Source organism: Gemmatimonadaceae bacterium, from assembly GCA_030647905.1.
Lineage (GTDB): Bacteria > Gemmatimonadota > Gemmatimonadetes > Gemmatimonadales > Gemmatimonadaceae > UBA4720.
The window spans coordinates 173,014-281,892 of the sequence record JAUSJA010000026.1; the positions used below are offsets into that span (position 1 = coordinate 173,014).

128 protein-coding genes and 1 tRNA gene (1 of these 129 only partly in view) are annotated in these 108,879 nt (G+C 61.1%); 55 read left to right on the forward strand and 74 right to left on the reverse strand.

Going from position 1 to position 108,879, the window contains the following annotated elements:
* The 4 genes in view from Q7S20_06910 to Q7S20_06925 are tightly spaced (at most 25 nt apart) and all read right to left on the reverse strand, a layout consistent with a single transcriptional unit that may run on beyond the window.
* Positions 1-228: the 5' portion of an OsmC family peroxiredoxin gene (locus tag Q7S20_06910; GenBank protein MDO8501556.1), read on the reverse strand. 207 nt of this gene lie to the left of the window's left edge; only the first 228 of its 435 coding nucleotides appear in the window; it begins with the start codon at positions 226-228; its stop codon lies beyond the left edge, outside the window.
* A gap of 25 nt (positions 229-253) precedes the next feature.
* A complete protein-coding gene (locus Q7S20_06915; GenBank protein MDO8501557.1) occupies positions 254-1,384 on the reverse strand; it encodes an ABC transporter permease in 1,131 nt (376 codons plus the stop codon).
* Positions 1,381-2,163, reverse strand: coding sequence for an ABC transporter ATP-binding protein (locus Q7S20_06920; GenBank protein MDO8501558.1), 783 nt, complete (start codon positions 2,161-2,163; stop codon positions 1,381-1,383). Before Q7S20_06920 ends, Q7S20_06915 begins: the two co-directional genes overlap by 4 nt.
* Positions 2,160-3,125 (reverse strand): efflux RND transporter periplasmic adaptor subunit, encoded by a 966-nt coding sequence (locus tag Q7S20_06925; GenBank protein MDO8501559.1) that lies wholly within the window; start codon positions 3,123-3,125, stop codon positions 2,160-2,162. Before Q7S20_06925 ends, Q7S20_06920 begins: the two co-directional genes overlap by 4 nt.
* Before the next feature lie 62 nt (positions 3,126-3,187).
* On the opposite strand from Q7S20_06925, the gene Q7S20_06930 reads away from it, so the two are divergent.
* Both Q7S20_06930 and Q7S20_06935 read left to right on the forward strand, forming a co-directional pair.
* Entirely contained in the window at positions 3,188-3,604 is a 417-nt protein-coding gene (locus tag Q7S20_06930; GenBank protein ID MDO8501560.1) for a SufE family protein, read from the forward strand.
* A gap of 83 nt (positions 3,605-3,687) precedes the next feature.
* Positions 3,688-4,125: a DUF6526 family protein gene (locus tag Q7S20_06935; GenBank protein ID MDO8501561.1), complete on the forward strand. Its 438-nt coding sequence runs from the start codon at positions 3,688-3,690 to the stop codon at positions 4,123-4,125.
* Positions 4,126-4,164: 39 nt separating this feature from the next.
* Here Q7S20_06935 and Q7S20_06940 read toward each other — a convergent pair whose 3' ends face one another.
* The 4 genes from Q7S20_06940 to Q7S20_06955 all read right to left on the reverse strand — a co-directional run bounded on the left by Q7S20_06940 (position 4,165) and on the right by Q7S20_06955 (position 7,128).
* Positions 4,165-4,656, reverse strand: a complete 492-nt coding sequence (locus tag Q7S20_06940; GenBank protein MDO8501562.1) for a hypothetical protein — start codon at positions 4,654-4,656, stop codon at positions 4,165-4,167.
* Positions 4,657-4,694: 38 nt separating this feature from the next.
* Positions 4,695-5,312, reverse strand: coding sequence for a DNA-3-methyladenine glycosylase (locus Q7S20_06945; GenBank protein MDO8501563.1), 618 nt, complete (start codon positions 5,310-5,312; stop codon positions 4,695-4,697).
* Entirely contained in the window at positions 5,313-5,681 is a 369-nt protein-coding gene (locus tag Q7S20_06950) for a hypothetical protein (protein ID MDO8501564.1), read from the reverse strand.
* Positions 5,682-5,778: 97 nt separating this feature from the next.
* Positions 5,779-7,128 (reverse strand): hypothetical protein, encoded by a 1,350-nt coding sequence (locus Q7S20_06955; protein ID MDO8501565.1) that lies wholly within the window; start codon positions 7,126-7,128, stop codon positions 5,779-5,781.
* 168 nt (positions 7,129-7,296) lie between these two features.
* Here Q7S20_06955 and Q7S20_06960 point away from each other — a divergent pair, with 168 nt between their 5' ends.
* Entirely contained in the window at positions 7,297-8,805 is a 1,509-nt protein-coding gene (locus tag Q7S20_06960; GenBank protein ID MDO8501566.1) for a hypothetical protein, read from the forward strand.
* Here Q7S20_06960 and Q7S20_06965 read toward each other — a convergent pair.
* Positions 8,798-10,198 (reverse strand): M28 family metallopeptidase, encoded by a 1,401-nt coding sequence (locus Q7S20_06965; protein ID MDO8501567.1) that lies wholly within the window; start codon positions 10,196-10,198, stop codon positions 8,798-8,800. The two genes, Q7S20_06960 and Q7S20_06965, sit on opposite strands and share 8 nt — an antisense overlap.
* Before the next feature lie 34 nt (positions 10,199-10,232).
* Positions 10,233-11,969, reverse strand: coding sequence for a HAMP domain-containing sensor histidine kinase (locus Q7S20_06970; GenBank protein MDO8501568.1), 1,737 nt, complete (start codon positions 11,967-11,969; stop codon positions 10,233-10,235).
* A 218-nt stretch (positions 11,970-12,187) separates the two neighbouring features.
* Here Q7S20_06970 and Q7S20_06975 point away from each other — a divergent pair, with 218 nt between their 5' ends.
* Both Q7S20_06975 and Q7S20_06980 read left to right on the forward strand, forming a co-directional pair.
* Positions 12,188-12,529: a hypothetical protein gene (locus Q7S20_06975; protein MDO8501569.1), complete on the forward strand. Its 342-nt coding sequence runs from the start codon at positions 12,188-12,190 to the stop codon at positions 12,527-12,529.
* A gap of 25 nt (positions 12,530-12,554) precedes the next feature.
* A complete protein-coding gene (locus Q7S20_06980) occupies positions 12,555-13,571 on the forward strand; it encodes an aldo/keto reductase family protein (protein ID MDO8501570.1) in 1,017 nt (338 codons plus the stop codon).
* A 101-nt stretch (positions 13,572-13,672) separates the two neighbouring features.
* Here the strand turns inward: Q7S20_06980 and Q7S20_06985 are convergent, their stop codons facing one another.
* Positions 13,673-16,168, reverse strand: a complete 2,496-nt coding sequence (locus tag Q7S20_06985; GenBank protein ID MDO8501571.1) for a PAS domain-containing protein — start codon at positions 16,166-16,168, stop codon at positions 13,673-13,675.
* Positions 16,169-16,361: 193 nt separating this feature from the next.
* Between Q7S20_06985 and Q7S20_06990 the strand changes: the two genes are divergently transcribed.
* The gene (locus tag Q7S20_06990; protein MDO8501572.1) at positions 16,362-17,570 is read left to right on the forward strand and encodes a peptidoglycan-binding domain-containing protein; all 1,209 of its coding nucleotides are present in this window, start codon (positions 16,362-16,364) and stop codon (positions 17,568-17,570) included.
* A gap of 54 nt (positions 17,571-17,624) precedes the next feature.
* Here Q7S20_06990 and Q7S20_06995 read toward each other — a convergent pair whose 3' ends face one another.
* On the reverse strand, positions 17,625-17,789 hold the full coding sequence (locus tag Q7S20_06995; GenBank protein ID MDO8501573.1) for a hypothetical protein: 165 nt from the start codon (positions 17,787-17,789) through the stop codon (positions 17,625-17,627).
* A gap of 284 nt (positions 17,790-18,073) precedes the next feature.
* Here Q7S20_06995 and Q7S20_07000 point away from each other — a divergent pair, with 284 nt between their 5' ends.
* From Q7S20_07000 to Q7S20_07015, 4 genes are all read left to right on the forward strand, one after another.
* Positions 18,074-18,565 carry a YbhB/YbcL family Raf kinase inhibitor-like protein gene (locus Q7S20_07000; GenBank protein MDO8501574.1) on the forward strand — a complete coding sequence of 164 codons (492 nt, stop codon included), beginning with the start codon at positions 18,074-18,076 and terminating at the stop codon, positions 18,563-18,565.
* A gap of 9 nt (positions 18,566-18,574) precedes the next feature.
* Positions 18,575-21,508: a UvrD-helicase domain-containing protein gene (locus tag Q7S20_07005; protein ID MDO8501575.1), complete on the forward strand. Its 2,934-nt coding sequence runs from the start codon at positions 18,575-18,577 to the stop codon at positions 21,506-21,508.
* Between the two features lie 158 nt (positions 21,509-21,666).
* Positions 21,667-21,891, forward strand: a complete 225-nt coding sequence (locus Q7S20_07010) for a hypothetical protein (GenBank protein MDO8501576.1) — start codon at positions 21,667-21,669, stop codon at positions 21,889-21,891.
* Complete coding sequence (locus tag Q7S20_07015) at positions 21,888-22,277, forward strand: type II toxin-antitoxin system death-on-curing family toxin (protein ID MDO8501577.1); 390 nt, start codon at positions 21,888-21,890, stop codon at positions 22,275-22,277. The genes Q7S20_07010 and Q7S20_07015 overlap by 4 nt, the downstream gene beginning before the upstream one ends.
* 26 nt (positions 22,278-22,303) lie before the next feature.
* Here Q7S20_07015 and Q7S20_07020 read toward each other — a convergent pair whose 3' ends face one another.
* Positions 22,304-23,707, reverse strand: a complete 1,404-nt coding sequence (locus Q7S20_07020) for an ATP-binding protein (protein MDO8501578.1) — start codon at positions 23,705-23,707, stop codon at positions 22,304-22,306.
* 237 nt (positions 23,708-23,944) lie between these two features.
* Between Q7S20_07020 and Q7S20_07025 the strand changes: the two genes are divergently transcribed.
* From Q7S20_07025 to nadS, 6 genes are all read left to right on the forward strand, one after another.
* Positions 23,945-24,376: a family 20 glycosylhydrolase gene (locus Q7S20_07025; GenBank protein MDO8501579.1), complete on the forward strand. Its 432-nt coding sequence runs from the start codon at positions 23,945-23,947 to the stop codon at positions 24,374-24,376.
* The gene (locus Q7S20_07030) at positions 24,274-24,504 is read left to right on the forward strand and encodes a hypothetical protein (GenBank protein MDO8501580.1); all 231 of its coding nucleotides are present in this window, start codon (positions 24,274-24,276) and stop codon (positions 24,502-24,504) included. The genes Q7S20_07025 and Q7S20_07030 overlap by 103 nt, the downstream gene beginning before the upstream one ends.
* Positions 24,491-24,751 (forward strand): type II toxin-antitoxin system RelE/ParE family toxin, encoded by a 261-nt coding sequence (locus Q7S20_07035; protein MDO8501581.1) that lies wholly within the window; start codon positions 24,491-24,493, stop codon positions 24,749-24,751. The genes Q7S20_07030 and Q7S20_07035 overlap by 14 nt, the downstream gene beginning before the upstream one ends.
* 179 nt (positions 24,752-24,930) lie before the next feature.
* Positions 24,931-26,106 (forward strand): Fic family protein, encoded by a 1,176-nt coding sequence (locus Q7S20_07040; GenBank protein ID MDO8501582.1) that lies wholly within the window; start codon positions 24,931-24,933, stop codon positions 26,104-26,106.
* A 504-nt stretch (positions 26,107-26,610) separates the two neighbouring features.
* Positions 26,611-26,907 carry a type II toxin-antitoxin system RelE/ParE family toxin gene (locus tag Q7S20_07045; GenBank protein ID MDO8501583.1) on the forward strand — a complete coding sequence of 99 codons (297 nt, stop codon included), beginning with the start codon at positions 26,611-26,613 and terminating at the stop codon, positions 26,905-26,907.
* The gene (gene nadS, locus Q7S20_07050; protein MDO8501584.1) at positions 26,904-27,278 is read left to right on the forward strand and encodes a NadS family protein; all 375 of its coding nucleotides are present in this window, start codon (positions 26,904-26,906) and stop codon (positions 27,276-27,278) included. The genes Q7S20_07045 and nadS overlap by 4 nt, the downstream gene beginning before the upstream one ends.
* 152 nt (positions 27,279-27,430) lie before the next feature.
* Here the strand turns inward: nadS and Q7S20_07055 are convergent, their stop codons facing one another.
* Genes Q7S20_07055 through Q7S20_07070 form a run of 4 tightly spaced genes read right to left on the reverse strand, consistent with a single transcriptional unit; the run spans position 27,431 to position 29,324 of the window.
* Entirely contained in the window at positions 27,431-27,673 is a 243-nt protein-coding gene (locus tag Q7S20_07055; GenBank protein MDO8501585.1) for a DUF6290 family protein, read from the reverse strand.
* Complete coding sequence (locus tag Q7S20_07060; protein ID MDO8501586.1) at positions 27,670-28,104, reverse strand: putative toxin-antitoxin system toxin component, PIN family; 435 nt, start codon at positions 28,102-28,104, stop codon at positions 27,670-27,672. Before Q7S20_07060 ends, Q7S20_07055 begins: the two co-directional genes overlap by 4 nt.
* A 54-nt stretch (positions 28,105-28,158) precedes the next feature.
* Positions 28,159-29,115, reverse strand: coding sequence for a WYL domain-containing protein (locus Q7S20_07065; protein ID MDO8501587.1), 957 nt, complete (start codon positions 29,113-29,115; stop codon positions 28,159-28,161).
* Entirely contained in the window at positions 29,112-29,324 is a 213-nt protein-coding gene (locus tag Q7S20_07070; GenBank protein ID MDO8501588.1) for a hypothetical protein, read from the reverse strand. Before Q7S20_07070 ends, Q7S20_07065 begins: the two co-directional genes overlap by 4 nt.
* Before the next feature lie 496 nt (positions 29,325-29,820).
* Here Q7S20_07070 and Q7S20_07075 point away from each other — a divergent pair, with 496 nt between their 5' ends.
* From Q7S20_07075 to Q7S20_07085, 3 genes are all read left to right on the forward strand, one after another.
* On the forward strand, positions 29,821-30,747 hold the full coding sequence (locus Q7S20_07075) for a site-specific DNA-methyltransferase (protein ID MDO8501589.1): 927 nt from the start codon (positions 29,821-29,823) through the stop codon (positions 30,745-30,747).
* Between the two features lie 847 nt (positions 30,748-31,594).
* Positions 31,595-32,644 carry a DUF262 domain-containing protein gene (locus tag Q7S20_07080; GenBank protein MDO8501590.1) on the forward strand — a complete coding sequence of 350 codons (1,050 nt, stop codon included), beginning with the start codon at positions 31,595-31,597 and terminating at the stop codon, positions 32,642-32,644.
* A gap of 23 nt (positions 32,645-32,667) precedes the next feature.
* Positions 32,668-33,738, forward strand: a complete 1,071-nt coding sequence (locus Q7S20_07085) for an SIR2 family protein (protein ID MDO8501591.1) — start codon at positions 32,668-32,670, stop codon at positions 33,736-33,738.
* Between the two features lie 133 nt (positions 33,739-33,871).
* Here the strand turns inward: Q7S20_07085 and Q7S20_07090 are convergent, their stop codons facing one another.
* The 3 genes from Q7S20_07090 to Q7S20_07100 form a co-directional block, all read right to left on the reverse strand.
* Complete coding sequence (locus tag Q7S20_07090) at positions 33,872-34,732, reverse strand: DUF3883 domain-containing protein (GenBank protein MDO8501592.1); 861 nt, start codon at positions 34,730-34,732, stop codon at positions 33,872-33,874.
* Complete coding sequence (locus Q7S20_07095) at positions 34,733-35,260, reverse strand: hypothetical protein (protein MDO8501593.1); 528 nt, start codon at positions 35,258-35,260, stop codon at positions 34,733-34,735.
* Positions 35,261-35,329: 69 nt separating this feature from the next.
* Positions 35,330-35,497: a hypothetical protein gene (locus Q7S20_07100; GenBank protein MDO8501594.1), complete on the reverse strand. Its 168-nt coding sequence runs from the start codon at positions 35,495-35,497 to the stop codon at positions 35,330-35,332.
* Positions 35,498-35,665: 168 nt separating this feature from the next.
* On the opposite strand from Q7S20_07100, the gene Q7S20_07105 reads away from it, so the two are divergent.
* Positions 35,666-39,067 (forward strand): TM0106 family RecB-like putative nuclease, encoded by a 3,402-nt coding sequence (locus Q7S20_07105; protein ID MDO8501595.1) that lies wholly within the window; start codon positions 35,666-35,668, stop codon positions 39,065-39,067.
* 72 nt (positions 39,068-39,139) lie between these two features.
* On the forward strand, positions 39,140-39,403 hold the full coding sequence (locus Q7S20_07110; protein ID MDO8501596.1) for an addiction module protein: 264 nt from the start codon (positions 39,140-39,142) through the stop codon (positions 39,401-39,403).
* 278 nt (positions 39,404-39,681) lie between these two features.
* Here the strand turns inward: Q7S20_07110 and Q7S20_07115 are convergent, their stop codons facing one another.
* From Q7S20_07115 to Q7S20_07135, 5 genes are all read right to left on the reverse strand, one after another.
* Positions 39,682-39,981 (reverse strand): XRE family transcriptional regulator, encoded by a 300-nt coding sequence (locus tag Q7S20_07115; protein MDO8501597.1) that lies wholly within the window; start codon positions 39,979-39,981, stop codon positions 39,682-39,684.
* A gap of 269 nt (positions 39,982-40,250) precedes the next feature.
* Positions 40,251-40,955 carry a ceramidase domain-containing protein gene (locus Q7S20_07120; protein ID MDO8501598.1) on the reverse strand — a complete coding sequence of 235 codons (705 nt, stop codon included), beginning with the start codon at positions 40,953-40,955 and terminating at the stop codon, positions 40,251-40,253.
* A 15-nt stretch (positions 40,956-40,970) separates the two neighbouring features.
* On the reverse strand, positions 40,971-41,660 hold the full coding sequence (locus Q7S20_07125; protein MDO8501599.1) for a hypothetical protein: 690 nt from the start codon (positions 41,658-41,660) through the stop codon (positions 40,971-40,973).
* Positions 41,661-41,671: 11 nt separating this feature from the next.
* On the reverse strand, positions 41,672-41,887 hold the full coding sequence (locus Q7S20_07130) for a hypothetical protein (protein MDO8501600.1): 216 nt from the start codon (positions 41,885-41,887) through the stop codon (positions 41,672-41,674).
* A gap of 439 nt (positions 41,888-42,326) precedes the next feature.
* On the reverse strand, positions 42,327-42,866 hold the full coding sequence (locus Q7S20_07135) for an HD domain-containing protein (protein MDO8501601.1): 540 nt from the start codon (positions 42,864-42,866) through the stop codon (positions 42,327-42,329).
* A 1,057-nt stretch (positions 42,867-43,923) separates the two neighbouring features.
* Here Q7S20_07135 and Q7S20_07140 point away from each other — a divergent pair.
* Both Q7S20_07140 and Q7S20_07145 read left to right on the forward strand, forming a co-directional pair.
* The gene (locus Q7S20_07140; GenBank protein ID MDO8501602.1) at positions 43,924-44,139 is read left to right on the forward strand and encodes a type II toxin-antitoxin system HicB family antitoxin; all 216 of its coding nucleotides are present in this window, start codon (positions 43,924-43,926) and stop codon (positions 44,137-44,139) included.
* 365 nt (positions 44,140-44,504) lie between these two features.
* Entirely contained in the window at positions 44,505-44,645 is a 141-nt protein-coding gene (locus Q7S20_07145) for a hypothetical protein (GenBank protein ID MDO8501603.1), read from the forward strand.
* A 5-nt stretch (positions 44,646-44,650) separates the two neighbouring features.
* On the opposite strand, the gene Q7S20_07150 is transcribed toward Q7S20_07145, so the two are convergent.
* The gene (locus Q7S20_07150) at positions 44,651-44,833 is read right to left on the reverse strand and encodes a hypothetical protein (protein MDO8501604.1); all 183 of its coding nucleotides are present in this window, start codon (positions 44,831-44,833) and stop codon (positions 44,651-44,653) included.
* Between the two features lie 111 nt (positions 44,834-44,944).
* Here Q7S20_07150 and Q7S20_07155 point away from each other — a divergent pair, with 111 nt between their 5' ends.
* Together Q7S20_07155 and Q7S20_07160 are read left to right on the forward strand one after the other, a co-directional pair.
* Positions 44,945-45,316 carry a type II toxin-antitoxin system RelE/ParE family toxin gene (locus tag Q7S20_07155; GenBank protein MDO8501605.1) on the forward strand — a complete coding sequence of 124 codons (372 nt, stop codon included), beginning with the start codon at positions 44,945-44,947 and terminating at the stop codon, positions 45,314-45,316.
* Positions 45,303-45,623, forward strand: coding sequence for a helix-turn-helix transcriptional regulator (locus tag Q7S20_07160; GenBank protein ID MDO8501606.1), 321 nt, complete (start codon positions 45,303-45,305; stop codon positions 45,621-45,623). Before Q7S20_07155 ends, Q7S20_07160 begins: the two co-directional genes overlap by 14 nt.
* An 83-nt stretch (positions 45,624-45,706) precedes the next feature.
* Here Q7S20_07160 and Q7S20_07165 read toward each other — a convergent pair whose 3' ends face one another.
* Together Q7S20_07165 and Q7S20_07170 are read right to left on the reverse strand one after the other, a co-directional pair.
* Positions 45,707-46,114, reverse strand: a complete 408-nt coding sequence (locus Q7S20_07165; protein ID MDO8501607.1) for a PIN domain-containing protein — start codon at positions 46,112-46,114, stop codon at positions 45,707-45,709.
* Positions 46,111-46,347 (reverse strand): DUF6364 family protein, encoded by a 237-nt coding sequence (locus Q7S20_07170; protein MDO8501608.1) that lies wholly within the window; start codon positions 46,345-46,347, stop codon positions 46,111-46,113. Before Q7S20_07170 ends, Q7S20_07165 begins: the two co-directional genes overlap by 4 nt.
* A 299-nt stretch (positions 46,348-46,646) precedes the next feature.
* Between Q7S20_07170 and Q7S20_07175 the strand changes: the two genes are divergently transcribed.
* Positions 46,647-46,892, forward strand: coding sequence for a type II toxin-antitoxin system Phd/YefM family antitoxin (locus tag Q7S20_07175; protein MDO8501609.1), 246 nt, complete (start codon positions 46,647-46,649; stop codon positions 46,890-46,892).
* 130 nt (positions 46,893-47,022) lie between these two features.
* Here the strand turns inward: Q7S20_07175 and Q7S20_07180 are convergent, their stop codons facing one another.
* Positions 47,023-47,232 (reverse strand): hypothetical protein, encoded by a 210-nt coding sequence (locus Q7S20_07180; GenBank protein ID MDO8501610.1) that lies wholly within the window; start codon positions 47,230-47,232, stop codon positions 47,023-47,025.
* Positions 47,233-47,338: 106 nt separating this feature from the next.
* Between Q7S20_07180 and Q7S20_07185 the strand changes: the two genes are divergently transcribed.
* Positions 47,339-49,228, forward strand: a complete 1,890-nt coding sequence (locus tag Q7S20_07185) for a type II toxin-antitoxin system HipA family toxin (protein ID MDO8501611.1) — start codon at positions 47,339-47,341, stop codon at positions 49,226-49,228.
* A gap of 50 nt (positions 49,229-49,278) precedes the next feature.
* Here the strand turns inward: Q7S20_07185 and Q7S20_07190 are convergent, their stop codons facing one another.
* Together Q7S20_07190 and Q7S20_07195 are read right to left on the reverse strand one after the other, a co-directional pair.
* Positions 49,279-49,764 carry a hypothetical protein gene (locus tag Q7S20_07190; GenBank protein MDO8501612.1) on the reverse strand — a complete coding sequence of 162 codons (486 nt, stop codon included), beginning with the start codon at positions 49,762-49,764 and terminating at the stop codon, positions 49,279-49,281.
* A gap of 1 nt (position 49,765) precedes the next feature.
* Positions 49,766-50,086, reverse strand: a complete 321-nt coding sequence (locus Q7S20_07195) for a helix-turn-helix transcriptional regulator (protein ID MDO8501613.1) — start codon at positions 50,084-50,086, stop codon at positions 49,766-49,768.
* 125 nt (positions 50,087-50,211) lie between these two features.
* On the opposite strand from Q7S20_07195, the gene Q7S20_07200 reads away from it, so the two are divergent.
* A complete protein-coding gene (locus tag Q7S20_07200) occupies positions 50,212-50,433 on the forward strand; it encodes a ribbon-helix-helix protein, CopG family (protein ID MDO8501614.1) in 222 nt (73 codons plus the stop codon).
* Positions 50,430-50,795, forward strand: coding sequence for a type II toxin-antitoxin system VapC family toxin (locus Q7S20_07205; protein MDO8501615.1), 366 nt, complete (start codon positions 50,430-50,432; stop codon positions 50,793-50,795). The genes Q7S20_07200 and Q7S20_07205 overlap by 4 nt, the downstream gene beginning before the upstream one ends.
* Positions 50,796-50,814: 19 nt before the next feature.
* Here Q7S20_07205 and Q7S20_07210 read toward each other — a convergent pair whose 3' ends face one another.
* The gene (locus tag Q7S20_07210) at positions 50,815-51,228 is read right to left on the reverse strand and encodes a type II toxin-antitoxin system VapC family toxin (GenBank protein ID MDO8501616.1); all 414 of its coding nucleotides are present in this window, start codon (positions 51,226-51,228) and stop codon (positions 50,815-50,817) included.
* Positions 51,225-51,470: an Arc family DNA-binding protein gene (locus Q7S20_07215; GenBank protein ID MDO8501617.1), complete on the reverse strand. Its 246-nt coding sequence runs from the start codon at positions 51,468-51,470 to the stop codon at positions 51,225-51,227. Before Q7S20_07215 ends, Q7S20_07210 begins: the two co-directional genes overlap by 4 nt.
* A 334-nt stretch (positions 51,471-51,804) precedes the next feature.
* Between Q7S20_07215 and Q7S20_07220 the strand changes: the two genes are divergently transcribed.
* Complete coding sequence (locus Q7S20_07220; protein ID MDO8501618.1) at positions 51,805-52,119, forward strand: hypothetical protein; 315 nt, start codon at positions 51,805-51,807, stop codon at positions 52,117-52,119.
* 9 nt (positions 52,120-52,128) lie between these two features.
* Here the strand turns inward: Q7S20_07220 and Q7S20_07225 are convergent, their stop codons facing one another.
* From Q7S20_07225 to Q7S20_07250, 6 genes are all read right to left on the reverse strand, one after another.
* On the reverse strand, positions 52,129-53,850 hold the full coding sequence (locus Q7S20_07225; GenBank protein ID MDO8501619.1) for a protein kinase: 1,722 nt from the start codon (positions 53,848-53,850) through the stop codon (positions 52,129-52,131).
* Between the two features lie 104 nt (positions 53,851-53,954).
* Positions 53,955-55,367, reverse strand: coding sequence for a Glu/Leu/Phe/Val dehydrogenase (locus tag Q7S20_07230; GenBank protein ID MDO8501620.1), 1,413 nt, complete (start codon positions 55,365-55,367; stop codon positions 53,955-53,957).
* A gap of 75 nt (positions 55,368-55,442) precedes the next feature.
* Positions 55,443-55,895 (reverse strand): hypothetical protein, encoded by a 453-nt coding sequence (locus tag Q7S20_07235; GenBank protein MDO8501621.1) that lies wholly within the window; start codon positions 55,893-55,895, stop codon positions 55,443-55,445.
* Positions 55,896-55,992: 97 nt separating this feature from the next.
* Positions 55,993-56,472: a hypothetical protein gene (locus Q7S20_07240; protein ID MDO8501622.1), complete on the reverse strand. Its 480-nt coding sequence runs from the start codon at positions 56,470-56,472 to the stop codon at positions 55,993-55,995.
* The gene (locus tag Q7S20_07245) at positions 56,472-57,068 is read right to left on the reverse strand and encodes a hypothetical protein (GenBank protein ID MDO8501623.1); all 597 of its coding nucleotides are present in this window, start codon (positions 57,066-57,068) and stop codon (positions 56,472-56,474) included. Before Q7S20_07245 ends, Q7S20_07240 begins: the two co-directional genes overlap by 1 nt.
* 115 nt (positions 57,069-57,183) lie before the next feature.
* The gene (locus Q7S20_07250) at positions 57,184-57,630 is read right to left on the reverse strand and encodes a hypothetical protein (GenBank protein ID MDO8501624.1); all 447 of its coding nucleotides are present in this window, start codon (positions 57,628-57,630) and stop codon (positions 57,184-57,186) included.
* Between the two features lie 261 nt (positions 57,631-57,891).
* Between Q7S20_07250 and Q7S20_07255 the strand changes: the two genes are divergently transcribed.
* A complete protein-coding gene (locus Q7S20_07255; GenBank protein MDO8501625.1) occupies positions 57,892-58,758 on the forward strand; it encodes a protein phosphatase 2C domain-containing protein in 867 nt (288 codons plus the stop codon).
* On the opposite strand, the gene Q7S20_07260 is transcribed toward Q7S20_07255, so the two are convergent.
* The 4 genes from Q7S20_07260 to Q7S20_07275 form a co-directional block, all read right to left on the reverse strand.
* Positions 58,724-58,972, reverse strand: a complete 249-nt coding sequence (locus Q7S20_07260; protein ID MDO8501626.1) for a WYL domain-containing protein — start codon at positions 58,970-58,972, stop codon at positions 58,724-58,726. The two genes, Q7S20_07255 and Q7S20_07260, sit on opposite strands and share 35 nt — an antisense overlap.
* On the reverse strand, positions 58,969-59,874 hold the full coding sequence (locus tag Q7S20_07265) for a WYL domain-containing protein (protein MDO8501627.1): 906 nt from the start codon (positions 59,872-59,874) through the stop codon (positions 58,969-58,971). The genes Q7S20_07260 and Q7S20_07265 overlap by 4 nt, the downstream gene beginning before the upstream one ends.
* Positions 59,875-59,934: 60 nt before the next feature.
* Positions 59,935-60,297, reverse strand: coding sequence for a hypothetical protein (locus Q7S20_07270; protein MDO8501628.1), 363 nt, complete (start codon positions 60,295-60,297; stop codon positions 59,935-59,937).
* Positions 60,298-60,510: 213 nt separating this feature from the next.
* Entirely contained in the window at positions 60,511-61,296 is a 786-nt protein-coding gene (locus tag Q7S20_07275) for a zinc-dependent peptidase (GenBank protein ID MDO8501629.1), read from the reverse strand.
* An 86-nt stretch (positions 61,297-61,382) separates the two neighbouring features.
* Between Q7S20_07275 and Q7S20_07280 the strand changes: the two genes are divergently transcribed.
* Entirely contained in the window at positions 61,383-62,447 is a 1,065-nt protein-coding gene (locus Q7S20_07280; protein MDO8501630.1) for a beta-N-acetylglucosaminidase domain-containing protein, read from the forward strand.
* 17 nt (positions 62,448-62,464) lie between these two features.
* Here Q7S20_07280 and Q7S20_07285 read toward each other — a convergent pair whose 3' ends face one another.
* The 7 genes from Q7S20_07285 to Q7S20_07315 form a co-directional block, all read right to left on the reverse strand.
* Entirely contained in the window at positions 62,465-63,202 is a 738-nt protein-coding gene (locus Q7S20_07285; protein ID MDO8501631.1) for a hypothetical protein, read from the reverse strand.
* A gap of 111 nt (positions 63,203-63,313) precedes the next feature.
* The gene (locus Q7S20_07290) at positions 63,314-64,492 is read right to left on the reverse strand and encodes a glycogen-binding domain-containing protein (protein ID MDO8501632.1); all 1,179 of its coding nucleotides are present in this window, start codon (positions 64,490-64,492) and stop codon (positions 63,314-63,316) included.
* Positions 64,489-65,160: an isoamylase early set domain-containing protein gene (locus Q7S20_07295; GenBank protein ID MDO8501633.1), complete on the reverse strand. Its 672-nt coding sequence runs from the start codon at positions 65,158-65,160 to the stop codon at positions 64,489-64,491. The genes Q7S20_07290 and Q7S20_07295 overlap by 4 nt, the downstream gene beginning before the upstream one ends.
* Positions 65,153-65,707, reverse strand: a complete 555-nt coding sequence (locus tag Q7S20_07300; protein MDO8501634.1) for an RNA polymerase sigma factor — start codon at positions 65,705-65,707, stop codon at positions 65,153-65,155. The genes Q7S20_07295 and Q7S20_07300 overlap by 8 nt, the downstream gene beginning before the upstream one ends.
* Before the next feature lie 31 nt (positions 65,708-65,738).
* Entirely contained in the window at positions 65,739-66,647 is a 909-nt protein-coding gene (locus tag Q7S20_07305; GenBank protein ID MDO8501635.1) for an SDR family oxidoreductase, read from the reverse strand.
* Between the two features lie 13 nt (positions 66,648-66,660).
* Positions 66,661-67,998 (reverse strand): alkaline phosphatase family protein, encoded by a 1,338-nt coding sequence (locus Q7S20_07310; protein MDO8501636.1) that lies wholly within the window; start codon positions 67,996-67,998, stop codon positions 66,661-66,663.
* Positions 67,998-68,975, reverse strand: coding sequence for an aldo/keto reductase (locus tag Q7S20_07315; protein MDO8501637.1), 978 nt, complete (start codon positions 68,973-68,975; stop codon positions 67,998-68,000). The genes Q7S20_07310 and Q7S20_07315 overlap by 1 nt, the downstream gene beginning before the upstream one ends.
* A gap of 137 nt (positions 68,976-69,112) precedes the next feature.
* Here Q7S20_07315 and Q7S20_07320 point away from each other — a divergent pair, with 137 nt between their 5' ends.
* Positions 69,113-69,883, forward strand: a complete 771-nt coding sequence (locus tag Q7S20_07320; protein ID MDO8501638.1) for a PIG-L family deacetylase — start codon at positions 69,113-69,115, stop codon at positions 69,881-69,883.
* 19 nt (positions 69,884-69,902) lie between these two features.
* Complete coding sequence (locus Q7S20_07325) at positions 69,903-71,684, forward strand: glycoside hydrolase family 9 protein (GenBank protein MDO8501639.1); 1,782 nt, start codon at positions 69,903-69,905, stop codon at positions 71,682-71,684.
* Between the two features lie 8 nt (positions 71,685-71,692).
* Here the strand turns inward: Q7S20_07325 and Q7S20_07330 are convergent, their stop codons facing one another.
* Genes Q7S20_07330 through Q7S20_07340 form a run of 3 tightly spaced genes read right to left on the reverse strand, consistent with a single transcriptional unit; the run spans position 71,693 to position 74,488 of the window.
* Positions 71,693-72,508, reverse strand: coding sequence for an SDR family oxidoreductase (locus Q7S20_07330; protein MDO8501640.1), 816 nt, complete (start codon positions 72,506-72,508; stop codon positions 71,693-71,695).
* Between the two features lie 43 nt (positions 72,509-72,551).
* Complete coding sequence (locus tag Q7S20_07335) at positions 72,552-73,712, reverse strand: DUF5937 family protein (GenBank protein ID MDO8501641.1); 1,161 nt, start codon at positions 73,710-73,712, stop codon at positions 72,552-72,554.
* Positions 73,713-73,729: 17 nt separating this feature from the next.
* Positions 73,730-74,488: a hypothetical protein gene (locus tag Q7S20_07340; GenBank protein ID MDO8501642.1), complete on the reverse strand. Its 759-nt coding sequence runs from the start codon at positions 74,486-74,488 to the stop codon at positions 73,730-73,732.
* Between the two features lie 325 nt (positions 74,489-74,813).
* Here Q7S20_07340 and msrB point away from each other — a divergent pair, with 325 nt between their 5' ends.
* Complete coding sequence (gene msrB / locus Q7S20_07345; protein MDO8501643.1) at positions 74,814-75,215, forward strand: peptide-methionine (R)-S-oxide reductase MsrB; 402 nt, start codon at positions 74,814-74,816, stop codon at positions 75,213-75,215.
* Between the two features lie 87 nt (positions 75,216-75,302).
* Here the strand turns inward: msrB and Q7S20_07350 are convergent.
* A tRNA-Cys gene (locus Q7S20_07350) sits at positions 75,303-75,374 on the reverse strand.
* 108 nt (positions 75,375-75,482) lie between these two features.
* On the opposite strand from Q7S20_07350, the gene Q7S20_07355 reads away from it, so the two are divergent.
* Both Q7S20_07355 and Q7S20_07360 read left to right on the forward strand, forming a co-directional pair.
* On the forward strand, positions 75,483-75,983 hold the full coding sequence (locus Q7S20_07355; GenBank protein MDO8501644.1) for a GNAT family N-acetyltransferase: 501 nt from the start codon (positions 75,483-75,485) through the stop codon (positions 75,981-75,983).
* Positions 75,980-76,240 (forward strand): hypothetical protein, encoded by a 261-nt coding sequence (locus Q7S20_07360; GenBank protein MDO8501645.1) that lies wholly within the window; start codon positions 75,980-75,982, stop codon positions 76,238-76,240. The genes Q7S20_07355 and Q7S20_07360 overlap by 4 nt, the downstream gene beginning before the upstream one ends.
* A 118-nt stretch (positions 76,241-76,358) precedes the next feature.
* On the opposite strand, the gene Q7S20_07365 is transcribed toward Q7S20_07360, so the two are convergent.
* The gene (locus tag Q7S20_07365) at positions 76,359-76,748 is read right to left on the reverse strand and encodes a hypothetical protein (GenBank protein ID MDO8501646.1); all 390 of its coding nucleotides are present in this window, start codon (positions 76,746-76,748) and stop codon (positions 76,359-76,361) included.
* A 124-nt stretch (positions 76,749-76,872) separates the two neighbouring features.
* Here Q7S20_07365 and Q7S20_07370 point away from each other — a divergent pair, with 124 nt between their 5' ends.
* Positions 76,873-77,082, forward strand: a complete 210-nt coding sequence (locus tag Q7S20_07370; protein MDO8501647.1) for a DUF6496 domain-containing protein — start codon at positions 76,873-76,875, stop codon at positions 77,080-77,082.
* Between the two features lie 36 nt (positions 77,083-77,118).
* Here the strand turns inward: Q7S20_07370 and Q7S20_07375 are convergent, their stop codons facing one another.
* From Q7S20_07375 to glnA, 4 genes are all read right to left on the reverse strand, one after another.
* Positions 77,119-78,048 carry an anti-sigma factor gene (locus Q7S20_07375; GenBank protein MDO8501648.1) on the reverse strand — a complete coding sequence of 310 codons (930 nt, stop codon included), beginning with the start codon at positions 78,046-78,048 and terminating at the stop codon, positions 77,119-77,121.
* A gap of 5 nt (positions 78,049-78,053) precedes the next feature.
* Positions 78,054-78,233 (reverse strand): sigma factor-like helix-turn-helix DNA-binding protein, encoded by a 180-nt coding sequence (locus Q7S20_07380; GenBank protein MDO8501649.1) that lies wholly within the window; start codon positions 78,231-78,233, stop codon positions 78,054-78,056.
* A 16-nt stretch (positions 78,234-78,249) separates the two neighbouring features.
* Complete coding sequence (locus Q7S20_07385) at positions 78,250-78,507, reverse strand: sigma factor (protein MDO8501650.1); 258 nt, start codon at positions 78,505-78,507, stop codon at positions 78,250-78,252.
* A gap of 100 nt (positions 78,508-78,607) precedes the next feature.
* Positions 78,608-79,975 (reverse strand): type I glutamate--ammonia ligase, encoded by a 1,368-nt coding sequence (glnA, locus tag Q7S20_07390; protein ID MDO8501651.1) that lies wholly within the window; start codon positions 79,973-79,975, stop codon positions 78,608-78,610.
* Here glnA and Q7S20_07395 point away from each other — a divergent pair.
* The 5 genes from Q7S20_07395 (at position 79,969) to Q7S20_07415 (ending at position 83,511) form a co-directional block, all read left to right on the forward strand.
* The gene (locus tag Q7S20_07395; protein MDO8501652.1) at positions 79,969-80,253 is read left to right on the forward strand and encodes a hypothetical protein; all 285 of its coding nucleotides are present in this window, start codon (positions 79,969-79,971) and stop codon (positions 80,251-80,253) included. The two genes, glnA and Q7S20_07395, sit on opposite strands and share 7 nt — an antisense overlap.
* 187 nt (positions 80,254-80,440) lie before the next feature.
* Positions 80,441-81,112: a hypothetical protein gene (locus Q7S20_07400; GenBank protein MDO8501653.1), complete on the forward strand. Its 672-nt coding sequence runs from the start codon at positions 80,441-80,443 to the stop codon at positions 81,110-81,112.
* A gap of 170 nt (positions 81,113-81,282) precedes the next feature.
* Positions 81,283-82,014 carry a hypothetical protein gene (locus tag Q7S20_07405; GenBank protein MDO8501654.1) on the forward strand — a complete coding sequence of 244 codons (732 nt, stop codon included), beginning with the start codon at positions 81,283-81,285 and terminating at the stop codon, positions 82,012-82,014.
* A 13-nt stretch (positions 82,015-82,027) separates the two neighbouring features.
* A complete protein-coding gene (locus tag Q7S20_07410; protein ID MDO8501655.1) occupies positions 82,028-83,059 on the forward strand; it encodes an alpha/beta fold hydrolase in 1,032 nt (343 codons plus the stop codon).
* An 11-nt stretch (positions 83,060-83,070) separates the two neighbouring features.
* Positions 83,071-83,511, forward strand: coding sequence for a MerR family transcriptional regulator (locus Q7S20_07415; GenBank protein MDO8501656.1), 441 nt, complete (start codon positions 83,071-83,073; stop codon positions 83,509-83,511).
* Between the two features lie 13 nt (positions 83,512-83,524).
* Here the strand turns inward: Q7S20_07415 and Q7S20_07420 are convergent, their stop codons facing one another.
* Positions 83,525-84,823 (reverse strand): phospholipase D-like domain-containing protein, encoded by a 1,299-nt coding sequence (locus tag Q7S20_07420; GenBank protein MDO8501657.1) that lies wholly within the window; start codon positions 84,821-84,823, stop codon positions 83,525-83,527.
* A gap of 130 nt (positions 84,824-84,953) precedes the next feature.
* Here Q7S20_07420 and Q7S20_07425 point away from each other — a divergent pair, with 130 nt between their 5' ends.
* The 4 genes from Q7S20_07425 (at position 84,954) to Q7S20_07440 (ending at position 88,842) form a co-directional block, all read left to right on the forward strand.
* Positions 84,954-85,778: a replication initiator protein A gene (locus Q7S20_07425; GenBank protein MDO8501658.1), complete on the forward strand. Its 825-nt coding sequence runs from the start codon at positions 84,954-84,956 to the stop codon at positions 85,776-85,778.
* 114 nt (positions 85,779-85,892) lie between these two features.
* Positions 85,893-87,485 (forward strand): S41 family peptidase, encoded by a 1,593-nt coding sequence (locus tag Q7S20_07430; protein ID MDO8501659.1) that lies wholly within the window; start codon positions 85,893-85,895, stop codon positions 87,483-87,485.
* A 107-nt stretch (positions 87,486-87,592) separates the two neighbouring features.
* A complete protein-coding gene (locus tag Q7S20_07435) occupies positions 87,593-88,624 on the forward strand; it encodes a stomatin-like protein (GenBank protein MDO8501660.1) in 1,032 nt (343 codons plus the stop codon).
* Positions 88,621-88,842 carry a hypothetical protein gene (locus Q7S20_07440; protein ID MDO8501661.1) on the forward strand — a complete coding sequence of 74 codons (222 nt, stop codon included), beginning with the start codon at positions 88,621-88,623 and terminating at the stop codon, positions 88,840-88,842. Before Q7S20_07435 ends, Q7S20_07440 begins: the two co-directional genes overlap by 4 nt.
* 27 nt (positions 88,843-88,869) lie before the next feature.
* On the opposite strand, the gene Q7S20_07445 is transcribed toward Q7S20_07440, so the two are convergent.
* A complete protein-coding gene (locus tag Q7S20_07445; protein ID MDO8501662.1) occupies positions 88,870-89,493 on the reverse strand; it encodes a hypothetical protein in 624 nt (207 codons plus the stop codon).
* A gap of 603 nt (positions 89,494-90,096) precedes the next feature.
* Between Q7S20_07445 and Q7S20_07450 the strand changes: the two genes are divergently transcribed.
* The 3 genes from Q7S20_07450 to ligD are packed head-to-tail and all read left to right on the forward strand — an operon-like array spanning position 90,097 to position 93,247.
* Positions 90,097-90,303: a cold-shock protein gene (locus tag Q7S20_07450; protein MDO8501663.1), complete on the forward strand. Its 207-nt coding sequence runs from the start codon at positions 90,097-90,099 to the stop codon at positions 90,301-90,303.
* Entirely contained in the window at positions 90,257-90,484 is a 228-nt protein-coding gene (locus Q7S20_07455; protein ID MDO8501664.1) for a hypothetical protein, read from the forward strand. Before Q7S20_07450 ends, Q7S20_07455 begins: the two co-directional genes overlap by 47 nt.
* Before the next feature lie 9 nt (positions 90,485-90,493).
* Positions 90,494-93,247, forward strand: coding sequence for a DNA ligase D (gene ligD, locus Q7S20_07460; protein MDO8501665.1), 2,754 nt, complete (start codon positions 90,494-90,496; stop codon positions 93,245-93,247).
* Positions 93,248-93,257: 10 nt separating this feature from the next.
* On the opposite strand, the gene Q7S20_07465 is transcribed toward ligD, so the two are convergent.
* The 5 genes from Q7S20_07465 to Q7S20_07485 form a co-directional block, all read right to left on the reverse strand.
* Positions 93,258-93,566, reverse strand: a complete 309-nt coding sequence (locus Q7S20_07465; GenBank protein MDO8501666.1) for a hypothetical protein — start codon at positions 93,564-93,566, stop codon at positions 93,258-93,260.
* Positions 93,567-93,672: 106 nt separating this feature from the next.
* Complete coding sequence (locus Q7S20_07470) at positions 93,673-94,347, reverse strand: hypothetical protein (protein MDO8501667.1); 675 nt, start codon at positions 94,345-94,347, stop codon at positions 93,673-93,675.
* A 140-nt stretch (positions 94,348-94,487) separates the two neighbouring features.
* Positions 94,488-96,281, reverse strand: coding sequence for a glycoside hydrolase family 3 N-terminal domain-containing protein (locus Q7S20_07475; GenBank protein MDO8501668.1), 1,794 nt, complete (start codon positions 96,279-96,281; stop codon positions 94,488-94,490).
* 5 nt (positions 96,282-96,286) lie between these two features.
* Positions 96,287-96,565, reverse strand: a complete 279-nt coding sequence (locus tag Q7S20_07480; protein MDO8501669.1) for an oxidative damage protection protein — start codon at positions 96,563-96,565, stop codon at positions 96,287-96,289.
* A 2-nt stretch (positions 96,566-96,567) separates the two neighbouring features.
* Positions 96,568-97,317 carry a fatty acid desaturase gene (locus tag Q7S20_07485; protein MDO8501670.1) on the reverse strand — a complete coding sequence of 250 codons (750 nt, stop codon included), beginning with the start codon at positions 97,315-97,317 and terminating at the stop codon, positions 96,568-96,570.
* Positions 97,318-97,449: 132 nt separating this feature from the next.
* On the opposite strand from Q7S20_07485, the gene Q7S20_07490 reads away from it, so the two are divergent.
* Together Q7S20_07490 and Q7S20_07495 are read left to right on the forward strand one after the other, a co-directional pair.
* A complete protein-coding gene (locus Q7S20_07490) occupies positions 97,450-98,583 on the forward strand; it encodes an aldo/keto reductase (protein ID MDO8501671.1) in 1,134 nt (377 codons plus the stop codon).
* A gap of 172 nt (positions 98,584-98,755) precedes the next feature.
* Positions 98,756-99,664 carry an MBL fold metallo-hydrolase gene (locus tag Q7S20_07495; protein ID MDO8501672.1) on the forward strand — a complete coding sequence of 303 codons (909 nt, stop codon included), beginning with the start codon at positions 98,756-98,758 and terminating at the stop codon, positions 99,662-99,664.
* Between the two features lie 120 nt (positions 99,665-99,784).
* Here the strand turns inward: Q7S20_07495 and Q7S20_07500 are convergent, their stop codons facing one another.
* Positions 99,785-100,066: a hypothetical protein gene (locus Q7S20_07500; GenBank protein MDO8501673.1), complete on the reverse strand. Its 282-nt coding sequence runs from the start codon at positions 100,064-100,066 to the stop codon at positions 99,785-99,787.
* Positions 100,067-100,091: 25 nt separating this feature from the next.
* Between Q7S20_07500 and Q7S20_07505 the strand changes: the two genes are divergently transcribed.
* Positions 100,092-100,241 carry a hypothetical protein gene (locus Q7S20_07505; protein MDO8501674.1) on the forward strand — a complete coding sequence of 50 codons (150 nt, stop codon included), beginning with the start codon at positions 100,092-100,094 and terminating at the stop codon, positions 100,239-100,241.
* Between the two features lie 34 nt (positions 100,242-100,275).
* On the opposite strand, the gene Q7S20_07510 is transcribed toward Q7S20_07505, so the two are convergent.
* From Q7S20_07510 to argR, 7 genes are all read right to left on the reverse strand, one after another.
* Complete coding sequence (locus Q7S20_07510) at positions 100,276-101,073, reverse strand: alpha/beta fold hydrolase (protein ID MDO8501675.1); 798 nt, start codon at positions 101,071-101,073, stop codon at positions 100,276-100,278.
* A gap of 8 nt (positions 101,074-101,081) precedes the next feature.
* Positions 101,082-101,807 (reverse strand): Crp/Fnr family transcriptional regulator, encoded by a 726-nt coding sequence (locus Q7S20_07515; GenBank protein ID MDO8501676.1) that lies wholly within the window; start codon positions 101,805-101,807, stop codon positions 101,082-101,084.
* Positions 101,808-101,895: 88 nt separating this feature from the next.
* Complete coding sequence (locus tag Q7S20_07520) at positions 101,896-102,510, reverse strand: Smr/MutS family protein (protein MDO8501677.1); 615 nt, start codon at positions 102,508-102,510, stop codon at positions 101,896-101,898.
* A gap of 7 nt (positions 102,511-102,517) precedes the next feature.
* Complete coding sequence (locus tag Q7S20_07525) at positions 102,518-103,732, reverse strand: acetylornithine transaminase (protein ID MDO8501678.1); 1,215 nt, start codon at positions 103,730-103,732, stop codon at positions 102,518-102,520.
* On the reverse strand, positions 103,729-104,484 hold the full coding sequence (gene argB / locus Q7S20_07530; protein ID MDO8501679.1) for an acetylglutamate kinase: 756 nt from the start codon (positions 104,482-104,484) through the stop codon (positions 103,729-103,731). Before argB ends, Q7S20_07525 begins: the two co-directional genes overlap by 4 nt.
* A 5-nt stretch (positions 104,485-104,489) precedes the next feature.
* A complete protein-coding gene (gene argC / locus Q7S20_07535) occupies positions 104,490-105,461 on the reverse strand; it encodes an N-acetyl-gamma-glutamyl-phosphate reductase (GenBank protein ID MDO8501680.1) in 972 nt (323 codons plus the stop codon).
* A gap of 54 nt (positions 105,462-105,515) precedes the next feature.
* Positions 105,516-105,977, reverse strand: a complete 462-nt coding sequence (gene argR / locus Q7S20_07540) for an arginine repressor (protein MDO8501681.1) — start codon at positions 105,975-105,977, stop codon at positions 105,516-105,518.
* A gap of 127 nt (positions 105,978-106,104) precedes the next feature.
* Here argR and Q7S20_07545 point away from each other — a divergent pair, with 127 nt between their 5' ends.
* Both Q7S20_07545 and argH read left to right on the forward strand, forming a co-directional pair.
* A complete protein-coding gene (locus Q7S20_07545; GenBank protein ID MDO8501682.1) occupies positions 106,105-107,373 on the forward strand; it encodes an argininosuccinate synthase in 1,269 nt (422 codons plus the stop codon).
* Positions 107,374-107,378: 5 nt separating this feature from the next.
* A complete protein-coding gene (gene argH, locus Q7S20_07550; GenBank protein ID MDO8501683.1) occupies positions 107,379-108,812 on the forward strand; it encodes an argininosuccinate lyase in 1,434 nt (477 codons plus the stop codon).
* The last annotated feature ends 67 nt before the right edge of the window (positions 108,813-108,879 follow it).

A 108,879-nucleotide genomic window follows, 5' to 3' on the forward strand; every position in this document is an offset into this window, starting at 1 on the left:
GACGCTTGCCGGCGGTGTGCCGTTCTTCTCCAGCCCTCCGCTCAGCGCCATGCTGTAGCACGCGGCCTCAGCGGCGGCTAAGAGTTCCTCCGGGTTCGAGCCAACTCCGCTCTCGAAGCGCGAGCTGAAGTTGTACTGCCCGCCGATCGATCCGCTCTCACCCTTGAAGCTTCCTTTTCCACCCTTGAGGCCACCTTCCCACCTTGCACTCGATTTCCGCGTTGGCATTCTGGATTACCCAGTTTCAATGTCGCTACTGCACCGTCTTCGAGAACCTGATCACACTGAACGTGATCAGCGCGACGGCGAACACGGAAAGCACGAGAGTTTCGTGCCACAGGTGGCTGAACCCGATGCCCCGCAGGAGAATGCCCCGCAGAATTTCGAGGTAGTACGTGAGCGGAAGGGCGAGCCCCAGCCACTGGGCAGCTACCGGCATCGCATCCCTCGGAAACATGAATCCCGAGAGCAGGATGTTCGGCATCAGAAAGAACACGCTGAGCTGCATCGCCTGGATCTGCGTCTTCACCATGGTCGATATGAGAAGCCCGATCGCCAGGTTCGCGACGATGAAAGTGGCGCTCAACACGTACAACAGCAGAAGGCTTCCTCTTACCGGCACGTTGAACATCAGCTTGCCGATTATCAGCACGCTCGTCATCTGCACGTACGCCACGATGACGAACGGAACCAGCTTCCCGAGGATGATGCTCGTCTTGCTGATCGGCGTCACTACGAGCTGCTCGAAGGTGCCCCGCTCGCGCTCGCGCACCACCGCGATCGCCGTGATCATCAACAGGGTCAGACTGAGCAGCACGCCGATCAGGCCGGGCACGATGTACACCTCGCTTCGCAGAGCCGGATTGTACCACGGCCGCACTCGCACCTCGAGCGGCAGCGGCCTGCTCGCCGCGGCGGGATTCAGCGCCATCGCCCGCACCGATGCCGCGAGCGACGCACCGCCGATCGCCGCAGATGATGCCAGCGGATCGGCTGCGTCCACGATCACCTGCGCCTGCGCCGTACGGCCACGCTTGATGTCCTTCTGGAAATCCGGTGGGATCACGATCGCCGCTCGCGCGCGCCCCGACTCGATCGCACCCTTCACCTCATCGTAGCTCGAAACGGACCCGATAACGCGAAAGTTCTGCGTCTGCTCCATGACCGCTACGAGCGCACGGCTCTCCAGGGAATGCGAATAGTCCAGCACCACCATCGGCAGATGACGCACCTCCATCCGAATGGCATACCCGAACATCAGCAGCTGAATCACAGGAAGCACGAACATCAGCGCGAACGTCAGCCGGTCGCGCCGCATCTGGATGAACTCCTTTCGCAGCATCGGCCAGATGGTGCTTCCGCGCAGTGTATCCCGCGGCGTCAAACGCCCACCCCCTCGTCACGCCGCTGAAGCTCGATGAACACGTCCTCGATGCTCTTCTGCCCGAACTGCCGCGTCACTTCATCGGTCGTCCCCAGCGCGATGAGATGACCCCTCGAAAGAAATGCGACACGCTGGCATTTCTCCGCCTCATCCATGTAATGAGTGGTGACGAGAATCGTCGTCCCGTTCTTCGCCAGGCCGTAGATGATGTCCCAGAACCTCCGCCGCGCCGCGGGATCCACTCCCGCCGTCGGCTCGTCGAGGAAGAGAACCACCGGCTTGTGAGCGATCGCGCACGCCAGCGCCAGGCGCTGCTTGAACCCGCCGCTGAGCGCGGACACCATCTGGTCCTTTCGCTCCACCAGATCCAACTCCGATAAGAGCCCGGCGATTCTGTCCTTCCTTGCCTTCCCCTTGAGTCCGTACACGGCCGCGTAGAAATCCAGGTTCTCGAGAGCAGTCATGTCGTCGTATAAACCGAACTTCTGCGACATGTAGCCGATGTTCCTGCGGATCTCCTCCGATTGTGTGCGCACGTCGAACCCGGCGACTGTCGCCGACCCCGACGTTGGCTCGAGCAGCCCGCACAGCATCCGGATCGTCGTCGTCTTGCCAGACCCGTTCGGGCCGAGCATTCCGACCACCTCGCCCTTCGTGACTGTCAGCGTGAGATCTTCCACCGCGACGAGCGACCCGAATTCCCGGCGGAGGTGATCGAGCTTGATAGCGGGTGCGGAATCGGCTGTCCCACGGTCGGCTTTTCCGGCAGGGGAAGTCACGTCCGGGGACTGCTCCTCGGTATCGTCACCGTCACGGGGAGTCCGGGCCTGAGCGCACCTGACGCATCCTCGAATTCCACCTTCACGCCGAAGGTCATGTCCGCACGCTCTTCTTCCGTCAGCGCAACACGCGGAGTGAACTCCGCTTTCCTGTTGATCGCGACGACTCGTCCATTGAACGAGCGGCCCGGCAGTCCGTCCAGGACTGCGTGCGCCGGACTGCCCACTTTCACATTCGGCACGTCGAGCGCGTTGACATAGACTCGCACCCACGGCCGCTTCACATCGCCGAGCGTCACCGCCGACTGTCCTTGCGTCACTGTTTCGCCCGGCTCGACGTTCCGGCTCATCACGACTCCATTTACCGGCGCGAGCAGCGTCAGCGCATCCACCGACGCGCGTCCCGCGGAAAGATTCGCCTGCGCGCCGGCAACTTCCGCCCGCGCGGCCTCAACCCGCTCGCGCGTGGCGCCTTGCCGGAGCAGAATCACCGACTGCCTCGCCGCATCGCGCCGCGCCGCCGACCCGCGCGACCCCGTGACCGCCGCCTCCATCTGCTGCTGCGAGATCGCGCCGGCTGCGTAGAGCCGCCTCGCCCGCGTCGCGTCATCTGACAACCTCTTCGCTTCCGCCTCGAGCCCCTGCAGCTCCGCCTCAGCGCGGGCGATTTCCGGCGCTCGCGCACCTCGCTCCACCTCGCCGAGGCCCGCTGTGGATTCCGCTACACGCGCCGCTCGCTGCTGAATGTCCGCGGCCGACGTTGGTTGGCTGAGCACGACCAGCGTGTCGCCCGCGCGAACCGAGTCACCGTCCTGCACAAGCACGCGGTCCACCCGCGCGGTCATGAGCGGCGCGATGTCCATCTCCACGATCTCGAGCGTACCGTTCGCAACGATCGAGTCGGAGCCTGCACGACTGCAGCCAGCAAGGGCTACGGCGACCAGCCAGAAAACGCGCTTCATCGGTTAGATTCCACTCCATGCAGGATGCGACTGCAGGCGCCATCCCACCTTCGATCGATCGCGTGCTACGACTCTTCCGCTCGATGGGACGCGAGGAGAAGATGCAGGCGCTCGTGCAATATTCCAAGAAGCTCGAGCCCCTTCCCGCGCGATTGCGCGATCTCGATCGCGCGGCATTCACGGTTCCCGAGTGCCAGACAAGGGTGGACATCATCCCTGAAGTGGTGGATGGAAAGATGCATTTCCACGCCGACCTCAACGCCCGCCAGTCGCCGACGATCGCCGCGGTCCTCGCCATCGTCTTCGCCGCGGTGAATGGGCAGCCGCCTTCCGCCACGCTCGCCATTCCTCCCGATTTCGTGCGCACGCTCATGGAAAGCATCGGACTGGGCGCACGGGAGGCCGGCCTCAACGCGATGATTGGCCGCCTCAAGCGCTACGCCGCCGAGGCCGCTGCCCTCCCCGCGGGCAACGGGTAACGGGCAACGGGCAACGGGTAACGGGCAACGGGCAACGGGTAGCGGGTAGCGGTAACTTCAAGCAACTCCAATCAGGGGAATACATGGCCCGCACGGCCCAGACCTACGCCAACCACCGCCGGCTCCTGCCACCGGTGCACTTCTTCGTCATTCCTGTCCTCCTCATCAACGTTGGCGTCGAGATAGCGCGTCTCAACAAGTACCGCACACCCTATCACGTGTGGATGGTCGTCGTCACTCTGGCACTCCTTGTCCTTGGATTCACCGCGCGCAGCATGGCGCTGGCTGCGCAGGACCGCACCATCCGGCTCGAGGAACGATTGCGGCTCGCAGCTCTCCTGCCCGCGGACCAGCGCGCCCGCATCAATGACCTGACCCCGCACCAGCTCATTGGCATTCGGTTCGCCTCAGACGAAGAGGTACCCGCGCTCGTGCAGCGTTGCCTGGCCGGCGAGCTTCGCTCCACGGACGATGTGAAGAAAGTCGTGAAGAGCTGGCGTCCCGACTATTTGAGGGTGTAGCTACTCCCCGGAGTGTGTGTCTTCATCGATTGATGAGATCTACGCCATCAGCGACGCATGCCATGAGTCCGCCGCGCGCGACCTGAACCGGGCGCGCCATTCGCCGAGCGTGATGACGGAGACATCGTAGACCTCGGTGTCGTCGTCTATTTCTTTGCGCGAAGCCAGCAGCGCGAATTCCTCCCGCGTCACCGCGTGGATCGCTCCATCACGCCCGCGATAGTACACGAGCCCGCTCGTCACCACTCGTGCCCCGATCTCCGGCTCCAGCGCCTTGAGACTCCGGAACAGCCCGTCAATCGAGCACCCCGACGCCCCTTCCCGCTCCTGGTCCACCGCGATAGTCAGAAATCGCCCGTCCTCCCACCGCCGCGCCGACGACAACGGTGCGCCGTGCGCCTTCCATTGGGCCAGAAACTGGTCCACCGCACCAAGCAGCTTCTTCTGCCCTTCGGCGCCAATCTCCCGATCCGCCCCATAAACCCATACGCGCGCCGAATCCGGCAGCGCGTCAAAATTCACGACAGGCATTGTCACTCAGCTTGTAGAAGTTTTTCCCTGGCAGAAACTTACACCTCCAGCACTCTCCACATGTACCACGATGCGACTGTGCGGTACGGCGCCCACTTCGCCCCGCGCGTTAGCACCTGCTTCGGCGTTGGCAGCTTGCGCATCCGGTATGCTTTCTGGATTCCCTTCTGTACGCCGAGGTCGAGCTCGGGGAGAACGTCAGGCCGTCCCAGCCGGAACATGAGGAACATCTGCGCGCTCCACCGGCCGATCCCTTTCACCTGCGTCAGCGCGGTTACGATCTCGTCGTCGCTCAGCTCGTGCAGCGATTCCACGGGGAGCGACCCGTCCAGTACGTGCTCCGCCAGGTTCCTGACGTAGTTCGCTTTCGCATTGGACAAGCCCGCTTCGCGTAGCGCGTCATGCGACGTGGCGACAATTCTCCCCGGTGCTTCGGCGCCGTCGCCGATCAGTGTCAGGACACGTCTGTGAATCGTCGCCGCTGCCTTGCCGGAGAGTTGCTGATAGACGATGGACCGCACGACAGCATCGAAGTGTGTCCATTCGGTGCGCGGGACGAGCGTGCATCGCCCGACCTTGTCTATCACGTCCGACATGACGGGATCCACGCGGCGCAGGTGCGCGAGCGCCTTGCGATGAGGTGAGGCCGGGCTCAACTACTTGCCAGCGCCCGAACTGCGCACAAAGGTGATGGTGTCATAGCTCGTGTTGACGGCGAAGATTCCGCGCATCCTGTCCGGCTCGACGAGCGCACCCTCAAACTTCCCCGCGCCGAGGAGCTCGAGCTCAACCTGCGCGATCGTGTTGCGCCCGATGAGGTTGCCAAACGCGTCGCAGGGGATGTCCGGATAGCAGCCGCCTCCCCCGCCATCACCTCGAGCCGACCACTTCCCGCTCACGATTCCCTGCGGCTCCTGAATCAGCTCCAGGCGGAAGTTGGACAGCGTGTAGAGGTGCGCATTGGCCGTCCACACACCCGCCAGATTGGAGGTCGCCGGTGTCGTCGGCTCAGGCGCGCACGCCACGGCTAGCGGCAGTGCGATCGCGGTTAATGCGATTGCAGCGCGTCTGAAATTGTGTCTTCTGCAAATCTTCACACCCAATTATCGCCGGTAGCGCGCGTCAGAACCAGCACACCTGATTCCTTCCGGACAGCGGCAGCGGCTCCCGGTTGAGCCGCAGCTCCACCAGCGTCGTCGTGAACGGAAAGAAGAACTTGGTCCCTTTGTCGTCCACCAGTGATGATATGTCGAGCTCCGCATCCCACTTCCCGTCGTCCGATGCATCCGCCGGCCCATCGCTCGCGTCGCTCCCGTATCCCTGGTATCCCACCAGCTGCGACCCCGATGACGCCATTACCCGTATCCACAGGTTTTCCAGACGATCCGGGTTCACCTTCGACAGGTTCACGTGAAAGCATCGGAGACTGCTGTCCCCCCTGTACGTGTGTACGTCCACGTCGAACGGCCGAACCTCGCTCGCCCTCCCCTTCGCCGTCCGCGTGAACAGCTGCACGTTGTAGTCGGTGATCGCGTCGCCTCTCTCGTCAATGGCGCGGATCACGAATTGCTGCCACGCGTCCATCTTTTTCACCGCGGACGCGGTCCGCTTCGCCGCCTGCTCGTACCAGTCGGAATACGTTGCGGCGCTGTTGACCGCGAGTGCTGCCTCCACGAAATCGGCGAGGTCCTCTCCCGGATCGCTCAGAATGGTCGAGTGGTTCCTTCCTTCCACAGGCACCAGCGGGGCGTCCACATTCTTCCAGGGCGCCACCGATACGCGTTTCTCCGCGCCTGGCCTCGCCGGATCCTGCGTCAGATCCAGCACGATCTTCCGGGTGTTGAGCGCGCATCCCGACCAACGCACCGTTCCATCGGTCGCCGGCTCCTGCACCAATTTCCTGATTCCCGAGTACGAGCCGTTCCCGCAAAAGATGAACACGTATGGAGTGCGCTTCGTCGGACCGTAGAACGTGTCCTCTCCCAGCATGTCCTCGTGCGCCAGGTCCCACGTGAATCGCCCGGCAAGCTCGAGCCCGTCGAGAATCCTGTCGCCCGCCTCGAGAAAATCGGGCCCGAGCTGCCGGTTGCCCTTGAACAGCGCGCCGAGCCAGCTCCTTCCCTTGTGCGCGAGTGGAGACCCGAATGTCGCCGGCGCCAGTCCGATCAGATGCTTCAGACGCTCGCGACGCCCCGCGTATGCGGAGAGCCATGCGCGAATCACGAGCATCCCCGTCGAATGCACGATCACATCGAATGGCTCGTCGGCATCGAGCCCCGCCCGCATTCTCAGCGCTCGATCGAACCCCTCGGCGATGTCGCGAATCGTCACCTCGTTCGTGAGCGATCTGTAGTTGCAGGCGTGGATGGAGGTGACGTCGAATCCGCGCGATTCGAGCACCGTTTTCCACGGATCGAACGCCGCGGCGGCATCGGAGTATCCATGCACCAGCACGACGGGGGTTTTCGGCACGCGTTGGGCTCCCGGCAAAGGCCTGGCTACAGATGTTCAGCTTTCTGGAACGATCTCCCGGCGCGGGTATATTACTACCGACACGCGAGTCACCACCACGTAATTCAGTCTGCCCGTCCACGCGACAGGTTGGCTGTTTCTGTGCCTTTCACCCGCAGGAGCAAGTTGATGAAAGCTTTTTATTGGAGCCTCTTTGCAGCCGCTACTATAGTAAGCGCGGCGCCCGCGTTCGCGCAGACGCCTCCGGCCGCACCGACAGGCCCGCAATGCGAGATCGAGCAGGGCAAGCCGCAGTCGATTGCCCGCGCCATGCTCTCCCTCACGCGCGCCAATGCCCTGATGAAGGGTGGCGATCCCACGAAAGACCTGAAGAGCATTATCTCGACGCTCAATGCGCCGAACTTCAAGAACGAGAACCCGGTCGGACGCGCTTTCATGCTCGCTTCGGCTTACGTGTTACTCCTCGAGCAGCCCGGCATCCAGGCCGTCTCGCCCCGCGGAGCCATTGGGCTCGCCACTGATCCGTCCGGCACGATTGACATCTTCGCCGCAGCTGACTCCGCCATCACGATTGTCGAGCAGAGCTCGCCCGCGTGCGCGGCCTACATGGCGCCGTTCCGCCAGCAGAAGGCGTGGCTCAACGTCACCAACGCCGCCATCAACGCGCTCAACGCCAACCAGCTCGACTCGGCCGAGATCTTCGCCAGGCGCTCGCTGACGCTCGACCGCAAGTCGCCTTACGCGTACACCGTCCTCGCCAGCATCGCCAGGAACCACAAGAACTATCCGGCGATGATGGAATACTCCAAGCAGGTGATCGCCGCCGCCGGTACCGACACCACCTATGCCGATGTGAGAGAGCGCGCACTGTACGACCTTGCGACCACGACCACCGAGCGCGCGAACGCCGCAACCGGCGCCGGGAAGAAGACCCTCGCCCGTGAGACAATCGCCTTGTGGACCGAGCTCGCCGGCTCGAAGGACAACGTCCAGGGCACTATCGCGATCAGCAACCTTCAAAAGATGTACATCGCGGCCGGCGACAGCGCGCAGATTGGAAAGATCTACGCGCCGCTCATCGCCGAGCCGGCAAAGTACTCGGAGGGCGCGTTCCTCCAGGCCGGAGTCGTCGCGTCGCAGTTCAAGCGCGCCGATGACGCTGCGCTTCTTTTCGAGCACGTCATCGCCAGGAACCCGTACTCGCGCGATGGACTGAACAACGTCGCCGCCAGCTACCTCCAGGTTGGTGAGACGGACAAGGTGACGCCGATCATTGACCGCCTCGTCGCGCTCGATCCGAACAACCCCGACAACTACATGCTCTACGCCTACACATATGTCGGCAAGTTGAAGAAGAAGTCCGACGCGAAGACGACCAGGATGTACAACGATTCGCTCGTCTTCTGGAACTCGAAGGCCGAGAAAATGCCCGTGAAGGTCGCGTTCACCGAGTTCTCCCGTAACAGCGAGGGCACCACTCTCGCCGGCACAATCGAGAACCTCGGCGCCGCGGCGAAGACCTACACGCTGGTCGTGGATTTCCTCGACGTGAAGGGCACGGTGCTCTTCACCGAGACCGCCACTGTGGGCCCCGTCGCTCCGAAGGCCACGAAGGATTTCCGCATCAGGAACGCGAAGACGGGCGTGGCTGCCTACCGGTACAAGTCGGTCATCTGATCGCCGCTCTCGGCAGTGTCCCCGGCATGTCCGCGACGACGTACGCCGTCACCGCCATCAACGCCACGACTTCCGCCATCTCGCGCGGACTCAGCTTGTCCATCGTGTCCGCGCTGCTGTGATGGTACCAGAAGTACTTCGTGCCATCCACCGTCGGTGACATCGCCGGAACTCCGAGCGCGTTGAGCGGCGCAGTATCAGCATCGGACCCGCCATTGCTCGCAGCCGTTGCACCGAATGACGAGAATAGCGACGCGATGTCGGTCGCCATTCCGAGCCCGCCCTCGCCGGCGGATATGCCGAGGCCGAGCGGCTTGAAGGCACCGTTGTCCGATTCCATCGCCATCACGTGCTTGTCCAGCTCGGACTTGTGAGCGTCGCGATACCCGGTTCCACCGCGGCTTCCGTTCTCCTCGTTGGTCCAAAGCACCACGCGAACCGTGCGTCTGGGCTTGAGACCCAATCGCTTGATGAGCTTCACCGCTTCCCACGCGGCCACACTCCCGCTACCGTCGTCCATCGCGCCCTGGCCCACATCCCACGAATCGATGTGTCCGCCGAGCACGACGACTTCATCGGGCTTCTCCGACCCAACGACCTCAGCGACGACGTTGCGCGACAACGCATCAGGCAGAGTCTGCGCCGACATGCGCAGCGTCACCACGACCTTCTCGCCGCGGTCCACCATCCGGTGCACCATCATCGCGTCCTCGACGCTCAGGGCAGCAGCCGGAATCTTCACGACCGTCGAGTCATAGCCCATCGCGCCAGTGTGCGGGTTCTGCATCGAGAACGACGACACGCTCCGGATTAGCGCCGCCACTGCTCCGGCCTTCGCCGCCGCCACCGCCGCGCCTCCACGATATCGCACGGTCTGTCCATAGTTCGTGAAGGGCACGTCGAACAGCACGATCTTCCCCTTCGCCTCAGTCGCCCGCCTCGTCAGCTCGTCGAAGTCGTTCACGACCATCACCTGCGCGGTGATTCCCTTTGTCGGAGTCCGGACGCTGCGGCCGAGCCCGATCATGTGCAACCGCGCCGCGCGCGGGCCCATCAGCTCCGCGGACTCCTCGCCGCGCACCCACTTCGGAACCATTACCGGCTCGCCGCGCACATTCTGCAGCCCGTCGCTTTTCATCTGGGCAAGAATCCAGTCTATCGCCGCCTCAAGACTCTCCGATCCGCTGAGACGCGGGCCGAACTTGTCGGTAAGCAGCGCCAGCCGGTTCCATGCCGAGCTGTCGGCAAGCGCGGCCGCGATCATCCTGTCGGCGGTCGCGCGGTACGCGTTCGCCAGCGGCGTCGCCGTGGGCTGCTGCGCAGGCGCGGATTGCGCAACCAGAAACGTCAGCACCGAAATACCGCTGACGCACACGAACATGCGGTTCTTCATCCGTCTTCTCTTTGAATGGGTTATGACGTGCAGATCATCCGGCACGCAGATGCATGACACGCTCCGGCAGCGCCACGATGTGCGGTGCCTTGGTTGGAAGGGTGACGGTGAATATCGTGCCTCCACCCGGCGTGCTCATTACCGTTATGTCGCCGCCAAGGAGATTGGCGAGCCGCCGGGTTACCGTGAGCCCGAGCCCGGTGCCTGTCGCGCGGCGAGTGGCCTTCTGCTCCACCTGCCAGAAAGGATCGAATATCCGGTGGACGTGCTCCTGATTGATGCCGATCCCGGTGTCACTCACCGTCAGCCGGAGCTCCTTCCCGGTAACTGCGCCCGCAACGGTGACCGACCCGGTATCCGTAAACTTCACCGCGTTGGAGAGAAGATTCACGAGAATCTGTCGCACCTTCGTGGAATCGCTCTCCACCGTCACTCCCGGACCCGGCGACTCGACGCGCAGCTCCAGATCCTTCGCCTTCGCGAGCGGCTCCACGATCTCGGCGACGTCGTTCAACATCTCCTCCACATCCATCGGCTCCGGCGTCACCGTCTCACGCCCCGCGTCGAGACGCGTGAACGTCAGGATCTCATCAATCAGCGACAGTAGATGCCTGGCGCTCACCTTGATCCTGCCCAGCTGCTGCCCCTGCGCTTCGGTGACAGGACCGGTTATCCCGTCGGCGAGCAGCTCCTGGTATCCCATGATCGCCGCTAAAGGCGTGCGCAGCTCATGCGACATGACAGCGAGGAAATCGCTCTTCGCTCCGTTCGCGCTTTCGGCCTCCGCCCGTGCTGCTTCCGCCTGCGTCATCGCCGCTTCGGCCTCGGCCCGCGCCTTCTCCGCCGCGTCCTTCGCCTCGCGCTCGGCCACGAACAGCTCGCCGCGTTTCCTGTCAGTCTCACGCAGCACGCGCGCACTCCACGCGATAAGAAGCAGGAATGCCACCATGTCGGCCACGGAGACGAGCGAAGCGCCGAGCCGCTGCCCGAACATGGCGTGCTTCTCGGCCGCGAATCTCAGTGTGGACAGAATGAATGGCACCAGCACCGCGCCGGGCAGCAGCCGTCGTGCCACGAATCCCGCCGCTCCATCGTCAACGATCAGCGCCGGCACTCCGCGCTCCAGCTGGGAAAAGAGCAGTCCCGAACCCAGCAGCAGGAACGTCACCGCGCAGGAGATCGCCATCCCTGAGAGTACCTGGAAGCTGTAGAAGTCGCGCACGCCGAACAGGTGTCCCACCAGCGCGATGAACGCGATGATGATCGTAAGCGTGGCGAAGATCTGCGATCTGAGACCGCGCGACTTCCTGTCGCCGTCGAGTAACAGTATTCCCTGTCCGAACATCACGAACGCGATCGCGACGTTGATCGCCATTCTCTGGGACGCATCGAGCGTCCCCGCCGGAGACTTGGCCCGGAACCAGAGCATGTCTATGTTCGATCGCCAGTCAAGCGCGTACTCGAAGACCACGAACAGCGTGACGAGCGCGACCACCCCGGCCAGAATCCGTGAGACATAGGTCGCCGCTCTCGAATCGCGCCGCTGCGCTACGACCAGGCTCAGTCCCGACAAGACGAAGCACGCCGCCACGAGCGGCACCATGACGACACTGCCGGTGGCGCCGACACCAAACTCTCCCCATCCCATTCCCAACGCGCCGAGCGATGCCGCGCCGATCAGGGCCGTGATTGCCCCCAGCACGCCGGGCATCAGCGTGAAGAAGCGGAGTATCCGTCGGAGATCCACGCGCGCGATCGCGGGCAGAAGCATGCTTATGGTCTCACCAGCCCTTTCGCGTCCTTAGATCGGTGATCTGGCCCACGTGGTGTGCGCCGTGGTCGCTGTAGATGTCGAGGTCTGCCCCGGCCTTCGGAGCATTTTTCAGACCCGAAATAATACCTTCCCCGCGCGCCGTGTAATAGAGCCGGAGGCCTCATTTCGGCAAGCAGAAATTTTGCTCCATTTCCTGAGACCTGATCGGAGTAGCCATGATTCCGCGCGGCGAAGTCGGGCTCGTCTTCGCGCGAATGGGGCTCGCCACCGGCGCGTTGACCGCACATCTCTACAGCGCCGTGACGATGATGGTCCTCGTAACAACATTCATGATGCCACCGCTGCTCGCCAGAATGGCGAAGGGAGCCAGACCGCCTGCCCACCCGGGAGACCGTCGCGGCGACGGAGGCATTGACGATCTCGTTTCCGGCGCGGACCGCGACAAGGTACTTCCCGGAATCACCCACCCACTTGAGCGCGCGCCTCATCAGATCCCTCCAGGGGAAGCCCGGTCAGTCGAGCGCTCTGACGTAGATATGTGTTTACCGATCGGCTAGCGCGAAACGTGCTATTCTCTCCGTCATGCGATACAGACAGCTCGGAAGCAGCGATCTACAGGTATCCGAGATCTCGCTCGGATCGTGGCTCACCTACGGCGTGGGTGTGGACGACTCCAACGCGCGCGCATGTGTCGACCGCGCATTCGACCTCGGCATCAATCTCATAGACACCGCCAACATCTATGGGAAGGGCGCCGCCGAGTCGTTCCTCGGGAGGGCGCTGAAGGGTCGCGATCGATCGAGCTACGTGCTTGCAACCAAGCTGTACTTCCCGATGACAGAGACCGACCGGGGCCTTTCCGCCGCGCAGATCTGCAAGCAGATAGGCGCTTCGCTCCAGCGGCTGAACACCGATTACGTGGATCTGTATCAGTGTCATCGCTATGACGTGCACACTCCGCTCGACGAGACCATGCACGCTCTGACGGACATCGTCCGCCAGGGGAAGGCGCGTTATATCGGATTCAGCGAATGGAACGCCGAGCAGATCGCGGCCGCGCTGGCGATGCCTGGGGTGGAGAAATTCGTGAGCAGCCAGCCGCAGTACTCGATGCTGTGGCGCCAGCCGGAGGAAGAAGTGATTCCTCTCTGCGCGGCGAACGGCATCGGCCAGATCGTGTGGTCCCCGCTGGCGCAGGGAGTGCTGACCGGAAAGTATCTCCCCGGCCAGCCGCCCCCGCCCGATTCGCGCGCGGCGAGCCCCGAGATGAACACGTTCTGGGGCGACGATCTCAAGAGCGACACGACTCTCACTGTCGTGCAGGAGCTGCGTCCCATCGCCTCGCGGCTGGGCATCACCATGGCGCAGCTCGCGCTGGCGTGGGTCTTGAGGGAGCCGAATGTGTCGAGCGCGATCGTCGGCGCGAGCCGTCCTCAGCAGGTGGACGACAACGTCGCCGCGTCGGGGGTGATCATCCCGCAGGACGAGCTGGACGAGATCGACAGAATTCTCGAGCCGGTTCTCGCCACATTCCGGGGGACACAGCCGCCACCCCGCAGGGAGGCGGGCCCGCTAAATCGGAAAGACGCGATTACCTGATGAGCCAAGCCTCCGCGAGCTGTATCATTCTCCCGTCACCTTCGCCGTACCCGGTTATCCCTTCTGCCGGTGCGCCGCCCTGTTGTTGTCGAAACACGCCGTCACGCCGGCGTGAAAATCGACGGTGTTCCCGCGCTTTGCCCCGCGTCGAGAAGTCCGCGAATCCTCAGCAGCAGCGCGTCATTCGTGAACGGCTTCCTGATAATTGCGCCCGCTGATCCTTCCCCGGTGACATCGACTTCGTCTTCCGAATAGCCCGACATGAAGAGGATGGGGATCGCGGCGTTGCGGCGCCTCACCTGAGTCGCCAACTCCTTCCCGCTCATTCCCGGCATTGACATGTCGGTCAGGATGATATCCATCCGCTCCGGCGTTGCGTCGAAAATGGAGATTGCTTCGACGCCATTGAAAGCCTCGATGACATGGTAGCCGACTCCGCTGAGCATCCGGCTCACCACGGTCCGTACTGCATCCTGGTCCTCGACAAGCAGGATCGTCTCGCTGCCTCCACGGGCGCCCGGAAGGGGTACCGCCGCCGGGTCCTGTTCCAGTTCGCTCTCTACCTCCGGCAGATAGACCTTGAATGTCGTCCCACGGCCGAGCTCGCTTTCCGCCTCGATGTGTCCGCCGCTTTCCCGAACTATTCCGTACACGATCGAGAGGCCGAGGCCGGTACCCTTCCCCTGCTCTTTCGTCGTGAAGAACGGCTCGAAGATCCGCGCCTGTGTTTCACGGGTCATTCCATGTCCCGTGTCGCTCACCGACAGCATCGCGTACCTGCCTTCCGGCTGACCCCAGGAAGTCGCGACGTCAGGACCGAGAACGGCGTTCGCCGTCTCGATCCGCAACATTCCTCCGCCGGGCATCGCGTCGCACGCGTTGACGACGAGGTTCATCAGCACCTGCTCGATCTGTCCGGGGTCCGCGCGCACGTACCAGATATCCTTCTCGAGCCGGGTACGGATCTCGATGTTGTCGCCGACCAGACGATTGACCATCAGCTTGAGACTTTCGACGCTCGCGTTGAGATCGACTGTCTGGAGCTCCGCTTCCTGCCGCCTGCTGAATACGAGCAGCTGCCTGGTGAGGGATGCCGCCTTCTCGGCGGCTCTTTTGATCTCCTCGACGTCGGCACGGTCGGAGGCGCGGTCGGAGGCGCCGTCGGTGAAACTCTTGAGTAGAAACTCGCTGTACGTCGTGATGACAGTCAGGATGTTGTTGAAGTCATGGGCGATCCCGCCGGCGAGTCTTCCCAGCGCTTCCATCTTCTGCGCCTGGCGGAGCTGCCCGGTGAGGGTGTTCCATTCGGTGATGTCCTGCACGCTGCCCATCATTCGCGTCGCGCACCCGGCATTATCGAGAATCACCCGCCCGATACCGTGAAGAACCCGCGTTCCGCCGCTGCCGTCGCTGATGCGGTAATCATGAGCGTACGACTCTCCGGTCTGCACGCTTCGCTGAATGGTGCTACGGACATTGTCGACGTCATCGGGGTGCACCCTGCTCAGGAAGTCCCCGATATTCAGCGGCCGACCGGGTTCCACTCCGAACATGCGGTAAAGCTCGTCCGACCAATGCACCACGTCAGTCTTGATATCCCGTTCCCAGCTACCCAGATGGGCGAGCTTTTCCGTTGCGGCGAGGAGCGCTTCCCGCGTCTGGATCTCCTCGCGGTCGCGCACCCGCTGGGTGATGTCCCGGGCGATGATGAGCACCTCGTTGACCGCCGCCTCGCCGCTGAACCGGTTACACCCGCACCTGAGCCAGTGGATTTCGCCGTCGCTCGAGCGATATCGCACGTCGAAATCGCGCCTCATTCCATCCGCCAGAGTCGCCTGAATTTCCGCAGTCGACGCGGCGCGATCCTCATCGTCGAGGAGGTCCACGAATCCCAGACCCACGACTTCGCCTTCCGCACGGCCAGTGAGGATGTGCGTCGCCTCGTTGGCGGAGGTGATCTTCCCACCGACATCGGTGGTTATGATCCATTCCGGTGCAGTCTTGACGATCAGCTGGTAATGCCTTTCCGCGCGTTTGATGATGTCGATGAACCTGAACTCGATATAGACCCCTGATAACAGAGCCGTCGTTCCAAGGAGGGCTGCCGAGAAAGCAAGCATGTAATTGCCATCGATCGACTGTGCGCCGAGGATGGACCAGGAGGGGCCGACCCCCATGGCCTGCGCGAGAATTCCGCCAATGAAGGCAATTGCCGCGTACACCGCGACTATCCAGGCGCGCCGGCGCGGAAGCGCGACGAAGGCGGCCGTGGCTACTACACTGTGAATCACCGACCCCATCCACCACATCCCTCCGAAGGCGATGTAGATAACCGTGAGAAATGTTATGTCAAAGAGGAATCCGACGAGATGAAGTCGGTCCAGCCAGCGGACAGTCAGCGTTCGCCCGAGAACCTTTTGATGCAGGGCGACAACCGTGATGTACGCAACGAAGGCCGCGAACACTTCGTTGGGAACCGGCGCGCCAAGCGCGCGCATCAGCAGCACCGCCGCGGCGAACAGGGTGACGAGCGCCAGACGGTGGATGTTCGTCGTGGCCGTACGTGCGAGTGCGACCGACGTCGCGGAGTTGATCATTACCGAGCCCTGCTGTGAACATGTTCCTGCGGGGAAATCCACGATACAGGTGCTGGGGCGGGAAAGCCAGCAATTTGTAAGTCCACCCTTCGACGCTATTTTGCGTCCCGGAAAGCGTCAACCTGGGTTTCAGGTATGCCTTTTGAAAGGGAAGTGAGGAGATGGACCCCCCACACCCGGCAGGAGGCATCAAATGCAATCATGCAAACCGAACCTGATACCCCGCGCAGCGTTATGCGCCATGTTGTCACTCTTCGCGGTATCTACGGTTTCCGCGCAGACCCGCGTCGTGCTTCCACGAGGCACAGTCATTCTCGTCACTACGCAGACTCCGATCGAGTCGTCTTCAGCGCGAGTCGGACAGACGTTCGAGACAGTGGTTGCCGATATTGTCGTCGTCGAGAACTACACGGTAATCCCCGCCAATAGCCGGATTCGCGGAGCGATCACCTTCGTGCAGCCGGCGAATCGCCAGCAGTCCGGCGTAATCGAAGTTGACTTCGACCGGCTGACTCTCCCGGACGGCACATCGTACGCCATTCAGGGAAAACTCACCAGCACCGATCCGGTCGAGCGTCGACAGATCGAGTCCAGCTCGAACCAGAGAGTGGTTCTCGTCGGCGGCCGCGGTGGAATCGGTGCTGCAATCGCCGGCGCCGGATCGCAGAACAGTTCCACGTCCGGCCTGCTCGGCGCACTTGGCACGCTGCTTTCCGAGGGTCGCAACGTGAGCCTACCAGCAGGCACGCAGCTCGCTGTTCAGTTCGAGCAGAGCCTGTCGCTGCGCTCGCGCGGAACCGTTCTCGCACCCGATGCGGCGACGATCTACACGTCGGCAGACATGATCCGCGCAGCGCAGCGCGCACTCGCGCAGCTGAACTACTTCCGCGGCGCGATTGATGGACAGCTCACGTATGCGACACAGCGCGCTCTGTTCGAGTATCAGAGCGACAAGGGACTCACGCCGACCGGCAATCTCGACTGGCGTACGGCGCAAGCGCTGGGCCTCTCAGTCGCGACAGGCACATCGGGCAGTACCTCGTTATCCATCGAGGAAGCGTCGTTGCTAAGACGTAATGCCCAATCCCTCGTCGGCAGGGAACGCCAGGAGCTTTCGATAACCGGAGTCGGCCGTCTCGATTCGCGGCGGGCATACACCGAGGCCGATGTAGAGCTCTGGTTCGCCCTCTCGGCATTCGCCGACAATGCATCGCTCTACGAGCAGATCGTACGAAGTGCGCCCAGCTCCGCCGCATCCGGGATCGCCGGACGGTCACTGATCGCTGCAGCGCGGCGGGTGGATGCCGCGATACAGCAGGCACGAATATCGTCGGTTGTAAGGAACGCCTGGGCGTCGATGCGCGCGCAGCTCGCGGGGATAGACGCGAGCTACGGCGGATGATTCTTGAACGGCGGCACTACGGAACTTGGAACTACCCGCGCGCAGTCTCGAGCCCTATTGTCCGCGAAGCCCGGACTTCTTCGATGTCGCATGCGGCTTGGTGCCCCGATTTGGCACAACCGGCGCCGGCTCATGCTTGTGTGACGCGTCCTGGACGTTCGGAACGGGAGCGCGTTTCGTCGAGAAGTCGGGAATGGAGCGAGGTCCCTTTTTCTTCATAGTTCCTTCCCTGAATCGTTCATTTGTAAGATAGCCACAGCGGAGGACGAGCGTCACCCGGGATCCATCCCGATTCCCTCTGGACATCAGGTTTCCGGCCCACGGATTGCAGATCGGAACGCGATACGTCGGATCACTCCGGCTTTCCTCGAGGACAAATGCCCAGCATGACACGACTCGCTGCGGTTCCGTTACTCGCGCTCTTATCTGTTGCATGTAGCGACGGCTCGCGAACCGCCAGTGACACCGCATCGGTCGCACCTTCAGTCAGCGGAGATACATCAATGAGCACGGCTAAATCATCGCTCACACTCACCTCGTCCGCGTTCGCCCCGAACGACGCGATTCCCACGCGCTACACCTGCGAAGGCGACGACATCTCGCCACCACTCGAGTGGAGCGGCGCTCCGGCCGGAACGAAGAGCTTCGCGCTGATAATGGACGATCCCGATGCACCGGATCCCGCCAAGCCGCAGCGTGTCTACGTGCATTGGGTCGTATACAACCTCCTGCCCGACGCCACCGGCCTGACCGAAAACGCATCGAAATCGGCTTTGCCCGTCGGAGCCGCGCAGGGAAACAACGACTGGAAGAAGCCACAGTACGGCGGTCCATGCCCTCCCATCGGCAGGCACCGCTATTTCTTCAAGCTCTACGCACTTGATACCACCCTGACCGACTTGTCTGCACCGACCAAGGCCGACCTCGAGAGCGCAATGCAGCGACACATTCTCGCTCAGGCGGAGCTGATCGGCACGTACCAGAAGACGAAGTAACCGCAGTCATTGGCAGCCGTCCCTCCACCTCCGCTTAGTCCGGCCGCGGTCCCCGCACCTCACACGGCGTCCGACTCACAGCGCTCGGCCATCGAAGCCGAGCCCGGACCGCTGCTTGTTCTCGCGGGACCTGGGGCGGGTAAGACTTTCTGCCTGATCGAGCGGATCCGGTTCCTCGTCGAGGAGCGCGGATTCGATCCGGCTCGAATCTGCGCCTTCACATTCACCAACAAAGCGGCTGGCGAGATCTCATCGCGCCTCGAGCGATTCCTCGGCGACCACGCGCAGCGCATAAAGCGCGGAACGATTCACGCCCTTTGCGCCGAGCTCCTTCGCGAGTTCGTCACCGACGCAGGGCTCCAGCCCGGGTTCGGAATCGCCGACGAAGCGTACCAGTTGCTCGTCCTCCGCCGTGTCGAAGGATACCGGAAGTGGCATCGGACCACTCTCACCCGCTTCGCCGCCCATCGCTTCCGCTCCGACTCGCTTCGCGCCAACGATCGCGCGGTGTACGACGCCTACCGGGACTTCCTGGAGCGCCGCAACCTCGTTGACTTCGACATGCTCGTGCTCAAGACCGCCGAGCTGCTGCACAACGACGCCATCGCCGAAACGGTCCGCAGCCGCTGGGATTGCATCCTCGTGGACGAGTTCCAGGACCTCAACACCGTCCAGTACTCGATCATCCGCGCGCTCGGCACAGGACACAGGAATGTCTTCGCCGTTGGCGACGACGAGCAATCCATCTACTCGTGGGCCGGCGCCGATCCGCGAGTGTTCGTCAGCTTCGTGAACGACTTCGGCGTGTCCACCAAGGCGCAGCTCGGCGAGAATCGTCGGTGTCCGAGAGAGGTGGTCTCCCTCGCGCGGCGACTTCTCACCGCCAACACTCCGATCTTCACCGATCGCCGCCACGCCGAAGCCGACCACGACTCGGCGCATCCGGTGACCGCGCTCAGCTTCACCACGGGTGATGAAGAGATCGCCTGGATCATTGACGACATCAGGCGCGATCGCGACGAGCACGGTCTCGAATGGGGTGACTTCGCTCTGCTCTATCGCACGCACGAGATCGGGTACGCGACCGAAGCAGGCTTTCTCACCGCCGGTGTACCCTGCCGGATGGCGCAGGGTCGCGCGCTCGCCGACGATCCCGTCGTCGCATACGTGATTGGCGCGCTTCGTGTGATCGCTGATCCGAACGATCCGATTCATCAGGAGAATTTTCTCCAGGTAGTTCTTCCCAGGCCGCTCTTCGACGACGCCCGCGCGAAGGCCGAAGAGAGCAAGCAGATGCTTCTTCCTTACCTCGAGGAAATGGCGCGGGGCATGGCGAAGGAGCACGGTGACCGTCGCAAGATCTGGCGCGGCTTCTACGCACTGAAGAACCTCGCCGCGCTTGGATTGCGTCACGACCACATCAGCGCCCTCGTGGACGAGCTGCTTTCTCAACGCGTTGGCGAGTATCGCACCGTGCTCGAGGAGAATCACGACGATCTTTCCGACCCCGCCGAGAACGACGACGTACAGCGGCTCGCCGCGCGGTTGTCGGAGGCGCTCGAGCTTGGTCACACCATCTGGATCCCGCGCCTGGGCGGCATCGAGATCGCTCTCAAGGGCATACTCGGCGGGCTAGGATTGAACCGCGTCCAGCTTGGCGGGCTTCCGCCGGAGAATGCGGTTTCCATCAGTCATTCCGATTGTCCTTCGCTCGGCATCGGACTCGGCCTCTTCAAGGCCGCGCAGCTCGTGCGAAGCGCGACGTTCTCCAATCATTTTCGCGATTTCACCGCAGTGGACACCGAGACCACCGACAAGGACGTGGACAGCGCCGAGGTCGTCGAGATCGCCGCCGTACGCGTACGTGATGGGCGGATCACCGGAGAGTTCCATTCGCTGGTGAAGCCGCGCGTGCCCATCGCCGCCGGTGCGCAGAACGTTCATGGCATCTCCGGGCACGACGTCGCCGAAGCGCCGTATTTCGAGGATGTGTGGCCGGAGTTCCGCGAGTTCTGTGGCCAGGACGTCGTCGTCGCGCACAACGGGTATCAGTTCGACTTCCCGATTCTGCGCCGGATGGCAGGCGCGCTGCACGACGCCGAGCTTTGCACTTACGACACCCTCGTGCTCGCACGGGAGCTCCACTCATCGAGCAGAAAGCTCGAGGATCTCGCCCGCGTTTATGGCATTGACTCGGGCCAGTCGCACCGCGCGCTCGACGACACCAGGACGCTCGCGCTCGTTTTCCTCGCGCTCGGCGACACCAAGGTGGCGCGTGCGCGAAAGACCGCGCTCGACAACCTGCTCGACTATGTCGGCGTCGCTCTCGCATTGAGCGACGACGAGAAGTTATGCGACGAAGCAAAGCGTGTCCGGGAGTTCGCCCGCATATTCGCGCTCGGCCGCTACAGTAATTGTCTCGACGTGTATCGCGCCGAGCGCGAGCAGAGCGGTGACGAGTCCATTCCCACCACCGAAGACCTGATCGAGCTGCTCGGCGGCGCTGACCGGATGTTGCGGCTGCGCACCGAGAAGACCGCCGAGCAGCGCTATCCCGGCGCAATGCTGCGCCTGCGTCCTCTGCTCGACATGTGCGACGGTAAGCCGCTACGGGAAGCGATCGGCGCTTTTCTCGACCGCGTCGTCCTGTCAAAGATGGATGGCGCCGAGCCCGAGTCGTCGCGCGTCAATCTGCTGACGCTGCATTCGACCAAGGGGCTCGAGTTCTCCCGCGTATATATAGTAGGCGCCGAAGACAGCCAGCTTCCTGGTGGAAAAGAGCCGAGCAAGCGCGATGTCGAGGAAGCGCGGCGGCTGCTCTATGTCGGGATGACGCGCACCAAGGACCGGCTTGTGCTCACCCGCGTGGACGAGAGAAACGGCAAGCCGACCGGCGGCCACCAGTTCCTCGACGAGATGGAGCTCGCGCCCACACGCGCGTGACTGTGCGGCGTTCGGCAGATGAAGCTCGCCAACGCATCCTGCCGATATCGGGAAAGTCGACCGTTCTCTCCGGTTGAGCTAAGTGCGCGACTTTGCCGTTCAATCCGATAAGTGTTACTTTTGTGTAACTAACTTCTGCCTCAGGAGGCACCGTGATAATGACCAGCAGGACCCGGATGCAGGGCGGGTCCATCGTTACCTCCATACCCAATGAGGTGGCTCGCCGGCTGGGTGCCGCGCCGGGTGATCCTCTCTACTGGATCGAAGATGCCGCCGGCCGCTTCTTCGTGACGACTCTCGATCCCGAGACTCTCGAGGCGTTGAAGGTGCACGAGGAGGTCGTCGCTCAATATCGTGAGGTATTTCGGGCTCTGGCTGAGTGAAGGATCCTCGATGGATAACTGCTGAAGAGCTCCATCTGATGCACGTGCGTCAGGTGGAGCTTTTTGGCGGATCGCACGGAATCATCGACGAGAATATCGTGGGCTCTGCCTTGCACAAGCCACAGCAACTCAACAGCTACAAGCCAGACTCCGATCTCGCTGCACTCGCTGCGGCATATCTATGCGGCTTCGCTCAGAAGCAGGGATTCGTCGATGGCAATAAGCGGATCGCGCTTGCTGCGACCCTCACTTTCTTTCGATTGAATGGGCACGAGCTGAACGTTCCCAAGGCTGAGTTTCTGGCCTTTGTTCTGGCAATCGCGCGAAACGAGCTGAACCAGCCCGTGGTCACGACGTGGCTGCGGGAACGGATTACTGCAACGTGACCTGCGGATATCGGCTCCGCCGCGTCCTACGCGCCTAGTCGGTGCCTCAGCTCTGACGCTGCCTGAGCACTCACAGCCAGAAGGAACATATCGAGAGAAATAGTTCCAATCCCGTCGGCTGCATCCACGGCTTTCCGGGTTACAATCTCCGGAGCAACCAGGTAACACCTTCCCCGGAATCGGGGATGTTGTTCGATGAATCGAGTCAGCCCGCTTCGACTGTGTCCCGCGGACGATCCGATCTCGAAAGCAAGCGGGAATTCCGGATGATCGTAGATGAGGTCCACTTCATCGTTCTGATGCCGCCAATGGTAAAGCCGGACTTGGGAATGCTGCCCGAGAGCGTGCAGATGACTTGCCGCGAGGTTCTCCATCAACGCTCCCATTTCGACCGCGTTGCTCAATGGCGCTATCCCGCGCTGCAATGCCGCGTTTCGCACTGCCCCGTCCACGAAATAAAGCTTCTTGCCTCGGCGCTGACGTGCCGCTTCAGCCCCGGAGTAGTTCGGCAAAGTGAACACAAGGAATGCGCGCTCAAGATAGGCGAGATATCGATCGAATGTCGGCACGGACATGTTCGCCAGCGACCGGCAGATTCCGGCCGCAGACAGGATTCCGCCCATCTGCCCGGCGAGCGTGTAGAGAAGCCTTTCCATCAGCATTGGATTCTCGATCCCGAATGCCTGCGGAATGTCCTTGTAGATCGCCCTCTCGACAGCATCCGACCGCAGCGTACGTTGTGAATCGAGGAGCAGTGACGCCTCGTCCTCGTTCGATATCTTCGCCGCAATCAAGAGCTCAGGGAATCCTCCTGTCAGCAGAAATCGTCGCCGCAACTCAGCGAGATCCGCGATGATCGGCCGTTGCTCGGCGATGGTGTCGATTGTCTCGCTGAGGCTGGAGCCTGCTTGTATGTTGCCGGGTCGATCGAACAGCTCGAGGTATTCGCCGAACAGGTACGGAGCGAGATACTGCTCCTCCCATCGGCCAACTCCACTTTCAGTTCGTATCTGCCTGAGAGCTGCGGTGGAGCTGGATGACCCCGCAACCGTCAAGGGCCACGTCTCATCGTAAAATGTCTTGAGCCAGAGATCCCAGTCCTTCGCATAGGTCAACTCGTCCAGAAAAAGGAAGACAGGCTGCTCCATCGAGGCCTTGCTGTTGCGCAGAATCAATCTGACCAACTCGCCAAGGTCGAGATTCATCAGCAGCGGATGATCGAGCCTCAACCACCATATGCGATTTGCCGAGACACCCGCTTTTATCAAGCGGCTTGCTGTCTGATAGAGTGATGTCGTCTTGCCAACTCTTCGTGGACCGAGGATCAGCTCGAAACGGCGTGGACTGTTCTCAAGAAGCCGCTGCCATAGATGCCGGGCGAGAGGGCGTTCGACCGGCAGCGCCCATGCCGGCGGGACGACATTATTCAAGTGCCAGGGATTTTGCTCGGCAAAGACTTGGCTGTAATCGCTCACAGCAGGGCTCCAAACGGGGCCTTTAGGATTAGGCATATTGAAAAGCTCTCAAAGATGCCTAATTTGTCAATAGGCATCATATAAAGATGCCTATTTAGAAATTAGACCTCATCCAGCCAACGCAAAATGCCTAAGGATCTGGCATACGTTGGCGTCCCATGAGCATTAGGCAACACCGGAACACAGCTTGAGGTGAGGCGTTTCTGGGCAACCAGCGAGCACATCCTCAACCCCGAGGACAGCACACTCGCGTTCATGCAGGACGTGCTCGGCCAAGTTCTCACGCTTTTTCCGGGCAGGTTCATTCACGTCGGCGGCGACGAGGCCCTCAAGACGGAATGGAAGGCGAGCCCCCGCGCTCGCGGAGGCAGTATGGACGCCGAAGACCGCCAGGGATTTCGGCGACTTCTCAGCGCGTCTCGCGACTCATCTGCGGCGACTCGATGTTCTCGACGTGAACTACAGGCCGCTCAAGCCGTAACTCACTTGACGTCACAACGTCATAACGTCATATTCCAGTCATGTCCAACACCAAACGTGCTACCGTCTACTTCGAGGAGCCGTTACACAAGGCTCTTCGGCTCAAGGCTGCTGAGACTGACGCAAGTATTTCCGATCTTGTGAACTCCGCGGTCCGTCGGTCACTGTCCGAGGATGCGGATGATCTGAGCGCATTCCGTGAGCGTGCCAGCGAGCCGCGGCTTTCCTTTGAGGACGTGGTAAGAGACATGAAGGTTCGTGGCAAGCTATAAGCTCCTCATTACGCGAAGTGCATCGAAAGAGCTCGAGGCAGTGCCCACCAAAGACCGCGGCCGCATCGTTGCGAAGATTCGTGGGTTGCAGGACGATCCTCGTCCGCCAGGAGTCGAAAAGCTCAGCGGCGATGAGAAGTACCGTTTGAGGCAGGGTGATTTCCGGATTTTGTACGAGATCCAGGACCGCCAGCTCATTGTCACGATAGTCAGGATCGGGAACCGGCGAGACGTTTACCGCCGGTGAGCACACCAACCACGTGAAATTCGTGGTCCACATGCCCTTCACTTTCGAGCACAGGGATAGACAATAAACCTAATTATGGCTATTCTGTAATTAGGTTTAGCGAATAAACCTAACTGTGGCGCGATGTTAGTTAGGGATAATGGAACCCCGGAGAGTCAGTGCCCGGACAACGAGTAAGCGTGACATGGCAATACAATAGCGCCACTAATGCGCCAGCAAAGTACCGTAAAGCGTGTAAGTATGACGTATTCATCCCGGATTTTCTTGCTTCGAGCGACATCCAACTCGAGGCCAAAACCATGGGAATGGTTTCCGAGGCCGAGAACGCCATTCGCACCCTGAATGATGTAGCCCGACCCGGACTAAGGCCTCTGGCTCGATTGCTCCTTCGGACGGAGTCCATCGCGTCCTCCAAAGTCGAAGGACTGCAGCTGGGTGTCCGCGAGCTGGCTCGAGCAGAAGCCCGGAAGGAATCCGGTGGCAAGCCTGGCCCGACAGCTCTCGAAATCCTTTCCAACATAGACGCCATGCAGTTGGCAATCGAGGAGGCTGCGACCGTCAAGCGGTTTTCCGTGAAGGAGATCGAGGCAGTACACCGCCGGCTAATGGAGAATGCTCCGAACGCACACGTCGCCGGGCAGATTCGCACGCAACAAAACTGGATAGGTGGAAACGATCACAATCCCTGCGGAGCCGACTACGTCCCGCCTCCGCCCGAGCATGTTGCGCCTCTACTTGCTGACCTGTGCGACGCGGTAAACGACGATGTGCTTCCTCCGCTCGTTCAAGCCGCGCTGGTGCATGCGCAGTTCGAGACAATACATCCATTCGATGACGGCAATGGTCGCACGGGCCGGGCGCTGATCCAGATAGTCCTGCGACGGCGAGAGATCGCTTCAGCTTACGTACCACCAATAAGCGTCATACTGGCGAAGTCGAAAGCCCGCTACATTCGCGGCCTGACTCAATTTCGGGAAGAAGGTGGAGCGGCTCCATGGATCGAGCAGTTCGCCGATGCGACGGCCAGCGCAGCTAATCTCGCGAGAACTTATCTGACCGCCGTTCAGGAACTGACGACACAGTGGCGCCACAAGCTGTCAGCATCGGTAGCTCCGAGATCGGATTCAGTCGCATGGACCCTGATCGACATCCTTCCCGCACACCCAATGATCACCGGTCCGGTAGCAATGGCCGCGACCGAAGGTTCGAGACCTTCAGTCTACAAGGCGCTTCAAGACTTACAAACAGCCGGAGTTCTCATCCCGCTTTCGGAAGGAAGGAGAAATCAATCCTGGGAAGCTGCGGGCCTGCTGGATCTTCTTGCGCAACTCGAAGCAGGAGAACTTCCGGCCTGATCAGGATCGAAGCGGGCGTCCTGCTTCGAAAGCTTCAGCGAGGCAAGAACCTCTCACTTCCGTATTCGCGCCCGATTCCGTCGGTCGGACGTGGCTGCCACGAACTGAGAATTCGCGATGAGGACGCGAACTGGCCGCCTTGGTTGAAATGAAACTTTTGCTCAGCGACGCAGTGCGCAAATCACGCAGGCGGCGCGGCATTACCCAGGTAGATCTGGCTAAACGTCTGGACTCGAGTCAGTCGCGAGTCGCAAAACTGGGGCTGGCGCCAATGCGGCTGGATCAATTGCCCGCACTAACGGGCAAATTCCCGCGGTACGTTGCGGATATGGCGGTCAACGGACGCGTGGTGGACGGAGGGCGCGGCTGTCGCCGAGGTAACGAGGCGAAGAAATCTTCGTCCCCGCGAAGCAGGCAACTGAATGATTGTTCCGGCGAGCTTTGGGTGTTAGTTATTATACGTCAGTGGCGTAGTGATACACGGTGCGATTCATCGAAACGCCTGTGTTCACTAACGCGCTGCGGCGTCACCTGGAAGATGACGCGTACAGGGCATTGCAGCTCGCCCTCGTCCTGCGACCTGAGCAGGGACCCATAATTCCGGGCGGTGCCGGTGTCCGGAAGATGCGATGGGCTACCCGAGGTGGAGGGAAGCGAGGCGGTCTTCGCGTGATTTACTACTGGTCGGCCAATGATGAGACCTTTTATATGCTTTACGTTTACAGGAAGAATCAGCAGGGAGATCTCAATGCCACGCAGATTCGAGCACTGTCACGCTTTGTCCGTGGGGAATTGAAGTGAAAGCTGACGCCTTCGGCGAGCTGCTCGAGAGTGTGCGCCAAGCGGGAAGCATCCGTCGCGGAACACTCAAGCCAGCTCGGGTGACGAAATTCAAGCCTGCGGACGTCAAAGCCCTCCGCTCCAGCCTGGGCCAGTCTCAAGTGGAGTTCGCATTGATGATAGGGGTGAGCGTTGGGACGCTTCGCAACTGGGAGCAGGGGCGTCGCAGGCCCGAAGGGCCCGCCCTCGCTCTCCTTCGAGTGGCTACCACGAATCCGCGACTGGTGGCGAAAGCGCTGCGCGGCAATTGCCAGAGCTTCTTCAGCAACCGGATCGTAGGGAGTCAGAAGAATGCCGCGATCTGTCTCGATCGCGAGGATGCGGTCTCCTGAGGTGACGTGCAGTCGGTCTCCATGTCTTTCGGCAGCGTGGCGGAAACCGAAACCCCAGCCTATCCGAGACACGACCAAGGATTTCGAAGGCCTCCGGCCCGTCCGAGCGCCTGCCGAATGGAAAATATGGCCGGCCTTCTCCGGCTTAAGGGCTACAGTTCGTCCCCCTCGATCGGAGGCCGGCCCTGCGATCGCACCTTCGTCAGAACGCGCTGGAATTTCTGTCGGTCTCCGCGAGAGGCGCGGTCGTTCAGGTAATCGCTCGTCATCAGCGCTGACATCTTCTCTGCGAGTGCTGTCGAGATCAGCTGATTGATCGAAATGTCTTCCTGCTTTGCAAGCTCCCGCGCCTGTTTGTGGAGCGACTCCGGCAGCCTCAGACTGATTGTACTCATCGTGTTGTCTCCTTCCCTTTACTGCGCAGAATCCCCAGGAATTCCCGGGGAGAGACAATGCAGACTCCGAACTGCTCGGAACCGGCAAAGTCCCGGATATTGTGTGTCACCAGATAATCGGCATTCGACTCAACTGCGAGCTCAAGAACCAGATCGTCGTTGGGATCCCGCAACACCGGCCGCCACAAATAGTAGATCAGACGGTGGTGTGCAACGCTACAGACGTAGTCGAGGAAATCGTCAATATCCTTGAATGTCAGCCCGATCTCGCGGGCCTGTCTCTTTGTGACGGCTTCGTATTCAAGAACAAGCGGTACCGAAATATTGAGCTCGAAGTTCCTCCCTATCCCCTCAAGAACGGCAAACGATGCACCGGTTGCAGATCGTAGCCCTGCAATCAGAACGCTCGTGTCGAGGACGACCGAATACATTATATGGTATCATATACGATACCAATATGCATCGCAACCGCTGAAACCCAGGCTTTATCGCCCTCCAAGGCTGCCCAGCCGCCTCACGATCTCCTCCCGCAGCGACTGCGGCTCGAGCACCTCGGCCTCCGGCCCGTATTGCAGAACGTGCCTCACCCCCCACTCGGCGTCGGCGAGCGGATGCTCGATGGTGAGCGACCCGTCGGGAGCCAGCTCCCTCCCCTCGCGCTCGGCAATCCACCGCGCGACTCGGCGCGAGTAGCGCACCGTCATCCCGCCCGACGGCGTGTCCGCCTGAAGCCCGCGCCCTTCGCGCAGCGCTTCGCGAATCGAGAAGTTGGCCGGGATCTCATACCGATCGGTAAGCAGCGTCGCGTCCTCGATGCGGTCAGCGCGAAATACCCGCAGGCCCTCGCTCGCCTCGCAGTACGCGACGACATACCACATCCCGCTCGCCGCCACCATTCCATACGGGCGAATGACGCGACCCTTCGCCTCGGTGGCCGCCGAGCTTCGATAGGCAATCCGTATCTTGCGATGATTCCTGAGAGCGCGCCGCACCTCATCCAGGAAAGGCAACGCATCAGTCGGCGCCAGCTCGGCCACGCGCATCTCCTGAACGTCGTCGGCCTGGGGAAGATGGGCGATCAGCTTGCGGAGACGTTGCCGGGCGGAGTCTATCACCGGCCGGTCGTCGGGTGGGCGTTCCTGTTCGAGGACCGTGAGGCCCAGCTCGAGCGCCCTGAGCTCCGGCACCGTGAGACCCATCGGGCGAAGAAACTGATCCGACCTCGCCGAGATTTTCGTGGAGCCGATGAAGATCTCCATGCCCTCGACGAATCCGCCCGGCAGGCCGTACCGCTCGCCAATCGCCCTCAGGTCGGAGAGGAGAGTGTCCCGCTCGATGCCGAGCTTTCGGGCGACGCCGGTAATCTCGTGCTCCTCACCGTCGGCAATTTCCGGGATGATCCGGAGGATGCGGCTGAGCTGCTCGGCGGCTGATCCAGTCATTTGCCGCTAGCGTAGATGTCGCGCGTCTCGCGGGCCTGGCGCTCGAACTCGTTTACCAATGCGGACGGCGCGACGGGCACCGCCTCGCCGCCGAAGGAGAGCAGCCATCGCGCAAAGGCGTCAATTCTGCGAACCGTGAACTTTCGGCGATCGGCCGCGCCTTCCACCGCGCCACCGAGCTGCGACGCAGCTCGTGCTTTCGGACTCAATCCAGACGCCGCTCTCGATTTAACTACGAACAGAGTAGAGAGGCGAGTTTTACGCCGTTCACCTGCCAAAAATGCGTTTTGAAAGGCATAGGCCCCCATTCAAGAAGGTCTATTAGGATTGCGCAAAGCCCTTAGTAAGAAGAGTCCGCCCGCTCACGATTCAATGGTCGATCGCAATCAATTCGGCCAGTTCTTTGGTTCAAGAAACCGGCACCATGCAAGGTTTTGGGTGCGGACTCCTTTGTGTGTGAGCCGGAGACAAGTCGAACCCGGCACCCGTAAACCCGCAACTTTACTTCACAGATTCCCATGATTTGCCCGCCAGGTCATTGCCGGCGATAATGAGCGTCCAGTGGGCTGCAACCGAGCAACGCGACAACACTATATCGGCCGCGGCGAAACAGTATTTCACGAAACAGAACGATTATGGCACTCTAAAGGATGCCGCGAAATTTGTAGCTCGCGGCTGACGCTCCGCCAACGTATCATTCATTCAATGACGAATCCCGCCGTGAAAGTAAGATTCGAGGCGACTGTCGCCGATAAATTCCAGGCCCAAAAAGAAGCTCTTGCGAAGAATCCTCAGATTCTCCAAACGAAGCATCGAATCTATTTGGGCGATGCTCGAGAAATGAAGGAATTGTCCGCCCCAGAGTCAATCCATCTCGCGGTATGTTCACCGCCCTACTGGACCCTTAAGGAGTATGACGGCGGAGCAGGTGAACTTCAACTGGGTCACGTGGAAGACTATGAGACCTTCCACGATGAGCTAGTTAAAGTTTGGAGGCGGTGTTACGACCTCCTTGTGCCTGGCGGCAGACTATGCGTCGTGGTCGGAGACGTGTGTCTCGCTCGCCGACAGGCTGGACGTCATTTGGTCATGCCACTGCATGCGGACATTGCTATTAGGTGTCGCCGAATCGGATTCGATTACTTGACGCCGATTCTTTGGTACAAAATCGCAAACGCCGCAACGGAGGTAGAGGGGAATGGTTCCCCTTTCTTGGGCAAGCCCTACGAGCCTAACGCAATAGTCAAGAACGATATCGAATACATTCTGCTGTTGAGAAAGCCAGGCGCCTATAGAAGGCCGACTTCGGAACAGCGCACCTTAAGTATGATCGACAAGACAAGTCATTCAAAATGGTTCAGATCATTTTGGTCTGACATTCCCGGCGCAAGTCGTTTTCTTGGGCACCCTGCGCCCTATCCTACCGAATTGGCATATCGCCTTATCAAGATGTTCTCCTTCGTCGGTGACACGGTCCTTGATCCATTCCTGGGCACTGGTACGACGACTGAAGCGGCAATGTCGGCAAACCGCTCAAGTATTGGCTACGAGATCGAAGAACATTATTTCGACATGGTCAGGGACCGCTTTCGCCAGATAGAGACCGGCACGGAAGTAGACTTTATTCGCTAGAACACGACGGACTCTTCAAGTTCAAAGGCGGACCCTCGACGGGCCGCCTTTTTTGTGTTCCTGCTGGCGATCTTGACCACGGATCACTTTATTGGTGGTCAGCTCCGACTAACCTATCCCGAAGAATCGGTTGACCAATAGCCTCCTTGACGCCTTCGCGGCCGCATTCCTAGGCCAGCCCTACATTCACCGACGGGCCTATACGGGCGACGTTATCGCGTCCCACTTGTATGAAGATCTCCTGGAACTAGGTCGCAGTCCTAAACTCGTGCAGCGAGTCGAATCAGCGGTTGTCGCTGTCAATAACCTCAATCGAGTTCGAGGTCGTGAAGGTAGACGGGGCGACGGCACTTTGGGGGTCGTGCCCCCCAGCGGCGTTACGCGTTCTGAGACTGGCTTTCTAGTACGCCGTGGCCCTGTTGCGAACCTCGAGATCGGTGCGGAAGTAAAGATCATGGCGACGAAGATGACAGCGCAAATTGACAGAGTTATGTCCGACCTCCGCCATCAAGCCGAAACATTTCAACGCCAGAGCGATCGAGCAATAAGAGTAGGAATCGTTGGAGTAAACTTCGCGGATGTGTATACGGGCTACGAGGGCGCTCGGCAGCATATCGCTAAGAGTCCCCCAAGTCGCGAGGCGCCCGATATTGTGCGGCGACTTGGTCAATTTGTTCGACCCCATTTCGATGAGCTGTTGATTCTCCGGTTTAAGGCTACGAATCGAGAACCCTTCGCCTTCCAATGGGTGGACGAACATGGAACACTGCTCGATTACGGAAGCGCCCTCGTGCGAATCTCTGATGAATATGAACGGCGCTTTTAGGCAGACTTAGATCCGGTATATATGTCTATCATCCCCGTTACCAAAACCGAATCTTTGAGTAATCTGATCACGATGCTTGAAGCTGGGACCATTAAGGTCAATCCCAGGTATCAGCGCAGTGGGGATATCTGGCCAGCGCGGGCGAAGTCTTTCCTCGTTGAAACAGTCCTACTCGGTATGCCGATACCAAGGGTGTTGCTGCATCAAATAGCAGACGCAGAACCTCCTCATACAAGTGACATAATCGACGGCCAACAGCGCTGCACGATTTTGAGAGATTTCCGCAATGGCGCATTTTCGTTGACTGCAGATGTGGATACTGACAACCTACGCGGTAAGAAATACAACGATCTCCCTCCAAGACGAAAAGGCCAGTTTAACGCGTATGTTGTCCCGCTCGACGTGTACTCAAACGCGACGCCGGGTGATATTCGCGAAGTGTTTCGACGTCTGAACTACTACACCGCTCCGCTAAACGCCGCAGAGCAGCGGCACGCGCAATTTTACGGAGAGCTCAGTCGGTTTGCTGAAGAGCAAGCCGAAACATGGGAAGACGTCTTCAGAACTTTGCGAGTTTTTACCAAACGCCAAAGGACTCGCAAAGCTGATCAGCAACTTCTGGCAGAGGTAGTCGACGCAATGATTTATCGGATATCGACGCCAACTGCAAAAACTCTCCGTGAAACGTATCGAAAACACGATCGCCAGTTTTCGAGTGCCGCAGATTTCCGTCGTCGGTTCGACGCAGCCAAGGCGGTGATCTCTCAGTGGACTTTCTTGCGCGAGATGGTGCTCCGAAAACATTATCATATGTTCGCCATTATCCTTGGCGTCATGCATTCCCAAAGAGCCCTCGCTGCGCTCACACCTGATCTTGGGCCTATGTTCCCGCTATATGACGTCGCTGCTATTGAACGACGTCTCACAAAGTTGGATGTCGCATTGCGGCGCAAAGAAACGCGTGGTCGATACGCGGGATTTGTTCGAGCGTCCAGTGAGAAAACCAACGTGCGGCCGAACCGCCTCGTTCGGTGTCGATCCTTCTACACTGCTTTAACCGGACATCCTTAGATAGCCGGCGACCGAGCGAAGCCATGAAGATTGTTGTATTTACCGGTGCGGGGGCCGGGAGAGCTGATGGCATTCCTCTGCAGACAGAACTCTTTGAGCAGTTCTTCTCCCGAGTCCCAGCAAATGCCCGCCGCGCTCAGCTGGTCACGACTGTCGCTGATTTCTTTAGTCGGGCCTTTGAGATAGACGCGCGCACTGCGCGGGGCCACACGCTTCCCACATTTGAAGAGGCCCTCGGAATTCTGGACCTCGCAATCGCTAGAGAAGAAACAATCCTGAGCATTGGGGATGGCGCAACTGGCATTTCTGCCCTGCGATCTGCCCGCCGGGAGCTAATACTCTCTCTCGCTGCAACAATCGGCCACGAGCCATCCATAGGTGGAACGGTGCACGCTCAACTTGTGAAAGCCCTTCGCACTAACGGCCTATTGGATGACATTACTTTTGTTACGGCTAACTATGACACTCTAATTGATGAGGCGATAGATGCCGAAGCGGTGGAAGCCGACCGCGGTACCGGCACGCTAATCGACTACGGCATCAACGAGCTTGCCGGTGGCGACCAAGACCCGCATAGAGATATGCGCTCGTTTCCGTGCTTCAAGATACATGGCTCGCTGAATTGGCTGTACTGCCCAGCCTGTGACCTGCTGGATATTACCTTCGCGTCGAATGGAGCTATCCGACTGGTCGACGAGCCGGATGGCGCACGCTGCTATGAATGCGAGACCCTGCGGACTCCCATCATTGTGCCACCCTCTTACTACAAGAACATGTCAAACGTATATCTCGGGGTAGTTTGGACAAAGGCGTACCAAGCTATTCGGCAGGCTGACCAGATAGTGTTCTGCGGTTACTCCTTTCCGGATGCTGACATGCACGTAAGGTACCTAGTAAAGCGAGCTCAGCTAAATCGAGACGCGCAGAGCCACCCGTTGCAGATCTTGCTCGTAAATCACTATCCATCCAAAAACACCGGCGTTGCGGTTTCAGAACGCGAGAGATTCACCCGTTTCTTGGGGCAGAACGTGGTTGATACCGGTAAGTCATTCGAAGATTTTGCGAGGGCTCCTCGGGAAGTGCTAAGCCTATGAGCCAGAACGCCCTCGTTCGCCATAGAGTATGACTTCTCCACCAAAGCTCTAGGAGCCGTCGAAGGCCGACGGACTGTGAGTCATATACACTAGTGATCCGACATTTTTTCGTGTCTATTGCGGTGGCGATCTTCTACGTCGCGAGGCGTGGACGTGCAACAAACTGCGTAGGTTCGAGCAAGCATCGGTCCTGGATTGATCCATCGAGTGAGTAAAACCGAGGGTCGTCTCGAAACTTGAAAAGCCTGCATAGGTGGTATCGAAGCCCCCGATAATTAGAGACGGCAACTTCGTTTCGGGAAACCAAGAACGGAGTCTGTTTCCCATAGGCTGTCGTCTTGACCTCTATAAACCTGTCAGTTCCGTCCGGCTCAAACGAGCGAATGTCGAAGCCCGCCCCATCACCTTCCGTCACTGCTATGTGTTCGATTCTGTCAGCGAGTGATTCCTTACCTAACTGCTGGAGCCTTTCACGCTCAAAGCGCACGATGAACTCCTCTCCCGCGCGTCCGAGAGAGCCATTGTTCGCCTCTACCTCAAGATAGTTGATCCTAGTGCGCGTCTGTCCGGGAATTATGAATCGCTCTTTGAGTGCGGGATATTTCAACTGAGCTGGCTCCGGTGGATCCTCGAGTCTGCTGAGAATTCGGTCAATTTGGGGGGTCGTTCCCGGAGCGCGCACCGCTTGTTCTGCCAGTGCCGCTAGTTCCCCATCAAACGAGAGTCGGTCCGACACAACCTCGGCTAACAGCCCTTGAAAATTTCCGAGAGGCTTGTATCCCGTAATCCACGGGTGCCCCAACCCGATTAGGATCGCGCTGATATTCTGATGCTTGCGCTCAATTGAGCCGTCAGACCGATCTGGCAGCATCGACGCCACAAGTCGCCGATGCTGAGTTTTGTTGTACTCGCGATGTTGCAGCTCCTCTTTGAGCATGGCGATATAGTCCGCGACAACCGCTTCTACCTCGAGGCGCGACCAGTTGCCAGGCAATCAGACCTCTGCTCGCGCGATGGTAGGAAGGCGTTGCGCGTGCTGTTCTAGTCCATATACAAGCTGCGGGTGAATGATCACTTCAATCTGTCCCAACCAGGCCCGAGCAACCTGGCTGCTCGCCCGCAACAGCCGCTCGAGATGGACCTGTTGAATCAGTAAGAAGAAAGCGACGTTAGCCGTCTGGAAGCAGACAACGGCTTCGCAATCCGTTCGCCTCTGAAATGCCTCTGACATTCGGGCGATGAACGCTTGCCTCTGTTCTCGCCGAAAATGCTGATAAACCAGAATGGATTTCCCTGATTTGTACTGCTCAGCAACTTCGTCCCAGAGTAGATATTTGCTCGACTGCTTGTGCCCAGGTCTGCAGGTCTCGATTTCGATTCCGTTGTCTGGGTCAAAGAACACCAACTCGGATTCTTTTAGAAGCTCATTGCTTGCCGACATCACGCGCGCCCGGCCATTCCGATCGTCTGGGACGATCTCATCGAAAAACACCGCGCCAGACAGAAGACCTTTGTCGACCACATGGCCTAACCTTCTTCCATCCGACACTGCGGTAGCAAGGCTATCGAAGAGTTCGGGATCGTGCGATCGCTAGCGTTTTGAGTCGCCCAGGTACGCAACGAACTTTCCGTCAGTGCGAGTGTCGTCCGGCGTGAGCATCCAACACACGCCCAATCGCAGACCGCTCGCTTGCTGAAGAATGCGAAGCAGGCCGTACTTCCGGTAATCGTTCACGTCTCCGAAGTACTGGTGCTTCATCCCTGATTAGCCTCAATGTCATTCATCTTCGGCTTCTCTCGCTCCTTGGCCCAAATCAGGGACATCGTCTTTCCTCTCGATGGTATCGGATAAGGGCTCCGCGCGCAAAGATTCTCCGGCGCTTTGTCAGATCCTGGCGTTATAATAGCCGATCCTTGCCGCCCCCGAATGAAGCTGCACCTTAGCCAGCCCCTCTACTCCGCCACCGACCTCCTCAACTTCCTCGGCTGCACGCACGCGACAGCCCTCGACCTCGAGGTAATGGGCCGCGTGCTCACGGCGCCGACGAGGCAGGACGACGCATACCTCGAAATACTCAAGGAAAAAGGCCTTGAGCACGAACGCCTGTATCTCAAGAAGCTGAAGGCCGAAGGGAGAGTGATCGTTGAGATCGAGCACGACCCTTTGATAGAAGCCATGGCCGAGCGTACGCGGCAGGCCATGCGCGACGGGGCGGACGTGATCTATCAGGGAGCGCTCACCGCACCCGGCTGGCACGGCTACTCCGACTTCCTTCTCAAGATCGACACGCCCTCCGACCTCGGCGACTACTCATACGAAGTGGCCGACACAAAGCTCGCACGCACCGCCAAACCCAAGCATGTCGTCCAGCTCTGCATTTACTCGGAGATGATCGCGCGCGACCAGGGCGTGCTTCCCAGCCACGCTCACGTAGTGCTCGGCGACAGGTCTCAAGTGACGCTCCGACTGCATGACTATCTCTACTACTGCAACCGCGCGCGCGATCGGTTCGACCTTTTCGTCTCAGGCAACGAGCGCGTCACGATAGCCGAGCGATGCCCGCAGTGCAGTCTCTGCCACTGGTCTGAGCGGTGCGACGCGGAATGGGACAGCACGGGAAACCTGCGACTCGTCGCAGCACTCAGCGGCGCACAAGCGAAAAAGCTTCGCGTCGCGAGCATCTCGGATATCGAGGCATTGGCTGACCTCAATGCGGCTGTCGCGATACCCAGAATCCAGGGCTCGACTCTCGATCGCCTCCGTTCGCAGGCACGTCTCCAGATAGTCAACCGAACTACCGGTGAAAATCGCGTCGAGGTCTTGCCGCCCCTGGACCGGCGCGGATTCGCGCGCCTTCCCGAGCCGAATGAACGCGATCTCTTTTTCGACATGGAAGGCGATCCGGTCTATTCACCCCAGGGCTCGCTCGAGTATCTCTTCGGTTTTCACTACGTGGATGGCGGTGAGAACCGGTACACGGCGTTCTGGACCCGCGATCGCGGCGCCGAAAGAAAAGCGTTTGAGGATGCGCTCGACTTCATCACCACGCGGATCGAGAAGTATCCGAACGCGTTTGTGTATCACTACGCGTCGTACGAGGCGACAGCCCTCAAGCGGCTCGCGCGTGAATACGGAGGCTCGAGCAGGCACGAAAGCGCGCTCAAGCGCCTCGCACAGGCGTACGGAACGTGCGAGAACGAGGTGGACGACCTGCTCCGGGACCGCAAGCTGGTTGACCTATATAAGGTAGTGCGCGAGGCAGTGATGACCTCGGAGCCGGCGTATTCGCTCAAGAATCTCGAGGTATTCTTTGCGGAAAAGCGAACGCAGGACATCACGAGCGGCGGCGACAGCATCGTCGCATTCGAGCGGTGGCTCAAGACCGGCGACGAGTCGCTGCTCGAGCAGATCGAGAGATACAACGAGTTCGATTGTCTCTCCACGCGCCTTTGCCGCGACTGGCTGATCTCGCTTCGCCCGGCCGAGACGAAATGGTTTGACCCGGAAGAAGAAAAAGCCGCCGAGGATGCCGAGCGCGAGGCGCTTCGCCGCGACGACGACGCGCGGATTCTTGGCGCTCGTGAAGCGCTTGTCGCGGGTATTGAGGGGCCTGAACGCGCCTGGCGCGAGCTTCTCGGCTACCTCCTCGAGCATCACCGGCGCGAGGCGCGGAGCGAGTGGTGGAAGTTCTTCGAGCGGCTCGACCCCGCATACGATCTCATTGCCGACGCAGACTGCATCGGCGGCCTTACAGTGGACACGACCCGCCCGCCGAGGACGGAGAAGAAGTCCATGGTCTGGCGGCTCACTTTTCCTGAGCAGGAGTTCAAGTTCGCCATCGGAGACGATCCCATCCGCTGTGATACGGGAAAGTCTGCGGGCACTATTCTCGATCTGAACGAAGATGAGAGATGGCTGGATCTAAAGGTTGGCCCCTCGAAACCTCCCTTCGGCCAGTCTACGTCGTTCATGCCGTCCGGTCCCATCAACGATGGCCCAATGCGCGCTGCGATCAGCCGTTACGCCGAGGCCGTAATCGCCGGGCGCGCGGACGAGCATTCGGCGGTCACGAGCATCCTGCGTAAAGACCGGCCACGGCTTGATGGCTCAATAATTCTGCGTGGTAAGGGCGACCTGCTGGAGGAGACCGTTGACGCGGTCGCGAGGATGAATCAAACGCACCTCGTGATTCAAGGCCCACCGGGGTGCGGAAAGACGTTCACGTCGGCTCACGCGATCGTATCCCTGCTCGAGAACAAAAAGCGGGTTGGAGTCATGTCGATGTCGCACAAGGCAATCAATCTTCTGTTGAAAAACATTGAAGACATTGCCCTTGAGCGCGGAGTCAGCTTCAGAGGAATAAAGCTGTCGAGCAAGGAAGAGCAGCGGCTCAACGGACAGATGATCGAGGAAACGAGCGACAACAAGCAAGTGAGCGCCGGTGGTTACGATCTGATCGGTGGAACTGCGTGGCTCTTCTCCCGGCCTGTGCTCGAGAAGACCCTCGACTATCTCTTCGTGGACGAAGCCGGCCAGGTCAGCCTGGCGAATATCGTGGCCACCGGGCTTTGCGCCGACAACATCGTCCTTGTCGGCGATCAGATGCAGCTTTCGCAGCCGAGCAAAGGCCAGCACCCTGGTGGCAGCGGCGTGTCGGGGCTGGACTATCTCATGGGCGACTGGGCCACGGTGCCACCGGATCGCGGAATCTTCCTCGAGCACACATGGCGAATGCATCCACGGTTGTGCCGCTTCGTATCGGACGCTTTCTATGATGAGAGACTCGAGTCCGCCGAGTGCACCATCGGTCAGATGCTCGAGCTGAACGGCGACTGTGACGGCGCGCTGGCTCCATCAGGCCTCAGGTTTGTCGCCGTTGAGCACCAGGACAACGCCCAGAAAAGTGTCGAGGAGGCCGCTCGGCTCAACCACGTCTACCGTACACTTCTGGGTCAGACCTGGGTAAATCAGAGAGGCGAGAGCCATCCGATCACGACCGAAGACATTCTTGTCGTAAGCCCGTACAACATGCAGGTGAACCTGCTGAAGCAGACATTGCCTAAGGGCGCCCGCGTGGGCACCGTGGACAAGTTCCAGGGCCAGGAAGCGGCCGCGGTTCTGGTATCGATGGCTTCATCGAGCGCCGACGACGCGCCGCGCGGGATTGATTTTCTGTTTTCCAGAAACCGGCTCAATGTTGCGCTCTCGCGGGCGCGGTGTCTGTCCGTGATCTTCTGCTCATCCGCCCTGCTCGATCTGGTATGTGCGGACCTCGAGCGAATGAGACTCGTCAACACAATGTGCTGGGCGAAGGAATACGCGGGATAGCCACACGGCAGCCATGAGGGTTCGGGCTCGTTCGATGTTTGCGGCGTTAACGGACTCAGTTAGCAGCTTGCAATGCTGCGTTACGCACCTGAAATTTCGGGCATGAGCAACGCTGCCTTCGATTTCCGCCGTCTTAGCGTGGCCGAGCGCCTCCAGCTTGTGGAGGACATCTGGGATAGCATTGCTGTCGAGACCCCAGACGCCGTTCCGCTCACCGACGCCCAGCGTGCCGAGCTCGACCGCCGCCTAGTTGAACATGGCCGAGATCCTGATTCGGCTGTGCCATGGGATGACGTCCGCTCCAGTCTTCAGGGACGACCAAAGCGCGGCGAATGACGCCGCGTTTTTTCTTTCGGCCTGAAGCGCGAGATGAGCTCCGGGCGGCTCAGGACTGGTACGAGGCCCGGTCGGAAGGGCTCGGGCTCGAATTCGCCAACGCAGTAGATGGCGTTCTCGCCGCAATCGCTCGCGCAGGCGCCGGTCCATTTCAGCGAAGACGGCATCCCCCGAAATCGAGCTCACCTCGCCGCTCTCCACCTACGAATACTCGCGTCATGTGCGGGTACGAGTGCGGGTCAAGCAAGGACGTGAACTTCAATCGACAGCGTAGTCCGTTAAGCAACTCTCTTCGACCGACGGGTCTGCAGACTGACTGATACTCCGAGGCGTGCCAACATCTCAACCAGCGAGTCGATGCTGAAAAGATCGATGCGCCCCCGGACGAGATCGCTGACGCGCGGCTGGGACACACCGAGCAATCGGGCCGCCCGCACCTGCGTAAGCTTCCGCTCCTTGAGAATCTGCGTCAGCTGAATCGTCAGGTCCGCCCGAATCAAAAGGTGCGCTGCCTCCTCGGGCGGGAAGCCGAGATCCTTGAACACATTACCGGACGATCGCCGAATTCGCGCGGTCATCGCTCTCACCCCTCCTTTCGTGCGCGCCGAAGCTCGAAGCCCAATTCTCGGCGTACAGCCGCAGGCATCGCTCGCAGATCCTCGCGGGTCGACCCGACCCAGAGGAGCGACTTAGCGTCCACGTCCAGTATACAACATCATGTATATCCCTGTCAACGTGATTTCTCAACAACGACTCCACGCCACGCTAGTGGTCGAGTCCAAGGATAGCTGGATCAATTGCCCGCGTTGACAGCCGATTTCCCGCAGTTCTGATCTGGCAGCGCGGACTAGGGGCGAAGCTGACCGTTGATACCGTTGCCGGCAGGTGGCCGCGATTCGCTGAAGTAACGAAATAAATACCACGCAGCGGCAGCACCCAGGACATGCCACACTGCATGGCCCTGCATCCAGCTATCCGGCCTGCATAGCATCCGTGTGTAATCGAGGCTCCAGACCACGAACGCCAGTCCCATGATCGCCGCCGCGATCCATAAAGGCCTTGTAGCTGAACCGGGACCGCTCTTCCGGCGGCTGAGAATTTCGACGAAAAGCACGACCGCAATCAACAGCCCGAACACCACTCGGCGTACAACAGGCATCCAGTAGAGCAGCATTGCCAGCACCGCATTCGTTCCGACGTAGCCGCCGACAAGCGCCGCCCCGGGCAGTGCGCGCAGGCGGTCAACACTATATAGAAGGGCGAGCGTCGCGATGAGGTACATGCCGAGCACATCGGCGAACTGGCCGCGGAAGCTGAGGGTCGCGTGGAAGTACGCGCTGCCAAAACCGATCACAAGCAGCGTAAACGCATACAGGAGTGGATACACCGCCCTCCCGGCGGATGGCTTGCCCCTCCGTCGCATGAGCACCATCCCCGCGACCACGACGAAGGCGAGCGATGACCACGCGTTGGCCGGCTGTTTGATGCCGTCGCTCCTGATGGCCTCGCAGAAGCAGGAGCTCGGCATGCAGCTGGCAGCGCGTGTTTCCATCACCCGCAATCGCGCCTACGATGCCGCTTCGATCGTGAATCGATGGAGCAGCACCAGCTCTTCCTGCGACAGGCGATCGCCGACATAGCCACCGGCGAGAACGAACGCGACGGGAATTTTTCGGCGAAGGCACCACTCGAATACGATCATCTCGCGTCGCGCGAGGATTGTCAGCGTGATTCCTGACAGGCCGCCGATATCGCAGCCTTCGTAAGGATCCATTCCCGCGTTGTAGATGCAGAGATCAAATCGCGGCGCGGTGCGCTCGAGTGTGCTAAGCTCGCGGTCGATCGCCAGCAGATAATCGTCGGCCGAGCGCACGAGATTTAGCGGGGTGCGCTCTGACGGGGTGTCGCGATCGAATCCGTCTACCGAGACGTCAACCTGCCAGATTCTCGGATTGACCTTGATGAGGGAATGCGTCCCGCCGCCGGTGGAAGCGACGACCATTGTCCAGATTCCAGGATCCCAGGGAAATCCCTGCGACTCCGCCAGAGATCGTGGCTCGCCGGTCTCGACCGCTCGAACGTAAGCGGGATCGTGGACGATCGAGACCTGCTCGGCGCTCAGTGAATTCGGACTGTGAATCTCGATCCCATCGATGGGATCGTCATCCAGAGACCTGGCAATCCAGCCTGCTTTGCGGGTCGTGTCGAATGAATGGGCTGCGCCGACGTACGATGAGTTGTAGTAGACCGGGATCATTCGGTCGGCAGTCAGCTCCGTCGGCGTGCGCTGAATAGCAATACACCGCCGAGGACGACGGCCACGACGCCGACTACGGGCGGAATGAAGCCCTTTTGCTCAGTCGTGACTGCGAGCGGCCCGACCTGCACGGACTGACGTTCCTTCGTGTAGCTGATTCCACGCAGCGCGAGGACCGCCGCGCCGCCAAGAATGAGGATGATGCCGACGATACCGAGAGGGCGCAAGGAGAACTCCTGCGCAGCGAAGCCGCGCGCTGAAGGTGGTGACCGAAGCTACTCTGCTACGACCGATTGATCCGGTTTGGCGAAAATGGACTGATGGCATGGAGCAAGAAGCGCCGACTCTCGATTCTCTCAGATCCGGGCAAACGACTTTTGCGCCGGTCTAAGAACCCGCCTGCATTCCCGTTTTGCAGCGAGCTAAAGTAGCTTCCAAACGCCTTTTGGCGCCAAGCGGCTACGAATACGGTCATTCAGCCGGGAAACTCGTCTGGACCCGCCTACGAACACGCGCGTCACTGCGCGTTTCCATGGATATCATCCCCGAGATACTCGGCGCTCGTAGTGTGAACGTCTAGCGTGATGCCAGAATCCCACGGATCGGTAATTCCTAAAGGGTTTGTTTTCATTACGCACGAAGTTATTCCATCCGTCTAACGGCCGCTCAGACTTTTGCTGCTTCTTCGGCAAGTAAGCGGATAGACTCGTCGAGCGTGCTGTCGAAGCGCTGCTCGAGCTCCGGATTGATCCGGCCCATCGCATCGACAACTTGCCGGGCCCAGACGAAATACTTCTCCCGCCGCTGGATATCCCAGCCTTTGGGTGGATCTACGCCAATCTCCCGAACGTTGCTGGTCTTGTCAGCGAGCTTGATGAGCTTCGCTCCGGGCGAGAGATGCGGCGCATGCTCCACCTGCAACTCCTTCCGAACCTCTTTATCGAGGTCTTTGTCATCGGTCACCTCGCTGACCAGATCGCCGATCGCCGAACCGAACTCTTGCCTTATCTCATCATGCGTGGTCTTCGTGTCCTCGACGGTGTCGTGAAGAAGCGCCGCCGCAAGAACATTCGCATCCTCCACCTTCCCCACCTCGGCGATCAGCCAGGCGACTTCAGTACAGTGCCCTATGTAGGGACGCTTGGTCCTTCCCTTCCGGCGCTGCTTGCAGTGCTTGTGCGCAGCGAATTCCGCAGCCTTGAGAATCAGTGCGATATCTGAAATAGGCGCCTCCCTGAGGAATGGTCTTGCCGGGGCACGGGCGCCCCGACATCATCGAACCGCACCATTTACAGGAAGTGGTCGCGGGAAGATGTCCGATCCTACGACCTGATCAGACCCTTCGTGAAAAGTGAGGTCGACATCTTCCGAACTGCAGACTAACACGACTAAAGACCCACCGCTGGCACAAACGCGACCTCCCCAGCTATCCCTTTCGGGAAGAGCCCCTTGGGCTCTTGTTGCCGGGGAGGAACCTTTTTTTCGCCTGTGCTGAGGGCGCTGTACTATGAGTATAAGCGGACTTAATTCCGCCTGCAATGTATAGAGTGCTTTCTCATCGCGTTCAACATCGAAAAGGCCTCTGGGTTCGCAGAAGGCTCAGTAATTCTGCGTGGTAAGGGCGACCTGTTGGACGAGACCGTAGATGCGGTCGCGAGGATGAATCAAACGCACCTCGTGATTCAAGGCCCACCGGGGTGCGGAAAGACGTTCACGTCCGCTCACGCGATCGTATCCCTGCTCGAGAACAAAAAGCGGGTTGGAGTCATGTCGATGTCGCACAAGGCAATCAATCTTCTGTTGAAAAACGTTGAAGACATTGCCCTTGAGCGCGGAGTCAGCTTCAGAGGAATAAAGCTGTCGAGCAAGGAAGAGCAGCGGCTCAACGGACAGTGGAAGCGGCGTGTCGGGCCTGGACTATCTGATGGGCGACTGGGCCACTGTGCCACCCGACCGCGGCATTTTCCTCGAGCGAACGTGGCGAATGCATCCACGGTTGTGCCGTTTGGTATCGGACGCCTTGTACGATGAGAGGCTCGAGTCCGCCGAGTGCACCATCGGTCAGATGCTCGAACTGACCAGCGACTGTGGCGGCGCGCTCGCTCCGTCAGGACTCAGGTTTGTCGCCGTGGAGCACCACGACAACGCGCAGAAGAGCATCGAGGAGGCCGCCACGACATTGGCACACGATGAAGTTCCGGGACATGATCAAGCTCCTCACAGACGACGGATGGTATCTCGCCCGCACCCGGGGGAGTGAAGAATGAGCCGATATCTGGTAATCATCGAAGAAGCAGGGACTGGCTTTTCCGCCTTCCTGCCTGACCTCCCAGGCTGCATCGCGACCGGATCAACGCGCGACGAAGTCAAAAACGCGATGAAAGAAGGCGTGGGATTTCATCTCGAGGGCCTGCGTGAATCCGGTGAGCCAGTGCCACCTCCTCGTTCGACCGCTGCTTATGTCGAAGTTGCGGCATAGGCTAAGAGCCGCATCGCCCGATTGGACTGGCGCAGGCACCCGACGGATCGCTGTACCTCCATCACTAGCTCGATGGCTGCCCGGTCAGATCGCGCTTGAACCGAGCTCTGTCTGCCGACGACTGGAATCGTCACGAGGTCTGCGCGCTTCGCGGGCGCAAGACTCAGTAGAATTCCCAGCGCCTACCTGAGAAATGACGGCAACGGCCGCACGCGAAGAACGGCCCCGCATATGAGGCCAATGACGGCAGCGTGCCGACGCTTTAGGTGAGTTCCGATTATTCCCTGCGCTCACCAAACTGTCTCAAAGCACGCAAAGAACCCGATTCATGACGGGAATCTGGATTCCGCTATGAAGCCTCAATAATGGTATCTGGCCTGAAGCAGGTGAACCCGCTCGTCAGTCATCAGATACACCAGCCGATCTTCGGCTGTAATCCGCCGCGACCACAGGTTGGAACCGAGGTGCTTCAGGGGCTCAGGCTTCCCGATGCCGTCAACGACTGAAGAAATCAGTTCTTGGAGATCACCGTTTCGTTCAACAAAACGCTCACCACATACATGGGAAGCCGCGCGTCTACGTAGGACTGACGTACCTGTCGCCCGCTGAGCGCTCCGAGCAGCTCGAGATGTATTGAGGCGGTCATCCCCGATTGCCGGGCCCCTCCCCCATTCTTGTCTCCGCGCTGACGCATCCCTCCGGCTCCCGCCTTCGCGTCTTTGCGGTGACAACTGCCGCTTTTTGCACCCGCATCGTGAGCCTCATCCCGGTACGTTCTCGACATCCCGGACTCACCTTTGCTTTTATGTCGAATCGGATATATAGTTCCAGAGAGAAGGGAGCAGACAGACCATTGGTCTGGCTTCGCAGCGAGATCAAGACACCGCCTTTTTCTTCAAAGGCGAGGGTCGAGGCAGGCGTCCTGATTCGGAGGCTTCAGCAGGGCGGGAACGTCTCGCTTCCGCATTCGCGCCCGATGCCGTCGATCGGACGCGGCTGCCACGAACTGAGGATCCGGGATGGGGACGCTAGCTGGCGCATCATCTATCGTCTCGACTACGATGCGGTGGTGATCGTCGATGTTTTCAGAAAGACGACGCGGGCTACCCAAATGACAGCGATACGACGAGCGAAACAGAGGTTGAGATCATATGGCGAAGACAATGAATCCCGCTAAGGCGAAGAGGCTCGAGTCCCGGGGATGGAAAATAGGGACTGCCGCAGACTTCCTTGGCCTCACCGAGGCGGAAGCTGCGCTCGTTGAAATAAAGCTTTCACTCAGCGATGCCGTGCGGAAGGCACGCAAGCGGCGCGGTATCACTCAGGTTGCTCTGGCCAAGAGTCTCAACTCCAGTCAGTCGCGCATCGCCAAGCTGGAAGCCGGAGGTCCGGGCGTCTCTCTCGATCTCCTCGTCCGCGCTGCGCTTGTCACTGGTACCACGAGATCCGAAGTGGCAGCCGCGCTTTCACGCGAAATTGCGTAGACGCGAGCTTTGCTGTCGTCCGGGGAAGTTTTCGCCCGCTTTGAAGCCGATTCAGGCTCTGCGCAGGTAGTCCCGCTCGTTCGCTAAAGCAGTGCCAGCAACTCAGCGGGCGAACGGGCCGCTACAGGACCTCGCCTGAAATCCTTTTCGTTCCGTGTAGCGATGTAATCGGCACCGACCTTGGCCGCCGCCGCCGCCTGAACGGCATCCTCGAAGTCTGACATCCCCAGCACGAGTGCCTGCGCGAAGTCCGCGGCTTCGATGGGAACGACCTCGAGGATCCTGAGCATATCAGTCACTGCTGTAGCGGCCTTTCTCGCGCCGGCAGCCCGGGCAATTACATAGTGGGCCGTTGTGATCGTATGGCCGGCCACACAGCCCGTCACCTTCTTTCGCTCGGCCGCATCGAGAAGCAACGCCGAGTCAGGCGCCCATCGCGCGCGGGCGAGCAGCACGTCCAGAACGACATTGATGTCGAACAGAATCTTCACTTCGCGTATTTCTTCTCGAGATAGCGACGATACGCCTCCTCATCACCCTTCCCACGCGCGATCCCAAGCAATCGCCCAACAGTCGGCGAAAGCTTCGAATCGCCGTCGTCCGGAAGCCGGGACAGAAAGTCGCTCACTATCTGCGACACACTGGTTCCCTTGCGCCGGCTGTACCGTTCGCCCCGCTTCACCGCTTCGGGATCCAGCGTCAGATTCTTGACGACTTTGGCCATTCGCTCTCTGAAAGTCTATGCGCATAAGTTGATTCGTATAATGCGCATAATCAAGCCCCCGGCGCGACACCATACTGGGCTTCGCCAGGACGAAGCGAACCCTTGTGCTTGCAGTCGTTGTAGCAATTCACCGATAGCGAATTAGCTATCAACACGAAGGAGCCCGCAAAGCGCGGCCACACTGCCCCCCGCTCAAGAGCTCCAAATTGGGCGGCAACACGATTCTACAACGACAGCTGATCCGATCCGGGAGTGTTGCACAGTTTGTACAATTTGGCTACTTTTGGACCATGATACGAATGCCTGCCACCGAAGCAAGAAATCGCTTCGCCGATATCGTAAACGATGTCGCCTATCGCGGTGAACGAGTTGTATTACAACGTCATGGCAAGGACATCGCGGCTATCGTGCCGGTAGAGGATCTCGCCCTCCTCGAAGCGCTGGAAGACAAAATCGACCTCGACGCTGCCCGAAAAGCGCTCAGGCAAAAAGAGCCCGCGGTCTCCTGGGCCAAACTCAAGCGCGAGCTTGGCCTCGAACGCTGACATCTGATAACCCCGCCAGGTCACCTGGGTGAGTGATATCACCGGTCCAGTCAGTCGCGCATATCGGATAGAGATCACAGCGTCCGCTGCGCGCGCCTTCCGAAAACTCGAGCCCGCCGTCCGGCGGCGGCTATCCCGCAGGATCGATTCGCTCGCGCTCGACCCCCGTCCCGCCGGAGTGAAGAAACTCCACGGTGAAGACGATATCTATCGCGTACGCGATGGAAACTTCCGGATCATCTATCAGATCGAGAATCGAAAGCTTCTGATTCTCGTTCTCTCGGTCGGTAGCCGTCGACGCCCCTGGCCTGCTATCTCCCAGACTTTGTAATGTCGCCATTACACATATAAATTGCCAAGTATATTGTTTAATTAGCGACATTGATTGATAATTTGTCGCCATTCAGCTAATATGTCGTGATACTTATATGCATAATGGCGACATAATGCTCTATGCCCCCGCAAGCGAATCCGATAGAAAAGCCCTGACCAAGGCCGTCGAAAGACGAGCCCTCAGACAGATCGCCCGCGGCGTCTACACCGACGAGCGCGACCAGCTACTCGATCAGATTGTCCAGAGCCATCTGCCGGCAATTCTCTCGCTGGCATATCCCGGCTGGCATATCTCTCACAGCACGGCAGCGCTGCTTCGATCCGTCAACGGCTCGGCGTTCATATCCGGCACGGCTCAAACGCGCCAGCCGGCAAAACTGCCGGGCATTGTCGTGCATCGGCTATCCGCTCTTCCGTACCCGGACATCGTTGAGCTCGGCCTCGACGAAATGGTCGCGCCGTCACTTTCCGCTGAACCCGGTCCCGTGCGAGTTCGGCTCAGCTCCCCGCTTCAGACCGTATTCGAGCTGCTCGACTCCGATGCTCGGCAACCGGATCGAACCCTTCCCCCGGAAACAATTCGCAGTCTGATCGACGCTCTCACTGAATCGGACCGGCTCCGAGCTGCATCGTTCGCCGAGCGCAACGGATTGCTTGCAGAGTTGGCTCGCTTCAATGCGATTCGCGCCGGCCTCGAGGACACGCGCGCCGTACAGGTCATGCGGCCCGAAGGACTCGATCTCTTCTTCTACAACTGGCGAGTCGGCCGGCTCGAAGCCCTTCCCGGTCGCGAATACCGCTTCACCTACGATGACGGCTGGACCATTCCGATCACCGGACTTCGACTGGGCTCGGATGGACCCGCATACGAGGGCCTGGGTCTCCCCGCATTCTTCGACAACATGCTGCCCGAAGGATGGGCGGAAGCGCGGCTTCAGGCGGTACACAAGATCGCCCGCACGGACGCCTTCGCCATGTTGCGGACGACACAGAAATACCTGAGCAATCTCACGCTGCGTCCGTCCGGTTTCGACGAATCCCGGCTCGTACTGGATCACCTGGACGTGAGACTCGCCGACATCGCCGCGACTACCGATCCCCTTCCGGTGGAAGAGCAGATCGGCGCCGATCCGGACTCACGCGATCTGTGGCTCGAGCTGCGCCGTCGTGGAGCGACACGTCTGTCCGGAATTCAGCCCAAACTTCCCGTGCACCTCAAGCTCGCCGGCACCCACACTCGGCTCACGATCGGACACGCCGGCAACACGAGCACGCACATATTGAAGCTGCCCTCACCCGAATTCCCGCAGCTCGTGGAAAACGAATGGGCGACGATGGAACTCGCGCGCCGAGTGGGATTACCAGTGGCGCCGGTTCGGCGGGTCGAGTTTCCGGCTGATTCGCAGCTCAGAGGTCCCGGACTGCTCGTCGAGCGTTTCGACCTCCCAGCTTCGCTGTCGTCTCCCCGGAGAGTCCTGCTGCTCGAGGAAGCGGCGTCTCTGCTCGGAATCCGGCGGGAGGAGAAGTACAGCGTATCAATGGAACGCATCGGCGCCGCACTTCTCGCTGCCGGGGTCGCCGGGAGCGATCTCAATCTGTTCTTCGATCACGTCGTGTTCTCGTGGATCGTCGGCAACGGAGATCTTCACGCCAAGAACATCGCGGTTCTGCGGTCCATCGAGCCCGGCACGCTGGGCGATCCACCGCGCCAGGCGGAGACGCGGTATTCCCCGCTATACGACCTGGTCAATACCCGGCTCGTGATCGCCGGCGATCTCTTTGCGTTGCCGCTGAATGGGAAACAGAACAACCTTCGCGTGAACGATTTCGCAGTTCTTGCGCGCGGATGGGGATGGACAAAAGCTCAGGCCAGGGAACGTGTCGAGGATCTGGCTTCGAAAATATCCGCCCGGCTAGCCGACACTCTGGCCTCGTCCGGACTTTCAGAGGAGTCCCGACAGCGCTATCGAGCGACTATCGATGGCACCATTGGGGGGCTTTGAACCCGATTCAGGCTCTGCACAGGTAGGCTTCGCCGGATGCGATTCTTCCATCAGTTCATCTTCTGCATCGCCCGCAGGATGGCGACGTCCTCACGGTCCTTCGGACGTCCCGCTGCTTCTTTCGAGCGAATGATGTCCTTGAGCGAGGCCGCGAGAAACACGACTCCATATGCTTCGAATTTCTCCGCGTTCAAAGCAAGGTCCTCATAGCCCTCGGTCCCCGCTGGCTTGAACGCTATGTCTATCCGGCCCGCGCTGGTAACCAGGTTCCACATTGCCGCGCGACTCAACATCGCAGCCGAGCAGTCGAACTCCAGCCCCTCAGGAATAGCTTCCGTGTACACCTTCGCATGAAGCTCACGAAGGGCCGACGCCAGCTTCTCCACGTTGGGGCGATCGTTTGCCGGAGTGATATCAGCATCCGCGGTCAATCGCGGAAATCCATGCAGCCGCGCGGCAAGCGCGCCGATCAGGACGAAGCGAACGTTGTGCTTGTCGAGCGTACCAATGATCCTGGCCGGGTTGAGCGGCGCCACATCAGACACGGTGTGCTGCCGCAATGAATCGGCTCACCTCTGCAACTTCCTCCAATCGTTGTTCAGGAGTCATGCGAAGGATTCGTGGTACGTCGTCCAGAAGGGATCGATCTACAGGCGGAATGCGCTCGATGGTCGCACGCAACTTGAAGCCGGCCGCGCGCAACAGACGCATCAACGTCTCCCACGAAGGACTGTTCTCACCCAGCTCGATGCGGGCCACAACTGACTGAGCCGTACGCGCTTTTCGGGCGAGCTCCCGCTGGGAGAGTCCGGCGCCTGCCCTGGCCGCCCTGAGCAGCTCCATCGCCGACGTATTCATGGTAGCAATGATAGCGAATTAGCTATCACGCTCAAAGAGCCCGCAAAGCGCGGCCACACTGCCCGCCCGCTCAAGCTCATCGCTTCTGCTTGCATGATATATGATAACGTTATAAGTTATCACCCATGCGGACTATCATTGATATCCCCCAGAACATCCTCGACGAGATCGACGCCCTCGCAAAGCAGGAAAAGATCTCCCGCGCTGAAGCCGTCAGGCGCGCAATGGCCGAGTATCTGGAGAAGCGCCCGCGCTCGAGACCTGATGCGGCGTTCGGGATCTGGAAGCCCAGAAAGATCGACCCGCTGGCCTACGAGGATGCACTTCGAGGGGAGTGGAATCGATGAATGCGGTCCTCGATACGAACATCCTCATTGACTATCTGAACGGCTCCGCTGACGCTCGGCGTGAGCTCGACTCCTTCGACACGATCTACATCAGCCTCATCTCCTGGATGGAGATTCTCGTCGGCGCTGCCGAGGGTGATGAGGAATCGGAGATCCGTGAATTCCTCCGCCGGTTCCGCGTACATCCGGTTGATGAAGGAGTCGCCGAAAGAGCCGTCGAAATCCGGCGGCGCGACAAGATCAGGCTACCCGACGCGATCATCTGGGCAACCGCGCAGCATCTCGGGCTGTTGCTCGTGACCCGCAACACTCGCGATTTCCCAAGCAATCACCCGGGAGTGCGGGTCCCGTACAGCGTTTGAGCCCCGTCAAACCCGCTAATCAAGTCGTCGGCTCATCCAGAAAATCGTCCGGAGCGACTGCCACTCGCGGAAACGCCCGCAACACTGCCTTGTCCGAGGTAACGAGCGCTACATCCAGCGAGACCGCGAGAGCGACATACTCGCAGTCATAACTGGAACACCCCGATCGATGCGCAAGTTCCAGAACTTCACGCGAATCGACGGGCGCTTCCCGGCCACCGATCAGCGCAGCGGCGCGCTCCATCGCCGCCGACCCCTGCGCTACGGTCAGACTTCTGCTGCGCACGTAATGACTCACCACACTCCGCAGCTCGCTGGCCCACACGACCGGGACCACCCACACGGGATCCTTGAGCAGAACCGCCTCCGCCTGCTCCGTTCGTTCACCCGGAAGAATCAGGTACGCGATAAGGTTGGCATCAGCGACGATCATGCACGACCGTCAGTCCGCCCCGCGCGAAGGGCCGCATCCGTAACGAACACCCGGTTGAGTCGGACGCGGGCGTGACGAAGACTCGCGAGGATCTCCTCGGGCTCAAGCGCACCGGAATCGGCCACCGCCCGCTCGACCGCGAGAATCGCTTCGCTGTTTATGCTTCGCCGATGTTCCGCGGCTTTTGCCTTGAGCCGCTCGTAGAGAGAATCAGGAAGATTCTTGATTGTCAGTGTCGCCACCCCGGACCTCTGTTGAATGCGTCTTGGATGCAATATGGATGCGTTGCCTGTAAGACTCAATAGCGGGAAGCCGAGGTGTTGCTCGCTATCGAGTGAGACCACGGATGAAGTGCCTGGGAAGCTCGAGCCGCTGCTGAAACGACGGAAGTAGAATGGATGACAGGCCTCATGTTGTCAGGTCGGCTATATTTCAGCATGCCTGATTCAGCGCGAATACTCAGGTTGCGTGACCTTCATCACCCCGAGAACGATGACCACACGGGGTACACGGCGGCCGATCGGCTGAACATGATGTGGCAGCTCGCACTCGACGCCTGGGCATTCAAGGGGCTCGATGATGCTGAATCCAGACTTCCGCGACATATTGTCCGCGTTCAACGCCAGACGCGTTGACTATCTGCTTGTTGGCGCCTACGCGGTAGCGGTTCACGGCTTGCCGCGCGCGACGGGCGATATCGACCTCTGGGTTCGGGCGACGCTGGATAATGCGAAGGCGGCGTGGCGAGCTCTGGAGGATTTCGGAGCACCGCTGGATAGACTGACGCCGGCTGACCTCCAATTCCCGGAGAGGGTCACGGCTCGCGGAGTCCCGCTAGAAGCGCGTCTTCACTCCCTCCGGTCCCTGAAAGAGCGCTCGAGCGGCCTCTGACGGCGAGAGTTACCGCGCCAGCGCCGCCTTCGCCTCCTCGAAGGTGCCGGGAAAGTACGCGACGTTATGGAACGCTTCGTACGTGAGGGCCTGGGCGACGAAGCGGGCGTCACCGGCAGTGCGACCGATGACGATGATACGCGTGTTGTGGTCCTGCATCGGCAACCGTCCATCGTCCTTGGCCAGTCGGATCTCACCGACATCCCGGCCTTCGAGCACGCCGTTGCGCGGAACGTTCCGGGCACCCGGGAGCGTGCCGTCGCGGTAGGCGTCGGCGTCGCGCACGTCGATCACGACCGCGGTGCGGTCGAGGGCAAGGACATGACGGAGGCCGTCGGCTTCGATCACGGTGACACCACCAAACGCCCGCCACACGGGAATGCCGAGCTGATAGCGACGGATGTTCTTGTGCCCGGCAATCACGAGCTCGTCGCCAAGTCGCTTGCTCTTCAGACAGAACGGGCCATTGCAGTAGAGCACGATTGTCCTGTTCATATCGCCACCGACGAGCCGGCTCACTTCGGCAACATCGGAGACGTAGATGGACATCGGCACCCCGGGACGGGCGGCGACGTTGCGCGCGCCGGGGATATGGCTGATCGAATACTCGAGGTGCGGCCGGGTGTCGAGTACGACGACCTGGTCCTCAGCGAGTATCCGCTGGAACTCCTCGGTGGAAACCTCCGCGGCATCCTGGCCGACCTGCGCGAGGTGCGGGCCCAGCCAGCCCCACCCCGCCAGGCCGAGGGCGAGCACAGCCACGATCCACGGCGCGCTCCGCACCAGCGCCGGCGCGAGTCGCGCGAACACCGACCGGCGGGGCGGAGCCGCAAGCGGTGCGGCAGTGGCGCCCGAGGCCGTGCCTATCACCGCGGTCGGAGCGCCCCACGGCTCCGCGCCGGCCCTGTCCAGCGCCTCGCTGAACTTGGCCACCGTGGCGTAGCGGTCGGCCGGGAGTCTCGCAAGCGACTTGGCGACGACGCGCTCCAGCGCCACCGACACGTTCTCGCGCACCGACCTGAGCTCGCGCGGTTGCTCGGTGAGGATCCGCGCCACCACCGCCTGTACGGTGGAACCGGTGAAGGGCGGCTCGCCCGCCAGCATCTCGTAGAGCACGCAGCCCAGGGAGTAGATGTCGCTGCGCGCGTCGATCGGCCGGTCGCCGATCGCCTGCTCCGGGCTCATGTAGTACGGCGTGCCGAGGGAGAGGCCGGCTTCGGTGAGGCGCTCGCCAGCCGCCGCGCGCACCGCGAGCGCAATGCCGAAGTCCGCGACCAGCGCAAGGCCCTCGTGGAGGAGGATGTTCTCCGGCTTGATATCGCGATGGACAATCTCGCGCCGGTGGGCATAGTCAAGCGCCGACGCAACCTGCTGCGCCAACCGCACCGCCTCGTCTATGGGGAGTTGTTTCTCGCGATCGAGCCGGTCCCGCAGCGACTCCCCCTCAATGTGCGGCATCACATAGAAGAGCAGCCCGTCAACCTGGCCCGAGTCGTACAGCGGGAGAATGTGGGGATGGCTGAGCCTGGCGGCGATCTCGATCTCGCGCAGGAATCGCTCGGCGCCCAACATCGCGGCCAGCTCCGGGCGCAGTACCTTGATCGCGACACGGCGGCCGTGCTTTATGTCCTGCGCCAGGTAGACCGTGGCCATGCCACCGCGGCCCAGCTCACGCTCGATGGGGTAGCGGTCGGCGAGTGCGGCCTTAAGACGGTCGACCGGGTCGGTCAAGCGGTTCACTCCGGGTTGCCAACGGACTAACTATAGGCCTGGCGAGCCGCATCCGCCACGATCAAGGCCGGAACCGCTGACGACTACTGAATTCGCGACCTGCCCTACGGGAAAATCCCCCGCTGCATGTACGCCATCGCCACCTTCCCGATCGCATCGATGAACGCAGCCGTGCGCAAATCCACTCCGCGCTCCTTCTGAATCGTTCGCAGCTCCGCGTACGCCGCAATCATCGTCTCCTCGAGCCCCGAGTTCACGAGCTCCTCCTCACCCGCCGCCGCGGTCGCGAATCCGAACGCTTCCGAAGAGAACTTTTGTCCCGTGAGCTGCTCGACGCCCTGGAGCATCCTCTCATTGCTCCGCTCCTCGAACCGCTTCTCCATTCGCCCATACCGCATGTGCGAGAGGTTCTTCACCCACTCGAAATACGAGACGGTCACTCCGCCAGCATTGGTATAGATGTCGGGAATGATGAGCACTCCGCGCCCCAACAGCTTCTCGCTCGCGTCGGCGGTGATCGGACCGTTCGCTCCCTCGACGATGATCTTCGCCTTGATGCGATCCACATTCTCGGGAGTGATCACGTTCTCCAGCGCTGCCGGAACAAGAACGTCGCACTCAAGCTCGAGCGCATCTCCCGTCTTCGCGATATCGCGAGCGCCAGGAAAGCCGAGTATCGAGCCGGTCTCCTTCCGGTGCGCCGCCACCCGCTCCACATCGAGCCCCTTCTCAGAGAAGATCGCCCCCTCACGCTCGGCCAGCGCGACGATAGTGGCGCCGCCTTCCCGTATGAACTTCGCCGCGTGGTATCCGACATTGCCGAGCCCCTGTACGACGACAGTCTTCCCGTCGAGGCCGGTGACGAACCCGAGCGGCTTCATTTCCTCGGCATAGTTGCACGCCTCACGCAACGCGAAGTACACGCCCCGCCCCGTGCTTTCCGCCCGCCCGCGCACACCACCCTGCGTCACGGGCTTGCCGGTGACGCAGCCGAGCGCGTCTATCTGTCCCGGTGCAAGTGTCGCGTACGTATCGACAATCCACGCCATTTCCCGAGGACCCGTGCCGTAATCAGGCGCGGGCACATCTATCCCCGGCCCAATCAGGTTTTTCGCGAACAACTCGTATGTGTATCGCCGGGTGATTCGCTCAAGCTCATCAACCGAGTACTTCGCGGGATCAATGCGCACCGCGCCCTTCGCTCCCCCGAACGGCACATCCACCAGTGCGCACTTGTAGGTCATGAGCGCGGCAAGAGCAGACACCTCGTCTTCATCCACCTGAGGCGCGAAACGGATCCCGCCCTTCGTCGGCAGCCGGTGCACGCTGTGCTGTGCGCGCCATCCGTGGATCACCTCGATCGTCCCGTCGTCGCGCTTGAGCGGGAAGCTCATCCGGAAGACGGAGTTGCAGGCCTTGATCTGCGCCAGCAAACCGGGAGAGTGGTCGAGGTAGGCCGCGGCCTTGTCGAAGTACTTGTTGACCTGCGCAAACATCGGGATGTGCTGACTGGTCATATGATTCGCCTCTCGGGATGGCAGCGACATGCGCGATGAATTTACCAGTGGCACGAGCCTTCGGTATCCGGCTTCCTAGCGAACCGCGAATGATGGCGTAGCCGCTCGATCTGACGATACCGTTCTTCCGTCTTCGCCGAGTAGACCGGTGAATACCACACGGTAGGTGCCGGTGGGCACTCCGGTCGGAATGTCGAAGAGAGTGTTGACCGATGTGCCTTTGGTGAGAGTCCTCGTCTCCGATGTGCAGGCACCTCCTGCCGTCGGCCACTCGAACGCTACAACCCAGTACTTGTTCACGTCTCTTTCAAGACGACGCTGGCAGAGGTTGTACTCGAGCGTCTTGTCCGACGCGTTCCTGATTGTCGCTTCGCCGGTGTTGCCCCGGTTGTATGCCTGCCTGTTGATCGTGATCTGGTATTCGCGAGGTGAGCCGCCGCCGCGCCCCAGCAGACCGCCGCATCCTCCGAGCGTAACCGTACCCACCGCGAGCGCCACGAGTGTGAAGCGCATTGGCAACCGCATCATCGCATCCTCCAGTTCGAAGTCACAAACGACTTGATCATAGCAACATTCCCGGTAGCTGGATGCGGCAAGCGATGTGCCGCCTTCTTCGCTGCTCCACTTACATTGACTGCCTCAACGCCAGAAGCGCTTCCAGCTCTGGGATCTGGTCGAGATCCCGGGCCCGCCCGGCAGCGCGCTTTGCGTCGATCAGTGAAGGCAGATCGAGAATTCGGAACCGGATATCGAATGCGGATATCTCTATCGACCGCGCGAGACACTTCTCGTAATCGCCCACTCCCTTCACCGTGTCGAAAACGTCGAGGAACCCTTCCCGGGATGTGAGAGTCATCAAGGGCGTGACACTGAACTGTCGCTCGTCCATGAAGAACGGCAGGCCTCGCTCGATTCCACGCGGATACGCCTCCCATTCCACCAGCAGCCCGGCAAGCCTTCTCACATTCTGGGGCGAGCTATCGTAGCAGATATCCACGTCGTCGGTCACCCGCCGGGATCCATGAGCGGCAGCCGCAAGTCCGCCGATCACCACGAACTTCACGCGTGCGGATTCTAGACCCCCTAAAATTGTGGCGAAGCTCATCAGCGGTCTCGAGGCCTGACAGGCTTCCTCCCTTGCGCCTTCACCACAGTGGCGTTTCTCACTGCGCCAACGAAGCGTGCGTTCTCTTCGAGCCGCTGTAGTCGCTCCGCCGGTGAATCCCGCAGACCGTCACGGAGCGCGTCCAGATCGACGCCATACTCCTTCGCGCGTGCAAGAACGCCCCGGGTGGTTTCACGCGTCGCTCGTTTCCGGACCCCGGATCCCGCTGGACGACCTGGCGTACTCGCTGCTGATGGTCGGCCTCTCTTGCGAGGTCCGGCAAGAGTCAGGGCCGCCGACATCGCCGCGATGTGCGTGGAATGGTACCGTGCGAGATCCACGGCGATCGAGGCGCTGCCTGACGCGTCACCTCCAAGCCTGACCTCGCGTGTCCAGGGCGGGGACCGCAGAGTCTCGGTCGCCAATTGGGCGGATCGTGCGAGCGTAAGACCAAGCTCATGATTGAGCACGCGCACGAGACCCAGCCACTGCGCTTCCCGCTGCGTGTGTGAAAGTCGCCGTCCGAGGAGCCGCCCGGTGTTCTCGACCCACTTTTCATCGGCGTTCACAGCGAGGCTGAACTGATGACGAGTCATGGTTTAATATACCTACTTTGTAGGTGATATTTCCACGCCTCTTGAGACGGCAGCTGAAGTCTCAGTCCCTGGCCCGAAGATACTGTTCGGGCCAGGGACCTTCTGACACTCATCCTTACGCGGTAGCCCCTTCCTCTGAGTAGAGGGCCGCGCCGGCAACCGCCGCGAGCAGAAGCGCCACCAGCCAGAGACCCCCGGACGTCCACCATAGACCGGACGACATTATCCCCATCTGCATGTAGCTCGCAGTGGTGATGAGACCGAACACCCAGAACGCTATCGCCACGTACGCGGCAGTCTTCGGGCCTGCCCCAAATCGCGGACGTACCGCCGCATACATCCATACAACCAGGAACCCCACGATGAAATACATGAGGAGGTAGGTCGCGAGCTGGCTTCCGCTCATGTCTGCCATCTGGTCACCCAGTCCTGCCTTGAACGCGTTCGCCTCCGCGGCCATTCGAGCGCCCAGGATGACGTGGTACGAGAGATAGTCGATCACGTTGAGGACGATGCCGGCGACGAAGCCGCCGATCAGAACTTTCTCCCTGTTGATGGCCATGCTGTGGCTCCGTTGAAAAGGGTGAACGCGGGACAGCAAACGCACGACAATAGTAGGGTCTCCGGCAGTGGCGGAAAAGAGCAGATTCCGGTCGGCCGTCCCTCAAGCTGGCGACCCGAAACGACCGATCCGGAACGGGGAGAGATCGAAGCGCAACCGGCCACCCGTGAGACGCCCTGCCGGGCTCCTTGCCGACCAGAGCCGGTTGGTGCATGGTACCAGCGAGCAGGAGAGGTCGGTTCGCTTCACTCATGGCTGGCAATGCCGCACTGCGCACCTTCGGTAAGACCGTCAGACGACGAGTTGGATCTCTTCGGCATCACGCACCAGGGAAAGGTGCGGGCCGAGAACCAGGATCATTTCCTCGTTTCGACCGTCCATCCGCATGTCGTCATCCATAGCACGAGCCTGCCGACCACCGACCGGTTGCCCTTACTCGGTACCCGGCTGGCGACGGTACTCGTACTTGCCGATGGCGTTGGAGGAGCAGCCGCGGGCAGTGAAGCCGCCCGTCTTGCGACTGAGGCGGTCATGCGCTACGTGTCGTGCACTCTCCGCTCTTACCACACTGCCGGCTCGGCGACGGACACGGAATTCCTTGCCTCGCTCAATGCCGCTGCCCTCGAGGCGCACGATGCCGTACGCGCGCAGGCTGCGCTTCGAGAAGACCACAAGCAGATGGCGACCACGCTCACTGTTGGCATCGCCGTCTGGCCGTGGATGTATATCGTTCAGGTGGGTGACAGCCGCGCCTATTTCTATTCCGAAGGCGAGTTGCGGCAGGTGACGCACGATCAGACAATCGGGCAGGCCCTCGTGGATCAGGGACTGATGCCCCCTGAGCGCCTTGCGGCGTCGCCATTCAAGCACGTGCTCTCGAGCGCGATCGGCGCTGACGAAGCGCTGCCCGACGTAATACGACTCGACATCAGCGAGCGCGGATCGCTGATTCTTCTCTGCAGCGACGGCCTCACCAAGCATGTCGCCGACGACGAGATCGCCGCCGCTATCCGGAACATGAAGTCGTCCGAGCAGCTGGTGAAGGATCTGCTCGATCTCGCACTCGAGCGCGGCGGATCTGACAACATCACGATCATCGCCGGGCGTGCGCCGCTGCGAAAGGACTGACCTGGCGGATCGCATCGAGCCGCCTTATCACGTCTTCCCTCAACGACTGCGGCTCCAGCACTTCCGCATCCGGCCCGTACTGAAGCACGTGACGCACTCCCCACTCCGCGTCCGCCAGCGGATGCTCTATCGTGAGTGAGCCATCCGCATCTGGTTGCATCCCCTCTCTCTCGGCAATCCACCGTGCGACCTTCGCCGAGTAGCGCACCTTCATGCCCGACTGCGCGGCATCCACTTGCAGTCCCTTCCCTTTCGCAGCTCGGTCAGAAACGGCAATCCGTCACTCGGTGCAAGCTCGGCGTAGCGTTGTCCCGCTTCTTCGTGGTCCGGCGGCAGTTTTGCGATCACCTTCCGCAGCCGATCGCGCGCGCGATCTATTGTCACGGTCTCATCCGGAGGACGTTCGGCGCGCAGCATCGCCAGGCCAAGCTCGAGTGCGCAGAGCTCGTGAATCGTGAGACCCATCGGGCGAAAGTTGCGGAGCTCCAGGCGGTCAGGATCGCGGCCCGCGACATACCAGTGTGAGCTGAGGAAGAAGAGACCGTACGGCTCGATCGTTCTGCGACTGCTCTTGTCCGTCGCCATCGTGCGGTAATCGAACGTCACCGACTTCCGCCGGGTGAGGGCGTCGTTCATGGCTTCGAATACGCTATCGCGTGGAGCGGCAGCGTGGACGGCTCGCTCCGGGTCGGACACCGACTCGACGTCCCGGAGAGGGAGATCGAACGCGAGCTTTCGAATCGCGGAGTCCACTTCTTCCGTGAGAACAGGGTCGCCAAGTGCGCGGTAGCCGTACTTGTCGGGCTTGCGGCGTTGCGACGCGCCTTTGCCTTCGCGAGCCAGGGAGAGGTACGGGAGATAGAAGCCCTTCTTCTCGAGGCGGTAGCCGGTGGCCTCGCCGTCCTCGATCTGCTGCGTCTCGATCGCTATGCCGAACGAGCGCAGCTCATCCTTGTCGCGCTCGAACATGCGCATAAGGGCGTCTTTCTTCTTCGAGGAATCCAGATAGCCGGGGATGTCCCGCGCGAGATCGTCGAACGTTGCCGGGTAGTGGCGGCGAAGGAGCGCGGCGAGGAGGTCAGTCCAGCGTTGAAGCTTTGAGGCACGGGGAGACATGAGGATTCAATCTTAGAGTACCCTCTGACATGCCGCCACACTCACACCTCACGTTCTCCGTCACTCCTCCCCCTCCGCCGCCCAGTGGAACCGGTGAAGCCCACGATGCATCACCGGCGCAATCATGATTCCAACCACTACGATGACCACGAGCCCCGCATACAGCGCGTACGTCCCCGCGAACACCTTCCCCTGCTCGGTGAGCTCCGTCTTCACGGGGCCCATTCCGCCCAGAAGCATCGTGGTATTGAGATAGGCGTCCCGCCAGTTCATGGACTCGTAATGGTGATAACCCACCATTCCCGCACCCAGCGACACTACGACGATCACCTGAGCCACAATCGCGTGCGTCACCAGCCGCAACAGAAACCGCGATCGCGAAATGGGTCGCTGCCTCCGGTGCTCGTAGCCAAGCGGATTCATCCATGTCTCCGTTCAATTGGGCAAATGCAAAAAAACCCACCGTCTATATGTCTATATGACGGTAGGCCTTCGCGACGCTTTAGGCGAGTTCCGTTTACGCTGCGCTCGCCAAGCTGTTCTTCAAAGCGCGCAACACACCCGATTTATAACGGGTCGGACAATTCAGTTATGAACTAAAACTAGTCGGGTACCCCGGCCGGGTCAAGACGCATTTCACTCGACTTCCGAAGAGAACGTCACCGGATCCTGCCGATAGAATTTCTGGAGCTCGGCATAGAGCTCCGGGTGCGTCGTCCTGAGCGCGCGCGGCCGCTCGAAGAACGCCTCCGTCGCGACAGCGAAGAACTCGGTAGGATTTGTTGCGCCGTACGTATCGAGAAGAGTCGGCATGCCCGACTCTTCGGCATGCCGGAGCGCCGTAAACTCCGCGCTCATTACCCTTCCCCACGCGAGATACCCGGCGTGTGTGTCGAGATCCGGAGTTCCGTCCGCGCTCCTGTTCTCGAAATCGAGTTGATGCGCAAACTCGTGCAGCACCACATTCTGGCCGTCGCTCGGATCGCGCGCACCGCGGCTCGCTGCATCCCACGCAAGCACCAGCGCGCGGAGCTCACGCGCCGTATGCCCGAGCCGGTCCTCCGGCCCGTCCTCCCAGATGCCACCTCCGATGTACCGCTCGCCATCTTCCCGGTAACCACTGGGATAGACGAGAACCGACTTCAGGTGTGGGTAGTAGTCAGTCTCACGATGCAGGAGTAGCAGGCACGCCTGGGCCGCGATCGTGACTCGGATCTCATCCGTGAGCTCCAGCCCGCCGCACCCCTCGAAGTGCTTCTCGTCGAGGAATACCTGGACGTGGCCGAGCAGCTCAGCGCGATCCTCCGGCGGCAAGCGCAGGAATACGACGACGTTCCGCTCGAGAATCGCGCGCCACACCGCCGGGAACGGTCGGGCACGGATTCCAGCGCGCCGACGTCCAGCTCCGAGACCGAATGCCATGCGAGCAATTTACCCGCTCGGCACGACAGACGAAGGACATGGATCGCGATTGGACTTTCGACATCTCCGCTCGGAGATTTCTCTTCATGAAACCCGAGCTCGGAATAATCGAGGGATTCTACGGAAAGCCGTGGACGTGGGAAGCGCGTGCGGAAACCGTGTCGTTCCTCGCACCGCACGGCTATCGCTTCTACCTCTACGCACCGAAGGCCGACCCGTTCCTCCGTCGGCGGTGGCAGGAATCACATCCCGACCATATCGCTCTGAAACTCGAAGCGCTTGCCACACACTGCCGTGAAAACGGTGTGCGCTTCGGTGTCGGACTCAGCCCGTACGAGCTCTTCAACAACTTCGACGACCCGGCGCGAGATTCACTCGCCCGCAAGCTCGCCTTCTTCGACGACATCGGCGTCGAGGACCTTGCCATCCTCTTCGATGACATGCGTGGCGACGTTCCCGATCTCGCCACGCGGCAAACGGACATCGTACACTGGTGCGTCACGCGCACCACGGCGACACGGGTCATCGTCTGCCCCAGCTACTACTCCGACGATCCCATCCTCGACCGCGTCTTTGGCAATCGCCCCGACAACTATGCCGAGGATCTCGGCGAGTTGCTCGACTCGACGATCGAGATCATGTGGACTGGAGAGGAAGTCATTTCGCGACAGTACTCACCCGGGCATCTCGCGCGCGTAACCGGGCAGCTTGGACGAAAGCCGTTCATCTGGGATAACTACCCCGTCAACGACGGTCAACGGATGTCGCAGTACCTTCACTTGCGCGGATTCACGGGACGCCCGGCTGCGATGGCCGACCATATCGCTGCCCACGGTATCAACCCGGCACTCCAGCCCACGCTCAACCGCATCCCCGCGCTCACCCTGTCCGACAGCTACCGGCTCGGCAACGCATACGAGTACTGTGAATCATTCAGACGCGCATGCGTGGACGTGCTCGGCGAAGATCTTGGCATGCGCGTACGCGAAGACCTGCTCACGCTCCAGGACATCGGCCTCGACCGGCTCGGCGAAAAAGAACGACTCCTTCGCGAGCGATACGAAGGAGTCGAGCACAATGGAGCACGAGAGATCATCGCCTGGTTGAACGGCGAATACCGCATCACCGACGAGATCGTTCAGACTCAATAGCGACTTCGGCCGCTGTGCTATCCTTTCTTTCCCCTGCCGGGGTTCGTCGTGGGGCGCGTTCCCTTGCCGCCGTTGGCTGGGACACCCGCGGGAGGTCCGCCGGCCGGACGACCGGCGACACCAGCTCCGGCTCCCACGCCTGTGCCCGCCGTCGCAGGCCGTCCGGTGGTTGTCGGTTTCCGCGACTGTCCCATCGCCGCCTGATCAGGGAGACTGGCCAGCTTGCCCAGCTCCGCATCGCTCGCGCGCGCCTGAAGCTTCTCCAATACCCGTGCCAGCGCATCGTCGGATGGCAGCCCGCGATCCACGAGACTGCCGATCACGAACAGTGGAACGGCGAGTGACCGTCCCGAAGGTGCGCCCTTCGCCAGCGCGCTCACCGCGGCTCCATCCACTCCCTTTCGCAGAGCTTCCGCACCCGCTTCGACTTCGTCGCCATTTGAGCGTCCGCGTTCCCTGTCGAGCGCATCCTTCGCTTTCTCCATCCGCTCTTCCTGCTGCATGATGGACTTTGCGATGGCCTTCGGATCCACTCCCTTGGCCGCGAACTTCAGAGCCCGCTGTTCGAGTGCCTGTGCCGGGAGACTCCGCGCCCTCGCATCCGCGATCGTCGCCAATACCTGCGCCGCAACATCGGGTGGAAGAACTTCACGCAGCCGGTCCGAAGGATCCTTCGCCGGCGTCTGAGCTGCCACGCTGCCCGCCATGAATGCGATCGCGGCTGCCAGCACAGTAATCATTCGCTTGTGTGTCATTGCATTTACCTCGACTGAGAAACACTGCCGTACTTCTTTCCTTGCAATAGACTCCGGGAAACGGACGCCGGGTCACATCAATTTCGGTTTCACCGCTGCCCTGCCGCGCGGCTAGCGCACGATCAGTATTCCCACCGATCCGCCGAATTCATCCCGACTGCTCGCGAGTCCGGACGGTACGAGCCACTGGCCGCCGTCCACACGAACGTTGATCTCGTGCATGCCGGACCCGATGGGAAGCAACACACTCCACTGTCCACTTCCGTCGCTTGTGAGAGGAACCGGCTTCCAGTCCGTGAAATCGCCCGCGATCTCTACACTCCGCTTCGCGACGGCATCTACTGTGATCGTCCTCATGCCCGCGCTCACGCTGGAGATCCGGAGCTCGCGCACCTCCGCGCGGGATGGCATCGCGATTTCAGGATCTGCTGTGATCAGCGAAGCTCGCGATTCCGCGGCAGAGGTCCGGGCCCGTACGGACGAGAATCTCAATCCCAGCGAAGCGAATCGCCCGCCCGGGAATCCCTGCGTAAAATCCACGGGATACATCCCGCCGCTTCCGACGATTCCAACGGACCGCGTCAGCCACACCGTAGCGCGAGCACTGCCCCAACCCTTGGCCGACCCCCCAATCGTTGGAAGCCTGTCGCCACTGCGAAAACCGGCGGTTGCGCTCAACTCAAGACGAGGGCCGGCCATGTTGTACTCCAGCTGCGAATCGGAGTAGCGAATGGAATCCTCCACGACGACGGGAGTGAATGTCGCCGTGATATACGAATCGGAGATACGCGCCCACGCGCCGGCTTCGCCCTGCCGTACACTTCGCCAGACGGCTCCATCCCATGCTGCACCAAGCCCACCTCCTGCCCACACACCTCCAGCTTCGCCGAGGAGATGGAGCCGGCCGATACCGAGAGTCTGCGTCGTTCTGCCGCCGTCCTGGTGTGCGCTGCCGCCGAAGAAACCCGCCACCTCGGCCGCCAGTGGTCCCGAGCGGGGAGTGAATACAGAGCCGGCAACCGTTCCCTGTCCACTCCATTCGCCGGACGAAAACTGCGAGTACGTCGCGGCCGCGCCGAGCGTCGCGTTGCCGGATTCGATCCGGAGTGATGGTGTGAGCGCGGCCGCCGTGGCATCAACGCTGTCGGCGTAACGCATCTTGACCGCACCGGCTTCGATGCCGCCGCTCACAACCTGCGCGCCCGCCACCGGCCGGCCCGTTATTCCGACAAGGAGAGAGACGAACGCCAGGCGTCCGATCACACCGTTACGAGTGAATCGTGATCTCAATCCGCGGAGCCGGCTGACGCGGATTCGGATCCAAGCTCCAGAAGCGAGCTCTCGGTGCCGAACTCGTCCATGCGGGAGCTCACGAGCGGATCCGCAACCCATCGCTGTCCGCGACCGTCATTCTCGTCCACGATGAACGCGTACTCATGCCTGCCCGCAGGCAACGCAAGCGAAACCACCCATGTCCCATCGCCGCGTGGCGTGGCTAGCACCGTCGCGCCCTTGGTCCACGAGTTGAAATCACCGACGAGCGACACGCTCTTTGCGTCGGGCGCGCGAAGGACGAATCTCACGATGTGTACGGTGTCGGAATGCGTCGCGGCCGCGGGCGCCGATGCGACAACAGGGCTTTCCCGGCGCACGAGCTGCGCGTTGAATGCCGCGCCGAGCGCGAAGCATATGCCGGCGAAGCCTGCCGCCAGCAGTGCTCCCCTGAATGGTGAGACCTCCATGGTCAGCGGGCGAATCCACCATCCGCGCCTGACGTCAGCCGGATCAGTGCGGCTCCGATAGTTGGCATCCGCTTTCTTCAAAGCTTCGGCGTGGGCCGCCGACATGACACGAGCATCGAAGGTTGTATCGAGGTATTCGCGCGTCTTCAGCGGACCAGCTATTCTCGCCACGATGTCGTCGTCGCTGCGCAGATAATCGTCGAAGCGTTCAGTCACTGTGCACTCCCGTCAATATCTCGCGCAGCTGCATGCATGCGCGTTTTACTCTCATCTTGAGCGCCGACACGTTGACACCGGTCAGCTCAGACATCTCTTCGTAGCTCAGGTCTTCCACGTGCTTCAGTACGAACGCTTCACGGTACGAAGAGTGAAGCTGATCGAGCGCGCGCTGTATCTCTTCGAGCTCGGTTGTATCCGGCGCCGGGCTCGATACCGCGCGCTTCGCCAGCACTTCCGGATCGCGCACCAGCATGCTTTCGCGCCGGCTTCGCTTCGCGCCGAACGTGCGGCACTCGTTCACGACGATCTGATACATCCATCCGGAGAACCGGTCGCGGTCACGGCACCCGGAAAGATTCCTGAACGCGCGAATGAACGCCAATTGCAATGCATCGTCCGCATCCTGCCCGCTGCCGAGCACGCGCACAGCGAAGCGCGTGTAGTTGTCGCGGTAGCGTTCGAGGATTATCGCGAATGCGTCCGTGTTGCCGTCGAGCACGGCTTGAATCACATCGGCGTCGGACACGCCGTCGAGAGCCCTCATGTCATATAGACTCGCCCAGGGCGAACCCGGGTCACAATGCCAAACCGGACACGGACACCTGCTGCACGCGGCTCCGCACCCAGTCCTCGAGCCGGGTCAGCGTGACCGGCACCCGCGATCTCATCAGCGATGGATCGAACGTCTGATCCGTAGTTTCGTTGATCACTCCCACGCGCAGCACGCGGCTTACTCCCGGATGCAGCGGCTTCATCGCGCGTGACAGTGCGCGCACCACGCCGAGCGGGAGGTGAGTCACCTTCGCCTTCCTCCCGCTCACGCGCTCGAACGTCTGCACGATTTCGTGCGCGGTGAGATTTTCCGGCCCGCCAACTTCGATGATCTCTCCTCGCAGCGATGGTATCTGAAGCGCACCGACCACAACCTTGGCAACATCCTCCGCAGCGACGTAATTCCTCGGATTTCTTCCCGGGCCGAACAGCACCACGCGCTTCCCCTCCATCACGGGCTTGCCGATGAGCTGGTACGCGTGAATCTCCATGAACGCGGTCGGTCTTATGATCGTCCACGTCAGCCCGCTGTCCTGGAGGTATCGTTCCACCCTTGCCTTGGTGCGCCAGAAATCCACGGGATGATCGGGCGAGGCGCCTACCACCGAAGTGTAAATGAAGTGCCGCACGCCGGCTTGCTTCGCCGACTCTATCAGCCCGCGATGACCCGCGTCATCCACCAGTTCGCTCGCGTCTTCGCCCTTGCCGAGCATGGAGTGCGCGGCCGCGATCACCGTGCTGACTCCGCGAAGCGCGAAGTCCAGCGACTCGCGATCCCGCAGATCGCCTCTGACGATCTTCGCACCGAGCGATTGCAGCTTGTCCCCATTCGCCAGCTCACGCGTCATTGCGCGCACGGGCTGGCCATTCGCCAGAAGCGTCCGCGCTACTTTGCCGCCGAGTGTTCCGGTAGCGCCGACGATCAGGATCATGAGATCATCTCCGTTACGCGCAGCATGCTCCGAACGGACCTGCCGGAACATTGATCACCGGCGGTGCCGATGGGGCCTGCGTGAGGTCGAGTTCGTCCATCAGGTTGTTCGCGCTGGCGTCGCGGACGGTCAGCGGCTGGAGACTCCATCGCGACTCAATCAGCCGAAGCACGGACGCGTGGTCATACACTTTGCTCGACACATGTCCCTGCTTCACGAACGGCGACACGAGAATCGTCGGGATGCGGAATCCGCGAAGCCCGTCCATGTTGCCGATGTCGCGCTCGCCCGGTGGAATCGGCGCCACCGGCGGCGCCACATGATCGTAGAATCCGCCCCACTCGTCGAACGTCAGCACGAGCAGCGATTTGCTCCACAACGGACTCGTGGTCACGGCTTTGTACACACTCGCAAGAAACGCCTCTGCGTTCCGGATGTCACCTGGTGGATGATAGCTGTCGCTGAAGTCGTCGGAGAGATCGGGATCCACGAACGCGACGCTGGGAAGAGCGCCGGCCGCAGCGTCGCTGAAGAATGACGTGATCGGATGGATGATGGATGCATACCTGCTCCCCCACAGTGTGGATGTGGTAAGCGAGTTGCCGTAGTTGCGTCCCGTGAGTCCCGCGGCTGAAAGCCGGTCCCAGATGGTAGGGAGAGTGCTCGCGACCAGTGTGTTGGATAACCGGTCAGTCTGACCTGCGACCGAAACCAACCGGTTGGGAAATGTCGGCCCCATGATTGGGCAGAAATAGCGATCGAGTACGGTCCATTTTGGAGCGGCTTGACCGAGGAAAGGCAGGTCGGCCGCCTGGTAGTAGCCGATGGCGTAGATGTCATTTCCATCCGTGCGCAGCCAGCCGTCGCACGCCCCGTTGTTGTACTCTGCGCGCCCGCCCTGGAATGAGTGATCCGGATCGGCAAAGCCGCATCCCTGAAAATCCGTCAGGTGATGCGTCGGAATTGGAACGTTGTTGCGATCTGGATACGTTAGCCCCGCCTGCTTGCCGTCCGCACCAGGAACCCAACCCAGGAGGTGATCGAACGAGCGATTCTCCATCGTCACGACGATCACGTGATCGAGCGTCCCCGGCGTCGGATCAGGATCAGGTCCGCTCGAATCCGTGCAGCCCAGCGCCGTAGCGCCTGCCGCAATCGCCATGCGCGCGAGAAAATCGCGCCGCGTGATCGTGCCCGCCATCTCCACCAGGGACATTCCGGAATCGGATTCTCTGCGGCCGTCCACAGTTACAAGGTAAAGAGTGGCGCTGTCTTTCGAGATGCCGATTGCCGTGCGCGGATGGCGTCCCGCCGAAAACCTCGGAAACGTGCCCTCCGCTGCCTGCTTCATCAATGTCCTCTTACTGCATGAGGCAGATACGGCGCTTCGAGCTCATTCACCTGATCGCTCGTGAGCGTCAGGTCGAGCGATTTCACTGCCGTTTCAAGGTGTCCCATCTTCGTTGCTCCAACGATCGGTGCAACGACACCCGGTTTCGACAGGAGCCACGCGAGCGCCACCTCCGCCGGCTTCACGCTCAGCCCATCGGCAACGCGGCGCACCGCGGCGATGACCGCGAGATCCGACGGGGAATCGTAGAGCTCTACGGCATACTGATCGTTGTCGGCGCGAGTGGTTCCTTCAGTTGGCGAAGGCGTCGTGCGGGCGAGTCTCCCACGCGCCAGCGGCGACCACGGAATGACGCCGACTCCTTCGTCAACGCAAAGAGGAATCATCTCCCTCTCTTCTTCGCGATACACGAGGTTGTAGTGATTCTGCATTGAGATGAACCGCGCCCACCCGTTGCGCTCGGAAGCGGACAGAGATTTAGCCATCTGCCAGGCATAGCCGGAGCTCGCTCCGATGTATCTCACCTTTCCCTGATGCACGAGGTGATCGAGAGCGGCGAGAGTCTCCTCGATCGGAACATCACCCTTGAATCGATGAATCTGGTAGAGGTCGATTGTCTCGACGCCAAGCCGCTTCAGGCTCGCTTCACATCCCTGGACGAGGTGCTTGCGCGACAGCCCGCCCATGTTCGGACCCTCACCCATTGGGAAGTGGGCCTTGGTGGCGAGCACGATTTCTTCCATGTTCGCCATCTCCCGCAGCGCGCGCCCCGTGATCTCCTCACTGACACCCATCGAGTACATGTCGGCGGTGTCGAAGAAATTGATTCCGAGGTCGAGCGCCTTTCTATAGAAGGGCTTCGCGTCCGCTTCATCCAGCACCCACGGCCGCCACTTGGAATCGCCGTAGCTCATGCAGCCGAGGCAGATACGTGACACCATCAGACCGCTACGGCCAAGTGGTGCGTATTGCATCATGTCTCCTGGTTCAGACCTTCTCGCACGACAACGCAGATTTTAAAAGTTATTCGGCTGTGCTGCAGGTGCCAGCCGGACGGGTCGGCAACGGCGGAACTCTTCCCTGGATAACATCCCCTGGCGTAGCTTCCCGCCTCATGAAATGGACCTGGCTGCCCCTGGGCGTGGCATTCATGGCTGGCGGCGCGAGCGCGCAGACTCCAACCTCGCCTCCGCGTACGATCCTCGCCATCGGAGCCCACGCCGGCGACATGGAACTGACGACCGGCGCGCTGCTCATAAAGCAGCACAAAGCCGGAGACCGCATCGTGATTCTTCACATGACACTCGGCGAAGGCGGCAACCCGAAGATGTCACCGTCAGCGTATGGCGCGCAGAAGCGGCGCGAGGCCCTGGCTGCCGACTCGGTCATCGGCGCTGAAGCGCTCTTCGCGCCTTACAAGGACGGCGAGCTGCCGAATGATGAGGAGGTGCGACGATACGTCGCCGACCTGATCCGACAGGTGAAGCCGCAGTACGTCATGACCCACTGGCAGAAGAGCATCCACAAGGATCACTCGAGAACAAGCGCCATCGTACAGGATGCTGTGCTTCTCGCATCCCTCGAAGGAGTCGTCACCGTGCATCCGGCTCACCGGGGAATCCGCGGCATCTGGTACGCGGAGAACTGGGAAGACGCGGAGGATTTCAAGCCATACATCTCCGTGGATGTATCCGCGGAGAGAGACCAGTGGAGGGATGCGGTCACAAAGTACGAGTTCGTCCGCGGAGGAATCTCGTCCTTCAGATATCTCGAGTACTACGATGCCCTCGCGGTAGTACGAGGTGCTGTCGCCGGCAAGCAGCGCGCGATTGCGTTCGACATCGATGCGTTCGGAAAACGGAGAGTGCTGGATTCGCTGCCGTAGGACGACGATTATTGGCACCATGACAAACGCCCGCTCCGTCGTCGCCCTTCTGATGCTCGCAGCGTTCGCCCCTTCGCTGAAGGCGCAGGCACCGCAGCGCATCTTCATCAGAATCAACCAGCTCGGCTATCTCCCGGCCGGGCCCAAGACCGCCGTCGCCTGCTCTCTCGATTCGACGGCGATTCGGACCTTCACGCTCCAGGATGGCGAGGGCCGCACGGTCTTTGGCCCGCGCTCGGCGAAGACGACTGGCTCCTTTGCCGCATGTGCGTCCACGCATCGTCTCGACTTTTCGGCGTTTCGGAAGCCGGGCCGGTACACGATCGTAGCCGGCAGTGCGGTATCGCCTCCGGTCTACATCACCGCAAAAGCATACGATGGCGCAGCCGATACGCTGCTCGTCTACATGCGGCAGCAGCGGTCGGGATTCAACACGGTCGTGAAGGATTCCATTCACAAGTACGACGGACGCATCGTCGATCATCCGACGCGCACGAACGAGTTCATCAACGTCTCCGGCGGCTGGGCCGATGCATCCGACTACCTCCAGTACGTCACCACATCGGCCAACGCGACTTTCGTCATGCTCATGGCCTATCGCGACAATCCGCACGCGTTTGGTGACAAGTTCGACGCGCGCGGTCTCACCGGAGCCAACGGGGTTCCCGACGTTCTCGACGAAGCGAAGCATGGGCTCGACTGGCTTCTACGCATGTATCCTGGCGAAGACGACATGTTCAACCAGCTCGCCGATGACCGCGACCACATGTATTTCGACTTTCCGTGGAGAGATTCGTCGGATTACGGCTGGGGCAAGGGAAAGGACAGGCCGGTCTATCCATGCACCGGAAAGCCGCAGGGACTTTTCAGCGCGAAGAACCGTTCGACTGGATATGCCTCCACGGCTGGCAAGTACGCATCGGCTTTCGGCATCGCCGCGACGGTCTTCGCGAAGAGTGATCCTTCTTTCGCCGAAACCCTGAGGACAAGGGCGCTCGCCGCCTATCGTCTGGGACGCCAATATCCGGGCGTTTGCCAGACAGCGCCCGGCCGCTCTCCCTACTTCTATGAAGAGGACAACTGGCACGACGACATGGAGCTCGGCGCCGCTTCACTGGTCGGCGCCACGGCACAGCGGCATTTCCTGGGAGAAGCTCTGGTGGACGCGCGCAACGAGCCCATTACCCCATGGATGGGAAAGGACACCGCCAATCATTACCAGTGGTACCCGTGGCACAACAACGGTCACTACGAAGTGTGGCGCCACGGCTCAGCGGGCGAGAAAGCGCAGATGGCGAGCTTCTATAGAAGAGGGCTCGAAGCCGTCGTCGCGCGCGCAGGCAACGGATTCCGCGTCGGCGTTCCGTTCATTTGGTGCTCGAGCAATCTGATGGCGAGCTTCGCCACACAGGCTTACCTGTACCGAAGGATGACGGGCGACAACAGGTTCCGCGAGTACGAGGCGGCTGCGCTGGACTGGCTTCTTGGCACGAATCCGTGGGGAGTCTCGATGATCATCGGGCTTCCGGGATCGGGCACCTTCGCGCACGATCCGCATGCGGTGATCACCAGCAGGATGGGACTTCAGCTCACCGGCGGAATGCTCGACGGCCCAGTGTATCGTTCGATTTACGGAAATCTTCGAGGCATCAGTCTTCACAACGCCGACGAGTACGCTCCATTCAACACCGGTTTCATCGTCTATCACGACGACGTCGGCGATTATTCAACGAACGAGCCAATCATGGACGGGACCGCGAACCTGACTTATCTCTTCGCCTCGATGGCAAGCGGCAGATAGCGACGACTTCAGACCTGCTTCGGCATCATTCCATCGAGCAACGACGAGAACCCGTTGCCGAGCGATTGTCCTCCATCGCATACCATCACGGTTCCGGTGATGAATCTCGCCGACTCCGAGCAGAGGAACAGCGCCAGGTCCGCGATCTCTCCCTTATCAGCGAACCGGCCCAATGGAATCATCTTCGTCACGATCTCACGCGCTTTCGTCGTGGGAGCGAGGCGCTTCATTCCTTCGGTATCGTCCACTGCCCCCGGTGCAATCGAGTTCACGCGCACTCCCTGCGGCCCCCACTCCAGCGCCAGCGTCTTCGTCACCATGTCCACTCCTGCTTTCGCCGCGCATACGTGTGCCTGCATCGCCATCGGGACGAAGGCCTGCGTCGCCGAGATGTTGACGATTGACGCGCCCGGCCGTTTGAGATGCTCGAACGCCGCGCGGCATGTGTTGAAGGTCCCGAGCAGGTCAATGTCCACCACCGCCTTGAATCCGTTGGCCGACATCCCGAGCGCGGGCGCCGGGAAGTTGCCCGCGGCGCCGCATACCACGATGTCAATCTGCCCGAGCTTCTCGCGCGCAGCGCCGATGGCCGCAGCGAGCGCGTCGTAGTCACGCACGTCCGCGGAGAATCCGGCGGCTCTGCCACCCGCGGCCTCGATCTCCTTTGCCGCAGAGTCGAGCTTCTCCTGCGTCCTGCCGATCAGCGCCACGCTCGCGCCATGCTCGGCCAACCTCTGCGCGATCGCGAGGTTGATGCCGCTGCCGCCGCCGGTGATGAGCGCCACCTTGCCATCGAGAATCCGGGTACCGAATGCCGAGCCCATCAGATGCTCCAGTTCCTATGAGTTTGCGCCGCCGGTTGCGGCATCATGACTTGTTCGCTCTGCGGGTGCGCCTGATTACCTGGCGCAATTCGTCCGCGTCGAACATCTCGCTCGCCGCGGCCGAAGACGCTGTTTCCAGCACCCTGCGGTTGAGTGACAGGACGACGCCGTTCTCGCCTTGACTCTCATTCAGGAGACCCGCTGCGCGAAGCAGCTGCACGTGGTGCGATATCGTCGGCTTGGAAACCCCGAACACGCGCGCGAGCTCGACGGAAGTCATCGGCGTGCAGGCGATTGTCGAGGCGATCGCGTAGCGAGTGGTATCTCCGAGCGCACTAAAAACGAGTGCTGGATTTGCTCTTGCCCGCGCATCCGGAGAAAGATCGGGATCGGCAACGGGAATGAAGAACCGCGTCCGCTTGTCCGAGTCGGTGTACGCCGCCCACAGAGCGGCCGTGTTGAATGCGGATGGAATGACGTGGATCGCCACCACCGCGCTCATTGGAATCCGCGTTCCACTTCGCCCCGCGATGATGGCGCCATTGTCCATCGTGATCGGCAGTCGCCGCTCGCTGGTGAATGCGGCGAAGCCGCCTCTTTCGATCGCCTCCTTCATCACGCGCGCCGACTCGCGCATCTGATGCTCGAGAATCTTCCATGTGTCCGCGAAGCCGGCCTTCCAGAATTCTTCCATCACGGTGATCACGTCGCCGCGATACGCTGCCGGTTCGGCGACGATTCTCCCGAACGCCACAGCGCTTCCGCCGCGTTTCGAGAACGGATGAAGACCGAGCAGCGACAGAAGGCGCTCCTGCGTTTTCGACTCCAGTGCGACCGTGCGGCTCAACGTGACCCGCCCGGACACCAGGCCGTCCACGGAGCCCGGCATCTTGAACACGCCCCCGAGAACACTTCGCTGAAACGAGCCCGTGTCCATCGTCCGGAGGGCTTCGATCATCTCCGGAAACGTTATCGCCGGGTGCTCATCCCTCAGAGAATCGGCGAGAAGCGGCCAGATCAGCGGCGATGGCGCCACGCTGGCGAGGCTCGTTCGGAGGCGGGCCGAGATACGGCGATCCATCTCGCGCCGCCATCCGAGCAGCCGCTCTCCCGCTCCGCTTTCCAGCACCTGGAGCGCGTAAAACACCTCGAACCGTGGTGTGATTATGATCTGGACCAGAGACTCCGGTGAGGCATCAGCCATATTGGTTAGATAATTGGCTAACTCTTTATCCGCAATCCCTCGTCGTTCCGCCCCTCGAGCAGAAACAGCCCGTTCGTCGCGTCAATCCTTATCGCGCCCCCCTTCCCGACGTCGCTGCCAAGGATCCCGTCCAGGCTCACGAATGACGAGAACGCCGGCGCAAACACCAGCAGCTTCCGGAATAGCAGCGGTTGACCCGCCATCGTCAGGTGCAGCTCATCCACGAACCTGCCGTGCACAATTGACAGCCCCGCGAATCCGCCGATCAGCCTCCGTTCACCGACGAATGTTCGCACTTTCGTCTTCATGAGCAGACCGTCAGTCGAATAAGTCTCCTGCGCGCCCGTGTCGAGATTGAACACCTGCTCCTTTCCGTTGATCGTCACCGGGATCATCGGCGTTCCCGACGCGGACAGAATTAGCGGCAGCACCACTGGAGTCCCCGGGAACGCTACCTCCCTGGCGGGAACGCTCTTGAACGCCGATGCCCATGACTCGACGTCCGCCTTGTCGTTCACCGCAGCCTCGTGCCGGCCTTCTCGATTCAGCTCGGCCATTTCTTTCCACTTGTCCTGATATTGCAGCATCGCGGTCAGGAGAACCCGGGACGCCGTATGCACCAGCGTATCTTCCGTATACGCGACACGCACACTGTCGAGCGCCATAGCGGCTTCGTCCGGTTGCCCAGACATGATCAGGCCGAGCGCCCGCGCGAATGCGCGCTGCGGCTCCGTCACCATCTGCCGGGTTACGAATCCGGTATCGAGACTCGACATCGCCTCCCAGAAAGTCTTGCTCTTCGAGACGACGTTTGTGCTCCGCCGTGGTGAGCCCGTCGAGTCGATCGTGACAGTGGGCGGAAGATAGACGACAACCGGCTTCGCAGGCCCGCATGCGAGCGCCGCAGAGATCGCTGCGGTCGTCGTCCACCTGATCCATGCCCGGCGCTCGATAGGCTTCAGATCTCCCCTGGTCTGTGCAACGCCGAACCTAATATGCGGCCCTGCGCCAGAAAGCGAACGTCTCTGGCGAGCCGCTTGCAAACTGGTTCGGGCGGCGCAGCGTATAATGAATGCAGGCCCGCCAATCACTACGAGACCAATGAGCGAGAAGATCCGGAAGACCGATGAGGAGTGGAGCCAGCAGCTCACTCCCGAGCAGTTTCGCATCGCCCGAACGAAGGGCACCGAGCCGGCGTTCACCGGCAAGTACAATGCGTCGAAGGAGCCCGGCCTCTACCGCTGCGTCTGTTGCGGCAACGCGCTCTTCGATTCCGACGACAAATTTGACTCCGGGACCGGCTGGCCGAGCTTCACACGACCTGTCTCCGACCACAGTGCCGAGACGGAGACGGACAGCAGCTTGTTCATGAAGCGCACGGAAGTTCACTGTAGTCGCTGCGACGCGCATCTCGGTCACGTCTTCGACGACGGCCCCGCACCAACAGGCCTGCGCTACTGCATCAACTCTGCGTCGCTCGAAAAGATCGACAAGCCGCTCTAGAGACCGGCGCTCAGCGCCTGGCGTTGCGCTTATTCGCGCGCACGCCTCCGCGAGCCTGTGTCAGGGGTCCGGTAGTAATAGCTCGAGAGGCGCCGGTCAGAATCGAACTGACGAATAGCAGATTTGCAGTCTGCCGCCTTACCACTTGGCCACGGCGCCGGAAAACGCAAGTTACCCCCGCCCCTGGGCTCGTTCAAGCGCCGGCGACACGACTCGTCGCCCTTTGCGTCTCGTTGACACCGGTCCGGGCACGATGGATAATCACCCATGCGCCCGCACATCACTATCATGACGGCCGAGGAGAAGGACGTTCCTCTCATCCTCGAGTTCATCGAGGGCCTCGCCGGGTATGAGCGGCTGCGCCACGCCTGCGTCGCCACTGAAGAGAAGCTAACGAATACGCTGTTCGGCGATCGTCCCGCCGCCGAGGTGCTGATCGCCCGCATGAGCGGACAGCCAGTTGGATTCGCACTTTTCTTCCATAACTACTCCACCTTCCTCGCCCAGCGCGGCCTCTTTCTCGAAGATCTCTTCGTGAAGCCGGATGCGCGCGGACACGGTGTCGGCGACGCTCTCTTCTCGTCTCTCGCCCGTATTGCACTCGACCGCAACTGCGGCCGCCTTGAATGGTCGGTGCTCAACTGGAATGATCTGGCGATCGGATTCTACAAGCGGTTGGGCGCACAGCCGATGAACGAGTGGACGACGTTTCGCATGACCGGTCAGCCTCTGCACGAGCTCGCGTCCCGGGCGCCGGCCATCGCATGAAACGCCATCGCCTCTTCTACGGACGGAGCCCCGGCCCATTATTCGGTCCATTGATCACGTGCGTTATTGTCGCCACTCTGGCTTTTGCGTTCGAGCGGTCGATGCCGGCGTTCCATGACGTCGTTCAGCCCGTTTACTGGATTCTCGCCGCCATCGCACTTATCGCGATATGGAGGTGGCTGCGCGTACGGTCCGGCAACAGACGGGAAGCCGATCGCCGAAAGGCCGACAGGCCCGGGGACGACGAGGACCGCTAGGCGCTCTCCATGGCACGCGGTCGCGTATCTCGCCGCTCGAGGCGATTCAAAAATTCTCCCAGCGCCTCACGCCGGAGATTCAGCGGATCGAAGAGCCCGCTCCGGAGCCCGTGGATATCTAGGTCTTCGGGTGAAGGGTCTTTAGCCACTCCTCCACCGACAACGCAGTCTCCCATGTGTCCACGTTCGCGCGCAGCATCTCGGCGATCTTTTCGCAACCGGGCTCGTTCTCCACCACCAGCTGCGTTAGATCATCCACTCTGTCGCGAAGCAGGCTGTCTGTCGCGCGGGAGAGAGACGCGGCGCGCCGCGTCACCTCGTCCACAGCCGCTCGAACGACGGCTGCATCCTCGGTCTCGATCAGCATCTGCATCAGTGCCGCGGCCGGAGAAAGCGTTCCTGAGAGACAGCGTATCATTATCTCGCACTGCGCCGGCGGAACGATTCCTGACGTGAGACGGAGCACCGCACCCGATTCGGACTCCGATTCCGGACTCAGTCCAGCCATCCTAGGGCTCACCTCTTGCATATGGGGTTCATGCAGGGTGCCTGAATGCAAGCGCCGCACCGCTCGTCACAATCGCGGCCTGGGCCGCTTGCACCACCCACCTTTTCCAGAGGAGTGAGCTGTCATGGCGGCGCGAAAATCATCCGGGGGAAGGAAGTACGGCAAGGCAGCAGGCGAGCGTGTCGAATCGGCGATGCGGCGGCGAAAGAAGGGAACTCTGAAGAGCGGCAAGGGACGAAAGGTCACGAGCCGCGAGCAGGCGATCGCAATCGGTCTCTCCGAGGCGCGGGAGAAGGGAGCCAAGGTTCCGCCCGCGAAGAAGTCGTCGTCATGAAATAAGACGTCCGGGAGAAAACGCTCCTGGAAGCGGCTACGCGGAGCCCGCAACAACCATCGGTCCGGTCGGCGCGGGCATCCCGCCTTCCGGCTCTTCCGTGATCGCGACTGCGCGTAATGCATTGCGCGCAAGCGCGTAATGCGCGTGCATCACCGTCTTTCCCTGTGGATCGGGACGGAAGGTTCCCGCGGAGATCTTCGCACTGTCGGTGACGAGCCAGACCTGGTACGTCATCCCCGGCTTGGGCGGTTTCAGGTTGTAAGTCACCATGATCCAGTCGTCCGAGGCGCGGTTCCACATCATCTTGCCGAGTGGCTGCGCTGCGCTCTTGTTGACGAGCGCTACGACCTTCACGTCCGGGCCGCTCATTGCCGCGATCATCGCGTCTTTCTGCAGCAGGGCCGACGAAAAACTGTCGGCTCGCGGCACGAGAGTATCGGCGGCGGCGAGCTGATCACGCATCGCGTTGCGGTCGGCTGTGACACGGAGCTGCTGCGCGCCGCTGGCGATCAGCGCCAGCGTGGCGGCGATCGCCAACCAGTTCATCGGACGCGATGCCGGCGACGTCGGTGGAATCTGCCAGACGGGCTGCGCGGGCGTGACACGTTTCGTCTCTCCCGTCGCCACCCGCTGCGAGCCGGGCGTGATTCTCTGTCCGAGTCCGGTAAGGCTCGCGACCCCGCGCGCCAGGTCAGGCGGTCCAGGCGGTGCTGCGGATCGCGATTCGCGCTCGGCGCGCGCGCGCATTACCAGCCGCGATCGAATCCCCGCTTTCCGCCCGCGATTCATCTCGGCCGACGGAACGAGCTCTCCAAGCATGGTCACCGTCTCTTCCATTGCCGCGAGCTCGGGTCCGCACTCGGGGCACACTGCGGCGTGAGCGCGCACGGCCTGGCCGACGTCGGCCGAAACCGCGTCGAGTGCGACCGCGGCCAGCTCGGAGAATACCTCCTCGTGGCTCATGTCGTTCACTCCAACAGCCCGCGATGCATCGATAGCGGCTCCCTCAACTTCTGCATTGCCAGACGCATTCGCGTCTTCACGGTTCCGAGCGGCTGCCCAGTCGCGTCAGCGATCTCCGTCTGGCTCATTCCACGGAAATACCCCAGCTCGAGCACTTCTCTCTGCTCTACCAGCAGCTCACGCAACGCCGCACGGACGTGCTCACGCAGCTCCGCGCGAAGGCTCGTAGGAGGACGCCTTCCGCCACGCCTGCCAGAAAGTCTCTTCAACTACGTCTTCCGCTTCGTCTGGATCCTTGAGCAAGTGCAGGACGAGCGAATAGAGCGACGATGTCCAACGGTCATACAGCGCGCCGAGCGCGGTTTCATCCGCTTCACACATTCGCCGGATCAAAGCCACATCATCGGCATTCAATCTGGTCTCAGCAGAATACGACAGCTCACGCTCGGGCGGATTCATCGTCTCGAATGTAAACGCGCTACGCCTTACCCGTTACCCGTTACCGGCTGCCCGTTACCTGACAGCTACGAGCCTCGGGCAACGGGAAACGGGCAGCGGTTTAGTACTTCGCCAGGTAGTTGTCGAGCTCCCACTGCGACACCTGTGTGATGTACTCCTCCCACTCCATTCGCTTCGCCGCAAGGAAGTGCGTCGTGATGTGCTCTCCCAGCGCTTTCTTGACGACAGCGTCCTTCTCCAGCTCGTTGCACGCCTCTTCGAGGTTATGCGGCAGGTCGTCGATCCGCAGCCGGCGCTTCTCGCGGTGCGACATCTCCCAGATGTTGGCGTTCACCGGCTCGCGCGCGTCGGTCTTGTTCTCCACGCCGTCGAGCCCGGCCGCCAGCTGCACCGCCAGAGCGAGGTACGGGTTCGCCGCCGGATCGGGAATGCGAAGCTCCACGCGCGTGCCCAGGCCGCGCCGGTCGGGAATGCGGATCATCGGCGTGCGATTGCGCATCGACCACGCCACGTTCACCGGCGCCTCGTAGCCCGGAACAAGCCGCTTGTACGAGTTCACCAGCGGGTTGGTGATGGCGCAGAACCCGCGCGCATGCTGCAGAAGCCCGCCAATGTAGTGGAGCGCAGTCTGCGACAACTCCCACTTCGCGCCCTTGTCCCAGAACGCGTTCTCCTTCCCGCGGAACAGCGACTGGTGAGTGTGCATGCCACTTCCGTTCTGCCCGAAGACCGGCTTCGGCATGAACGACGCCATCAATCCGAACTGCTGCGCCACGTGACGCACGATGAAACGGAATGTCGCGATGTTGTCCGCCGTCTTGAGAGCGTCGGCATAGCGGAAATCGATCTCGTGCTGGCCGTGCGCCACCTCGTGGTGCGCCGCCTCCACCTCGAATCCCATCTGCTCCAGAACGTCCACTATCGCGCGTCGCGCATCCTCTCCCAGATCGACCGGCGCCAGATCGAAGTACGCACCGACGTCATGAGTAGTCGTCGTCGCCTCTCCATCGGGTCCCGTCTTGAACATGAAGAACTCGGCTTCCATCCCCGCGTTCATCGTCGAGAATCCCATGCTGCGCGCGCGGTCGAGCTGCCGGCGCAGAACCCGGCGCGGGTCACCCTCGAACGGCTGTCCGTCGGGCGTGTTGATGTCGCAGATGAGACGCGCTACGCAATTCTCCGGATCGCCCCATGGAAAGATCTGGAACGTGCTGAAGTCGGGCGCCAGCAGCATGTCCGACTCCTCGATGCGCACGAACCCTTCGATCGAAGAGCCATCAAACATGATGTCCCCGTCGAGCGCCTTGTCGAACTGTGAGCGCGGAATCTCGACGTTCTTGTTGACGCCGAGGATGTCGGTGAACTGGAGACGCAGAAAGCGAACGTTGCCCTTGGCAGCCAGGTCCAGAATATCCTTCTTGCTGGCGCCGGCCGTGTTGCGCGGAACGGATTTTGGTTTGGGTGGCACAGGGAGTCTCGGAAAAGGGCGGTATGGACAGGGAGAGGGAAGCAGCGAAGCTACAGGACGCGATTTCCGGTGTCAATGAAATCGTGCAGAAGCTGCAAAACAATGCCCGACTGTTGCGCCCCATCACCAGGGATGCCGCAAAATTGTGTGCCGAAACGTGCAACATTAGCAAATTAGCCGATCACACCGATGCTCCAGGTCGCCGACTCCCTTTCGCCGCTCGAAACGCTGCCGGCACCGTCATCGCCATGTCCTTCTTCATCGTGCGCCCCGCGTGAGCGGCATATTAGGTTGTAGCTCATGACCCAGCCTTCGACCTCCAAGATCGTTTGTGCCGCCTGCTCGACCCCTGGCACGGGACGATTCTGCGCCAATTGCGGCGGCACCCTCAAAGCCTCTGTCTGCGCCGGCTGCAACGCCTCTCTGAGCCCTGACGCTCGATTCTGTCACAATTGCGGGAAGACGATGGGAGGCCTGAGTGTTCAGCCGATCGTTCCTGCGCAGCAGTCATCCATATCAGCGTCCCTTCCATGGATCGTCGTGGCAATAGCTCTCGCGACATTGCTGGCGCTTCTCGCCGGAAACGCGTTCATCTCGCGCCGCGGGAACACATTCGACGCGCCGCAGAACGCACTTCCACAAGCGGGCCTCGATAATCGAGGCACGGGCGGCGGCGTGGAATCCGTCCGAGGTACCGACATCTTGCAGCTCTCGCCGCAGGAGCGTGTTGACCGACTTTTCGACCGGGTGATGCTTCTCAACAGCCAGGGGAAAAGCGATAGCGTGCTTTTCTTCGTGCCGATAGCAATCAGCGCCTACCAGATGCTGGGCTCGATGAACGCCGACCAGCGCTATGACCTCGGTCGCATCGCCGAAGTCGCCGGCGCATTGCCCCTCGCCCGCGCGCAGGCCGACACGATTCTCCAGCAGAATCCGACGCATCTGCTCGGCCTCATACTGGGCGCACGGGTTGCGAATCTCGACAATCGCACCGCCGACCGGAAAACGTTCGAGACCCGAATTCTCGCGGCGTATTCGACCGAATTGGCGAAGAAGCTGCCCGAGTACGAGCGCCACGAGAACGACATCGGGAGCGCCCTCGCCGACGCGCGCCGGTCATCCCAAACCGCGAAGTAGCGGCTCGGGTGACCGGCCATGATTCTGCCGATGGACATGCGCTCTTGACGCGCCACGATTGACGCTGTATTCGCTTTCCACGAAAGGGAATTGCGGCTTCAGCCGTTCCGGGCAAGGCACGCGACGTGCAACGTGGCCCGCCGCACGACAGGCGCTGAACGAAGAGAACGATGAAACAGTCAAAGGGGGATGGTATGCCGGGCGGTGATGAGACAAGAGAGACTTACAGATTCGCCGATGATGACGACTCTGATGATCTCGGCGGTTTCGGCCGCGGCAAGCGGTCGTACGACGACGACGAAGACGAAGAGAACGGTGGCTGGGCGATAAACGAGGACCACAGCGACCGTCTCTGGGACAGCGCCGATGACGTAGATGATGATGACGAAGAAGAGTCAGTCGCCACTGATGCGGACGACGTTGACGACGACGAAGAGGAGGAGGACGTGTTCGGGGGTGGCGCCCCGCGCGGAAGACGCGGACGTCCCAAGGGATCTACCGCCGCGAACCGCGAGAAGCAGCTTCTCGCTGCCACTCGCCCCTCGCGCGAAGCGCCGACCGAGCTCGTCGCCGAGAACTCTCTTCTGTTCGGCGATGACGATGCGTCTCTGACCGACGAGTCTGCTTCCGGCCCGCCCGCAGCTGTGAATAAGAAGGCGGGATGGTCGAAGTCCGGCGCAAAGTTGGCCTCGAAGGCTGCATCCGGAGCTTCTTCGAAGAAATCTGCTCCGAAGAAGGCTGCTGCGAAGAAGGTTGCTGCGAAGAAGCCGGCTCGCCGCAAGCCCGCTCCGAAGAAAGCCGCCAGCAAGAGCACGGCAAAAAAGAAGTCTTCGACCCGCGGCGCAGCGAAGAAGAAGTCGGGCTCGTCGGCGAGAAAAGCCAGCAGTGGCCGGAGGCGCTAGATCGAGAGGACAGATGGACGAGAACGATAACCGCTGGCGAAAAATTCTTCTGTCGGGTGGCGCGCTGGTCGGCGCCGCCGCGGCGTACAATGCGTTCGCCCGCAAGGGAATCGACAAACTCACCAACCTCATTGGTGGCGAAGAAGGCGGGTTCGAGTGGAGGGGCCGCCGCATCGCTTTCACCAGAAGAGGAAGCGGTCCGCCGATTCTTCTCGTGCACGGAATACATGCCGCCGCATCGTCCTACGAGTGGCACGACAACGTCGAATACCTCGCACGCGGAAACACGGTCTACACCATTGACCTGCTTGGATTCGGCAGATCAGACCGGCCCTCGATCCGCTATTCGGCGCGGCTCTACATCTCGCTCATCTCGGACTTCGTCCATCAGGTAATTGGCGAGCCATGCGTGCTCGTCGCGACCTCACTGTCCGGAGCGTACGCGATCGTTCTTGCGGCACGTGATCCGGAGCGGTTCCCCGCTATCGCGCTGATCGCGCCCACCGGTCTCGTGCGCCTCAACAAGACGGCGGGAGTCGGAGGCGAAGCGGGACGGCTCGCCGTCGAAGCTCCGATCATTGGAACCGCAATGTTCAACGGCCTGGTATCACGACGCAGCATTCGCATGCACCTGGAGAAGACGTACGCCGACGACACCATCGTCACCAACGACCTGGTTGATATGTATTACTGGACGTCGCACCAGCGCGGTGCCCGTCATGCGCCAGCCGCGTTCATCTCGGGACACCTGAACATCGACGTGCGTCAGGCGCTGCGGCGTCTCACTCAGCCTGCATTGCTCGTCTGGGGCGAGGAGGGATCTATTGCTCCCGTTGAGGAGTTCCGCGGATTCCGCGCGATCAAACCCGACTTCGAGTTGTCCGTGCTGTCGCCAGCCGGCGATCTGCCGCACGACGAGCGGCCGGATGACTTTAATGTTATCCTATCCACATGGCTGAATCGGCTGTCTCTCTCCTCCGCGCCCACTCCCGCCACGCTCCCTGGAACGCCCGAGGACTCGCTGCCCACGTCACGGCTCTCGTAGACGCGGCAGGCATGCGGCCGACCAACGCGTCGGCCCGCGCGGCACCAACCGCACGCTCAGTCAGGTTCTACGTCGCGAACGGACTGCTCGATCACCCCGAGGGAACGGGTACTGCGGCCACGTACAACTATCGTCATCTGCTCCAGCTTCTCGCGATCAAGATCCGGCAACGCGAAGGCCAGAGTCTCGAGAAGATCAAGGAAGAGATGAAGGACATGACTGGCGACGCACTCGAGCGTCGCATCGCGACATCACTCGCTCCCGCCCTCATGTCCGGTGCCGACAACACCGTCGAGCGCGAAGACGGCAATACCTACATGTGGCGCCGGGCGCCCGTCGCCGACGGAATTGAGCTGCATATTCGCGAGGACAGCCCCGCCGCCCGCGAGGAAGCCGTCATCGCCATGCGCGAGGCGGTGCGCGCAGCTCTCGGACGGGCCGATATCCGGTAGCCGTCGCCGCGTGCTAGAGCACCCGCCGCAGCTTCTCCGCGCCCCACTCGAGCACCTTTCCCGTCCAGGGCCGCTTGCGGAACGTTTCCAGCTTCATTTCCTGCGAATACTTGAGATCGTTCATGAAGATCTCATCCATTTTCGTGCCCACGCCGGCATCGAGCGCTACGATCTGCGCTTCGTTGTTGAACGCGATCGACCGGTTGTCGAAGTTCATCGAACCGATCGACGACCACAGGCCGTCCACCACGATTGTCTTCGCGTGCATCATGGTCGGACTGTATTCGTAGATCTTCACTCCTCCTTCGAGGAGCTTCTCGTAAAGTGCGCGGCTCGCGTACCACGTGCTCTTGAGGTCTGTCTTGTCGCTCACGGTCAGCACCCGTACGTCTACGCCCCGCTTTGCGGCGAGTATCAACAGCTCGCAGAAATCGTCGTTCGGGATGAAATAGGAGTTCGCGATGTACAGGCTCTTGCGTGACCCCGCGATCGTGAGCGCCAGGAAGCGCTCGGCGGGAGTGCTCCCGATTGTCGGCAAGCTGTGCATCAGTCCGGCGTTGACGTTCCCTCCGTCCTCGAAGGAGATAGACGGAAAGAAAACGTCACCAGTCAGAAGCTCACCGGTGGTCTCCGCCCAGCCGGAAGCGAACGCAGCCTGAAGCCCCGCTACCGTCGGACCGTGAAAGCGCACGTTGGTCTCCCGCCATTGGTCTTCGTGCAAACCGTCGCCGAGCCAGTAGTCCGCCAGGCCGAATCCGCCGGTGTAGCCGACTCGTCCGTCCACGACCACCACGCGGACGTGCGACCGTTGTGTCGCCCTGTGAAGCGTGTACCATTTGAGCGGACGCAGCCACGCGACCCTTACTCCGGCGGCCGTCAGCCCGCTCACCCATTCCTTCGTCAGTGGCTGCGAGCCGAACGTGTCGAGCAGCAGGAGCACTCGCACCCCGGCTCGCGCCCGCTCCGCCAGATACTTCGCCATCGTGTCGGCGACCGCGCCGGGCTGCGAGTAGTACATCTGCACCGTGATCGTTTTCTTCGCCGAAGCCAGGTCCTTCCAAAGCAACGGGTAGGTTCCTTCGCCATTGAGAAGAATCTCGACCCTGTTGCCGGCGTCTATGTGAGTGCCCGTGAAGAGCTCGATCGTGCGGGGAAACAGCGGATCGCTCACCCGGGGCGGTCCTTCGCGGTCTCCTCTGGCGATGACTGTCCGGACCGTCGCGCCCCGGGTTACAGAGAGCGCCCCGATCAGAACCATTATCAGCGCGAGAATCACCACGACGGTGAGGAGACTGTATTTCAGGATGCTCATCGGTTCCCGTTGCCTCTGGTGCGTGTTTCCTGAGTAAGAACGCCTGGCAGGTGCTCTGCCCGCTCCTTGCCGTGCTCATATAGTTGCAACAGTTTCACACTACATGCCTCTCACAGCCCGCAAACGTTCCGTGAATCGGGCCATCTATCTGGACCGGGCTCTCGAAGCCCTTCCCATTTTCCGTCTCAGCGATTCAGCTGATGAGTCGACGATAACATACTCACCGGCTTCAGGCGGACGCTGGCGGGTACTGCCGTCTCCCGGCGATCGCGTCCCTGGCACGTTCGATCAGGACGTGTACGTCGAGATACTGCATCGCTACTGCGAAGCAGGGTTCCCGAATGACGGGACTGTCACCTTCACCCTGCACTCGTTCCTTCGTTCCATCGGAAGAAGGGTCGATGGGCGGACCTACGAACAGCTCCGCTCCGCGCTGAACAGACTTGAGAGAACCATCCTCGAATCTTCCGGAGTCTATGTCTCGGCCCGAAACTCCGCGCCATTGGACGACCGCTTTACTATCCTGAGCTCCGTCGCGATCGAGCGTAGACGCCTCGCCGACCGTGAGCAGTTCACCTTCTTTCCCGTGCTTACCGCCTCCGAGCCGGGCGATGCCCGGGTCGTCATCTCCCCACTGCTACGCGAAAACATTGCCGCGGGGTGTACGGTCACGCTTTCTTCTCCCCTCTATCAGTCGCTTAGCAGCCCCGTGGCGCGGCGGCTTTACCGCCTGATGGAGGTCGCACGCGAAGGTGGAATGGTGACCTGGCGCGTGCCCCTCGAAGAGCTCGCACAACAGCTCCCGCTCGCCCAGCGCTATCCATCTCATCTGCAGCGCGTTCTCCAACCGGCACACGAGATGCTTGTCGCTACCGGTGTGGTGCGCAGCGCTGTCTTCCGGCAGGTCAGCCGCGACTGGCTCGTTGACTACACGCTCGCGAGCCGCAACGTATAGGGCGGATCGCGTGTCAAACATCCAGGTCGTCACGGTGATCGCCCCCGGGAACTCTCACAGTTTCAAGGCGTATCTGCTACCTTCAGGCAAGCCCTAAATCAGACGCAGGCAAGCATGTCCAACCGTCGCAGGTTTTTGCTCTTCGGAATTATCGCCGCCCCCTTGATCGCGGGCGGTTTCGTCGCGCAGGATCGTTCCGCCACCGATGGAGCGCGGCTCCTCGACCAAGTCCTGACGATCGTGTCGGGACGCTTTGTGGACAGTGTCGACGCAGCGGCGCTTTACGAAAAGGCCGCTCGCGGACTGGTCCATGAGCTCAACGATCCCTATTCCGTTCTGCTCTCCCCGAAAGAGCTCGCCACCTTCACCGCCCAGACCGGCGGTAAGTACGGCGGCGTCGGAATGGAGATTGGCGAAGTCCAGGGGTTCATCACCGTTCAGCGTGTATTCCCTCACACGCCAGCCGAGCAGGCCGGCGTGATCGAGGGTGACCGGATCATCCAGGTGGACACCGCCAACACGCGCGGCTGGTCCACGGCACAGGTCTCCGATGTCCTCAAGGGGCGTCCCGGCACCAAGGTCGCCGTGAAGTTCATGCGCACGGGTGTCGCCGAGCTGATCCCGGTGACGTTCACTCGCGCGAGCGTCCGCATACCGGCCGTCCCCTACACTATCATGCTCGACGGCAAGGTTGGCTACATCCCGCTTCAACAGTTCAACGAGACTGCAACCGCAGAGCTGGAAGCTTCGATCAAGCGCCTCTCCGGTGAGGGAGCGAAAGGACTTGTTCTTGATCTCCGCGGCAATGGCGGCGGATACCTGGAGCAGTCGGCTACCGTTGCCAACCTCTTCCTGAAGAAGGGACTGGAGGTCTCCAGCGTTCGAGGGCGCGCCGGCTTCCGGGAAGTGCTCTACGCGACCGATAATCCGACGGCCCCGGAAATTCCGCTCGTCGTTCTCACCGACGGCCGCACTGCATCGGCCTCGGAGATCGTCGCTGGCGCTCTTCAGGACCACGACCGCGCGGTGATCGTCGGCACCACCTCGTTCGGAAAAGGGCTCGTCCAGACTGTCTATCCTCTCGATGGCGGCTACGCCCTCAAGATGACGACGGCCAAGTGGTATACGCCGAGCGGCCGGTCCATCCAGAAAGAGCGCAAGCTTCTTCCCGACGGATCGTTCGTCGAGGTTCTCTCCGACTCGATGGAGACTGACTCGGTCCGGAAGTCCCGGCCCAGGTTCAAGTCCGACGCCGGCCGTATCGTCTATGGCGGCGGCGCTGTGACTCCTGACGTCATCGTCCAGCCGGACACCCTCACCACGACAGAGCAGAAGCTGCTCAACGCTCTTGCCCCCAAGGCGCAGGTCGTTCGCTCGACACTGATCAACTACGCCGTCGAGCAAAAGGGGAACGTGCAGCCGAACTTCGTCGTCTTGAAGGCATGGAGAGACGAGTTCTACAATCGCCTCGTCGCTCAGGGCGTGAAGGTGGACAAGGCGCAGTTCGAGGCCGGCGGATCGGAAATAGATCGCCTGCTTGGCTCGAGCATCGCCCGAATCGCTTTCGGAGATTCCACCGCAAAGCGGCGTGACATCGCCGACGATGCGCAACTGCGCCGCTCTCTCGAGCTGCTAAAGCGGGGCCAGACCCAGCGCGATCTGTTCGCCGTCGCTCTTCAACCCACTACGGCATCGACGAATCGCTGAGACGATTGAAACGTAGTTCCGGCTGGCATCATGGAATTCCGTGATGCCGGCTTTTCTTGCATTATTCCCCTGTTGATTCCTCCTCCGGAGATCCTATGGGTGCTGGATTGATTTCCCTCGCCGTCATTGCCGCTCTTGCGGCCCTCATCGTCTTCAAGTCCTTCAAGATCGTCGGACAGGCGGAGGTGATGGTGGTGGAGCGGCTGGGCCGCTTTCATCGAGTCGCGCGATCGGGCCTCAATATTCTGCTTCCTTTCATCGAGTTGCCACGAACTATCGACGTTCGCTACTTCGAAAGCGATGTTACCGGTATCAAGCGCGTTACCGCCGGGCACACTTCGCGCATTGATCTTCGCGAGCAGGTGCTGAACTTCCCGAGTCAGCCGGTAATCACCAAGGACAACGTCACCATAGACATTGACGCTGTCATCTACTACCGCGTAGCCGACCCGCAAAAGGCAACGTACTCGGTGCAGAACCTTCCCTACGCACTCGAGACGCTGACGCGAACGACACTACGCAACATCGTCGGCGAAATGGAGCTCGATTCGACACTCGGCAGCCGCGACGTGATCAACAGGCGCATGCGCGAAGTGATCGAGGAAGCATCCATCGGATGGGGAGTGGACGTGACACGTGTGGAGCTTCAGGCGATAGAGCCGCCGCGCGACATTCAACAGTCCATGGAGTTGCAGATGCGCGCGGAACGCGAGCGGCGTGCCGCCGTCACGAACGCCGAAGCCGGAAAACGCGCAGCGATTCTCGAAGCCGAAGGTGTCCGCGAATCGCAGGTTCGCCGCGCCGAAGGCGAGAAGGATGCCTCGGTTCTCCGCGCGCAGGGCCTGGCCACCGCTCGTCTCGCGATGGCCGAAGCGGAAGCCGAGGCGATTCGGCGGATCGCTGCCGCACTTCCCGAAGGGCAGGCCGCGATGTACCTGCTCGGCATGAAGTATCTCGAGGCACTTCCCACTCTCGCGCAGGGAAAGAATTCGACGATCTTCCTGCCCGCCGAAGCCGCCGGCGTGATGGGAGCGATCGGCGGACTGAGAGAATTGGTGGCGCGTGCTGCCATACCGGCGCACAGGAGCGAGATCGAACAGCCTGTTCCAGCTCCCGATGCGCCGCGGAAGTTGACTTGACCGAGATCACGCAGGAACGCGCAGAGCGTATCGCGCGCGCCCACCCGTGTGATCACTGCGGCGAGTACAGCTTCAAGAGCCTGAAGGTCAAGCGGGCGTCCGAATTTCACCACAAGGCATTGGGTGAAGTCTGGCATGTGATCAAGACATGCGGTGTGTGCGGTATGCATCAGGAGGTAGGTATAGACACCGAAGGGGATATCGTCTACGCGACCTGATGCGCCGTCGCAAAAGTACAGTGGCGGCTAGATCCCTTCGGGCCAGTTCGGCTTGTGCGAATACTGGCCGAACACCGCCTGCAGCACGTTCTCGGGCTTGTCTGTCAAGGTTACCGCATCGAGTCTGTCTGAAAGCGGCATAACCCGGGAGAAATCCCGGTAGCGTCGGTAACTGTGCGGGAAAGTCGCAGGCCCGCCCCGCATCACCCTCGACAGCAGCATGTCGGGCACGAGGAATCGCGTCGCGGCGAAGAAGAAGTTGAGCGTCATGGGCTTCGGCAAGCTGCTCTCCACGATCCGCCTCGGCAACGATCCGTGCTTGCCCCACTGCACGTTAATCGCTACCTGCGACTTCGGCCATCGAGTATGCAGCAACGTGCCGTGCCAGTAGGTCCAAACGTCTACCGGCGCACCCGTGCTGTCGTAGCGAAGCCACACCACCTCCTCGTCTGTCGGGACCGTGAAAGGAATCCATGCCCCGTTGACGTCGTCCCGCCACAGCAGATGGTAGGCAATCACCGACTTTGTCGGGTGGACCACGGCGACGACCCGGGATAGCAGGAACCTCTCGTCGCGTTGGAGGTACAACACGGGTGCGAGGCTGCGCGCCATCATGGCGACACTGTCGTCTGGTGCGAGCGTGCCTTGCAAATCAATGGATCGCAAGGGGATGTGAGCGCGAGGCCCGCATCCGACCGACAGGACCGCGAGCATGACTGCGGATGTCTTCCGTACGTACTGACCGTAGTTCTGGCGTAGTAAAGCGACTCCAACAGTGAGGTTCGTGCTCCCACAGCTTACGGGGGAGGACAAGCCCTCGGAGGGCCGATGCGTAAGCCGCGTCCAAATACGTACAACCCCGCGCAAGTCCTTCACCTCATCAACGGTGATCGGTCAGGCGGACTGCTCAGCTGTCCTTCGTGCCCCGGACCCATCGAGCGTGATCCCGCCCGTTATCCTCCCGCACCCATGTCGCACGTCACCCTCCGGTGTCGAAGCTGCGGCCGCACCGCGAAATACGTCGCCAGCGCGGCAGGAGCAGCCTGAAAAAAAACTCCCCTCGCCGAGCGATCGCCCGGACAATTGCACAAAACTTGCCCGCTTTTTCTCCGGCATCTATCGCTCGCGCGCCGAGACGATGATCCGGGTACTGAAACGATGTCGGCTCGAGTCGCCGGTACGATACACTGAAGCGCCACACACCGACGCATCAGTGGGTACAGTCAGGCCCCTCGGAGGGGAAAGGAAAGAGTTATGGCACGCATTACCGGCACAGTGAAGTGGTTCAACGACGCGAAGGGATTCGGGTTTATCTCCAGAGAAGGCGGCCCCGATGTCTTCGTCCACTTCAGCGCAATCTCCGGCTCGGGTTTCAAATCCCTTGCTGAGGGGGACAAGGTGGAGTTCGAAGTAGTTGAGGGACAGAAAGGCCCCCAGGCCGCGAACGTCACTAAGGCCTGAACACCAAAGAGCGAAGTTCCTGGCCCCGGGCAACCCCCGGGGCTTCTCTGAAAATCTCGCCGAGCCCTTCGATTCCAATCGCTATACCGACGATTATCGCGCCAATCTGATGAAGCTCATCAAGGCCAGGATGAAGGGAAAGAAGATCAAGCTCGAGGAGCCCGCCGAAGAGTCGGCATGAGCCTGTTCCGTGACGACACTCACCCGTCGCGCTAAAAGCGCCAGACAGCAGCTCGCCGAGTATCGCAGAAAGCGCGATTTCGCGAAGACTGCCGAGCCTTCCGGGAGCGAGCCGACTTCCGAGGCCGACCGTCTCCGCTTCGTCATACAGAAACACGCCGCATCTCACCTTCACTTCGATCTTCGCCTCGAGCTCGACGGCGTGATGAAGAGCTGGGCCCTTCCGAAGGGACCGAGCACCGACCCTTCAGTGAAGCGACTGGCAATGCAGGTTGAGGATCATCCCATCGATTACAACACCTTCGAAGGGACGATTCCGGAGGGAGAGTATGGCGCTGGAACCGTGATGCTCTGGGACACTGGCAGATACACGGCAGACGGAGTCGCCCCTGAAGAAGCCGGGCACACAATCCGCACGGGCTATGAGAGGGGCGAGCTGAAGGTCACATTCTTCGGCAGCCGGATGCGCGGCTCATGGGCGCTGGTGCGAACCAAGCTTTCGCGCGGCAGGGTTACCTCGTCCAAGCCGCAGTGGCTTTTCATCAAGCGCCGAGACGAGTACGCATCGAGCAATGACGTCGTCGCGGAGAACATGACTTCCGTCACCACTGGACGCACCATGGAAGAGATCGCCGAAGGTCGGAGCAAAGTGTGGCGCGGCAACCGTTCGAAGAACGATCGAAAGTCAACGGACTTCGCTTCGCTCGCGCGCGAGCTCGAGCCGATGTACGCCAGCATCGGTGTGGCGATCCCCGGCGACGGGTGGACGTTCGAGCCCAAGTACGACGGAGTACGCGTGCTGGCCTTCGTCACCGCTGGTGAAGTTTCACTCATCACCAGGAATGGCAAGGACAAGGCGGCGCAGTTTCCGGAGATCACCGACGCGCTCCAGGCGCTGGCAAAGAAGCGAAAGAAAGATTTCGTGCTCGATGGCGAGATCGTAGCGCTGATCAATGGAAAGCCCGGACGCTTTCAAAAGCTGCAGAGTCGGATGCACGTGAAGGGATCACACGTCATCGCCCGGCACCGAAGCTCGACACCCGCAGCTCTCGTGCTTTTCGATATCCTGGCGGCCGGCAACGACATTCTCCTTTGCGAGCTGTGGACCACGCGGCGAGCCCGGCTCGTGAAGGAGCTTGGCAAGCACACCTCCTCTCAGATCCGGATAACTGAATCTGGTGGAGGTAACGGCGGCAGGATGCTCGCCCTGGCGCGGAAGCAGGGCTGGGAAGGGATCATCGCCAAACGCACCGACTCGCTCTATGAGCCCGGCGTTCGGACCCGCGCATGGCTCAAGCTCAAGATCGAGTTCAGGCAGGAGTTCGTCGTCGGCGGCTTCACCGAGCCCCGCAAGTCACGACAGCACCTCGGCGCACTTCTGCTCGGCTGCTTCGACCACAACCGTTTCATTTACGTCGGACATGCAGGTGGCGGGTTTACTGGCGCGGGGCTCGCGGAGATGTACCGTCGGTTGAAGCCGCTCGAGCAGAAGAACTCTCCATTCGAGGAGACGCCGAAGACCAACGAGCGCGCCCATTGGGTCAAGCCGAAGGTCGTGGTGGAGGTGAAGTTCAACGAATGGACGAGCGATGGAAGGCTTCGCCAGCCGATCTACCTCGGCATACGTGATGACAAGAAGGCGACAGACGTAGGACGCGAGAGCACCAGCATGCAGAATAAGAACGGAAGGACAGAGACAACGATCAGAGATTCCGCCGCGAGCGCCACGTCGAAACCAACTGCTCGCCGGCGTATCTACGCGCAGCGCACCGTCGCGTCGGGATCTCCCGCGGTGAAAGCCCCGCAACGCAGCGGAAAACCGATTGCGCTGGAGAAGATCCTCGCCCAGCTCGACGAGATTCAAAGCGGCGGCGGCGACGGCCGACTCGAAATCGCGCCCCATGCGAGCCTCGACGTCACCAATCTCGACAAGGTCTTCTTTCCGAAGAAGAAGCTCACGAAGGGCGATCTAATGCGGTACTACGTCACTGTCGCGACACTGATCCTTCCGGTCATGAAGGATCGCCCGCTCGTGCTAAAGCGGTTTCCCGATGGCGTTGAAGGCCCTTCGTTCTTTCAGCAGAACGCCGGAGAGCCGCCCGAGGTCGTTCACACCGAGAAGATTCACGCGCAGGACGGCTCGACGAATGTCCGAATCATCGGGGGTGACCTCGCAACGCTGCTCTACACAGTGCAGCTCGGCAGTATTTCGGTGGATCCATGGCATTCGCGGCTCCAGTCGCTCGATCATGCAGACTACAGCATCATCGATCTGGATCCGGGACCGCGGGCTCCGTTCAGCCGCGTCGTCGAGGTAGCGCAATGGGCACACGAGGCGATGGACGATCTGGGGCTTGGTGGCGCTATCAAGACGTCCGGTTCCACAGGACTCCACATCTACATTCCGCTTCCGCCGAAGACGCCCAACGAGGCGGCGACGCTGGTCGCGCGGATCATCGCCACCCGCGTGAGCGAGGCGCATCCGAAGGCTGCCACCATCAAGCGATCGGTGAAGGCGCGGGGTGCTACGACGGTGTACGTGGACTACCTGCAGAACGTCACCGGGAAGACCGTCGCCGGGGCCTACTCCGCCCGAGCCAATCCCGATGCCATGGTGTCGACGCCCCTCGCATGGGACGAGCTTGCCAACGACCTCGATCCCCGTGATTTCACAATCGAGTCTGCGCCACAGTGGTTCGCTGAAGTCGGCGACATATGGAGCGCTCAGTTGAAGAAGAAGAATTCCCTGAAGGCGCTGGTCTAGCACCGGGACGTTAGCGGGAGCTGACCTTTCTCAGGGGAAGGTCAAGTTGATCGGCCTTGGCTGCGGGCTCGTCTCGGGGGGAGCTGCTCTCGAACGTCGGATCGCTGCTCTCGTCCACCATGTGCGTGAGCTTGTAATACAAATGGAGCGCGTTGACCGGGGCGATGAAGCTCCTTCGCCCGGCCCGCGAAATGGCCACCGCCTCCTCGCGGACGCGGCGGGGCAGGTCCTGCGCCATCGGGTGGGCCAGGAGGCGCCTGATTTCAGATGTATCTCTCGCCAACAGTGCAGCGCAGAGGCTGTCCAGGTATGCGAGCATCGGTCTCCGGTGGGATCTTAATCAAACCTTAGGTACACATTGTAACTAATACACGCGGAGCGCAATATGTGCCAGTATCCTTCGATTTCCGGTACAGTCCTTTTACTTAGGACGAAAGAAGGTCCAGTCTGATACCCCGCTGGGCCGGCCGACGTTTCCTCGGGGCATACCGGTAGAGCTGGGCGGGTCTTCCCCGTCCCTCGCTCCTCCATTCGTCCGTCGGCTCCACCAGCCAGGCCGCCTGCAGTGCCCTGCGAAAGCTTGCCTTGTGCAACCTCTTGGCCAGCAACAGCTCGTACATTTGCTGGAGCTCGGTCAGGGTAAACATTTGTGGTAGAAAACGGAAAGCGACCGGAGACTGGTCCATCCGGCCACGGATCATACCCACCGAAGCGTCCAGAATCTGCCGCTGTCTCAGGGCCAGCTGAGGGACGCCGTCAAGCGGAAACCAGGCGTAGACACCGCCCACCGGCGACGGCGTACCCATCGGAACGAGGCCGGCGTAGGCCACCGAAACGTCGAGATCCGAAGGATGACGCCTCCCGTCCCCGAACGCTCCGACCTGCTCCATCCATCCGGGCTCACCGACACCCACCGATTTCGCGATACGCGTGGCCGAAGCCTCCATCATCTCGCTTTGCCGCGGCGCGTCCCATGGCAGCATCCACTTCTCTCGCCCTTCGGGCGAGCGGCAGAGAAGCACCGCAAGCTGCCCGCCCACCGCTGTCAGCAAAACGATGTCGATGGCATACGAGGGCTTTCGGGATTTGCCGTCAGACATTGTACCGCGAATTAGTCACTTCTCGTGACTAATGTCAAGCCCGGATTTGGGGGTTAGTATCAACTTGCTAATTAATAGCGATCCGGAGGAGGGGAATATATACGACCTTTCGCGCACAACGGACAACCAGATACGGCTGATTATCTGTCGCGCGCCGCTCTGACGATTCCCGTGCCGCGGGGAACGATGCGATTCTCCAGCGGAATCGAGATCGGCAGCTTCCCCCCAATTACATTCTTTCCGAGAAGCGCCCGTGCCGCGGCTGTCTGCGAAAGCGGAAACCCGCCCCACGCCACGACATAGGTCGGGACCCATGGTATCTGCTGTAGCAGATACGGATTGCCGAAACTCACTACTATCGGCCGCTTCCCTCTTGTCGTGAGCCGCCCGATGAACGACGCCAAGGCCTGTGGAGCGCTCGCCGATACCGCGTCCCAGTTCTGGCCTACATAAGAGCTCACAACCGTCACGTCTGCCGAATCGGCGGCGCGCTCGATCCTGGTATAGTCGGCCGCCGGATCTTCGGAGGCGAGAAACTCCGCGCGCAGATTTCGCGCTCCGCTCCGCAACTCGCCGTTGAACGCCACTCCCGCAGAGAGATCGGCCCGGCGCCCCACAGTTACAGAGAGAACACGAGGGTTGCCGCTCAGTGCCAGTGGCACTTCTCCAAGCGAATCCTTCACTAGCGTGATCGACCGCTCCGCGGCGCGGCGCGCCATTGCGGCATGCGAGCTGTCTCCAACTATGAAGCGGAGTGAATCGAGGCTTACGAGCTTCCGGCGGTCGAGACCTAGTTCCCGCTTGGCCTGCAGAATCCGCCGCACGGATTCGTCGAGTCTCGCTTCCGTGAACCTGCCTTCCTTCACACCCGCCACCACCGCGTCAATCGTCTGCGTGACATCGAGCGGCTGAATCAGGATATCTACCCCGGCCGTCACGGCCCGCTTCGCCGCTTCAACGGCGCCGTACTGCTCGAGCACACCAGCCATGTCCATCGCGTCCGAAATAATGATGCCCTTGAACTGCAGCTCGTTGCGAAGAAGTCCCGTTAAAACCTTCTGCGAGAGCGTTCCGGGAACACCAGAGGAGTCGAGCGCGGGCATCGCGCCGTGAAATGACATTATCGCGCCAACGCCGCTGTTGATGGCCGCGCGAAATGGTACCAGTTCGACACTATCGAGCCTGCTTCGGCTCACAGTGACGACAGGAAGGGCAAGATGCGAATTAGTTCCGGTGTCCCCGTGACCAGGGAAATGCTTGCCCGTCGCTATCATACCGTTCGCCTGAACGCCCCGGATGAATGCCGCCCCGAGCTGCGCCGCCATCGCCGGGTCCTCGCCGTAGGACCTGGTGTTGATGACGGGGTTCGCCGGATTGTTGTTTACGTCCAGAACCGGCGCATAGGCGATGTGAATCCCGAGCGCCCGGCCTTCCAGGGCCGTCAACCGCCCCTGTTGGTACGCGAGAAGCGTATCTCCCGTAGCACCGATCGCCATTTCCGGCGGAAACACGACGGCGCCGCCGAGATCGATCGCATTGGGAATGAAATATCCGCCCCGCGCGCGGAAGCCGGCGCCGGCTTCGAGGTCCGCTCCAAACAGCAGCGGCACCAAGCTCATCTCCTGCATCGCGTTCAGCTTTACCGCGAGCTCGGTCGGAGAACCGACCGATATCGTGAAGCCGCCAACCTTATCCTTCCGGATGTAGCCGGAAAGCCTCTGCCACTGGGGCGAGTCGCCCGAAGCGTAGTCGCCGAGAACCGTTGGCCAGACCATCTGGGCGGTCTTTTCGCGAAGCGTGAGACTCGCCAGAACCGAGTCGGCCCATTCGGACCGTGATACCGGCGGCGGTCGGTTCCCGGGGCTTGCCGAACCGGCCGTCGTACAACCAGCAGCAACCGCCGCCACAAGTATCAGCAAGCTCTTGAGCCGCATAGCCTTCAGTGCGAGATGGTTCCCTGCTTGCTCGTGTCGATCTCCGACCCGGCTCCTGTCTTGAACAGGAATGCGGACATGTTCCGCGTGAGGAACGAACGGGCCTGCGGATCCATCACGTCCAGCCCGTAATGGTTGATGAGCATCGTCTGCTGCTTGCCCCAGTCCGCCCAGCACTGGCGACAGGTTTCGCTTACGACACGCGCGCCGATGGGTCCCGGAAACGGCGGCTTCTCGAACCCTTCCCGAGTCTGCCCGCAGCGCGAGCAGGTAACGTCAGCCACCCCTACAACCCCGCGTACTCGATCTTCGCCAATCCGAAGAACGACAGAAGACGCAGATACATCCAGCCGATGTCGAACTCGTACCACTTCGCCTTGAACTTCGCGGAGTGGGGATCGGCGTGGTGATTGTTGTGAAGCTCCTCACCCCCGAGCCAGATCGCGATGGGCAGCATGTTACGACTCTGGTCCTTCACGCTGAAATTGCGATAACCGACCGCGTGGCCAACCCCATTGATGATTCCCGCAGCCCAGAATGGGATCCAGATCATCTGCGCTCCCCACACCAGTGGTCCGACGAAGAAGCCGAAGAGCCACACGTCCACGGCAAGCATCAGCAGAATGCCAAGCGAGTTCCGACGCGCCAGAACATGACGCTCGAGCCAGTCGTTCGGCGTCCCTTTTCCATACTTGTCGAGGACCCCGGGCTGCCGCACCGCTTTCCTATAGTAGAATGCTCCCTTGAGGACGATGTTTCTGAGCCCTTCTACCAACGGGCTGTGCGGATCTCCCTCTCGGTCAGCGAAGGCGTGGTGCTTTCTGTGGCAAGCCACCCATTCCTTGGTCACGATGGCCGTGGAAAGCCACAACCACAGGCGCATCGGGAGGGCGGCCAGATAGTGCAGCTTGACGCTGCGATGTGTCTGGGCGCGATGCAGGAACAGCGTCACACAGACGTTGGTGAGATGACCGGCGATCACGATGAAGAGAACCGGCTTCCACCAATCCGCTGCCCAGCTTCCAAAATCCGGCATTTGCGACGACTCCGTTGTTTGAGCGAACACCATCCTTTCTCGCTCAATCTACCCGGCTTGCGCTACGCCTGCCAACTGATCATCCCGGCTGACCTTGCGTCTCCAACCCCTTCTGCCTAGCGTCCCGCGCACATGACCGGATCGGGGAAAAAGAAACGCAGCGATGGCGACGCATCGGATCGCGCCGTCCACGGCAGAGCGACCCCCGATGGGACGCGGCGACTGTCCTCCCGCTTCCGCCATGCTTTCGCCGGTGATTTTTACCGCGAGACCTCGATGGGTCTCGCCGTCTCATCCATCGGCATGGGCACCTATCTCGGCGAATGTGACGACCGGGAGGATGCACGATATGCCCGGCTGCTCGCGACCGGTATCGCGCATGGACTGAACGTGCTCGACACGGCGATCAACTATCGCTGCCAGCGCTCGGAGCGCGCCGTCGGTCGCGCGCTGAAAGAGGCTCTCGCATCGGGCAGTGCATCACGCGATGAGATCGTCATCTGCACCAAGGGCGGATACGTGCCGCTGGAAGGGTCGCCACCGGACTCTCGCGACGACTACGATGCATACCTGCGCGAGCAATATTTCGACCGCGGCATCATGAGCCGGGAAGATCTCGTCGCGGGCGGGCATTGCCTTCGGCCGCGGTTCCTCGCTGACCAGATTGACAGAAGCCGCCGGAATCTCGGCGTGGAATGCATCGATCTTTACTATCTGCACAACCCCGAGCAGCAGCTCGATACACTGGACCGGGCTCGATTCCTGTCAGTTCTCCGCGAAGCATTCGCCGAGCTCGAGTCGCAGGTCGCAGCCGGCCGGATCGCGGCGTACGGCTGCGCCACGTGGCATGGTTTCAGGGTTTTCGCGGCAGGCCGAAATTACCTTTCGCTCGAGGAGCTTCTGGCCGTCGCGCGCGATGTTGGCGGAAGCGGCCATCACTTCCGCGCGATTCAGCTGCCCATCAACCTGGCCATGACTGAAGCGGTGAGAGCTCCCACGCAATCCGTTGACGGCAGACACGTAGCGCTGCTCGCACTCGCCGAAGAGTTCGGCGTTTCCGTCTTCGCCAGCGCTTCACTGATGCAGGCACAGCTCGCTGGAAATCTCCCCGATACGGTCAGATCGCTCTTCCCTCTCGACACCGACGCACAGCGCGCCATCGCGTTTGTTCGGTCCCTGCCCGTTGCCACCGCGCTTGTCGGCATGCGATCGATCGACCACTTGACCGAGAATCTGGGCGCCGGCCGCGCCGTCACTCAATCCTGAGATCGTTCATCGCCCGCATCGTGCTATCCACTACGGCGATACGGTGCGCATTGGTATCCGCGACGTAGGCTGCGGGGGTCGAAGAGAATTGCCGAGCCATCACCATAAGGGCGCTTTCCGGAATCCCTGGCCGGATTCCGCGCCGCACGGAGTCGGGGGGCTTATCGGGTGGATGCTGACGAGATCCCGCCAGCAGCCCGCTGTGGTTCCCGCTGCGCATCGCATGCGTCCGGTAATCGCGTCACCTGTCCGGCGTCCCGCGGAGCGAGTCGATACGCTGACGATCACGTGGATAGGACACAGCTCGTTTCTTATCCAGTGCCGGGGCCTCAACATTCTCACCGATCCGATATGGTCGGATCGTGCCTCGCCTGTTTCGTTCGCCGGACCGCGCCGGCTTGTTCCACCGTTTCTGCGTCTCGAAGACCTGCCGCCGATCGACGTGACGCTGATATCGCACGACCACTACGATCACCTGGATGACCCCACAATCGGACGGTTGATCGGGCGCTTTCCGGCAATGTGCTGGCTCGCCCCGCTTCGTGTCGGAGGTTTTCTCGAGCGACGCGGCGCGGCAAACGTGAAAGAGCTCGACTGGTGGCAGGAGCACGAGACCGCCGGCATCATCATCGGCTGTACTCCCGCCCAGCATTTTTCCGGACGCTATCCGTGGAACAGAAACTCGACTCTCTGGTGCGGGTGGACGCTGTCATTTGGTCGCCCTCGTGTCTTTTTCGCAGGCGATACCGCGCTGCACCCCGAGTTCGGCGCGATTGCGGAGCGTTTCGGTCCGTTCGATATGGCGATCCTGCCCATCGGGGCCTATGAGCCGCGCTGGTTCATGCGGCAAGTGCACATGAATCCGACAGACAGCATCGCTGCGTTCCAGCAGCTGACTGCAGTTCATCCCGACCATCCATGCATCATGGTGGGATCGCACTGGGGAACGTTCCGGCTCACCGATGAGCCGGTCATGGAGCCGCCGATTCTCGCACGCGAGATCTGGTCGCGCGCCAGCTTGTCGCCCAACCTGCTCTGGATTCTCGCGCACGGAGAAACCCGCGAAGTCCCGGCTCTTTGAATGGATGCATTCACGCGCGGCTTCATCGTGCTGTTTTTTTATTATGCAACGACAATCACATCTGTTATAGTTTGTGCGCGGAAGTTGCTACAGAGTGACATGGAACCCCTACATTGGAGCTCATAACATGGCTGCAGCCAGGAAGTCGTCGCGCGGTGGTTCGAAGGGCAGGAAGAGAAGTGGCGGTAGTTCCGGCGGCCGGAAGCCGTCGGCTCGCAAGTCATCCTCTCGCGGCTCCAGCGCGAAGAAGAGCGCCAGAAAGAGCGGCGCGAAGAAGTCGTCCGCACGGAAGAGCACGAGGAAGAGCACCAGGAAGAGCGCGTCGAAGCGCGCCTCATCTGCCCGCAAGTCTTCCGCAAAGCGTGGTACAACCAGTCGCAAGCGCGCGACTTCCGGACGCAAGGTATCTCTGCCAAGTCGCAAGACCGTGAAGAAAGCTGCATCCGGCGTTACGAAGCGGGCCAAGTCCCTCGCCAAGCGTGTCAGCCGTGTCGCCACGGGAGTGGTTCAACAGGCTGTGGCGGGCGCTGAGCAGGCCGTTGACGCCACCAAGGAATTCGTTCAGGACCACACCTGACCTCTCGGCGATGACGGCCTGAAGATTCAGGCCGTCATCGCCGCTGGTGGGCGTGAGCCCCAATCCACGCGGCTACCTCCTCGAACACCCGCGCGCGGCCGTAATCCACCGTGATGATGTGGCCTGTGTTTTCCACCCACACGAGCTTTTTTACCGTGCACCCAAGGGCGGCGAACACGCGCTCCGCTACCCCCTGAGCGATGCGCGGGTCGGTGTGGGACTGAATGAGCAGCGTCGGCGCCGCTATTTTCGCCAGCGATCTGCGCGCCCTCGCCGCGAGGCGCCATAGCTCGTACAAGAGCCGGCCGGAGTAGGCACCGTAGCCGAGGTTTTTCTCACGCTCCAGTGGATCGCGAATGGATCCGGGGCTGTTTGATCTCCGTGCACCGGCGACGGCGCTCCATATCCAGTGCGTTGCCGAAGCGAGTTTTTGCGACTTCGGCATGTCGAGGTATGGCGCCATCAGCACCAGCGAGGAGATGTCGCCGGTCTCGGCGGCAAGTATCGCAGCCAGAGCGCCACCCATCGACAAACCGCCGATTGATACGCCATCGTGAGTCGCCCGCATTCGCGCCAGCTCAGCTCTGGCACAGGCGAGCCATTCCTCGCGACGCGAGCTCATGAACGACTCCACCGTCCTGCCATGTCCCGGAAGCAGCGGAGCCCGCACGTCATAGCCCGCCGCGTGCAGGTGCCGCGCGAGCAGCCCGAGAGTCTGAGGCGTGTCCCCAAAGCCATGCAGGAGGAGAATTCCGTGTGAATTCTCCTCCTGCATATCTATGCTTTCCGCGCCGGCTATTAGCCCAACCGTATCCGTCTTTCCCGAAGGCATTCGTATGGCTAAGGTCGCATTGACTCCTGCGCGAGCGGGAGGGTGCTCTCCACATCCGCTCCGTCGTGGGTAATATGAGCCGCGATGCCCGAGGGCGCGATCACGAACGTCATTCCACGTCTCTCTGCTACTCCGGCACCCACCAGCCGCCCAAGCGCGATCGCGATCGATTCGCGTGTGGCACCCACCATCTCGCACAACAGTCGGTGATGCCGCAGCTCCAGGAGAAGACGACCGTCGGCGCCAAGGAAAGACCTGTCACCGAGAAGCCGCTGCAGCGACGATATGAGGCGCTGCTCCACGTTCTGCGACGCCATCGCGTGCAGCTTCTCGAGCAGATGCGATCGCTCGCTCATCAGCTGCCCGATGATCGCGAGAGTCTCGCCCGGATTTTCTCTCACGAACGCGCGAAAATGCTCGCCGCTCAGATACAGTGTTTCCGTGTCGTCCGCGGAATACGCGTCCGTTACGTAAAGAGCTTCGGGCGTGACTCCTTCAACACCGAACGTTTCGCCCGGAGTGACGATCGCCGGCACGAACCCCCTTCCAGTGCGGATTTTGTTACGAAGAATCACGTGGCCGTGCAGCACAACCGACAACCCGTCGGCGGGTGTGCCATTCTGGTAGATCTGGAAGCCAGAAGGCCATGTTGTGCGGGCTCCGTAGGCGGCCAGGATGGTCGCATTCTCGGGGCTCAGCTTCGAGCGCTTGGCGGAAGGCTTTGATTTTTTCATGACGTGCCGTTGCAACCCTGACACGGGAACATGTCGCAATGTCCGGGCCGCAAATTCCAGCGGCTAATTCGGATTTGCAGATCGGCATTTACTCGACGATTTCGTCGATCGCCTTGAGAATGGCGTTACAAAGCAGACGCTCTCTGTCCGCACCTGCCGGAATGGCCCTCGCCAGAGCAGAAAACGTTCGTGTCATTTCCTCTTCCACGAATTGCTCCGTCTCGATCACTCCCAGAGATTCCAGATTCTGTATCGCGAGTTGTCGCAGCAGCACAAGCGTTTCTGGCTGAAGGCCGATGAGTGAACCTCCGGGGGACGCGCGTTCCGTGTCAATGTTGTCGCGTTTGCGTTGCGGTGGCGTGAGCATCGAGCTCAGCGGCGCCATTTTCACCACGATCGACCCCGGCGAATGCTCTCTCCAGCTTTCCACCACGCCACGGCGCCTGAGCGATGGAAGCATGTTCAGAATCTCCTGGCGAACGACCCCGATCCCGCCGATACTCTGATTGCCGCGGCCGGTGATCACCAGCACCTCCTGGGCTTTCGTCACCTGGCGCGCTCTCAGCCAGACGTCCGTGCGTGCGCGCGCTTCCGCCGCCGATGGCAGCAACTCGCGAAGATTGAGCGTTCGTTCCGTACCGAACGCCGCTTCGTCGAGTGCGTGCCATAACGAAGTCAGTTGCGGCTTGCCCCGATGGACCATTTCGATATCAGCCGAGGATCTTCTCGAGCATCTCCAGCCCACGCTCGAGATCGGCCCGCTCCATAATCAACGGCGGAAGCAGCCGAAGAGTGTGATCGCCCGCCGTGATGATTAGAAGTCCTGCATCCCATCCGCGCTGGACGATTTCCGCGGCCGGATCCACGACGTCGATGCCCCACATGTAGCCCATGCCGCGCACCGCGCGCACCCGCCCACTGCGTCGCGCGATCACCGACAATCTCTCTCCCAGCCACTCGCCATTCCGGGTCACCGATGCCAGCAGCGCAGGTTCAGCGAGCCGCCGTATTACGTAGTCGGCGACAGCGGCCACCATCGGACCGCCACCGAACGTCGTACCGTGATCACCAGGCTTTATCGTCTCGCCTATCTCGCCAGTGATGAGGACCGCTCCCATCGGAAGTCCTCCGGCGAGCGGCTTCGCCAGGGTGACCATGTCAGGTACCACGCCGACACGCTCGTACGCCATGAAGGTGCCGAGACGTCCCAGTCCGCACTGAATCTCGTCGAAGATGAGCGCGATGCCGCGCTCCGACGTCAGCTTGCGGATATGGCGGAGCAGCTCGGTCTCGATTACACGCACCCCTCCTTCCCCCTGCACGGGCTCGACGATTACCGCGGCAACAGAATCGCCGTCGAGCGCTGCGTCAAGCTCTACCGGGTCGCGCTCACAGATGCTTATCCCGCCCGCGAGCGGGCGGAACGGCGCGCGGTAGGAAGGCCTGTCCGTCGCGGCAAGCGAAGCGAACAGCCTGCCGTGAAATCCTCCTCGAAGCGCGACGATGCCGGTCTTACCATCAGTGCCAACAGTCCTTCCCCACCGGCGCGCGAATTTGAACGCGCCCTCATTCGCCTCAGCGCCCGAGTTGCAGAAGAATACGTTCGACGCGAACGAGTTCTCCACCAGGAAATGAGCGAGGCGCTCGCCGGGCTCTGTTCTGTAGAGATTGGAGACATGGATCAATCCGCTCTCCATGACATCCTCGATCACCTGACGCATTCCCGCGTCGCCATAGCCGAGTGCGTTCACGGCGATTCCACTGGAGAAGTCGAGATACAATTTTTCGTCCTCGTCGAACAGCTCGACACCCGATCCGCGAATGAAACGCATCGGGGCCCGCTTGTACGTTCCGAGAATGTCAGGAGAAGAAACGCCGGGCGTCCCTCCACGCTTCTCCGCGCCCTTCGTCATCGTGTCCGTCATGCGGTGCCCGTTGTTGGAGACAACAGCGTTCCTGCATCCTTTTCGGAAAGTCCTTTCAGTCCGGCGATTCTCACGCTGCTGGCTCCCGCCGCGAGAGCGGCAAAGCCCGCCTCCAGCTTGGCGAGCATCCCCCGGTTCACCGTGCCCGTCGCCACCAGCGACTCCATCCGCGCTGGATCGAGCGACGGCAGCACGTTCCGGTGCTCGTCCATCACTCCCGGAACATCGGCCACAAGCCAGAGCTCCGCGCCCATCGCCGCTGCCAGTGCCCCCGCGGCATCGTCACCATTCACGTTCAGCGCTTCACCATCGCGTGATGTCGCGTCCCGCGCGACCGGCGAGATCACGGGTAGAAACCGGCTCGCGAGCAGCGTCTCGATCAACTCCACCCGTACGGTGGTCGGCTTGCCCGATCTTCCGAACTTTTCGACATCGATCGGTTCTGCAGCGAGAAGCCCGCCATCTTCGCCGGACACTCCGACCGCCGGCACTCCCGCGGCGCCAAGCGCCGACACCAATCGCTTGTTGGCGCTGCCCGACAGCACCATTCTCACAAGCTCCATATCATCCGCAGTGGTAATCCGCCGGCCATTCACGAACGATGGCTCACGCCCGAGCTGTTTCTGCAGCGATGAGATCTCGTCACCGCCGCCGTGCACGATGCAGAACGATCCTGGCCGGGTGCTCCACATTCGCTGCAGCACGGTCACGAGCTCCGGACTCGATTGCACCCGGCTTCCCAGCTTGATCACCGAGATCACGCCGGGAGCCCGGCAGTCTCTTCGAGACCAAGCATCAGATTCGCGTTCTGAACCGCTTGCCCCGCCGCTCCCTTCATGAGATTGTCGATTGCCGAAGTGATGATGAGAGTGGGGCTGCTGGTATTCGCCGCCTTTGCTGCGGAGATGCGCACGACGTTCCGCCGCACCACCTCCCGGAGGGACGGCGTCGCTTCGCTTACTTCGATGAAGGGCTCTCCAGCGTAGGCATCCAACCACAGGCCGAGAGGCGGGTCGATCTCGTGGGCGAGCCGCACCACGATCGTCGCCAGGATTCCCCGCGCTACGGGAAGGAGATGCGGCGTGAAGATGAGGTCGTTGATCGCACCCCGGCCCCGAAGCACCGAGGTCATCTCCGCAAGATGCCGATGGTTGTTGCTGACTTCATACGCTCTGAAGTCCTCGCTCACCTCCGCGAACAGCAGGTCCCGCCTCGGAGTGAATCCGGCACCGGTAACACCGCTTGCCGCGGATACGGCGATCGTGGAGCCCTGCTCGAGCAGGCCGGCGGAGGCGAGCGGCGCGAGAGCGAGGAGTATCGCGGTAGGATAGCAGCCAGGATTGGCGATGACATTCGCTCCACGCACGTCAGCGCGCGCGAGCTCCGTCAATCCATACGGCACCGGCGCTCCTTCGATGCTTCCGTCGCTGCCAGGCCTCAGGTCCGATGAAAGATCGACCACCTTCGATCCCGACGCCCGCGCCCGTTTGACCCACTCTAGTGAGGTTCCGTGAGGCAGCGAGCTGAAAATGAGTTCGGCATCTCCCAGTGGAGCGTCCTCTGTCGCGATGAACGTGATCTCCCGCCCCCCGACTCGCACGCTCCGCCCGCGTTGTCCGTGAGCGGTTGCGAAACGCAGCTCGAGATGCGGGTGCTGCGCGATGAGCAGACACAGCTCGCGCCCCGTGTACCCGCTCGCACCCAGTACCCCGACCGAAAGTTTATGCACGTCGAATGCATAACATTACAGAGGTGTGTCGTCAATCTCGCGCTGGCCCGTTTGCTACTGCGGCTCTCCGGCCAGAGACTTGATCCGGCGAACCACTCTGTCCCGGGCAAGACCGGATCGGCACACGATGAGGATCGTGTCGTCTCCCCCAACCGTGCCCAGAATGTCGGGCCAGCCCTCGCCGTCCAGCGCCGCCGCGATTGGCTGCGCCCCGCCGGGCACCGTCCTCAGCACGATCATCTCGCTCACACTGTCCACCCGCAGAAAGAGCTGCGGCAGAAGAGTCTCCAGCGCCGCCCGGCTCTCTTCGATCGTTCCATCGGTGACCGCGTATCGCGCTCCCTCTGGTGTCGGCACGCGCGCCAGACGAAGCTCTCTGAGATCTCTCGACAGAGTCGCCTGCGTGACGTCCCAACCCCTGTGCAGAAGCAGCTTCCGGAGGTCCTCCTGGCTGCTCACCGCACGGGTTTCGATCACCTCGAGTATAGCCGACTGCCGCTCTCTCTTGTTCGCCATTTATCTCCTCCGCGCACACATTATCACCGCACCGCCCCACAGGCGAGTGACACCCCCCGCGAGCATTGACGGTGATCGGTCAACTGATTAAATATACGACTGGAATGAATAGTTATTTAGGAGGGATATGACCCGCACAATTGCGCTCGCCTACTCCGGCGGTCTTGATACTTCCATCATCGTCCCCTGGCTCAAGGAGCACTACGACGGCGCGCGGATTGTATGCGTTGCTGCCGACATCGGCCAGGGTGAAGAGCTTGAGGGCGTACGCGCCAAGGCGATCGCCTCGGGGGCGGATGAATGCTACATCGAAGATCTCCGTCAGGAGTTCGTCGAGGACTTCATCTGGCCGACGCTCCGCGCCGGAGCGATCTACGGCCGCAAGTATCTCCTCGGTACGTCCATGGGACGGCCGCTCATTGCTCGCCGGCAGGTCGAGGTCGCGCGCCGCATCGGCGCGGATGCTCTTGCGCACGGCTGCACCGGCAAGGGTAACGACCAGGTGCGGTTCGAGCTCACCTACGCCGCATTCGCGCCGGAGCTCGCCGTCATCGCGCCCTGGCGCGAGTGGGACATTCGCAGCCGCGAGGACGCACTTGCCTACGCCGAGAAACACAACGTCCCGGTAACCGCGTCCCGCGAGAAGATCTATTCGCGCGATCGCAACATCTGGCATATCTCCCATGAAGGTGGAGTGCTCGAGGATCCTTCGCAGCCGCCCCCGGCCGATCTTTTCATGCTCACCACTTCGCCTGAGCTCGCTCCGGACGAGCCTGAGGAGGTTTCCATCGGCTTTAACCAGGGAACTCCGGTTGCGGTCAACGGCGTTTTCCTCGACCCGGTCGCCATTCTCACTACGCTGAACGGAATCGCTGGACGCCACGGCGTCGGGCGCATTGATCTCGTCGAGGATCGCCTCGTCGGGATGAAGTCGCGCGGCGTCTACGAGACCCCAGGCGGCACCCTTCTCTACACGGCCCACAGCGAGCTTGAGCAGCTCATTCTGGATCGCCGCACGCTCGCTGCCAAGGATCTTATCGCTCCCCGCTATGCCGATCTCGTGTACGAGGGCCGGTGGTGGACGACCGAGCGCGAGGCCTACGACGCGTTCGTCAATGTCACTCAGGAGCGTGTCACCGGAGGCGTCACCCTGCGACTCTACAAGGGAAACATCTCCGTAGTGAGTCGCGCCAGCGAGTACGCCCTCTACGACGAACGGTTCGTCACGTTCGGCGAGGACGACGTCTACGAGCAGAGCGATGCGGCCGGTTTCATCAGACTCTATTCCCTTCCCGACCGCGTGCGCGCTCTGCGCGACCGCGAGCTCGCGGCGAAGGCCGTCGCTCCTGTTGCGAGCGACGACACGCCTGCACTCGCCGCATCCTGGCAGGACTAGCCCGAATGATTGCGGGACCGAAATCGCACAAGCTCTGGGGCGGTCGCTTTTCCGTTCCCACCGCGGCTGCACTCGAGGCGCTCAATCGTTCTATCGGAATTGATTTCCGGCTCTGGCCTCACGACGTCCATCTATCCCAAGCGTGGGCCATGGCGCTGTGGGGCGCCGGTGTTCTGACCCTCGAGGAAAGCCGGCAGATAGAAAGCGGTCTTTCCAGGGTGGGCGATCAGCTCGCTGAAGGTGCCCTGCCTCAGGAGTCCGACGAAGACGTCCATACGATGATTGACCGCATGCTCCACGATGAGATCGGCAACGTTGCGTCCAAGCTTCACACCGGAAGAAGCCGCAACGATCAGGTCGCCACTGCGACGCGCCTCTGGACGATGGAGATGTGCACCGAGCTGGACGAGTCAGTTCGTGCGCTGCAGCAGGTCATGATAGATCAGGCCAGGACGCTCGAGCATGATCTGATGCCGTCATACACTCATCTGCAACGCGCCCAGCCCGTGTCGGGAGCGCACTGGATGCTCTCGCACTTCTGGCCGCTCGAGCGGGATCGTGCACGCGTTTCTTCGGTGGCGCGCTCGACGGCGGTTCTTCCCCTTGGGTCGGGCGCGATCGCAGGATCCGCGTACCCGGTCTCACGCGTCCTCCTCCAGGGCAGTCTCGGCTTCACCTCGCTTTCACCGAACAGCATCGACGCCGTCGGCGACCGCGACTTCATCGCCGAAACGCTGTTCGCGGTCGCGTTGATCTGCACTCATCTCTCACGCCTTGCTGAAGATCTGATTCTCTACGGCTCCAGCGAGTTCGGATTCGTGCGGTTTGGCGAAGCGTTCACGACGGGTTCGAGCATGATGCCGCAGAAGCGTAATCCCGATGCGCTGGAGCTGGCACGCGCATCTGGCGCCAGAACGCTCGGCGATCTCACCGCCTTGCTCGCGACTCTTAAGGGATTGCCGAGTGGATACAACAAGGATCTTCAGGATGACAAGCGAGCGCTGTTCGGTGCGGTCGACCTGATCATGCTCGTACTTCCCGCGGTTGCCGGTGCGCTTGGCGAGCTTCGGTTCGATCGCAAGCGAATGCGCGGAGCACTGTCGAGCACGATGATGGCGACCGACCTGGCCGATTATCTGGTAGGGAAGGGAGCGACCTTCCGCGATGCGCATGAAGCGGTCGGCTCCCTGATCCGTGAGGCCGAGGGTAGGGGTTGCGAGCTTACTGAGCTCCCTGGGGAAAGCTTTGCTACGGCCAATGCCTTGTTCGGAGATGACGTCATGGATTGGCTCGATCCAGCACAATCAGTGATGCGTCGCGATGTTCCGGGCGGGACCGGACCGGAGGCAATTCGCGTCCAGATTGAAGCGGCGATCGCGGCGATTCGGCCGATGAGGGAAACCCCCCGCGGCAACGAGCTCAATCTGCGCCCAATTTGATTCTTATCTAATTCGGTTGCATGAAAAAACGCCGGACAATTTGCCCGGCGTTTTTCATTGCGTCCCG

What these genes read in the sequence shown, in the direction of transcription:
- msrB (MDO8501643.1), top strand. Translation starts at nt 74,814, where the DNA reads ATGAGCGAGAAGATCCGGAAGACCGATGAGGAGTGGAGCCAGCAGCTC.
- Q7S20_07145 (MDO8501603.1), top strand. Translation starts at nt 44,505, where the DNA reads ATGGTATCTGGCCTGAAGCAGGTGAACCCGCTCGTCAGTCATCAGATA.
- Q7S20_07305 (MDO8501635.1), bottom strand. Translation starts at nt 66,647, where the DNA reads ATGATCCTGATCGTCGGCGCTACCGGAACACTCGGCGGCAAAGTAGCG.
- Q7S20_06975 (MDO8501569.1), top strand. Translation starts at nt 12,188, where the DNA reads ATGATTCCGCGCGGCGAAGTCGGGCTCGTCTTCGCGCGAATGGGGCTC.
- Q7S20_07010 (MDO8501576.1), top strand. Translation starts at nt 21,667, where the DNA reads ATGACCAGCAGGACCCGGATGCAGGGCGGGTCCATCGTTACCTCCATA.
- Q7S20_07465 (MDO8501666.1), bottom strand. Translation starts at nt 93,566, where the DNA reads ATGCTCGCATACCTGGACAGCCTCTGCGCTGCACTGTTGGCGAGAGAT.
- Q7S20_07420 (MDO8501657.1), bottom strand. Translation starts at nt 84,823, where the DNA reads ATGAGCATCCTGAAATACAGTCTCCTCACCGTCGTGGTGATTCTCGCG.
- Q7S20_07170 (MDO8501608.1), bottom strand. Translation starts at nt 46,347, where the DNA reads ATGGCCAAAGTCGTCAAGAATCTGACGCTGGATCCCGAAGCGGTGAAG.
- Q7S20_06980 (MDO8501570.1), top strand. Translation starts at nt 12,555, where the DNA reads ATGCGATACAGACAGCTCGGAAGCAGCGATCTACAGGTATCCGAGATC.
- Q7S20_07240 (MDO8501622.1), bottom strand. Translation starts at nt 56,472, where the DNA reads ATGAGCTTCGCCACAATTTTAGGGGGTCTAGAATCCGCACGCGTGAAG.
- Q7S20_07150 (MDO8501604.1), bottom strand. Translation starts at nt 44,833, where the DNA reads ATGCGTCAGCGCGGAGACAAGAATGGGGGAGGGGCCCGGCAATCGGGG.
- Q7S20_07300 (MDO8501634.1), bottom strand. Translation starts at nt 65,707, where the DNA reads ATGAGGGCTCTCGACGGCGTGTCCGACGCCGATGTGATTCAAGCCGTG.
- Q7S20_07520 (MDO8501677.1), bottom strand. Translation starts at nt 102,510, where the DNA reads ATGGTCCATCGGGGCAAGCCGCAACTGACTTCGTTATGGCACGCACTC.
- Q7S20_07195 (MDO8501613.1), bottom strand. Translation starts at nt 50,086, where the DNA reads ATGAATACGTCGGCGATGGAGCTGCTCAGGGCGGCCAGGGCAGGCGCC.
- Q7S20_07250 (MDO8501624.1), bottom strand. Translation starts at nt 57,630, where the DNA reads ATGGCCATCAACAGGGAGAAAGTTCTGATCGGCGGCTTCGTCGCCGGC.
- Q7S20_07220 (MDO8501618.1), top strand. Translation starts at nt 51,805, where the DNA reads ATGATGCTGAATCCAGACTTCCGCGACATATTGTCCGCGTTCAACGCC.
- Q7S20_07180 (MDO8501610.1), bottom strand. Translation starts at nt 47,232, where the DNA reads ATGGCGACATTACAAAGTCTGGGAGATAGCAGGCCAGGGGCGTCGACG.
- Q7S20_07160 (MDO8501606.1), top strand. Translation starts at nt 45,303, where the DNA reads ATGAATCCCGCTAAGGCGAAGAGGCTCGAGTCCCGGGGATGGAAAATA.
- Q7S20_07510 (MDO8501675.1), bottom strand. Translation starts at nt 101,073, where the DNA reads ATGCCTTCGGGAAAGACGGATACGGTTGGGCTAATAGCCGGCGCGGAA.
- Q7S20_07495 (MDO8501672.1), top strand. Translation starts at nt 98,756, where the DNA reads ATGCTGACGAGATCCCGCCAGCAGCCCGCTGTGGTTCCCGCTGCGCAT.
- Q7S20_07140 (MDO8501602.1), top strand. Translation starts at nt 43,924, where the DNA reads ATGAGCCGATATCTGGTAATCATCGAAGAAGCAGGGACTGGCTTTTCC.
- Q7S20_07280 (MDO8501630.1), top strand. Translation starts at nt 61,383, where the DNA reads ATGAAACCCGAGCTCGGAATAATCGAGGGATTCTACGGAAAGCCGTGG.
- Q7S20_07270 (MDO8501628.1), bottom strand. Translation starts at nt 60,297, where the DNA reads ATGAATCCGCTTGGCTACGAGCACCGGAGGCAGCGACCCATTTCGCGA.
- Q7S20_07485 (MDO8501670.1), bottom strand. Translation starts at nt 97,317, where the DNA reads ATGCCGGATTTTGGAAGCTGGGCAGCGGATTGGTGGAAGCCGGTTCTC.
- Q7S20_07400 (MDO8501653.1), top strand. Translation starts at nt 80,441, where the DNA reads ATGGGAGGCCTGAGTGTTCAGCCGATCGTTCCTGCGCAGCAGTCATCC.
- Q7S20_07405 (MDO8501654.1), top strand. Translation starts at nt 81,283, where the DNA reads ATGAAACAGTCAAAGGGGGATGGTATGCCGGGCGGTGATGAGACAAGA.
- Q7S20_07265 (MDO8501627.1), bottom strand. Translation starts at nt 59,874, where the DNA reads ATGTCTCCCCGTGCCTCAAAGCTTCAACGCTGGACTGACCTCCTCGCC.
- Q7S20_07200 (MDO8501614.1), top strand. Translation starts at nt 50,212, where the DNA reads ATGCGGACTATCATTGATATCCCCCAGAACATCCTCGACGAGATCGAC.
- Q7S20_07470 (MDO8501667.1), bottom strand. Translation starts at nt 94,347, where the DNA reads ATGTCTGACGGCAAATCCCGAAAGCCCTCGTATGCCATCGACATCGTT.
- Q7S20_07335 (MDO8501641.1), bottom strand. Translation starts at nt 73,712, where the DNA reads ATGGCTGATGCCTCACCGGAGTCTCTGGTCCAGATCATAATCACACCA.
- Q7S20_07260 (MDO8501626.1), bottom strand. Translation starts at nt 58,972, where the DNA reads ATGAAGGTGCGCTACTCGGCGAAGGTCGCACGGTGGATTGCCGAGAGA.
- Q7S20_07205 (MDO8501615.1), top strand. Translation starts at nt 50,430, where the DNA reads ATGAATGCGGTCCTCGATACGAACATCCTCATTGACTATCTGAACGGC.
- Q7S20_07000 (MDO8501574.1), top strand. Translation starts at nt 18,074, where the DNA reads ATGAGCACGGCTAAATCATCGCTCACACTCACCTCGTCCGCGTTCGCC.
- Q7S20_06935 (MDO8501561.1), top strand. Translation starts at nt 3,688, where the DNA reads ATGGCCCGCACGGCCCAGACCTACGCCAACCACCGCCGGCTCCTGCCA.
- Q7S20_07370 (MDO8501647.1), top strand. Translation starts at nt 76,873, where the DNA reads ATGGCGGCGCGAAAATCATCCGGGGGAAGGAAGTACGGCAAGGCAGCA.
- Q7S20_07030 (MDO8501580.1), top strand. Translation starts at nt 24,274, where the DNA reads ATGTCCAACACCAAACGTGCTACCGTCTACTTCGAGGAGCCGTTACAC.
- Q7S20_07490 (MDO8501671.1), top strand. Translation starts at nt 97,450, where the DNA reads ATGACCGGATCGGGGAAAAAGAAACGCAGCGATGGCGACGCATCGGAT.
- Q7S20_07315 (MDO8501637.1), bottom strand. Translation starts at nt 68,975, where the DNA reads ATGATGCAATACGCACCACTTGGCCGTAGCGGTCTGATGGTGTCACGT.
- Q7S20_07055 (MDO8501585.1), bottom strand. Translation starts at nt 27,673, where the DNA reads ATGAGTACAATCAGTCTGAGGCTGCCGGAGTCGCTCCACAAACAGGCG.
- Q7S20_07285 (MDO8501631.1), bottom strand. Translation starts at nt 63,202, where the DNA reads ATGACACACAAGCGAATGATTACTGTGCTGGCAGCCGCGATCGCATTC.
- Q7S20_07525 (MDO8501678.1), bottom strand. Translation starts at nt 103,732, where the DNA reads ATGACGGACACGATGACGAAGGGCGCGGAGAAGCGTGGAGGGACGCCC.
- Q7S20_06940 (MDO8501562.1), bottom strand. Translation starts at nt 4,656, where the DNA reads ATGCCTGTCGTGAATTTTGACGCGCTGCCGGATTCGGCGCGCGTATGG.
- Q7S20_07115 (MDO8501597.1), bottom strand. Translation starts at nt 39,981, where the DNA reads ATGACCGCGCGAATTCGGCGATCGTCCGGTAATGTGTTCAAGGATCTC.
- Q7S20_07255 (MDO8501625.1), top strand. Translation starts at nt 57,892, where the DNA reads ATGCCGCACTGCGCACCTTCGGTAAGACCGTCAGACGACGAGTTGGAT.
- Q7S20_07385 (MDO8501650.1), bottom strand. Translation starts at nt 78,507, where the DNA reads ATGAATCCGCCCGAGCGTGAGCTGTCGTATTCTGCTGAGACCAGATTG.
- Q7S20_07375 (MDO8501648.1), bottom strand. Translation starts at nt 78,048, where the DNA reads ATGAGCCACGAGGAGGTATTCTCCGAGCTGGCCGCGGTCGCACTCGAC.
- Q7S20_07210 (MDO8501616.1), bottom strand. Translation starts at nt 51,228, where the DNA reads ATGATCGTCGCTGATGCCAACCTTATCGCGTACCTGATTCTTCCGGGT.
- Q7S20_07110 (MDO8501596.1), top strand. Translation starts at nt 39,140, where the DNA reads ATGCTGCGTTACGCACCTGAAATTTCGGGCATGAGCAACGCTGCCTTC.
- Q7S20_07475 (MDO8501668.1), bottom strand. Translation starts at nt 96,281, where the DNA reads ATGCGGCTCAAGAGCTTGCTGATACTTGTGGCGGCGGTTGCTGCTGGT.
- Q7S20_07065 (MDO8501587.1), bottom strand. Translation starts at nt 29,115, where the DNA reads ATGACTGGATCAGCCGCCGAGCAGCTCAGCCGCATCCTCCGGATCATC.
- Q7S20_07120 (MDO8501598.1), bottom strand. Translation starts at nt 40,955, where the DNA reads ATGGAAACACGCGCTGCCAGCTGCATGCCGAGCTCCTGCTTCTGCGAG.
- Q7S20_07325 (MDO8501639.1), top strand. Translation starts at nt 69,903, where the DNA reads ATGACAAACGCCCGCTCCGTCGTCGCCCTTCTGATGCTCGCAGCGTTC.
- Q7S20_07100 (MDO8501594.1), bottom strand. Translation starts at nt 35,497, where the DNA reads ATGAAGCACCAGTACTTCGGAGACGTGAACGATTACCGGAAGTACGGC.
- Q7S20_07340 (MDO8501642.1), bottom strand. Translation starts at nt 74,488, where the DNA reads ATGTCGAGTCTCGATACCGGATTCGTAACCCGGCAGATGGTGACGGAG.
- argR (MDO8501681.1), bottom strand. Translation starts at nt 105,977, where the DNA reads ATGGCGAACAAGAGAGAGCGGCAGTCGGCTATACTCGAGGTGATCGAA.
- Q7S20_07410 (MDO8501655.1), top strand. Translation starts at nt 82,028, where the DNA reads ATGGACGAGAACGATAACCGCTGGCGAAAAATTCTTCTGTCGGGTGGC.
- Q7S20_07060 (MDO8501586.1), bottom strand. Translation starts at nt 28,104, where the DNA reads ATGTATTCGGTCGTCCTCGACACGAGCGTTCTGATTGCAGGGCTACGA.
- Q7S20_06985 (MDO8501571.1), bottom strand. Translation starts at nt 16,168, where the DNA reads ATGATCAACTCCGCGACGTCGGTCGCACTCGCACGTACGGCCACGACG.
- Q7S20_07085 (MDO8501591.1), top strand. Translation starts at nt 32,668, where the DNA reads ATGAAGATTGTTGTATTTACCGGTGCGGGGGCCGGGAGAGCTGATGGC.
- Q7S20_07125 (MDO8501599.1), bottom strand. Translation starts at nt 41,660, where the DNA reads ATGATCCCGGTCTACTACAACTCATCGTACGTCGGCGCAGCCCATTCA.
- argH (MDO8501683.1), top strand. Translation starts at nt 107,379, where the DNA reads ATGATTGCGGGACCGAAATCGCACAAGCTCTGGGGCGGTCGCTTTTCC.
- Q7S20_07185 (MDO8501611.1), top strand. Translation starts at nt 47,339, where the DNA reads ATGCTCTATGCCCCCGCAAGCGAATCCGATAGAAAAGCCCTGACCAAG.
- Q7S20_06965 (MDO8501567.1), bottom strand. Translation starts at nt 10,198, where the DNA reads ATGAAGAACCGCATGTTCGTGTGCGTCAGCGGTATTTCGGTGCTGACG.
- Q7S20_06925 (MDO8501559.1), bottom strand. Translation starts at nt 3,125, where the DNA reads ATGAAGCGCGTTTTCTGGCTGGTCGCCGTAGCCCTTGCTGGCTGCAGT.
- Q7S20_07360 (MDO8501645.1), top strand. Translation starts at nt 75,980, where the DNA reads ATGAAACGCCATCGCCTCTTCTACGGACGGAGCCCCGGCCCATTATTC.
- Q7S20_07415 (MDO8501656.1), top strand. Translation starts at nt 83,071, where the DNA reads ATGCGGCCGACCAACGCGTCGGCCCGCGCGGCACCAACCGCACGCTCA.
- Q7S20_07075 (MDO8501589.1), top strand. Translation starts at nt 29,821, where the DNA reads ATGACGAATCCCGCCGTGAAAGTAAGATTCGAGGCGACTGTCGCCGAT.
- Q7S20_06960 (MDO8501566.1), top strand. Translation starts at nt 7,297, where the DNA reads ATGAAAGCTTTTTATTGGAGCCTCTTTGCAGCCGCTACTATAGTAAGC.
- Q7S20_07450 (MDO8501663.1), top strand. Translation starts at nt 90,097, where the DNA reads ATGGCACGCATTACCGGCACAGTGAAGTGGTTCAACGACGCGAAGGGA.
- Q7S20_07545 (MDO8501682.1), top strand. Translation starts at nt 106,105, where the DNA reads ATGACCCGCACAATTGCGCTCGCCTACTCCGGCGGTCTTGATACTTCC.
- Q7S20_07365 (MDO8501646.1), bottom strand. Translation starts at nt 76,748, where the DNA reads ATGGCTGGACTGAGTCCGGAATCGGAGTCCGAATCGGGTGCGGTGCTC.
- Q7S20_07235 (MDO8501621.1), bottom strand. Translation starts at nt 55,895, where the DNA reads ATGATGCGGTTGCCAATGCGCTTCACACTCGTGGCGCTCGCGGTGGGT.
- Q7S20_07515 (MDO8501676.1), bottom strand. Translation starts at nt 101,807, where the DNA reads ATGAAAAAATCAAAGCCTTCCGCCAAGCGCTCGAAGCTGAGCCCCGAG.
- Q7S20_06990 (MDO8501572.1), top strand. Translation starts at nt 16,362, where the DNA reads ATGCAATCATGCAAACCGAACCTGATACCCCGCGCAGCGTTATGCGCC.
- Q7S20_07230 (MDO8501620.1), bottom strand. Translation starts at nt 55,367, where the DNA reads ATGACCAGTCAGCACATCCCGATGTTTGCGCAGGTCAACAAGTACTTC.
- Q7S20_07430 (MDO8501659.1), top strand. Translation starts at nt 85,893, where the DNA reads ATGTCCAACCGTCGCAGGTTTTTGCTCTTCGGAATTATCGCCGCCCCC.
- Q7S20_07275 (MDO8501629.1), bottom strand. Translation starts at nt 61,296, where the DNA reads ATGGCATTCGGTCTCGGAGCTGGACGTCGGCGCGCTGGAATCCGTGCC.
- Q7S20_07155 (MDO8501605.1), top strand. Translation starts at nt 44,945, where the DNA reads ATGTCGAATCGGATATATAGTTCCAGAGAGAAGGGAGCAGACAGACCA.
- Q7S20_07320 (MDO8501638.1), top strand. Translation starts at nt 69,113, where the DNA reads ATGAAATGGACCTGGCTGCCCCTGGGCGTGGCATTCATGGCTGGCGGC.
- Q7S20_06995 (MDO8501573.1), bottom strand. Translation starts at nt 17,789, where the DNA reads ATGAAGAAAAAGGGACCTCGCTCCATTCCCGACTTCTCGACGAAACGC.
- Q7S20_07355 (MDO8501644.1), top strand. Translation starts at nt 75,483, where the DNA reads ATGCGCCCGCACATCACTATCATGACGGCCGAGGAGAAGGACGTTCCT.
- Q7S20_07245 (MDO8501623.1), bottom strand. Translation starts at nt 57,068, where the DNA reads ATGACTCGTCATCAGTTCAGCCTCGCTGTGAACGCCGATGAAAAGTGG.
- Q7S20_07080 (MDO8501590.1), top strand. Translation starts at nt 31,595, where the DNA reads ATGTCTATCATCCCCGTTACCAAAACCGAATCTTTGAGTAATCTGATC.
- Q7S20_07310 (MDO8501636.1), bottom strand. Translation starts at nt 67,998, where the DNA reads ATGAAGCAGGCAGCGGAGGGCACGTTTCCGAGGTTTTCGGCGGGACGC.
- Q7S20_07105 (MDO8501595.1), top strand. Translation starts at nt 35,666, where the DNA reads ATGAAGCTGCACCTTAGCCAGCCCCTCTACTCCGCCACCGACCTCCTC.
- Q7S20_07330 (MDO8501640.1), bottom strand. Translation starts at nt 72,508, where the DNA reads ATGGGCTCGGCATTCGGTACCCGGATTCTCGATGGCAAGGTGGCGCTC.
- Q7S20_07175 (MDO8501609.1), top strand. Translation starts at nt 46,647, where the DNA reads ATGCCTGCCACCGAAGCAAGAAATCGCTTCGCCGATATCGTAAACGAT.
- Q7S20_06970 (MDO8501568.1), bottom strand. Translation starts at nt 11,969, where the DNA reads ATGCTTCTGCCCGCGATCGCGCGCGTGGATCTCCGACGGATACTCCGC.